The sequence below is a fragment of the Sphingobacterium prati genome (assembly GCF_013167215.1).
Taxonomy (GTDB): domain Bacteria; phylum Bacteroidota; class Bacteroidia; order Sphingobacteriales; family Sphingobacteriaceae; genus Sphingobacterium; species Sphingobacterium prati.
On the sequence record NZ_JABJWY010000039.1, the window covers coordinates 1 to 108,465 of the forward strand.

Annotated in this window: 99 protein-coding genes and 3 tRNA genes; 47 read left to right on the forward strand and 55 right to left on the reverse strand. The window is 39.0% G+C overall.

The features are described 5' to 3' along the window. Nucleotides 1-100 precede the first annotated feature (100 nt). A complete protein-coding gene (gene mnmL, locus HPC41_RS23175; protein ID WP_172396481.1) occupies nt 101-1,042 on the forward strand; it encodes a tRNA modification radical SAM protein MnmL/YtqA in 942 nt (313 codons plus the stop codon). A 140-nt stretch (nt 1,043-1,182) separates the two neighbouring features. Here the strand turns inward: mnmL and HPC41_RS23180 are convergent, their stop codons facing one another. Both HPC41_RS23180 and HPC41_RS23185 read right to left on the reverse strand, forming a co-directional pair. Continuing rightward, entirely contained in the window at nt 1,183-1,650 is a 468-nt protein-coding gene (locus HPC41_RS23180; protein WP_172396482.1) for a nucleoside triphosphate pyrophosphohydrolase family protein, read from the reverse strand. A 103-nt stretch (nt 1,651-1,753) separates the two neighbouring features. Continuing rightward, complete coding sequence (locus HPC41_RS23185; protein ID WP_172396483.1) at nt 1,754-3,301, reverse strand: pseudouridine synthase; 1,548 nt, start codon at nt 3,299-3,301, stop codon at nt 1,754-1,756. A gap of 242 nt (nt 3,302-3,543) precedes the next feature. Here HPC41_RS23185 and HPC41_RS23190 point away from each other — a divergent pair, with 242 nt between their 5' ends. Beyond that, a complete protein-coding gene (locus tag HPC41_RS23190) occupies nt 3,544-4,356 on the forward strand; it encodes a lytic transglycosylase domain-containing protein (RefSeq protein WP_172396484.1) in 813 nt (270 codons plus the stop codon). A 106-nt stretch (nt 4,357-4,462) separates the two neighbouring features. Here HPC41_RS23190 and lolA1 read toward each other — a convergent pair whose 3' ends face one another. Further along, nucleotides 4,463-5,113, reverse strand: coding sequence for an outer membrane lipoprotein periplasmic chaperone LolA1 (gene lolA1 / locus HPC41_RS23195; RefSeq protein ID WP_172396485.1), 651 nt, complete (start codon nt 5,111-5,113; stop codon nt 4,463-4,465). 1 nt (nt 5,114) lies between these two features. After that, nucleotides 5,115-7,853, reverse strand: a complete 2,739-nt coding sequence (locus HPC41_RS23200; protein WP_172396486.1) for an FtsK/SpoIIIE family DNA translocase — start codon at nt 7,851-7,853, stop codon at nt 5,115-5,117. A 274-nt stretch (nt 7,854-8,127) separates the two neighbouring features. On the opposite strand from HPC41_RS23200, the gene HPC41_RS23205 reads away from it, so the two are divergent. Next, complete coding sequence (locus HPC41_RS23205) at nt 8,128-8,637, forward strand: GNAT family N-acetyltransferase (RefSeq protein WP_172396487.1); 510 nt, start codon at nt 8,128-8,130, stop codon at nt 8,635-8,637. Nucleotides 8,638-8,741: 104 nt separating this feature from the next. Here HPC41_RS23205 and tyrS read toward each other — a convergent pair whose 3' ends face one another. Then, nucleotides 8,742-10,022, reverse strand: a complete 1,281-nt coding sequence (gene tyrS, locus HPC41_RS23210; RefSeq protein WP_172396488.1) for a tyrosine--tRNA ligase — start codon at nt 10,020-10,022, stop codon at nt 8,742-8,744. Between the two features lie 103 nt (nt 10,023-10,125). On the opposite strand from tyrS, the gene HPC41_RS23215 reads away from it, so the two are divergent. Both HPC41_RS23215 and HPC41_RS23220 read left to right on the forward strand, forming a co-directional pair. Continuing rightward, nucleotides 10,126-10,809, forward strand: a complete 684-nt coding sequence (locus HPC41_RS23215; protein ID WP_172396489.1) for an ACP phosphodiesterase — start codon at nt 10,126-10,128, stop codon at nt 10,807-10,809. Between the two features lie 78 nt (nt 10,810-10,887). After that, complete coding sequence (locus HPC41_RS23220) at nt 10,888-12,582, forward strand: amino acid permease (RefSeq protein ID WP_172396490.1); 1,695 nt, start codon at nt 10,888-10,890, stop codon at nt 12,580-12,582. A 60-nt stretch (nt 12,583-12,642) separates the two neighbouring features. Here the strand turns inward: HPC41_RS23220 and rlmF are convergent, their stop codons facing one another. Together rlmF and HPC41_RS23230 are read right to left on the reverse strand one after the other, a co-directional pair. Continuing rightward, a complete protein-coding gene (rlmF, locus tag HPC41_RS23225; protein WP_172396491.1) occupies nt 12,643-13,554 on the reverse strand; it encodes a 23S rRNA (adenine(1618)-N(6))-methyltransferase RlmF in 912 nt (303 codons plus the stop codon). 76 nt (nt 13,555-13,630) lie between these two features. After that, nucleotides 13,631-15,577: a KUP/HAK/KT family potassium transporter gene (locus HPC41_RS23230; protein ID WP_172396492.1), complete on the reverse strand. Its 1,947-nt coding sequence runs from the start codon at nt 15,575-15,577 to the stop codon at nt 13,631-13,633. A 259-nt stretch (nt 15,578-15,836) separates the two neighbouring features. Here HPC41_RS23230 and HPC41_RS23235 point away from each other — a divergent pair, with 259 nt between their 5' ends. Continuing rightward, the gene (locus HPC41_RS23235; protein WP_172396493.1) at nt 15,837-16,268 is read left to right on the forward strand and encodes a T9SS type A sorting domain-containing protein; all 432 of its coding nucleotides are present in this window, start codon (nt 15,837-15,839) and stop codon (nt 16,266-16,268) included. Nucleotides 16,269-16,352: 84 nt separating this feature from the next. On the opposite strand, the gene ispG is transcribed toward HPC41_RS23235, so the two are convergent. Continuing rightward, nucleotides 16,353-18,359, reverse strand: coding sequence for a (E)-4-hydroxy-3-methylbut-2-enyl-diphosphate synthase (gene ispG, locus HPC41_RS23240; protein ID WP_172396494.1), 2,007 nt, complete (start codon nt 18,357-18,359; stop codon nt 16,353-16,355). Between the two features lie 45 nt (nt 18,360-18,404). After that, nucleotides 18,405-19,352, reverse strand: coding sequence for a LiaI-LiaF-like domain-containing protein (locus HPC41_RS23245; protein ID WP_172396495.1), 948 nt, complete (start codon nt 19,350-19,352; stop codon nt 18,405-18,407). A gap of 244 nt (nt 19,353-19,596) precedes the next feature. On the opposite strand from HPC41_RS23245, the gene HPC41_RS23250 reads away from it, so the two are divergent. The 3 genes from HPC41_RS23250 (at nt 19,597) to HPC41_RS23260 (ending at nt 22,186) form a co-directional block, all read left to right on the forward strand. After that, on the forward strand, nt 19,597-20,331 hold the full coding sequence (locus HPC41_RS23250; RefSeq protein WP_172396496.1) for an MlaE family ABC transporter permease: 735 nt from the start codon (nt 19,597-19,599) through the stop codon (nt 20,329-20,331). A gap of 9 nt (nt 20,332-20,340) precedes the next feature. After that, on the forward strand, nt 20,341-21,099 hold the full coding sequence (locus HPC41_RS23255; RefSeq protein ID WP_172396497.1) for an ABC transporter ATP-binding protein: 759 nt from the start codon (nt 20,341-20,343) through the stop codon (nt 21,097-21,099). Nucleotides 21,100-21,280: 181 nt separating this feature from the next. Next, nucleotides 21,281-22,186 carry a class I SAM-dependent methyltransferase gene (locus HPC41_RS23260; protein ID WP_172396498.1) on the forward strand — a complete coding sequence of 302 codons (906 nt, stop codon included), beginning with the start codon at nt 21,281-21,283 and terminating at the stop codon, nt 22,184-22,186. Nucleotides 22,187-22,279: 93 nt separating this feature from the next. Here HPC41_RS23260 and HPC41_RS23265 read toward each other — a convergent pair whose 3' ends face one another. From HPC41_RS23265 to HPC41_RS23275, 3 genes are all read right to left on the reverse strand, one after another. Beyond that, a complete protein-coding gene (locus HPC41_RS23265) occupies nt 22,280-24,058 on the reverse strand; it encodes a hypothetical protein (protein WP_172396499.1) in 1,779 nt (592 codons plus the stop codon). An 84-nt stretch (nt 24,059-24,142) separates the two neighbouring features. After that, nucleotides 24,143-24,985 (reverse strand): formyltetrahydrofolate deformylase, encoded by an 843-nt coding sequence (gene purU / locus HPC41_RS23270; protein ID WP_172396500.1) that lies wholly within the window; start codon nt 24,983-24,985, stop codon nt 24,143-24,145. A 35-nt stretch (nt 24,986-25,020) separates the two neighbouring features. Next, nucleotides 25,021-26,874, reverse strand: coding sequence for a DNA topoisomerase IV subunit B (locus HPC41_RS23275; RefSeq protein ID WP_172396501.1), 1,854 nt, complete (start codon nt 26,872-26,874; stop codon nt 25,021-25,023). A 168-nt stretch (nt 26,875-27,042) separates the two neighbouring features. Here HPC41_RS23275 and HPC41_RS23280 point away from each other — a divergent pair, with 168 nt between their 5' ends. Together HPC41_RS23280 and HPC41_RS23285 are read left to right on the forward strand one after the other, a co-directional pair. After that, nucleotides 27,043-28,191, forward strand: a complete 1,149-nt coding sequence (locus HPC41_RS23280; protein ID WP_172396502.1) for an SPFH domain-containing protein — start codon at nt 27,043-27,045, stop codon at nt 28,189-28,191. A gap of 22 nt (nt 28,192-28,213) precedes the next feature. Continuing rightward, nucleotides 28,214-29,323: a TFIIB-type zinc ribbon-containing protein gene (locus HPC41_RS23285; RefSeq protein ID WP_172396503.1), complete on the forward strand. Its 1,110-nt coding sequence runs from the start codon at nt 28,214-28,216 to the stop codon at nt 29,321-29,323. Nucleotides 29,324-29,396: 73 nt separating this feature from the next. Here HPC41_RS23285 and HPC41_RS23290 read toward each other — a convergent pair whose 3' ends face one another. The 4 genes from HPC41_RS23290 to HPC41_RS23305 form a co-directional block, all read right to left on the reverse strand. Beyond that, nucleotides 29,397-30,389 (reverse strand): hypothetical protein, encoded by a 993-nt coding sequence (locus HPC41_RS23290; protein WP_172396504.1) that lies wholly within the window; start codon nt 30,387-30,389, stop codon nt 29,397-29,399. A gap of 32 nt (nt 30,390-30,421) precedes the next feature. Next, the gene (locus tag HPC41_RS23295) at nt 30,422-31,531 is read right to left on the reverse strand and encodes a hypothetical protein (protein ID WP_172396505.1); all 1,110 of its coding nucleotides are present in this window, start codon (nt 31,529-31,531) and stop codon (nt 30,422-30,424) included. Between the two features lie 8 nt (nt 31,532-31,539). Further along, complete coding sequence (locus tag HPC41_RS23300) at nt 31,540-32,274, reverse strand: hypothetical protein (RefSeq protein ID WP_172396506.1); 735 nt, start codon at nt 32,272-32,274, stop codon at nt 31,540-31,542. 216 nt (nt 32,275-32,490) lie between these two features. Next, entirely contained in the window at nt 32,491-32,946 is a 456-nt protein-coding gene (locus tag HPC41_RS23305) for a cupin domain-containing protein (protein ID WP_246251001.1), read from the reverse strand. Nucleotides 32,947-33,187: 241 nt separating this feature from the next. Here HPC41_RS23305 and HPC41_RS23310 point away from each other — a divergent pair, with 241 nt between their 5' ends. The 10 genes from HPC41_RS23310 (at nt 33,188) to HPC41_RS23355 (ending at nt 41,834) form a co-directional block, all read left to right on the forward strand. Then, complete coding sequence (locus HPC41_RS23310; protein ID WP_172396508.1) at nt 33,188-35,413, forward strand: helix-turn-helix domain-containing protein; 2,226 nt, start codon at nt 33,188-33,190, stop codon at nt 35,411-35,413. Between the two features lie 49 nt (nt 35,414-35,462). Then, nucleotides 35,463-35,690: an AtpZ/AtpI family protein gene (locus HPC41_RS23315; RefSeq protein WP_246251003.1), complete on the forward strand. Its 228-nt coding sequence runs from the start codon at nt 35,463-35,465 to the stop codon at nt 35,688-35,690. Further along, on the forward strand, nt 35,683-36,081 hold the full coding sequence (locus tag HPC41_RS23320) for a hypothetical protein (protein WP_172396509.1): 399 nt from the start codon (nt 35,683-35,685) through the stop codon (nt 36,079-36,081). Before HPC41_RS23315 ends, HPC41_RS23320 begins: the two co-directional genes overlap by 8 nt. 94 nt (nt 36,082-36,175) lie before the next feature. Continuing rightward, the gene (gene atpB / locus HPC41_RS23325; RefSeq protein ID WP_172396510.1) at nt 36,176-37,264 is read left to right on the forward strand and encodes a F0F1 ATP synthase subunit A; all 1,089 of its coding nucleotides are present in this window, start codon (nt 36,176-36,178) and stop codon (nt 37,262-37,264) included. A gap of 36 nt (nt 37,265-37,300) precedes the next feature. Beyond that, nucleotides 37,301-37,489: an ATP synthase F0 subunit C gene (gene atpE, locus HPC41_RS23330; protein ID WP_028070619.1), complete on the forward strand. Its 189-nt coding sequence runs from the start codon at nt 37,301-37,303 to the stop codon at nt 37,487-37,489. 111 nt (nt 37,490-37,600) lie between these two features. Continuing rightward, nucleotides 37,601-38,101: a F0F1 ATP synthase subunit B gene (locus HPC41_RS23335; protein ID WP_172396511.1), complete on the forward strand. Its 501-nt coding sequence runs from the start codon at nt 37,601-37,603 to the stop codon at nt 38,099-38,101. Nucleotides 38,102-38,130: 29 nt separating this feature from the next. Further along, on the forward strand, nt 38,131-38,673 hold the full coding sequence (atpH, locus tag HPC41_RS23340) for an ATP synthase F1 subunit delta (RefSeq protein WP_172396512.1): 543 nt from the start codon (nt 38,131-38,133) through the stop codon (nt 38,671-38,673). A 55-nt stretch (nt 38,674-38,728) separates the two neighbouring features. Continuing rightward, on the forward strand, nt 38,729-40,303 hold the full coding sequence (gene atpA, locus HPC41_RS23345) for a F0F1 ATP synthase subunit alpha (RefSeq protein WP_121127262.1): 1,575 nt from the start codon (nt 38,729-38,731) through the stop codon (nt 40,301-40,303). 78 nt (nt 40,304-40,381) lie between these two features. Next, nucleotides 40,382-41,281 (forward strand): ATP synthase F1 subunit gamma, encoded by a 900-nt coding sequence (gene atpG / locus HPC41_RS23350; protein ID WP_172396513.1) that lies wholly within the window; start codon nt 40,382-40,384, stop codon nt 41,279-41,281. A gap of 154 nt (nt 41,282-41,435) precedes the next feature. After that, nucleotides 41,436-41,834, forward strand: a complete 399-nt coding sequence (locus HPC41_RS23355) for a hypothetical protein (protein WP_172396514.1) — start codon at nt 41,436-41,438, stop codon at nt 41,832-41,834. Between the two features lie 5 nt (nt 41,835-41,839). Here the strand turns inward: HPC41_RS23355 and HPC41_RS23360 are convergent, their stop codons facing one another. Next, a complete protein-coding gene (locus HPC41_RS23360; RefSeq protein ID WP_172396515.1) occupies nt 41,840-42,886 on the reverse strand; it encodes a 3-oxoacyl-ACP synthase III family protein in 1,047 nt (348 codons plus the stop codon). 78 nt (nt 42,887-42,964) lie between these two features. Here HPC41_RS23360 and HPC41_RS23365 point away from each other — a divergent pair, with 78 nt between their 5' ends. From HPC41_RS23365 to HPC41_RS23375, 3 genes are all read left to right on the forward strand, one after another. Next, on the forward strand, nt 42,965-43,246 hold the full coding sequence (locus tag HPC41_RS23365) for an ATP-dependent Clp protease adaptor ClpS (protein ID WP_172396517.1): 282 nt from the start codon (nt 42,965-42,967) through the stop codon (nt 43,244-43,246). A 104-nt stretch (nt 43,247-43,350) separates the two neighbouring features. Beyond that, nucleotides 43,351-45,795: a TonB-dependent receptor gene (locus HPC41_RS23370; RefSeq protein ID WP_172396518.1), complete on the forward strand. Its 2,445-nt coding sequence runs from the start codon at nt 43,351-43,353 to the stop codon at nt 45,793-45,795. A gap of 66 nt (nt 45,796-45,861) precedes the next feature. Beyond that, nucleotides 45,862-46,668 carry a 3-keto-disaccharide hydrolase gene (locus HPC41_RS23375; RefSeq protein WP_172396520.1) on the forward strand — a complete coding sequence of 269 codons (807 nt, stop codon included), beginning with the start codon at nt 45,862-45,864 and terminating at the stop codon, nt 46,666-46,668. Nucleotides 46,669-46,778: 110 nt separating this feature from the next. Here HPC41_RS23375 and HPC41_RS23380 read toward each other — a convergent pair whose 3' ends face one another. Beyond that, nucleotides 46,779-47,483, reverse strand: a complete 705-nt coding sequence (locus HPC41_RS23380) for a YjjG family noncanonical pyrimidine nucleotidase (protein WP_172396799.1) — start codon at nt 47,481-47,483, stop codon at nt 46,779-46,781. A gap of 118 nt (nt 47,484-47,601) precedes the next feature. Here HPC41_RS23380 and HPC41_RS23385 point away from each other — a divergent pair, with 118 nt between their 5' ends. The 6 genes from HPC41_RS23385 (at nt 47,602) to HPC41_RS23410 (ending at nt 52,451) form a co-directional block, all read left to right on the forward strand. Then, complete coding sequence (locus HPC41_RS23385) at nt 47,602-48,477, forward strand: sensor histidine kinase (RefSeq protein WP_172396521.1); 876 nt, start codon at nt 47,602-47,604, stop codon at nt 48,475-48,477. Then, entirely contained in the window at nt 48,467-49,174 is a 708-nt protein-coding gene (locus HPC41_RS23390; protein ID WP_070563139.1) for a response regulator transcription factor, read from the forward strand. The genes HPC41_RS23385 and HPC41_RS23390 overlap by 11 nt, the downstream gene beginning before the upstream one ends. Before the next feature lie 9 nt (nt 49,175-49,183). Further along, nucleotides 49,184-49,702 carry a hypothetical protein gene (locus tag HPC41_RS23395; RefSeq protein WP_246251005.1) on the forward strand — a complete coding sequence of 173 codons (519 nt, stop codon included), beginning with the start codon at nt 49,184-49,186 and terminating at the stop codon, nt 49,700-49,702. Further along, entirely contained in the window at nt 49,702-50,739 is a 1,038-nt protein-coding gene (gene hemE / locus HPC41_RS23400) for a uroporphyrinogen decarboxylase (RefSeq protein ID WP_172396523.1), read from the forward strand. Before HPC41_RS23395 ends, hemE begins: the two co-directional genes overlap by 1 nt. A 291-nt stretch (nt 50,740-51,030) precedes the next feature. Continuing rightward, nucleotides 51,031-51,570 carry a CopD family protein gene (locus HPC41_RS23405; protein ID WP_172396525.1) on the forward strand — a complete coding sequence of 180 codons (540 nt, stop codon included), beginning with the start codon at nt 51,031-51,033 and terminating at the stop codon, nt 51,568-51,570. Nucleotides 51,571-51,647: 77 nt separating this feature from the next. Then, a complete protein-coding gene (locus HPC41_RS23410; RefSeq protein WP_172396527.1) occupies nt 51,648-52,451 on the forward strand; it encodes a proline and serine-rich protein 1 family protein in 804 nt (267 codons plus the stop codon). A gap of 170 nt (nt 52,452-52,621) precedes the next feature. Here the strand turns inward: HPC41_RS23410 and HPC41_RS23415 are convergent, their stop codons facing one another. From HPC41_RS23415 to HPC41_RS23435, 5 genes are all read right to left on the reverse strand, one after another. Then, complete coding sequence (locus tag HPC41_RS23415) at nt 52,622-54,052, reverse strand: NAD-dependent succinate-semialdehyde dehydrogenase (protein WP_172396528.1); 1,431 nt, start codon at nt 54,050-54,052, stop codon at nt 52,622-52,624. A gap of 168 nt (nt 54,053-54,220) precedes the next feature. Next, nucleotides 54,221-54,616, reverse strand: coding sequence for a thiol-disulfide oxidoreductase DCC family protein (locus HPC41_RS23420; protein ID WP_172396530.1), 396 nt, complete (start codon nt 54,614-54,616; stop codon nt 54,221-54,223). Nucleotides 54,617-54,739: 123 nt separating this feature from the next. After that, complete coding sequence (locus HPC41_RS23425) at nt 54,740-55,954, reverse strand: bifunctional 3,4-dihydroxy-2-butanone-4-phosphate synthase/GTP cyclohydrolase II (RefSeq protein WP_172396531.1); 1,215 nt, start codon at nt 55,952-55,954, stop codon at nt 54,740-54,742. A 71-nt stretch (nt 55,955-56,025) separates the two neighbouring features. After that, entirely contained in the window at nt 56,026-57,510 is a 1,485-nt protein-coding gene (locus HPC41_RS23430) for an LptF/LptG family permease (RefSeq protein WP_172396532.1), read from the reverse strand. A 100-nt stretch (nt 57,511-57,610) separates the two neighbouring features. Continuing rightward, the gene (locus HPC41_RS23435) at nt 57,611-57,988 is read right to left on the reverse strand and encodes an START-like domain-containing protein (protein WP_028070596.1); all 378 of its coding nucleotides are present in this window, start codon (nt 57,986-57,988) and stop codon (nt 57,611-57,613) included. A 65-nt stretch (nt 57,989-58,053) separates the two neighbouring features. Between HPC41_RS23435 and HPC41_RS23440 the strand changes: the two genes are divergently transcribed. Continuing rightward, a tRNA-Met gene (locus HPC41_RS23440) sits at nt 58,054-58,127 on the forward strand. A gap of 292 nt (nt 58,128-58,419) precedes the next feature. After that, nucleotides 58,420-58,493, forward strand: a tRNA-Met gene (locus tag HPC41_RS23445). 88 nt (nt 58,494-58,581) lie between these two features. Here the strand turns inward: HPC41_RS23445 and gwsS are convergent. From gwsS to HPC41_RS23480, 7 genes are all read right to left on the reverse strand, one after another. Next, nucleotides 58,582-59,670 (reverse strand): grasp-with-spasm system SPASM domain peptide maturase, encoded by a 1,089-nt coding sequence (gwsS, locus tag HPC41_RS23450; RefSeq protein ID WP_246251007.1) that lies wholly within the window; start codon nt 59,668-59,670, stop codon nt 58,582-58,584. Next, complete coding sequence (locus HPC41_RS23455; RefSeq protein ID WP_172396480.1) at nt 59,667-59,864, reverse strand: hypothetical protein; 198 nt, start codon at nt 59,862-59,864, stop codon at nt 59,667-59,669. Before HPC41_RS23455 ends, gwsS begins: the two co-directional genes overlap by 4 nt. 1 nt (nt 59,865) lies before the next feature. Further along, entirely contained in the window at nt 59,866-60,768 is a 903-nt protein-coding gene (gene gwsG, locus HPC41_RS23460) for a grasp-with-spasm system ATP-grasp peptide maturase (protein WP_172396534.1), read from the reverse strand. A gap of 109 nt (nt 60,769-60,877) precedes the next feature. Beyond that, nucleotides 60,878-61,105, reverse strand: coding sequence for a TIGR04139 family peptide modification target (locus HPC41_RS23465; protein ID WP_172396535.1), 228 nt, complete (start codon nt 61,103-61,105; stop codon nt 60,878-60,880). A 98-nt stretch (nt 61,106-61,203) separates the two neighbouring features. Continuing rightward, nucleotides 61,204-61,419 (reverse strand): TIGR04139 family peptide modification target, encoded by a 216-nt coding sequence (locus HPC41_RS23470; protein WP_172396536.1) that lies wholly within the window; start codon nt 61,417-61,419, stop codon nt 61,204-61,206. Nucleotides 61,420-61,762: 343 nt separating this feature from the next. Further along, nucleotides 61,763-63,442, reverse strand: coding sequence for a hypothetical protein (locus HPC41_RS23475; RefSeq protein WP_216660865.1), 1,680 nt, complete (start codon nt 63,440-63,442; stop codon nt 61,763-61,765). 1 nt (nt 63,443) lies between these two features. Then, the gene (locus tag HPC41_RS23480; RefSeq protein WP_172396540.1) at nt 63,444-64,214 is read right to left on the reverse strand and encodes an ABC transporter ATP-binding protein; all 771 of its coding nucleotides are present in this window, start codon (nt 64,212-64,214) and stop codon (nt 63,444-63,446) included. A 419-nt stretch (nt 64,215-64,633) separates the two neighbouring features. Here HPC41_RS23480 and HPC41_RS23485 point away from each other — a divergent pair, with 419 nt between their 5' ends. Continuing rightward, complete coding sequence (locus HPC41_RS23485; RefSeq protein ID WP_172396541.1) at nt 64,634-67,579, forward strand: SusC/RagA family TonB-linked outer membrane protein; 2,946 nt, start codon at nt 64,634-64,636, stop codon at nt 67,577-67,579. An 11-nt stretch (nt 67,580-67,590) separates the two neighbouring features. Continuing rightward, a complete protein-coding gene (locus HPC41_RS23490) occupies nt 67,591-69,207 on the forward strand; it encodes a RagB/SusD family nutrient uptake outer membrane protein (protein ID WP_172396543.1) in 1,617 nt (538 codons plus the stop codon). A 142-nt stretch (nt 69,208-69,349) separates the two neighbouring features. Here HPC41_RS23490 and HPC41_RS23495 read toward each other — a convergent pair whose 3' ends face one another. Continuing rightward, complete coding sequence (locus HPC41_RS23495) at nt 69,350-69,739, reverse strand: hypothetical protein (RefSeq protein ID WP_172396544.1); 390 nt, start codon at nt 69,737-69,739, stop codon at nt 69,350-69,352. A gap of 203 nt (nt 69,740-69,942) precedes the next feature. Between HPC41_RS23495 and HPC41_RS23500 the strand changes: the two genes are divergently transcribed. Continuing rightward, the gene (locus tag HPC41_RS23500; protein ID WP_172396546.1) at nt 69,943-70,203 is read left to right on the forward strand and encodes a hypothetical protein; all 261 of its coding nucleotides are present in this window, start codon (nt 69,943-69,945) and stop codon (nt 70,201-70,203) included. Here the strand turns inward: HPC41_RS23500 and HPC41_RS23505 are convergent. From HPC41_RS23505 to rplM, 6 genes are all read right to left on the reverse strand, one after another. Continuing rightward, on the reverse strand, nt 70,184-71,023 hold the full coding sequence (locus HPC41_RS23505) for a helix-turn-helix domain-containing protein (protein WP_172396547.1): 840 nt from the start codon (nt 71,021-71,023) through the stop codon (nt 70,184-70,186). The two genes, HPC41_RS23500 and HPC41_RS23505, sit on opposite strands and share 20 nt — an antisense overlap. A gap of 244 nt (nt 71,024-71,267) precedes the next feature. Further along, a complete protein-coding gene (locus HPC41_RS23510) occupies nt 71,268-72,131 on the reverse strand; it encodes an SDR family oxidoreductase (protein WP_172396801.1) in 864 nt (287 codons plus the stop codon). 213 nt (nt 72,132-72,344) lie between these two features. Continuing rightward, a complete protein-coding gene (gene tsf / locus HPC41_RS23515; protein WP_108636732.1) occupies nt 72,345-73,181 on the reverse strand; it encodes a translation elongation factor Ts in 837 nt (278 codons plus the stop codon). A gap of 197 nt (nt 73,182-73,378) precedes the next feature. Further along, nucleotides 73,379-74,176 carry a 30S ribosomal protein S2 gene (gene rpsB / locus HPC41_RS23520; RefSeq protein WP_104385702.1) on the reverse strand — a complete coding sequence of 266 codons (798 nt, stop codon included), beginning with the start codon at nt 74,174-74,176 and terminating at the stop codon, nt 73,379-73,381. Nucleotides 74,177-74,194: 18 nt separating this feature from the next. Continuing rightward, nucleotides 74,195-74,581, reverse strand: a complete 387-nt coding sequence (gene rpsI, locus HPC41_RS23525) for a 30S ribosomal protein S9 (RefSeq protein WP_172396549.1) — start codon at nt 74,579-74,581, stop codon at nt 74,195-74,197. 11 nt (nt 74,582-74,592) lie between these two features. Further along, nucleotides 74,593-75,036, reverse strand: a complete 444-nt coding sequence (gene rplM, locus HPC41_RS23530) for a 50S ribosomal protein L13 (protein WP_077437655.1) — start codon at nt 75,034-75,036, stop codon at nt 74,593-74,595. A gap of 234 nt (nt 75,037-75,270) precedes the next feature. Here rplM and HPC41_RS23535 point away from each other — a divergent pair, with 234 nt between their 5' ends. From HPC41_RS23535 to HPC41_RS23555, 5 genes are all read left to right on the forward strand, one after another. Then, nucleotides 75,271-76,992 carry a tetratricopeptide repeat protein gene (locus tag HPC41_RS23535; RefSeq protein WP_172396550.1) on the forward strand — a complete coding sequence of 574 codons (1,722 nt, stop codon included), beginning with the start codon at nt 75,271-75,273 and terminating at the stop codon, nt 76,990-76,992. Continuing rightward, the gene (gene lolB1 / locus HPC41_RS23540; RefSeq protein ID WP_172396551.1) at nt 76,982-77,785 is read left to right on the forward strand and encodes a lipoprotein insertase outer membrane protein LolB1; all 804 of its coding nucleotides are present in this window, start codon (nt 76,982-76,984) and stop codon (nt 77,783-77,785) included. Before HPC41_RS23535 ends, lolB1 begins: the two co-directional genes overlap by 11 nt. A 108-nt stretch (nt 77,786-77,893) precedes the next feature. After that, a complete protein-coding gene (locus tag HPC41_RS23545; RefSeq protein ID WP_172396552.1) occupies nt 77,894-79,204 on the forward strand; it encodes a murein hydrolase activator EnvC family protein in 1,311 nt (436 codons plus the stop codon). A gap of 93 nt (nt 79,205-79,297) precedes the next feature. After that, nucleotides 79,298-79,498: a twin-arginine translocase TatA/TatE family subunit gene (gene tatA / locus HPC41_RS23550; RefSeq protein WP_108636737.1), complete on the forward strand. Its 201-nt coding sequence runs from the start codon at nt 79,298-79,300 to the stop codon at nt 79,496-79,498. Nucleotides 79,499-79,680: 182 nt separating this feature from the next. Next, complete coding sequence (locus HPC41_RS23555) at nt 79,681-81,147, forward strand: LysM peptidoglycan-binding domain-containing protein (RefSeq protein WP_172396553.1); 1,467 nt, start codon at nt 79,681-79,683, stop codon at nt 81,145-81,147. 8 nt (nt 81,148-81,155) lie between these two features. Here the strand turns inward: HPC41_RS23555 and HPC41_RS23560 are convergent, their stop codons facing one another. After that, complete coding sequence (locus tag HPC41_RS23560; RefSeq protein WP_172396554.1) at nt 81,156-81,668, reverse strand: phosphoribosyltransferase family protein; 513 nt, start codon at nt 81,666-81,668, stop codon at nt 81,156-81,158. A gap of 104 nt (nt 81,669-81,772) precedes the next feature. Then, nucleotides 81,773-82,354, reverse strand: coding sequence for a C40 family peptidase (locus HPC41_RS23565; RefSeq protein WP_172396555.1), 582 nt, complete (start codon nt 82,352-82,354; stop codon nt 81,773-81,775). Between the two features lie 527 nt (nt 82,355-82,881). Here HPC41_RS23565 and thrA point away from each other — a divergent pair. The 5 genes from thrA (at nt 82,882) to HPC41_RS23590 (ending at nt 90,506) form a co-directional block, all read left to right on the forward strand. Then, complete coding sequence (gene thrA / locus HPC41_RS23570; RefSeq protein WP_172396556.1) at nt 82,882-85,329, forward strand: bifunctional aspartate kinase/homoserine dehydrogenase I; 2,448 nt, start codon at nt 82,882-82,884, stop codon at nt 85,327-85,329. A gap of 87 nt (nt 85,330-85,416) precedes the next feature. Beyond that, nucleotides 85,417-86,355 carry a homoserine kinase gene (locus HPC41_RS23575; RefSeq protein ID WP_172396802.1) on the forward strand — a complete coding sequence of 313 codons (939 nt, stop codon included), beginning with the start codon at nt 85,417-85,419 and terminating at the stop codon, nt 86,353-86,355. Between the two features lie 129 nt (nt 86,356-86,484). Beyond that, a complete protein-coding gene (gene thrC / locus HPC41_RS23580) occupies nt 86,485-87,792 on the forward strand; it encodes a threonine synthase (RefSeq protein ID WP_172396557.1) in 1,308 nt (435 codons plus the stop codon). A gap of 269 nt (nt 87,793-88,061) precedes the next feature. Further along, entirely contained in the window at nt 88,062-89,249 is a 1,188-nt protein-coding gene (locus HPC41_RS23585) for a class I SAM-dependent rRNA methyltransferase (protein ID WP_172396558.1), read from the forward strand. Between the two features lie 60 nt (nt 89,250-89,309). Beyond that, nucleotides 89,310-90,506, forward strand: a complete 1,197-nt coding sequence (locus HPC41_RS23590; RefSeq protein ID WP_172396559.1) for an MFS transporter — start codon at nt 89,310-89,312, stop codon at nt 90,504-90,506. A gap of 145 nt (nt 90,507-90,651) precedes the next feature. Here HPC41_RS23590 and HPC41_RS23595 read toward each other — a convergent pair whose 3' ends face one another. From HPC41_RS23595 to HPC41_RS23645, 11 genes are all read right to left on the reverse strand, one after another. Then, nucleotides 90,652-91,413: an SGNH/GDSL hydrolase family protein gene (locus HPC41_RS23595; RefSeq protein WP_172396560.1), complete on the reverse strand. Its 762-nt coding sequence runs from the start codon at nt 91,411-91,413 to the stop codon at nt 90,652-90,654. Between the two features lie 35 nt (nt 91,414-91,448). Continuing rightward, nucleotides 91,449-92,636, reverse strand: coding sequence for an aspartate aminotransferase family protein (locus HPC41_RS23600; protein ID WP_172396803.1), 1,188 nt, complete (start codon nt 92,634-92,636; stop codon nt 91,449-91,451). 61 nt (nt 92,637-92,697) lie between these two features. Beyond that, nucleotides 92,698-93,117 carry a hypothetical protein gene (locus tag HPC41_RS23605; protein ID WP_172396561.1) on the reverse strand — a complete coding sequence of 140 codons (420 nt, stop codon included), beginning with the start codon at nt 93,115-93,117 and terminating at the stop codon, nt 92,698-92,700. After that, on the reverse strand, nt 93,117-94,169 hold the full coding sequence (locus HPC41_RS23610) for a hypothetical protein (protein WP_172396562.1): 1,053 nt from the start codon (nt 94,167-94,169) through the stop codon (nt 93,117-93,119). Before HPC41_RS23610 ends, HPC41_RS23605 begins: the two co-directional genes overlap by 1 nt. Before the next feature lie 33 nt (nt 94,170-94,202). After that, nucleotides 94,203-94,748 carry an RNA polymerase sigma factor gene (locus tag HPC41_RS23615; protein WP_172396563.1) on the reverse strand — a complete coding sequence of 182 codons (546 nt, stop codon included), beginning with the start codon at nt 94,746-94,748 and terminating at the stop codon, nt 94,203-94,205. A 23-nt stretch (nt 94,749-94,771) separates the two neighbouring features. Continuing rightward, nucleotides 94,772-95,725: a transketolase family protein gene (locus HPC41_RS23620; RefSeq protein ID WP_172396564.1), complete on the reverse strand. Its 954-nt coding sequence runs from the start codon at nt 95,723-95,725 to the stop codon at nt 94,772-94,774. Between the two features lies 1 nt (nt 95,726). Beyond that, nucleotides 95,727-96,575 carry a transketolase gene (locus tag HPC41_RS23625; protein WP_172396565.1) on the reverse strand — a complete coding sequence of 283 codons (849 nt, stop codon included), beginning with the start codon at nt 96,573-96,575 and terminating at the stop codon, nt 95,727-95,729. Nucleotides 96,576-97,177: 602 nt separating this feature from the next. Next, a complete protein-coding gene (locus HPC41_RS23630; protein WP_172396566.1) occupies nt 97,178-97,732 on the reverse strand; it encodes a NifU family protein in 555 nt (184 codons plus the stop codon). 71 nt (nt 97,733-97,803) lie between these two features. Next, nucleotides 97,804-99,153: an adenylosuccinate lyase gene (purB, locus tag HPC41_RS23635; RefSeq protein WP_172396567.1), complete on the reverse strand. Its 1,350-nt coding sequence runs from the start codon at nt 99,151-99,153 to the stop codon at nt 97,804-97,806. 125 nt (nt 99,154-99,278) lie between these two features. After that, complete coding sequence (locus tag HPC41_RS23640; protein ID WP_108636751.1) at nt 99,279-99,503, reverse strand: hypothetical protein; 225 nt, start codon at nt 99,501-99,503, stop codon at nt 99,279-99,281. A 152-nt stretch (nt 99,504-99,655) separates the two neighbouring features. Next, on the reverse strand, nt 99,656-99,880 hold the full coding sequence (locus tag HPC41_RS23645; RefSeq protein WP_172396568.1) for a PG1828 family lipoprotein: 225 nt from the start codon (nt 99,878-99,880) through the stop codon (nt 99,656-99,658). Between the two features lie 334 nt (nt 99,881-100,214). On the opposite strand from HPC41_RS23645, the gene HPC41_RS23650 reads away from it, so the two are divergent. Then, entirely contained in the window at nt 100,215-101,564 is a 1,350-nt protein-coding gene (locus tag HPC41_RS23650; protein WP_409456485.1) for an acyl-CoA dehydrogenase family protein, read from the forward strand. Nucleotides 101,565-101,658: 94 nt separating this feature from the next. On the opposite strand, the gene HPC41_RS23655 is transcribed toward HPC41_RS23650, so the two are convergent. The 5 genes from HPC41_RS23655 to rplS all read right to left on the reverse strand — a co-directional run bounded on the left by HPC41_RS23655 (nt 101,659) and on the right by rplS (nt 107,897). Next, the gene (locus tag HPC41_RS23655) at nt 101,659-102,438 is read right to left on the reverse strand and encodes an META domain-containing protein (protein WP_172396570.1); all 780 of its coding nucleotides are present in this window, start codon (nt 102,436-102,438) and stop codon (nt 101,659-101,661) included. Nucleotides 102,439-102,558: 120 nt separating this feature from the next. After that, nucleotides 102,559-104,382, reverse strand: a complete 1,824-nt coding sequence (gene yidC / locus HPC41_RS23660; protein ID WP_172396571.1) for a membrane protein insertase YidC — start codon at nt 104,380-104,382, stop codon at nt 102,559-102,561. Between the two features lie 38 nt (nt 104,383-104,420). Continuing rightward, nucleotides 104,421-106,031, reverse strand: a complete 1,611-nt coding sequence (pyrG, locus tag HPC41_RS23665) for a CTP synthase (protein ID WP_216660866.1) — start codon at nt 106,029-106,031, stop codon at nt 104,421-104,423. 123 nt (nt 106,032-106,154) lie between these two features. Then, nucleotides 106,155-107,240, reverse strand: coding sequence for a carbohydrate-binding family 9-like protein (locus HPC41_RS23670; RefSeq protein WP_172396572.1), 1,086 nt, complete (start codon nt 107,238-107,240; stop codon nt 106,155-106,157). Nucleotides 107,241-107,549: 309 nt separating this feature from the next. Continuing rightward, nucleotides 107,550-107,897 carry a 50S ribosomal protein L19 gene (gene rplS, locus HPC41_RS23675; protein ID WP_077437627.1) on the reverse strand — a complete coding sequence of 116 codons (348 nt, stop codon included), beginning with the start codon at nt 107,895-107,897 and terminating at the stop codon, nt 107,550-107,552. 342 nt (nt 107,898-108,239) lie between these two features. On the opposite strand from rplS, the gene HPC41_RS23680 reads away from it, so the two are divergent. Beyond that, a tRNA-Pro gene (locus tag HPC41_RS23680) sits at nt 108,240-108,313 on the forward strand. Nucleotides 108,314-108,465: the final 152 nt, after the last annotated feature.

Here is a 108,465-nt window from a genome sequence, read left to right on the forward strand (position 1 = left end):
AATTGGCAAGAGGCTATAAGCGCCTGTACCCATCAAGTAACAGTGTTTGTTCCTCATACCTAATACATTTATGACTTTTATTAAGTAACTTTGCAGGGCAATGGGTACATTATTGGACAACGGAATTAAACCGTATAATCATTACGGCGCTTATTTAAAGCAAAAATATAACGGACAGAAAGTATTTAAAGTGATTGTCGATGGCAATTTCACCTGTCCAAATAGAGATGGTAGCAAAGGTTATGGTGGCTGTACTTACTGTAATGTAGATTCTTTTACGCCCGATACTGCGAGAAAAATTCCTTCTATACGTGAACAGGTAGAGTCCGGAATTGAACGTGCGCGTAAAAGCTATGGCGCAGAGAAATTTATTATTTATTTTCAACCGAATACCAATACGTATGCGCCAACGCATTTGCTGAAGATGATGTACGACGAAGCCTTAAGCATTGATCCGGAAAATACGCTCGGTCTTTCCGTAGGTACACGCCCGGACTGTCTGGACTTCGAAAAAATTGCGTTATTAGAATCTTATACGGATCGTTATGATGTAGATCTGGAAATGGGCATGGAGTCAATTTATAATGATACCTTAGATAAGATCAATAGAGGCTGTTCTCACGATGAGTTCGTTAAGACGATGGATATGCTAAAGGATACCCCTTTAGAGCTCTGTGTGCATACGATTTTTGGCTTTCCTTGGGAGACGGAGGAAATGATGTTAAAATATGCTGATGAGATAAATCGGTTCCCACAAATTAAGTTTGTGAAATTGCATCATCTGCATATCGTGGAAGGTTCTATTATGGGGGTGAAATATAAACGCGAGCCTTTTGATCTATTTTCTATGGAGGGTTATACGGACTTTTTGTCCAAATTTATACCACGATTACGCCCTGATTTGATTATTCAACGTATTTTTGGTATCGCAGATAAGGAATTGTTGATAGCACCAAATTGGGGATTTCCCAAGTCGGGGATCCAAACTTATATCGATAAAGGTCTGGAAGCAAGAAAAGTGGTGCAGGGTAGCCTCTTTTAATTCCATTAGCAGGCTTCTGTTGCAAAGAGATACGCTGTGCAGACAATTCGATAAGAAAAATGTAATTGATGATTAACCATAAAATAAATACGGCTTCCTCAGGAAGCCGTATTTATTTTATACCATTACTGTAAGCCAAATTATCCTTCGACAATGGTCTTTAGATCTGCTGGAGAATAATTAATGGATTTGAGTGTTTTATTATCAGCTGTTCTAAAGACTAAAAATTTCCCGTCAACTTCTTTATAGTATGATTCTACTCCTTTAAGTTTGTAATGCTCTTGCGTAGCGACAGCCTCAGCCTCATCCTTACATGCCTTACTCATATTAGAGCGTTGTACTTCATCAAAAAGCGCCGAAAATTTATCTTTTAAACCAAATTCAAGAACAGCTCCAGCAAGGACGTACTGAATGTCACATAAAGCGTCTGCAATTTCCACAAGATCTTTATCTTGGATAGCTTCTTCTAGCTCTTTTAATTCCTCTGCTATCAAAGAAACCCGTAGGGCACATCTTTGTTCAGAAGGAATCGTTGGTGTATCCAGGATCGGATGTTGGAATGTTTTATGGAATTCCGCTACGGATGAAAGTGTTTTTGGATCAGTCATATTTTTTTATTTTTTATACTCTTCTTATCAGGAGCAAATATAAAAAATAAAGGACGGTTAACTGAATGACCGTCCTTTATTTTATTTATCAAATGAGATTTGATTACATCAAATGTTTTAGTTGAACAATTTCTTTTTCTTCTAAATATCTCCAACGTCCACGAGGTAAGTCCTTTTTCGTCAAGTTCGCATAGACTACACGATCTAACTTCACAACTTCATAACCAAGGGACTCAAAAATACGACGTACAATGCGATTTTTACCAGAGTGGATCTGAATACCAATCTCTCTTTTAGAGCCTCCTTGTACGTAGCTTAAATCATCGGGTTTGATGATACCATCTTCCAACTCAATACCAAAATTAATTTTATTAAAATCTCCTTGAGTAAGGCTCTTGTTGAGTTCTATGTTGTAAATTTTGCTGATGCTATTCCGCGGATGGGAAAGTTTCTCCGCGAGGTTGCCGTCGTTTGTCATCAAAAGTAATCCTGTTGTATTTCTGTCAAGACGTCCGACAGGATAGATGCGTTCTTTGGTTGCTTTGGATACAAGTTCCATTACCGTATGACGTTCCTGAGGATCATCCGTAGTCGTAATGTAGTCTTTTGGTTTATTGAGTAAAACATAAACCATTTTCTCACGTTTTAAACGCTCGTTGTTGTAACGGATTTCGTCTGTAGCTGGATCAACTTTGGTACCTAATTCAGTAACAGCCTCACCATTTACCCATATTACCCCTGCAGCGATTAATTCGTCTGCTTTACGTCTTGAGCAAATACCTGCATTGGCAATATAACGGTTTAAACGTATTAAGCCATCATCTTCTGCTGACGTTTCGGCTTTCTTCTTAGGACGTTTGGTGTATTGTTTATCGTCAAAACTCTTGTTCTCATCAAAGTTTCTGCTTCTATCTCCATCGAATTTTCTATTAGATGGTTTATCAAAGCTTCTACTGCGATTGTTTGAGGAACGGTCATCCTTATCGAAACGCTTGAATGAATCTCTTTTATCAAAAGAGCCTTCTTTTCTGTCAAAAGATCTTGATGAATCATTTCTGTCAGAGCGTTTGAAACTATCTCTTTTATCAAATGAACCTTCTTTTCTGTCGAAAGATCTTGATGAATCATTTCTGTCAGAGCGTTTGAAGCTATCTCTTTTATCAAAAGAACCTTCTTTTCTGTCGAAAGATCTTGATGAATCATTTCTGTCAGAGCGTTTGAAACTATCTCTTTTATCAAAAGAACCTTCTTTTCTATCAAACGATCTCGATGAATCGCTTCTGTCGGAACGTTTGAAGCTGTCTCTTTTATCAAAGGATCCTTCTTTTCTGTCAAACGATCTCGATGAATCATTTTTGTCAAATGAACGACCAGTTTTGTTAAAAGGTTTATCTGAATTATCTTTTGAACGGAAGGAATTGCTTTCTCCTCTAAAGGAAGATTTATCTGCGTATTTATTAGATCCAAATGATCTGTTTTCGCGGTTATCATCTTTTCTGAAAGAACCTCTTTCAGATTGATCCTTTGAACCAAAGGATGATTTTTTACCGAAACTATTATTTTTGTCGCCTCGAGATTTGAAGCTATCTGAGTTGCCTCGTGACTTTCTGGAGTTGTCATCACGACTGTTCCTTTTATTGCTGAATGGCATTGTGTTTTGCTAAAATGTGAACTGCAAAGTTAGGTATAATTTTGGGTTTTGCGAAAAAATCCTTATCTTTTTATCTTTTCTTGCATTTGCACAATTTGAACTTGAAAAAATACCCTTTAAAACAGCTCTAACGTAACTATTTGTTTTTTAAATAAATACTGTTTATCTTTGTCCCCTCGAATTTGAACCAAGCTATTTTTTGATCGATTTGACTCGTGGATAGGATAGCATTAAGGGAGTGAATGATAAGAAAAAAAGTATTATGTAGTAGTTTGATTTTGTTTGCTTTATTGCTGTCAAAATTATACTCAACCCCACACAACAACACTTCTGGCAGCGATAAGATCGTAGCAGCGAAGTTAGTCGAAATTCCAAGTCATCATGGAGGCGACGAAGAGAAAAAAGAAAAAAGCAATTCTTTTGAATCTTACCTGAGTTCATTGACATTTGCTGAAGATTCATTGCCGATGGATCGTCCATTAGTGGAAAGCAAATTGCGCAAGTTCTTCAGTAGATTTTCATTTAAAAAAACAGGATCGTATGATATGCATAAAAAGGCAGAAACCTATTTGCCTAAGATCGCTAAGATCCTGAAATCACATGGTATTCCCGAAGATTTTAAGTACATTCCACTGGTTGAAAGTGGCCTAAGCAAGGCTGTCGTTTCATCAAAAGGGGCGGGAGGTTATTGGCAATTTATGCCGGCAACGGCTCGCTTGTATGGCCTGCGGGTCAATGGTGCTGTGGATGAACGGAAAGATCTCGTGAAATCCACACATGCTGCCGCACGTTACTTAAAATATCTTTACGCTCAATTTGGTAATTGGACTTTGGTGGCAGCGGCATATAATGTCGGTGACGGTAGTTTAAAAGGTTCGATGCGAAGGCAAAAAAAGGATGATTACTTTGCTTTGAAATTGAACAATGAGACCGGATCTTATGTGTATAAATTGGTTTCCATGAAGGAAATTATCGAACATCCACAGAAACACGGTTATTCTCGTTATGCGGACAAAGAAACTGAAGCGCTGGATAGAGAACCTAATATGTTCTAGACAACGAACAAACAAGCAGTAATAAAAAAAGGATTTCCCATTGGAAAATCCTTTTTTTATTACTGCGTCTTATCCGAATCTTCAATTGATCCATTCACTGTTAGCTTTATCGCAGATCGACTATATCAAACCCTGTATAGTTACTTTTATTAAAAGTAAAAAAGCTGGATGCTATAGCCTTGTTTCCCTCCTGTGAATTCAAGGAGTATGTATAACGATTGCCACTCTTATCAAAAATAGTTGTATCGTAGATCAAATTATTCGCTTTATTGATCCGTAATTTGATCTTAGAATAGTTTTTTTTACTATCAATAGGCTTCAGTTCCACAACACTCAAACTCATACCTTTTGCTTTCTCTGTATTAGCTAAAGCATAGTTAAAGCCCGAGGTATAGAATGTGAAAATATTGGTTGGGTTGATCTCATTGGTTGAGTTGCTCGCCTCCGATATCTCCACTTCTTTCTCTGCCTTCATGATATTCCATTGTGTTCTGGAATCTGAGATTAGAATCTGATTTTTAGTATTGACGTGGTATTTGTTATTTGCCTTGTCTAGATATAAAGTGCCTGCATCACTATGTGAACTCCCGTTTGCTTGTCTGATGTCTAAAGTGAAGCCAGCCTGGATGGTCTTATATCCATTATATTTTTGGCTTACTTTGTTAAGCAACGCTTTTGCGGCGTTATTTTGTGCATAGCTGTATTGACTTATTGTAAGTAGCAAAAAGCTGAGCACTAATCCGATTTGTTTTTTCATGTTAATTGTTTCTTAGCGTCTCCAAATATTGTTCTAATGAATATTCATCTGGATAAAGAACTTCGCGTGCTTTACTCCCTTCAAATGGGCCGACAATTCCGGCGGCTTCCAATTGATCGATGATTCGTCCAGCTCTATTATAACCCAGTTTCAATTTACGTTGGATTAAAGATGTAGAACCTTGTTGATGCATAACAATCAAACGAGCAGCGTCTTCAAACAATTGATCGCGATCTTTTGGATCAAAATCTACGCTACCTGAACCCTCTCCGTTTTCGTCTACATATTCTGGCAGCATAAATGCCGATGGATAACCACGCTGTGCTCCGATATAATCGGAAATCTGTTCAACTTCTGGTGTATCGACAAATGCACACTGAATACGTATCAAATCACTTCCGGTTGCCAGAAGCATATCCCCACGACCAATTAACTGATCTGCTCCGCCGGTATCTAAGATAGTTCGCGAGTCTACTTTTGATAACACACGGAAAGCAAGACGTGCTGGGAAGTTGGCTTTGATTGTACCTGTAATGATATTGACTGAAGGACGTTGGGTCGCAATGACCAAGTGAATTCCTACGGCACGGGCCAACTGAGCCAGTCGCGCAATAGGGGTTTCAACTTCTTTTCCAGCAGTCATCATCAAATCGGCAAACTCATCAACAATAAGAACGATATATGGTAAGAATCGGTGACCCTCCTCAGGGTTTAATCTACGATTGATAAATTTTGCATTATATTCCTTTAAATTACGAACCTGTGCATTTTTTAACAGGTCATAACGCTGATCCATCTCGATACAAAGTGAATTTAAGGTGTTGATAACCTTTTTTGTATCAGTAATGATCGCTTCCTCCTCATCGGGTAGTTTGGCCAAGAAATGACGTTCAACTTTTTTGAATAGGGAAAGTTCAACTTTTTTGGGATCGACAAGTACAAATTTGAGCTCCGCAGGATGTTTTTTATACAATAATGACGTCAAAATAGCATTGATACCAACGGATTTACCCTGACCTGTGGCACCCGCAACCAAAAGGTGGGGCATCTTTGCTAAATCGGCAATATAGACTTCATTAGAAATTGTCTTTCCCAATGCAATTGGTAGATCCATATCTGTTTTTTGGAACTTTTCGGTAGCCAAAACAGATCGCATAGATACCATTTCTGGGCTAGAATTCGGTACTTCAATACCGATGGTTCCTTTTCCAGGCATCGGCGCAATAATCCGAATGCCAAGTGCTGCAAGACTTAAGGCAATGTCATCCTCTAGATTTTTGATCTTCGAAATCCGTACACCCGGCTTGGGTATAATCTCATATAGGGTAACCGTAGGGCCGATTGTTGCTTTTATGCTTTCAATCTCAATGCTATAGTTTCTAAGTGTATCAACAATTTTGTTTTTGTTTGCTTCAAGTTCATGCTGATTGATGGTAATTTTACCACTTCCATAATCTCGTAATAGGTCGAGCGTGGGGTGTTGATAGCCCGATAGGTCCAATTTAGGGTCATATTGACCAAATTGAGCAACAAGATCGCTCGCAGTAATTTCTTTTTCTTCTTTGATGTCTTCGACAACCAAACCAGGTACTACGGCAACGTCAACAGGGAGCTCAGGCTCGGGTTGAGGGATAATGGTTATAGCTGGACTGTAGTTTTCCTGAATACTTTGGCTATTTCGTTCTTCCGTATCTTCTTCCTCTGGCTGATCAATGGTGAAACTAATGGAAGGCGTACGCTCTGTACGTTCCAATGGACTGTCATCGAAGGTAAGAATCACTTTGTCTTTCGGATCTATATGCACCTCGGGGATCGGATGATGTGTAAAAGCAGGTCGCTCAAGCTCTTCTTGTAAATCTGTCGGCCGGCTGGATTGGAACCTTTCGTTTATTGAGGTTGGTCGTTGGAAAGATTCTCTAACCGATTGAATGGAATCATCCTCGACATGGACTTTGGTTCTCAAATTATTAGTCGTGTAAGCATCCTCATCGTTTTCTTCTTCCATATCTTCGGATAAGGATTTGGATTTTCTATTGCTAAATAACACAAATTTAAAATCTAAATTATACAGCAATATCAATGTCGTCAGATAAGCAAAGGCTAAAATACAACCAACACCAACAATCCCAACCTGTGCTTCTAGTAATTTATTGGTCCAAAACCCGAATTTACCCTCCAACATGTGGGGCGTGTCTGCCATAAACCCATGTAAGAATCCCAATGTCACTGAAATAAAAACAATCGCCACAAACGAATATACGATAGTCCGATAGAGCGGAAGCAATGATTTTTTGAATAATAGGCGATAACCCAGAATGAATAATACTGGAATAAAGAGAAATGAGGCCACACCAAACCATTCATACATAAACTGGTTAGCAAGTAAGGCCCCGAATTTACCTAATTTGTTGTCGACAACCGGGAGTTCGACAGCGTCATCATGAATTTCTTCGGAAGAACTAAAAAGGGTCCCCCAACCGCCATTTGTGCTGGCGACATAACTTTGATCATCCTCCCATGTGAAAAGATAGGAAACAAAAGCAGTGGCAAATGCCAACGAAAGTACAATCAACAAAATCCCTAGAATCTTGACAGTCTTCTGCTGAGCATCAGAGTAATCTCTAGGGACGCTGGGTTTTTGACTTTTTTCCTTTTTAAATGTTGCCGATTCTTTTAATGGGGCACGCTTGCCGGAAACTGAATTTCCTGCCTGCCTAAATGTATTTCCTTTATTTGACATTGAAAAGCTCACAATTATACTACTTACAAACTTAGTTATTTTGATAGTATTTTGAAGATCATGAAGACTATTATTTTAAGTTTGTATTTTTTTCGTAAACGAATAATTTCAGATAGGCTATTAAATGACAATAGCGAGATATATCAAGCAAATACTATGCCCTGCGAAAAGATTCGCTGTAAAGGTTTGACCAAACTGGAAAGGATGATATGATTTCGGCTGACTTTTACCGTTAAAGTAAATTATGTAGTTTTACTGATCAAATTAAGGCGTTATGAATAAGTTTCAAATACGGAAAGCAGAACAAGGAGACAAAGGTAGGATCTGGGAAATTATACAACAGGCGATAACCCTACGAAAAGAACAGGGCAGTAGACAATGGCAAGATGGTTATCCAAATGAAGATGTTGTAAAGTCTGATCTCGATAAGGGCTATGGATATGTCGTGGAGTTTGACAACAAAATAATTGGTTACGTAGCCATTATTTTTGATATTGAACCAGCTTACAATGATATTGATGGTAAATGGCTTAGCGATGGGGAATATGTGGGTGTTCATCGTTTGGCCTCTGCGCAGGATCCCCATATAAAAGGTGTCGGTACGGCCATTATGAAAGGGGTTGAGGAAATAGCCATTAATAATGGTATATATAGTATTAAAGTAGATACGAATTTTGATAATGGGGGGATGTTACATGTATTTAATAAGTTAGGGTATCAGTATTGCGGAGAAGTGCATTTTCGTGGAGCCTCGCGCCGCGCCTTTGAAAAACTTTTAAAATAGAGCTTTTTGAAGCTCTAGAAGGATGTGTAACGACTATTAACAAAACAAAAAAATCCTTCTGACACTATCAGGAGGATTTTTTTGTTGATCAGCGCTACCGTTTGTTATGCAATAATCAAGTAGTAGTTTTTCTTGCCTCTTTGTGCAATAATATATCTATCGTTAACGAGGTTACTTTCAGTAATGACTTGTTCAATATCGATTGCTTTTTCACGGTTAATAGATACACCGCCCCCCTGGAGCATTTTACGTGCTTCGCCTTTTGAAGGGAAAACCTGTGTATTGACAGCTAAAAGATCAAGGATATTGATTCCTGCTTTTAGATCTTCTCTTGTTATCTGAAATTGAGGAATACCTTCAAACACGTCCAATACGGCTTCGTGATCTAAGTTGTCTAAAAATTCCAATGTGCCATTGCCAAAAAGAAACTCTGAGGTTTTAATCGCGGTTTCATAAGCTTCTTCGGAGTGTGTGCGAATCGTAATATCTTTCGCTAATGCTTTTTGGACAAGGCGTAAATGTGGTGCAGCATCATGTTCTGCGATGATCGTCTCGATTTCCGCCTGTGGTTTAAGCGTAAAGATCTTAATCCAGCTTTTCGCATCGTCATCGGAGGTGTTTAACCAGAATTGGTAATATTTATAAGGCGAAGTTTTCTTAGGATCTAGCCATACAGCTCCAGATTCTGTTTTTCCGAATTTTTGACCATCTGCTTTTTTAATCAATTGCGTCGTAATGGCGTAAGCTGTTCCCTGATCCTGACGACGGATCATTTCACTTCCTGTGACAATATTACCCCATTGATCAGATCCGCCCATTTGTATTTTACAATTGTGGTGTTTCCACAGGTAATAAAAGTCATAACCTTGAATCAATTGATAGGTGAATTCCGTAAAGGATAGACCATTGTCTCCTTCTAAACGTTTTTTTACAGAATCCTTTGCCATCATATAGTTGACGGTGATCATTTTACCGATATCACGAATGAAGTCCAAAAAAGTAAAATCTTTGAACCAGTCGTAATTATTAACCATTTTGGCATCATTTTCACCTTCTCCAAATTCAAGAAATTTGCCTAACTGTTTTTTCAGACACGCAACATTATGTTGTAAGGTTGCTTCATCAAGTAAGTTACGCTCTGCAGATTTGAAAGAAGGGTCCCCAATCATTCCGGTTGCACCACCAACCAATGCAACTGGTTTATGCCCGGCATTTTGGAAGTGGATCAATGTCATGATCTGAGTTAAGTGTCCTACGTGTAGAGAGTCTCCTGTGGGATCAAAGCCAATATAGCCAGCGACTTTTTCTTTATTCAGTAAGTCTTCAGTTCCAGGCATAATATCTTGCAACATGCCTCTCCAACGTAATTCTTCTACAAAGCTCATTGTTAAATGGATTTAATTTTTTAATTTACAAGATGCAAAGATAGGAGATTAAGCGTATATTGAGCGAATAATTCCATATAAAAGCACACGCTAATAAGCTAATATGAATTTTTTGTCACATTTTTATTTTGAGCGGTTTGCAACCAATCCCGAGCGAATTGTCGGCGGGCTGTTGCCTGATCTATTAAAAAATGCAGATAAAACTTTTGTGCTCAAACCCAAGCAATATGAAAATGAGCTGCTGGACAATCCCTTGCTGGAACAGCTTTATATCGGCTGGAACCGTCACATCGAGGTCGATCGTCTTTTTCATAATTCAACTTACTTTTTTCAGCACACTCATCAGTTAAAGTTGCAGATACAGTCAAGTTTGGAGGGATTACCTATTCGGCCTTCCTTTATGGCACATATTGCTTTGGAACTCTTATTGGATCATATTCTGACACAGCAAAGGGCTGTTTCTATTGATAAATTGTATGCTGCAATGTCTCAAGTGAACGAAGATGCTTTGCGAAAATTTTTGAAAATAAATCAATTAAGCGATATTCCTAAATTCGACAAATTTTACCATCAATTCATTGAGTGGAAATACCTCTATGATTACGCGCATATTGAGAAGATTGCAGGTGCGCTTTTCAATATCTGTAAACGGTTGTGGCAATTTGAAATTCAGGAGAATCAGCGCCAATTATTGACGGAACAATTGGTTTCCTATTTACATCATCATATGGGGGATTATCAGGAAATTTACCAATATATTCATTACGAATTAGTCGACTTTAAATAGTCCATCGAAAAATACCAATAGTATAAGACCTTGAAAATATTTATTTTCGCATAATTTTACGCATAAAACTATTTTTACATGTCACATAGACTTTTTCGAAAGAAAAGTGTTGATCAGATCCTACTGGATACCCAAAAAGAGGGTGGAACTGGCCTCGCGAAGGTTTTGGGAGTAACCGATCTGGTTTCATTGGGCATAGCCGCTATTGTGGGCGCTGGAATTTTTAGCACCATCGGGTTAGCGAGTTATGAAGGTGGACCCGCTGTTTCTTTGCTATTTATTTTTACCGCTTTTGCCTGCGTGTTTACGGCTCTTGCTTATGCACAGTTTGCGAGCACTGTGCCTGTCTCTGGGTCCGCTTATACATATGCCTATGTGGCTTTTGGTGAACTGTTCGCCTGGATTATAGGATGGGCTTTGGTATTGGAATATGCGGTTTCAAACACGGTTATTGCCATTTCCTGGTCACAGTATTTTGTTTCTATGCTGGAAGGGTTTGGTTTACATATACCGGCCTGGCTTTCCATGGCTCCGGGTTACGCCTTTGATGCAGTAGATAAAATGAATCAGCATGGCGTAGCAAGCCTTACCGCTATTGATCAGCAAGGACTTGCAGCTTTTAACAGTGCGCCGCGAATTGGTGGAATGCCTGTTATATTTGATTTGCCAGCAGGGGTAATTACATTTTTGGTCACATGGCTTGTTTATATAGGCATCAAGGAATCTCAAAAGGCGAGCATGATCATGGTGATGATCAAAGTGGGAATAATCCTGGCGGTTATTTTTGGAGGGATATTTTATGTAAAGCCTGAAAACTGGACTCCTTTTGCACCGAATGGCTTAGAGGGTGTACTTGGGAGCGTTGCTGCTGTATTTTTTGCTTTTATCGGATTTGATTCGATCTCCACAACGGCGGAGGAATGTAAAAACCCACAGCGAGACCTGCCCAAAGCAATGATTTACTGTTTGTTGATTTGTACCGTATTGTATGTTGCTATTACCATTGTGTTGACTGGAATGGTCAACTATACTGAACTTAACGTAAAAGATCCACTAGCTTTTGTATTTAAGTATGTAGGATTTGACCATATGGCCGGAATTATATCCGTAACATCTGTCATTGCCATTACAAGTGCTCTTTTGGTCTATCAGTTGGCTCAACCAAGGATTTGGATGACAATGAGTAGGGACGGATTGTTATGGAAGAAATTTGCGACAATTCACCCGAAATATAAAACGCCTTCTTTTGCTACAATTGTAACGGGGCTCGTAGTAGCTATTCCTTCGTTATTCTTCAAGATGGACTTTTTTGTTGACCTGACAAGTGTAGGAACATTCTTTGCATTTATATTAGTCTGTGCAGGTGTGCTCTATATGGATTATTCTGGATTATCGGCGAAATCTAAGTTTAAAGTTCCCTACATCAATGGTAAATATCTAGTAGCCGCAGGACTAATCATCGCGATTGCTTGTGTCGCTATTTATGGACAGGATACCTTGGACGGGTGGAAAAGACTTTCCCTTCTGGAAATTGTGGAACATAAAATGTTAGTAATCATATTTTGGTTAACATGGTTAGGTTTGAGTATTTATAGCTTTAAAATGAATTTCTCTCTCCTGCCTGTTATCGGGATATTGATTAATCTATATCTAATGACTGAACTCGGTGCTAGTAATTGGATTATTTTTGTAATTTGGTTGGTAATCGGTCTAGGGGTATATTTTATGTATGGCTATAAACACTCCAAACTAAATAGATCAACATCTGCTTAAAATTGGAATTATAATGTTTTAAATAACAAAGGAGCTATTATTCGATAGCTCCTTTGTTATTTAAAATCTCCACAAAAGGATTCGGCTTACTTTGTTGCCTTGTTCCATCCGGATAACTTCAGATTCTTTTACATTGATTTTCTTTAGTTTATGCTGCAGAAAGCGAACATCTTCACGGTGAGCAACTAATGAGGAAAACCACTTCACCTGATCTCTATAGAACTGACTTTCAAAGATCATACGTGTCAAGAAGGCTTTCTCTCCACCGTCGCACCAAAGCTCACTGCCTTGCCCTGAAAACGTTTGGACAATAGTAGCCTCATCTATTTTGGCATCTTTTATACCAGTAGTTTTACGTACAGATTGCTGTAATGCTTCGGTTTGCGAGCTGAAGAATGGTGGATTGCAAATGACCATGTCAAATTTTTCATCAGGAAGGATGATGTCTTTGAAAATTGCTTTTGGATTGTTTTGTAACCGTATTTGGATGTTCTTTTTTAAGCTCATATTGGTACGGGTAATCTCAATAGCGTTTTTATAAGCTCTTTTTATAACCTCGGAACCAACAAAACTCCAGCCATATTCTTGGTGACCAATAATGGGATAGATACAACTGGCTCCCACACCGATATCTAGCACCCGTACCTTACCTCCTTTTGGAATTTCACCGTTATTATCTCTGGCAAGCACATCAGCAACATAATGAATATAATCTGCTCTACCCGGAATAGGCGGACAGAGATTTTCCTTTGGAATATCCCAATGTTGGATGTGGTAGTATTTTTTTAGAAGTGCTTGATTTAATATTTTAACAGCTTCCGGATTGTTGAAATCAATTGTTTTAAGCTTATAAGCATTTACCGTAACAAAATCTTTTAAGGAAGGTTCGATTTTACTAAGTTCGTCAAAATTGTAATTATCGAGATGTCTATTTCGAGGGTGTAATTTCTTTGTTGGATTAGCGTCTGCCATGATATAATATTTGCAACAAAAGTAATGCAATTATACTGAATAAAAAAGGTGATGCATTTGCATCACCTTTAAAGAACTAATCTTTTCGTATGAGGTGAACCTCCGACGTTTGCGGGAAGTTCAATGGAACTCGTTCAATGGTGACAAAACTGGAATCTAAACCGAATCCTTTTTCTTCGGATAAACTCATTTTTTTCAAGTATCCATAAATGTCCATAATCACTTTTTCGATCCAGGACATTTGATTGGTTTTAGATAATACCTTCTCCAGTACGACAAATTTGAAATCTCCTGGAATATTGTGTTTACGCAGGGTGTCGTATTGGCTTGTAATATCAATTTCGCCTTTTTTAACCATATCTTCAACGACTTTTCGGAAAAGTAGACTGATGCGCTGTTCTTCTCTAAATCCTAATTTAAAGTCAATACGAATCAGTTTTCCTGGGATAAGCTGATCAATGGAGTATTCTCTTGTATGTGGGTGATCCATCACATCGACGTGGACCAACCAATAGACGTCCGCACGTTTAGGCTTTTTATTGATGATGGAATAAATAATTTTAGCTTCAATTTCAGATTTGAAATTAGCGCTAGTAAGGTATACCAAATGTGAAGCAAAAGGTGGTACGGATTTGTCTTCACTTAACTCTGATATGATCGGATAGTATTTATTGATATTGATAAAATTAACAAAACGATTTTTAATCTTACGCGCGGTATACCAACAGTACATTGTGCCAAACAAAGCAATTGCCAATAATAGCGTTAACCAGCCTCCATGCGCAATTTTTACACCATTACCAACCAAGAAGGTTAATTCTATCACAAAATAAGCGACCAAGAAAATGCCAATGAGCACACGATTTACTTTTTTCATGGCAAGAAAATAGCCCATTAAAACTGTTGTCATCAATACCGTTAGATTTATGGCAAGGCCATAAGCAGCATCCATTTTGCTAGATTCTTCAAACACCCAGATAACGATCATACATCCAATCCAGAGAATTAGGTTGATTGATGGCACATATAATTGACCTTTATGTTCGCTTGGGTAGCGAATAGCAACCTTGGGCCATATATTTAAACGTACAGCTTCTGAAATCAGCGTGTAGGATCCGGATATCATCGCCTGACTGGCAATTACGGCGGCAATGGTCGCAATAGCAATACCGTAGCCGATAAACCAATCTGGCATAATGGAGTAAAATGGGTTTTCCCCCCCTAAGACCCGGCCTTCTTGTGTCAGCAACCATGCTCCCTGACCAAAATAGTTCAATATCAATGTAATTTTGACGTAGATCCAACTGATACGAATATTTGCTTTACCGCAGTGCCCCATATCGGAATACAATGCTTCGGCACCTGTTGTACAAAGGAATACTGCACCAATCAGGAGTAGCGAGTGGGGATAGGTTATTAAAATATGAAAAGCATAATAGGGATTGATTGCTTTCATTACTTCCGGTGCCAAATGGATATGGGATAGGCCAAGGACGCCAATAATGGAGAACCATATTGTCATCAATGGACCGAATACTTTTCCTACAACAGAAGTTCCAAACCGTTGAATAATAAAAAGTAACGAAATAATTGTTACGACAATCGGCACTGTTGGCAGGCCTGGGAATTTGATGTCCAAGCCCTCTATCGCAGAAGATATTGTGATGGCTGGTGTAATCATCCCATCTGCTAACAATGTCGCTGCACCTATCATCGCTGGAAAAATTAACCATGGTGCTCGCTTGCGAACTAAAGAGTAAAGTGAAAGAATTCCACCTTCACCTTTATTGTCAGCGCGTAGCGTGATCCAGACATATTTGATGGTTGTTTGAAGTGTCAGTGTCCAAAAGACGCAGGAGAGGCCGCCCAAAACCAGGTCTTTTTGAATGGCGCCCTGTCCCATGATTGCTTTGAAGACATATAACGGCGAGGTCCCGATATCTCCAAATACGATTCCTAAACTGATCAATAATCCAGCAAAACTTACCTTATTGATACTGTTGTGATGACTGTTATCTGTCATTTAATTATTATTTTATTTCAAAATATATTGCAAAAATATACTTTTTGCCTGTACTTTAAGCATGTACATTTTCTGCGCCAAATTTTAGCATTTCATTTGACATGCGCAATAGCTGTTAAAATTTGTTAAAAGAATCTTTAGATCATGCATTTCACTAAAAAACTTTTAAACAAAATAGTAACTTTGTTGTTGATAATTCAAATAGTTAGCGTTATATTTGATTAAACCGTAACCAATATTTGAAGTCTAATTTAACACTATGAGGAGAAATCTACTTAAAGCAACTTATTTAACACTTATTACCGCACTCACCTTGTGTAGCGGGGTAGCTCGAGTGTATGCGATGTCTCCTAATGACTATACTTATTCGCAAGCTTCTTGGGATAGTAGAGATGTGTTTGGTGATAATACCGCTAAGGATTCGGAGAAACTGATTAATAACGTTAAAGTATTCTATAATCCCATTGCTGAGCAGGTCAATCTTTCATTTAAATTGGCAAAGTCATCTAGTGTATCTATTAAAGTCATGGATGCGTTAGGAAATGAAATTTTACAATTGATGAATGGGAATCTTGATGCCGGTATTCAAAACCTTTCTTTTGAACATGGCGGAAAATTAACAACTGGATTTTATTTTGCACGGGTAGTTGCAGGATCTGAGACTGTCGTTAAAAGATTTTCTGTGCGCTAATTCTATTCAAAAAGACTCGATTGATAAAATCGACATAATAATAAAATAAGGAAGGGGATCATTTGATCCCCTTCCTTATTTTATTTATTCCTGTAGCTCATCAATCCAAAGCCCATCATCTTTAATGATCTTGATCAGTTCGTCCAATGCCTGCGCGGAGCTTACGTTCTTCTTGACGACTTCTTGTCCCCTATATAAGGTTACTTTATCTGGGCCTGCGCCCACATATCCATAATCTGCGTCAGCCATCTCACCAGGGCCATTCACGATACAGCCCATAATACCAATTTTTAAGCCTTTAAGGTGATTGGTACGACTTCGGATCATTTGAGTGGTTTCTTGGAGATCAAACAATGTTCTTCCACAGCTTGGACAAGAGATGTATTCTGTTTTCGATATCCTTGAACGGGTTGCCTGTAATATGCCGAAGGAAAGTGATGCAATGTTTTCTAATGGTGTGGCCGGAGAATCAATCCAGATACCCGAACCTAAACCATCAATTAATAAAGCACCCATATCCGTGGAGGTGTACAACTGTATTTTTGAAATTGGTTCTTCTGGATTCATAAATTCGCCAATAGGCCCGGAAAAATCATCTTTTGGGTATGACCTTTTGATAATGACGGGGTTATCAATACCGATTTCCTGCAAATTTCGAAAAAATTGCCGTTGATCGGCCATTCCGTGTAGATGATCAGTTTCTAATATAAATACAACGGTCTTGTCTAAAGGTAATGATTCAAAGAGTAGACTTGTTAAATCCGTATTACGAATTTTTACCATATTCAAAACGTGGTCCTTATTGTCCGTTTGGACAAACTCTTCTAATGTATAGAGCGGATGGATATTTGTTTTGTCTTTTAGTTTGGACCAAGTCGCAAAATTATATACCTGTTTTAAATTCGCTGGCATATTAAATGATGGCAAATGATCTCCCAGATAAACAAAATCTACGGATTGTTCTCCCATATGATATTTGTCCAACAATACATCATAACGATAACCAACTTTTGTAAGTACTTGGGCATCTTTCAGATTTTCATTTGTTATATCTACGACAATTCTCGGTACCAGTGAGCCACCTATGAAAGTATTGACCTCTTGACTCTGATAAGGCGCAGTTGGCTGATCTGCTGCGAGCTGTACGATTTCTTGTTTTGGATGAGTGGCCAAAGCAGCTTTTCGCTTACTATAGCGATTGACCAATGCAATCGCTACCGGGGCCTCGCGTTCTGGCTCTTCGGTCAGGGAGACCCTTACGGTATCTCCAAGTCCATCTTCCAGAAGTGTGCCAATCCCCACTGCAGATTTTACACGGCCGTCTTCTCCATCACCAGCCTCTGTAACGCCAAGATGCAGGGGATAGTTCATATTTTCAGAAACCATCTTTTCAACCAGCAAGCGGTAAGCTCGGACCATCACTTGCGGGTTAGAGGATTTCATTGAAATGCAAAGGTTGTGGAAATTAAGATCTTCACACATCCGGATAAATTCCATCGCGGATTCGACCATTCCTTCGGGGGTATCCCCATAATGGCTCATGATCCGATCCGAGAGAGAGCCATGGTTTGTACCAATACGCATGGCAGTGCCGTACTCTTTGCAAATTTTTACTAACGGTGCAAACTTTGTGTAGATACGTTCTAGCTCCAATTTATATTGCTCCGCAGTATAGGATAACTGATCAAACTTCTTCTTATCGGCGTAATTACCCGGGTTGACCCGGACTTTCTCGACAATGCGGGCCGCCACTTCAGCAGCATTAGGCGTAAAGTGGATATCCGCCACCAGGGGCACATGATAACCTCTTTTCCGAAGTTCACTTTTTATATTTGCTAGATTTTGAGCTTCTTTAATACTTGGGGCGGTGATACGAACATATTCACAGCCTGCTTCTACCATTCGAATGGTTTGTTCGACAGAACCTAACGTATCCATCGTATCTACAGTCGTCATACTTTGAATACGGATTGGATTGTTTCCACCCATAGGGACATCACCAATCTGAATTTCCCTCGTTTTCCATCTCGAATAATCTACCTTGGAATTACAATAGATTCCGGGTAAACTCAACATATTACTTGTGTTCATATATGACACAAAGTTAGCTTTTATTGACTAAAAATTCGTTGTCAATTAATATCTTCTAATTTTTATGGATGTAATCCCACCATTAATATCGAAATCAAACTTTTGTGCTGCAGCGTCGTAATTAGTGGATTTGACTAAGCCCTCAGTTTTTAAGAAATCACCCTCATAATCTGTGGACGATAATGCATTATCACTTGTGATACGGCATGCTGCATTTTTAGGAATTGCGATTTCGATGGAGGAGGCCCCGGCGTCCAGAGCGATCTTGGTCGTCGCTAAAGGTTGACCAAGTTTGAGTTTTAAACTTGTCGCTCCGGCGTCAACATCCAATAGCTCAATCTTATAAGCTGAAAGGTCCAAATTGGCATCAATTGCCCCGATATCAAAGTTCAGCTTCCATACAATATTTGGATTGAGTGCGATATGCGTATTGTTGTTTTTACTGTTAAAATCTTTATCTTTAAATTTACCTTTTAAGTTAATATTGATCTTATCTGTAGATTCCCCACGCGTAGTCATACCTAGAAGATAATCATCAGAGGTATTGTAAGCGGTAAATATTGCAGAAGTTGTCGCGCTATCGTTCTTTAAAGACGTTGCTCCGAGATCGATGTCTAGCGATGCCCGTTGGATTTTATCGTCCAAAGGAACCTGTAGTTTTTGTGTTGTATACGCGGTCTTATCGTTTGGATCGTCCATATCTATATGTACGCCCTTATTTTTTAACAATTGCGTTAATAGTGGCTCTTTGGGAGTAGACAAACCAATATAAGTAAGAAATCCTAAGATGACTACGGTAGCACCGATAGCAATAAACTGCCCTATTTGTTGATCTTTAGGTACCAACATACGTATTCCTGCAAGGACAATGAATAATGGCCAATATCGGAAAATTCCAACCCAATTGAAAGAAATGCTGTTAAGCTGGGATAATAATAAGACAATTCCTATAAAGAGAATTGTAATTCCAGTTGTTATACGTTGTGTATTCATGACTAATTCCGTTTGTTATGTACCCCAAAAGTAAATCGCTTTGCTAGACACAGTATGAAAGATTAGGCTATTATACATAAAAATTCGGTAAATGTGACGAAATGGTCGGTAAGTAATTTTAATTTTCTCCTACTTTTTAGGTTTTCGCTTGTTTATATATTTGGCGGAATTAATTACCTTTAGTGGATACGTGGGCCAAACATAAAGTTTGGTGCTTGTAATACATAGAATTTAAATTGATAATATGATTTTTCATCACATTGGTGCTTATCTTATACTGCTCAAGTCAGTCTTTAAAAGACCAGAGAAAGGGCGTATCTATTGGAAGGAGACCATACTGACCATGACCGATATTGGAATAGGATCTTTGGGACTTATTGTGATCATTTCAACTTTTATTGGAGCGGTAATGACGATGCAGATCGCTTTTCAGATGGTTTCTGATCTTATTCCCAATTCGATTATTGGTTCTATTAATAGGGATTCAAATATTTTAGAGTTAGGGCCTACGATTTCGGGATTGGTATTGATGGGGAAAATTGGCTCGTCGATTTCTTCCCAAATTGGTTCAATGCGCGTGACCGAGCAGATTGATGCCTTGGAGATTATGGGCATCAATGCTCCAGGATATCTCATCCTGCCTAAAATATTAGCCGGAGTGACTATGATTCCTATGTTGGTTATTATCGCGATCGTATGTGCATTAGTGGGGGGGCTATTGGGGGGCTCATTATCTGGGGCTGTAACACCTGCAGATTATATTTTAGGTATTCAAGATAATTTTAATGGCTTTACCGTCACCGTAGCGCTCGTAAAAGCTGTTGTGTTCGGTTTTATCATTACGTCAGTATCGGCGTATAAGGGATATAAAGTGAAAGGTGGGGCGCTCGAGGTAGGGCAAGCGAGTACCGAAGCCGTCGTGGTGGGCTGTATTACCATCCTAGCAGCGGATTACGTAATTACAGCATTAATGCTTTAAAAAAATCCTATGATTCAAATTGAAAATATAAACAAATCTTTTGGTGATAACCATGTTTTGAAGGGAATTAGCGCTAATTTTGAACCCGGGAAAGTGAGTTTAATTATTGGTGGCTCCGGTTCGGGGAAAAGTACCTTATTAAAATGTATTGTTGGATTACACCATCCAGAAAAGGGAAAGGTATTGTTTGATCAAACGGATTTCACCCGGATGAATTTTGAAGAGCGCGTACCAATCCGTAAAGAAATCGGTATGCTTTTTCAAAATTCAGCCTTGTTCGATTCAATGACGGTAGAGCAGAATATCATGTTCTCCTTGGATATGTTTACTGATATGTCCAAATCGGAGAAATTAGATCGTGCGAACCATTGTTTGGAGCAGGTTAACCTAGAAGGACGAAATAAGTTATATCCTGCAGAGTTATCTGGGGGAATGAAAAAACGGGTTGGCATTGCGCGTGCAATCAGTATGAATCCAAAATATCTTTTCTGTGATGAACCCAATTCGGGTCTAGATCCCGAAACTTCTATTGTAATTGATGAATTGGTATTTAAAATTACCCAAGAATTAAAGTGCACAACGGTCGTTGTTACCCATGATATGAATTCTGTTATGGGAATCGGTGAGTATATTTTGTTTTTATATCAGGGACAGAAATTTTGGGAGGGATCCAATAAGGATATGATGCGATCAGATGTTGAGGAATTAAATAATTTTGTATTCGCGAGCCCGTTGATGAAAAGTGCCAAAGCCTCTATGGGGCAATAAAAGATTAATTGATACACCTTATTTAAATCTGGATTAGACTGTTGATGTCTTGGGACGTCGTGAAGCTATTTGATTATATGTTTTTTCCCTTTTTTAATGTGTGGGATTCTATTTCTACGGAGGATGAGTGTACGCTAAATTTCAATATAAAAGAAATTTAGCGTAGTTTTGTCGGAAAATTTTGATTTTGGCAACAACGAATATACAACTATTGACCCCACAACACTGGAAAGACTATGAGCTCATTGACTGTGGTGATTTTGAAAAATTAGAACGCTTTGGCGATCTAATATTAATTAGACCAGAACCACAAGCTGTATGGCCCAAAGCTTTAAGCGATGCAGAATGGAACAAACGATATCATATTAAATTTAAGGGGCGCTCAGCTACTTCCGGAGAATGGTTGAAAAAAAATCCGAAAATCCAGGACCGTTGGCATATCCAATATAAAAACGACGATGTCGCAATCAAATTTAGATTAGGGCTTACCTCGTTTAAGCATGTTGGGATATTTCCTGAACAAGCTGTCAATTGGGATTATATCTCGGAATCTGTCCGTTCGTTTAAGACAGAGAAACCCAAAGTCTTAAACCTTTTTGCTTATACGGGTGGGGCTTCATTAATAGCCAAGGCCGCTGGAGCAGATACGACACATGTCGATTCGATAAAACAAGTGGTTACCTGGGCCAATGAAAATATGGAGATTTCCAATCTGGATAATATTCGTTGGGTGGTTGAAGACGCATTGAAATTTGTAAAACGTGAGCTGAAACGTGGAAATACGTATAATGGTATTATTTTGGATCCACCAGCATACGGACATGGACCAAAAGGAGAAAAGTGGAAGCTCGAAGACCATATTATGGAAATGATGACTGAGGTTGTTCAATTGTTGGATCCCAAAGAACATTTCTTGATCTTAAATACGTATTCATTGGGTTTCTCTTCGGTCATTGTTGAGAATTTAATCAAAACAGCCTTTCCAAAGGTAGAAAATTTAGAAATTGGAGAGCTTTTTCTGCAGGCTACCGCGGGACCAAAACTGCCATTGGGTGTTTTCGGGAAATTCCGTAAAACTGCGCAATAATTCTTACCGTTGAAATTGCGCTTAAAGTTATTAATGTAAACGCGGGACATCAAATGGATGCCCCGCGTTTATTTTTTGCGGCCAATAACAGCTTCATATAGAAATGTTATTTAAACGTATGGTCGCCATTTCCAGCTGAAAGGGCATCGTTTGCGCGATACTTTTAGGTAGGGATAAGGGCTGTTGTTGTAGTTTCCAATAGTAATCTATTCCTGCCTCTAATTGAGCCTTGAATTTGGTCACATATTTTATTTTTTTATCATTGAACTGACCTTTATTGTCCGTGATATATTTTTGGATATAATCAATGTAGAGATTTAATTCATTGATCAGCACAAAGGGTCTATCAGCGTGCGTTAAGATAGATAACCGGCCGTAAATATGATCAACCATCTGTTTTAAGGAATATTGTTTTCTGAACCAGAACAGATTTGGGCCGGGGCAAATAGAAACAGCCGTCTGCTCTTTATTTTGTTGAATGTTGTATTTGAGGTAAGCCGGAGCAGCGAGTCCTTCACAGAGACAGGTCTTTTCGGTGATGCTATCGAATGCCTTGTTATACTCTTCAGCTGGCAATATTTGTTGTTGTAACTCTTGGATTTTTTGATGCTGGTAAGCACGCGAAGCTGTACAAATCGGTTTCTCTCCAAACTCTTTGTTGGCAATGAGGTATTTCTTTTTGCATGGACTTCCTGGCCTTCCTTTTTGGATGCGTTCTAATCGTAGCTTTTCAGCACTACTTGGTCTAAAATTATTAAATGGTACGCCTAAAGGCGATGCTCCACTACAATAGAAATCTGTTTTTGTAGCGTTTTCCAAAGCTGTTAATGTTTCCTTGTCAACAGTAGTAGCTTCCGGAACCATTAGAAATGGCGAACCCCAGCCTACGGCATCAAATTCATAGTAATCCAATAGAAATTGATGTTCCGTAGCAGTACCTACTCCGCCCTGTACGGTATATCTGATCTGGGGCGAAATGGTTAGCTGTATTTTTTGCGTTGCCCAATAGTCCTGATAAATGGTAAAGAGTTCTCTTTGTAATTGCTCTTTTTTCTCTTTAAATTCTTCTAGGATGGGCCCCAATAGAAAACCATCGGTTGCGAAAGCATGCCCACCACAATTCAATCCAGACTCTACACGGAATTCAGATACCCAAACGCCTCTTTTTGCGAGGTATTTAGCCTGGATAAGGGACGATCTAAAATCACTGACTTTTAAAACGACTTTCTTATCAAAAGTGCTGTCGCCTTTTGGGAAAAATACAGGTATTTCAGCAAGATAGGCGTATAAATGTGGGTTCATTCCCGCGGAGAGAATGACGGATGAATGTAGCGTTGAATTGGCGAATCCGCGTAGCGCAGCCAGTGCATCAGCGTATTTTTGGTCTAAGGCGACCCCATTTTTGAAATTTAGTTTATCGACCTTGGACATGATATTAACATCGATCTCACCGGGCTTTACATAGGTGGTCAATAAATCCTGAAGCTGCTTTTTGATTAGGGGGTTGGTTTCAATTTGCATGGCATGATAGATCGGCCTGGCCGGATGAGACTCCGGTAATAACTCAAAATATCCGGTCAATTCAGAATCTTCGGTAAACGATTGCTGCTTTAGCTTTTCTACCTGGCCGTCCACCAAGGTTTTGACGAGATTGAGATAAGCTGTGATTCGGTTAGCCCTATAATCTTGTTCGTTACTGTGAACCGGATGATAGGTTATTTGGTTTAATTTGCAGTAATACGCCCGGATGCGCTCGATGAGCTCATCGTCTACAATAGACATGACCGTTGAGATCCCATAACGGGCAACCTTGATTGCCGAGTCGATTGAAAAGGCAAGTCCTAATACAGGGATATGAAAAGTGTGCGTCATTCTTAAATAATTCTTTTACGAAATAATCAAGAATAACGCGATTAAAAAATAACGACTACAGGGCTAAAGTGATGATTGTGATCACTATTCAAATACAATGGTTTTATAGTCGTTGAGCATAACACGGTCTTCGCTCAATAGACGGATGGCTCTGCTTAAAACTGCTCTTTCAATTTCTTTTCCTGCAGTTACCATGTCTTTAACGGTGTAATTATGATTGACGTGGCGCACATCTTGAACAATGATAGGCCCTTCATCCAATTGGTCGGTGACAAAGTGAGCTGTTGCACCAATGATTTTTACACCTCGTGAATGTGCCTGCTTGTAGGGATTCGCACCAATAAATGCAGGTAGAAATGAATGATGGATATTGACCAGCTTATTTTCGAATGTCGCAACAAATAGCGGGGAGAGGATACGCATAAATTTGGCTAGAATGATATAATCAAAAGTGTATTGTTTGATTTGCGCAATCAACTGGTTTTCAAAATCTTCTTTCGACAGGTCTTCATGTGAAATACAATGAAATGGAATCTCAAATTTATCCGTAAACGAACGTAGGGTATCATAATTACCGATGACTGCCTGTACTTCTGCACCCCAGGTTTCAAAATGTTGCCGAACGAGGATATCTGCCAGGCAATGGTGTTCTTTGGTGACAAGGACAACAATTTTCTTTCGATTGCTAGGATTAACTTGAATCTGAGCGGAGGGGGGAAGCACTTCGGCCAAGGAATTGGAGAGCTGTGTCTGGTCTGGAAATAAACCGTTGCAGACAACACGAACAAAGAATTTATTCGCTTCTTCATCAACATACTCCCGCATCGTAATGATATTAAGCTGATATTTTGCTAGTGTATTGGAAATATTGGCTACCAATCCAACGGCATCTTGACATTGGATCAGAATTAAGGTTTGGTTTTGCATGAAATTGGTCGTAGGTTGCAAAAAAGCGGGTTAATTTAACCCGCTTTTTTTGTTAGTTCTTCTTCAAGGTCTACTTCTACACGTAGATTTTCGACAATATGCTTTTGTCGGTCCGGTGTATTTTTACCCATGTAGTATTCTAATAATTGTTGAATCTTATTGTCTTTTGATAAAATGACGGGGTCAAGACGGATATCTTTTCCGATAAAGAGGCCAAACTCGGATGGTGATATTTCACCTAACCCTTTAAATCGAGTGATCTCAGGCTTCGCCCCTAGTTTTGCAATCGCTTTTTGTCTTTCTTCATCGGAGTAGCAATAGATCGTCTCCTTTTTGTTTCGCACCCTAAATAATGGTGTTTGGAGGATAGATACATGTCCTGCTTTGACCAGATCGGGGAAAAATTGTAAGAAAAACGTCAATAATAGCAGACGGATGTGCATTCCATCAACATCGGCATCGGTAGCGATAACGATATTATTATAACGTAGTCCATCTAGTCCATCTTCAATATTGAGCGCATGTTGTAAGAGATTAAACTCTTCATTTTCATAAACGATTTTTTTAGACATGCCATAAGAATTTAGTGGTTTTCCTTTTAAACTGAAAACCGCTTGTGTTTGCACATCGCGTGATTTGGTGATTGAACCTGATGCTGAATCACCTTCGGTTATGAAAAGCGTAGTTTCCTGGTTGCGTTCGTTTTTATCGCTGAAATGGACTTTACAATCACGTAATTTTCGGTTGTGTAAAGATGCTTTTTTAGCTCTTTCATTCGCTAATTTTTTGATTCCTGCAATATCCTTACGTTCCCGCTCAGATTGAAGAATACGTTTTTGAAGTGCATCCGCTGTACTTGGATTTTTATGCAAGTAATCATCCAGCGCTTTTTTGACAAAGTCATTAATGAACCCTCTTACAGTAGGGCCTTCGGGACCTACACTCTGGGAACCCAGTTTTGTTTTTGTTTGGGATTCGAAAACCGGCTCCTGCACTTTGATAGCGATAGCACCAATAATTGAGGATCGAATATCCGATGCGTCAAATTCTTTTTTGTAGAATTCACGGATTGTTTTTACAAGAGCCTCACGAAATGCTGCTTGATGTGTTCCCCCTTGGGTCGTGTGTTGACCATTTACAAAGGAATAATATTCTTCACCATACTGTTGCCCGTGAGTCATTGCAATCTCGATATCATCTCCACGCAGGTGAATGATTGGATAGCGCATGGATTCGGCATCAATATTCCTTTCTAATAAATCTTTTAATCCATTCTCAGAAATAAACTTCTGTCCATTAAAGTTAATGGTAAGACCTGAGTTTAGAAAAACATAGTTCCAGATCATATTCTCTACAAATTCGGAACGGTATTTGTAATTTCTGAAAATAGAATCGTCTGGATAGAAGGTTACGGATGTACCATTCCGTTGTGTAGTGTCTTTCTGTTCGTCATTCACCAATTCTCCTTTGGAAAACTGCGCAATACGTGTTATATTTTGACGGTATGACTGTACCGTAAACTGGCTGGATAATGCATTGACTGCTTTTGTACCCACACCATTTAATCCAACAGATTTTTGAAAGGCTTTGCTGTCATATTTACCACCTGTATTGATCTTGGAAACTACATCTACGACAGATCCAATTGGAATTCCCCGGCCATAATCGCGTACTGAAACTTTGTTTTCGTTTACGGTGATATCAATGGTTTTACCGGCGCCCATCACAAACTCATCAATCGAGTTGTCGACAACTTCTTTCAATAAAACATAGATGCCATCATCGTAGGCCGAACCGTCCCCCAACTTTCCTATGTACATTCCCGGACGAAGGCGGATATGCTCTTTCCAATCCAGGGACCTAATACTGTCTTCGTTATATGTACTCATAAATTTATGTAGAACTTAGCTAACAAAAGTATAAAAAATAAACCACGATTTGTAGTATGGAAGACTAAATTTTTTAGATATTGGCTGGTTTTGATAATATTCAGAAAATTGCTGGATTTCCGGGGAAATGTTTACATTTAATGTAAGTAATTGTAAAGCGAAATATTTATGGGGTTATTTGATAAAATCAGAAATGAATTTATTGATATTATCGAGTGGGTCGATAATAGTACGGATACCATCGTGTGGAAATTTCCGCGGTATCAGAATGAAATCAAAATGGGAGCGCAGCTTACCGTAAGGGAGGGGCAAGCGGCGGTATTTTTGAATGAGGGCGTCGTTGCAGATGTATTTCAGCCTGGCAGATACGAACTGACAACGCAGAACATGCCAATTATGACAACCATCCGTGGTTGGAAATATGGTTTCAACAGCCCATTTAAGGCTGATGTCTATTTTATTAACCTGCGTCAATTTGTGAATCAACGCTGGGGAACCAAAAACCCCATCATGTTACGTGATCCTGAATTTGGCCCGATACGACTTCGCGCCTTTGGAAATTTTTCCTTTCAGGTAAAGGATGTCCCTGTTTTTATGAAACAGTTGGTTGCAACGACTCCGGTATTCACCGTCGACGATATTACAGAGCAATTACGCAATATTGCGGTTTCCAGAGGCATGGATGCCATCGCAGAATCTAAAATTCCAGCTTTGGACTTAGCTTCGAACTATGATGAAGTTTCTGCATTGATCCAACAAAAAATAGCTGGGGACTTTGAGGAGATTGGGTTAAGCCTGACTAAATTTTTGATTGAGAATATCTCATTTCCAGAGGAGGTTGAAAAAGCATTGGATAAACGCAGTAGTATGGGGGTGGTTGGGAACCTTGGTGCTTATGCACAGTTTCAAGCTGCCAATTCCATGGAAAAAGCGGCGGAAAACCCGAGCAGTGGTGGTATTGTTGGCGCTGGTTTTGGCGCCGGTTTGGGAGCAGGAATGGTTGGACAGATGGGGAATGTGTTTCAGCAAAATAGTTTTGATGGTAATAATCCTACTGGTGCGGCTGACGCAGGCGCTAGAGCAGGAGCGGTTGGACCACCGCCGTTACCCAAGGCAGTTGCTTATTACTTGGCTTTAAAAGGAAAACAAGAAGGACCATTCGATCAGGAACAATTACGTGGTTTGCTTGAGGAGGGTACACTCAGGGCTTCAACTTTAGTTTGGAAAGAAGGGCTTGATAACTGGACCGAGGCTGATAAAATTATTGAATTGAAGGATTTGTTTTCGCAGACCCCACCACCAATTCCTGGAGTTTAGCGATCTAAGTGCTATCACGCGTATGAGTTTTGAAGAGAAGACCTCCGAAATAGATAGGGGGTTAAAATGCCAAGGTTGCGGTGCTGTATTGACTTATCAGCCCGGGACTTCCTATCTGGAATGTTTGTATTGTGGTACTAAGAACGAAATTACGGACAACCTGGCGGTAGGGGGTGAGATTGAAGCAACGGATTATAAAGTGTTTGGAGAAGCGATGGAAGGCGTAGCAGATGAACGGTACAGTTATCTGACAGAGGTCGTTCACTGTAGTAATTGTGGGGCGAATTCGAGGTTGAATCCACATGTTACAGCAGCTGTATGTGCCTTTTGTGCATCACCATTGGTTATTGACCATCAACAAAGGCGCATCGTTAAACCTCATGGGCTTGTGCCTTTTACGGTAGATTATAAACAGGCCTTTGGTTTATTAACACAATGGGCTGGAAAAGTCTGGTTTGCGCCCAATGATTTTAAAAGGATCTTCAATTCACGGAATGATCGCTTGAAAGGTGTATACATCCCATTTTGGTCATATGATTCGGATGTACATTCTTCTTACGAGGGATCCCGTGGGGAATACTATTATGTGACACGGACACGACGTAATTCTGACGGTGAAACAGAGGAATATGAAGAGCGCCGCACGAACTGGTATCCTGCTTCGGGAACGATATACAGCCAATTTAGAGATATCGTTATCTCTGGATCGACCTCGCTGCCCGAAAAATTTTCGGATAAAATAGGCCCCTGGAACTTGAGTTATCTGAAGCCATTCAACGAGCAGTATCTGAGTGGTTTTATTGCGGAGACATTTAGTATCGACCATATTGTGGCAGCCCGGACTGCACGAGCGATTATGGACCGCGAAATTGAACGACAGGTCGAAAATGATATCGGCGGAGATACCCAGGATATTGATACTATTGATAGTGATTTTAAGTCGATCAAATTGAAGTATATCTTGTTACCTGTGTGGTTGTCGGCTTATCAGTATAAGGGCAAGAGCTACCAGATCATGGTCAATGCTTTCAATGGGAAGGTGTACGGACAGCGGCCTTATAGCTTTTGGAAAATTGTTTTTTTGGTGCTGTTGATCCTTATTGTGTGTTATCTGTTGAGCTTTATGGGTTAATAATAGCTGCAAAGACACTAAAAAAAGAGCTGTACTTTTTAGGTACAGCTCTTTTTTATTGCTGTAAGATGTTTTATTTATTCAATGAAAGCAAGAAGCCAATTGTAAAGTTTGCATCCCAATCGAATACGAAAGTATCGCAGTTAGTTGCATCTTTAAGCGCTTTGTAGATGTTGACACCGCTTTTTGTTTTTATTTTGTCCGCTTTATAAGAAGTAGGATCGTTTAATACAGTGAATCGTTCTTCTCCTTGACGTGTTTCCGATGCCAGTTCGAAAGGAACGCCACCAATAATAAAACAAACTTCTCTTTTTGAGGACGGTATTTTCTCACCTATTTTTTTTACTTCCGCATAGACCGTGTCATCCTTTAAATCTTTTTCGTAATACTTGGCACCTGGTGCTTCCACAGACTTGGTGTCGCCATCAATCCAAGAAATTTTGGTGTTTCCAGAACCAATATCTACAACAAAGGAGTTTTCTTCATAAGCTTTTGGAAGAACGGATTTAAGTGCTAATTTCCCCTCTTGTTCGGCTGTAACCAAGTTAACAACAAATCCCATCTTTCTAAGTTCTGAACTGATAACAGTTGTTTTAGGTTCTTTTTGCGCGCCAGAACTGATCACGAAATGGATGTTTTTGGATTTCACGCCTTTATCCAGCATCATGCCGATATAATCTTTTAGTCCTTTACGGATATCTTCGGTGGTGGCCAGACCTTCGTAAGCAAAGGATTTTCCAAAATCTTTGGAAATAATTTCCCAACGGTTTTCTTTGTCCATATTGACGACAAAGGAATTGAAACCAGAAGCGCCAACTTCTACAACCCCTTTGTACTCACCATCAACTGGTTTTTCCGGTTGATAGCTGAATGAACGTGCGCTTTCTGATCCCGAAGTTGTTGTGCTGGGGGCGTTGATATTGGTTGAGTCTGATTTATTGATAGTTGGATTTGCGTCGAATTTGCCTGACTGCATCGCCCAATAACCAATAGCAAGGATAGGTAATGCGATAATAATTGCTTTGATAGGCCATCTTAATCTGGCCCATGTCGATTTCTCTTCCATAATTTTGAATAATATGATATTGTTTTGATTAATTAATCGAGTAGTGTAAAGCCTTTGTCTACTTTTTCATCGGGTTTGAGTTCGTAACTGGCGTCAGCCATTTGAGTGACGTTGAGTACTTTTAAGTTACGTTCATCGACCTTACGGATAAATTCTTCAAGTTCACTCTGTGAAGGGGCGCCACCGACGGTAATATTATTATTCTGATCCAAGAAATCCAAGTTGGATCGAATAGATGCTATATTTTGGCTAATAGCACCTGTAGCCGCATTCATCGCTTCTTGAAAAGCCCAGCCATCTTTAATATTAAATACATCGGCAAGCCCATCCGTCGCATTTTTCATTTTTTGCGTAGCTTCTAGCTTTTTCGAAATGATAGAGATGCTGCTATCCAGTGTACTTACATAGATGCGTGCTGCGCTTTCATTGTCTTTGAGGACTTCCAGTACTTTTGCAAACTGGTTGGCATATTGCACGTAGCTACGCGCATTTTGTTCCTCTGATTCTCCTTCTTTGCCCAGTAAGAATGCTTTGGTACGTGTTTCCTTGGCATCTCTTGCATAAGCATTCGCCTTCTCTGCATTATTTCTGCTCGCTTCTTCTTTTGATTTTTCATCAAGATTGGCTGCTTCTGCTGTAAATCTTTTCGCATAGCTGTACTTTTCTTCGGCAGTCTTCTGGGCTGTTTCGCCGCTTTGAATCATGTCGATACGTACACCGTCCACATTACTGATTTTCTCTTTTACACGTTTTAAGGTGTCTTTGGCATCCCGAGACAATAATTGTAATGTTTCGATCGGATTGTTTCTAATAATAGATTTCTCACCTTTGAAAAGTAGTACCGTGCCCAAACGATGCAATAAGGCGATAATTTTGGGCGCTAAAAGTAATAAGGTAATTAGGATAATACTGAAAATCACAAATAAAATACTCTTTCCTGCATATTCGAGCATAACGGGAAGGTATTTGAAAAAAGCAAATGCTCCACCCAACAAAAGTGCCCAAAAGAAAATGGTAGAAGCCGTTTTTTTAGCTTCGGGAGTCTTTAATTGTGCAGGTAAATGATCCCCCAACACTTGAAATATGGGGAGTTGCGTCTTTATTTCAGCGGGAATATTGATGTATTGATCTTTTCTTTCCATTGATTTAGTTATGTGATTGATTGATTAATCATGTGCAAAGCGTTGTGTATTTCGGTGATAACCTCATCAACAGCGGCATTGCCTATGGCTATTTTTTGATCGATTTCTTTAATTTTTGGTTCGTACTTTTCATTAATTTGCCCCAATGCGCCTTGCTTTTTCTGGAGGTCAATCTGCAATTTGGAAATGTTTTCTGTTATTGCTTTGATTTCACTGTTTAAATTGGCAATTTCCAACGTTCGTTCCTGTTCAGCCCTTCTCTTTTCATCTTTCTTCTGTTCTGATTCTTTGGCAATGGTATCTTTTAGTTTGTTAGCATAATTTGTGCCAGTTGCAATAAGTTTTTCCTTTGATAATGAACTATCGACAAATTTGAGAGAAGTATACGCGGCTTTTAGTGTGTGTTCTTCTACTTTTCCCATTGCGGCAGCAGCATTCCACACTTCAAAAAAATCGACTCCTTGTTCGTTTAATTTTTCAAGAATGGCATAGACTTTCAATTTCATTTCTTTGAGATCTGTGCTGCCGTCATTAGCCGTAATTGGAATAGGAGGCGGTGTTTTACTTGTTGCTATTGGCTGCTGTACAGACGTATATGTTGGTGTGGAGGAGTTTAATTTTTCTTTTGTCGGTGCGGGTGGAGCCGAAGGTTGGGCGCTGGGAGCTGCCTGCTCATCTTCGAAAATTAATTTTTTAAGACTATTTAATATTCCCGAACTTCTTTTGTTTTCGTCGTTACTCATAATTGACAGTTTATTATACTATACTAAAATAGTAAAAATTAGGATTGTAGCGGCTAAAATTATTGGATCATATCATCATCAAATTAAATAATGGTCAAAACGAGGACATAAATGATTATGGGGGACACTGCAGTAAGGAAGACTTCGGTCTTTATAAATGACAAAGATTTCCAATCGTGAATTGGAAATCTTTGTGAAAATAGCGGGAAGAAATGCTTATCTTCCAAAGTCGTCTTGAACACGAACAATATCGTCCTCATCTGAGGGGTTGTTCGCATCGGTATGTTGCCAAATCTCAGCTAAAATACCGAAACCATCCAAGCCGATGAGGCGATGACGTTGCCCCTGGCGTAATCTGATTGTTTCACCTTCTTTTAATGTTGATACCACAGACTCTTCATCTGTGTCAGAAACCATTACTCCGACATTGCCCTGAATAACGCGCCAGATTTCAGCACGGCGGTGGTGATACTGCCAGGAAAGTCTTTTGTCTGGAGCGACGATCAGAATTTTTGGACTTAATTTTCCTGATATTTTTAATTCCTGAACGTCTAATCCTCCGAAATACTCATTAGCGAACTCCTGTGCTTGCGATTCGTCGATGACAAAAAAGCCACCCCAAGGGCGCGCTGCATCCGATTTCTCAATATTGAATCCTTTGGATGTCAACATTTCTTGCACTTTCTCAAATAATGCGGTTTTATCTATAGCCATGTTATAAAATTTCTAAAAATTTATTGATCATTAATTCAGCAGCTAAATATAGAAAAAAATCATTAATGTTTTTAGTTAACCGTTTTAGCTTTGATAAAATCGTTAAGCAAAATGCTTTTTTTATAAAATATGCCAGCAAGGGGTAGGGCATGTTTTCAAAATGAAATACTTAGTTTTGTGGTCAATCTAATTTCGGGATATGTCAAACTTTCAAGTCGATCGAGAAAATACAGCATTTATGCAGGCTGTTGCATTTGTTAACCAAACCAACCAGAATGTATTTATTACGGGAAAGGCAGGTACTGGAAAGACAACTTTCTTGAAGTATATTCGTGAACATAGCTATAAAAAAATGGCTATTACTGCGCCCACAGGGGTAGCTGCCATGAATGCGGGCGGTACAACTTTGCACTCCTTATTTTGGCTTCCTTTTGGAACTTTTGTGGAGGATTATGAGTTACGTTGGGATGAGCAGGATAGTCATATTTATAACAAATCCCGTCTCTTTAGTACAATAAAATTGACGAAGCAGCGTCGTGCAATCCTGCAGGAACTCGAGCTATTGATTATTGATGAGGTTTCGATGGTACGGGCGGATACATTAGATGCGATTAACGTGATATTGCAGTCCGTTCGCCGTGATATGCGTCCTTTTGGTGGTTTACAGGTGCTATTTATCGGAGATTTATATCAATTGCCCCCAGTGGTTAAAGATGCGGAATGGAACATTCTTCGGGACCATTATTCTTCTGTATTTTTTTTTAATGCAAAAATCTTACGGGATAACCCCTTGGTGATGTTGGAGCTCAATAAGATATATCGTCAACAGGATGAAGGCTTTATTTCGATCTTAAATGCGATACGGAATAATGAATGCACCAGTGAAATGTTAGCAACCTTAAATGGATATTACCAGCAGGATTTTGTCCCAAAAGAAGAAGAGCAATATATAACCCTGACATCTCATAATCGGAATGCCGATGAGATCAACAGTGCAAAATTAGCATCGCTATCCGGTAAGATGCTGAACTTAAAAGCTGTTGTAAAAGATGACTTTGCACAAGGGTCTTATCCTGCCGAGGAAACATTGTCACTGAAAATAGGCGCTCAGGTGATGTTTATCCGAAATGATTCAGGTGATGAGCGGAAATATTATAATGGTAAAATTGGCACGGTAAAAGATATAGATACTGTGCAAGGGACCGTATCGGTTACTTTTCCAGACGGTTCTGAAGAGGTGACGGTAAAAAGGGAGACCTGGGAAAATATCCGTTACAACTATGATAAGGGACAAGATCAGATCAAAGAGGAAGTCTTAGGTACATTTTCTCAGTTTCCACTCCGTTTAGCCTGGGCAATTACGATCCATAAGAGCCAGGGGCTGACTTTCCAGAAGGCAATCATTGATGCGGGGACATCATTTGCAGCTGGACAGGTTTATGTGGCTTTGAGCCGTTTGACGAGCCTAGAGGGACTAGTGCTCAAATCGATTATTCCATCCTATGCCATCCGGACAGATTATCAGGTGGTGGAGTTTGCACAACGTGCAAGTTTACAGTCTAATATTAATGAAATTTTAGAACAATGCCAACGAAATTATCTAGGGCAAATCCTGATGAATGGATTCCGTTGGGATGGGTTGTTAGCAGTGACAGCAGAACTCCTGAAGTCACTTGAAGAGCGTAATATCGATGGAAAGGAACAAGCAGTTCAATTCTTCCAACAATTGGTTGGACAGCTTCAGACACAGGAAAAGGTAGCGCATAAATTTATTATTGTCCTTTATGACCTTCTGCGGGATAAAGATGCAATAGATTATAATCTGATTTGCGAACGCTCAACCGCGGCGGTGAATTGGTTTTTGCCAAAGATGGATAAAGATCTTATTGAAGCCTTGACAAAACACATTGAAGAATACCAGATTCGAAAGCGGACGAAGAAATATATTGATGAGTTGAAAGCCGTACTGCTGGATTACAAACGTAAGCGTGAGCAATTGCAACATTGCCTAATCATCGCCGAAACGTTATCCAAAAGAGAAGATTTTCAAACAGCGATGCTTGATGTAGCTGCGCAGGTCAAAACAAAAGAAAAAGAGGAATTGGCCGCGCAAAGTGTTGATGAAGAAGGGGCTAAGAAATTGGATACGAAGGATATTTCTTTAGAAATGTTTAAAGAAGGAATGAGTATTTCGGACATAGCAGGTAAGCGCGGGATGGTTGCCGGTACAATTTACGGACATCTTATTAACTTTGTAGGGACAGAGGTTGAGGCAACCGAATTGATCGATCAAGAGAAGCTTGATCGAATCCTTGCGGTAATTCGGGCAAATCCAGACAAATCATCTTCCGAGCTTAAGATGTTGTTAGGAGCAGATGTAGATTATCCAGATATTAAAATTGGACAAAAAGTTTTAGGACTATAGGGGATAAGGATTTATGATGTATATTTGTCCACCTTTTATTATAAGCTAATTGAAAGAGGAGAAAACCAATAAAAAAATTAACAAATGGATTGTTTTTACTTCCATGCCGATTCAGATGGGTGTGACAATCTATCTATTTTACTGGGTCGGCACTTGGTTAGATAATAAATATGCGATTGCGGGTGAATGGGGGATGAAGGGATTGACACTATTGGGGGTGGTTGTATCTTTGTATCAGTTTATCAGGCAGGCAAATCAAATTAATAAGAATGAATAGTTATTTGAAAAGCATACTCGTATTGCTGATCGTCTTTGTAGCAAGTTTTGCTGCACATTATTTAGTAATATCCGGTATGGACGTTGTGCAGTATTGGTCACAGACGAATTACAGCCTGGTTGGAATGTATGCATTTGGATTTTGCTCCTCAATGTTGGTTGCGGTCTTGGTGTTTTTTGCAAACTGGTCCATGCCCGAGAAATTAGGAGTCATATTTCTTGGAGTGGTGCTCCTAAAGGCGATTGCGGGATATATTTATGTCAAGGATGGGTTAAAGACAATTGAAAACAATTTTATCGAATATAACTTTTTGGTTGTGTTTTTTATCTCGTTGTTTGTCGATGTATATATAGCTTTTAATGCTTTAAATCAAGTAGATAAAAAGGTTTAAACTATTTTTGGAAAAAGTTTAAACAAATGGTGATTTATGCCAAATAAAATTGTATTTTTGCGCAAAATTTTTTATTATTCAATAGTAATCTGAAATGGTGAATCTTAAGAGAGCACTTTTATTATTTGCAGTAATTTTTCTTGCTGTCAATCCTTTTACCTTAAAAGCAGCTGAAGAAGCGCATGGGGATGCGCCTAAATCCCAAGCTGAGGAAATCAAAGCGTATAGTCAACATCACTTACAGGATGATCATTACTTTTCTTTGTTTTCCGATCAAAAAGCAGGAAAGCATTATGGTTTTCCATTGCCAGTAATTCTTATTGATAATGGATTGGTTGTTTTTTCTTCTGGCGAGTTTCATCATGGAGAGTCTGTTGTAGAGAAAAACGGCCAATACTACACACTTTACCATGGCAAGATCTATAAGACGGATGCTGCAGGTACATTGAATTTTGATGAGGCCCATCATCCTACAAACGCTAAGCCGTTAGATTTCTCGATTACAAAGAATGTGGTAGGTCTATTATTAGCGGCGTTCTTACTGTTTTTGGGTTTTATATCTTTGGCTAAAACATACAAAAAAGGTGTTAATAACCTTCCTAAAGGTATAGGTCGCGTTTTGGAGCCTTTGGTTTTATATGTACGTGATGAAATGGCTGTTCCTAATATCGGTCACCGTTATAAAGAATTTATGCCTTACCTGTTATCTGTATTTTTCTTAATTTTTGTTTTGAACTTATTGGGTATGACTCCACTAGGTTTTAACGTAACGGGAAATATTACAGTGACTTTATGTTTGGCTTTATTCACTTTCTTTATTACCAACTTTAAAGCGAATAAAGATTATTGGAAACACATTTTCTGGATGCCAGGTGTTCCAGTTCCTTTTAAATTTATTTTAGCACCAATTGAGGTGTTGGGTATGTTTACTAAACCCTTTTCCTTAATGTTGCGTTTGTTTGCGAATATCACTGCTGGTCACTCTGTTGTGATGGGTTTGATCGCAATCGTTTATTTATTTCAACAACAATTGACTGTCGGTGGTAGTATTGGGGTGTCCATGTTGTTAACCTTAGTGTTGTTTTTCCTGGAGCTACTGGTTGCGTTTTTGCAAGCCTTTATCTTTACGATGTTGTCTTCTTTGTTTATCGGAATGGCAGTCGAAGAACACGCACATCATTAATCGAATTTTTTTGTTAAATTTTATAAAATAATTATTATGTACAACTTAATTGGAGCAGGTTTAATCGTAATCGGTGCAGGTTTAGGTTTAGGTAAAATCGGTGGTTCAGCTATGGAAGCTATCGCTCGTCAACCAGAAGCAGCATCTAAAATTCAAACTGCGATGATCATCATTGGTGCCTTAGTTGAAGGTTTAGCATTCGGTGCTTTAATCTTAGGTAAATAATCCAAGCTGATTAAAAGTTTACTAAATACAATCTGCAACGGTTGGTTGCAGATTGTATTTAAACAAAAAAATACAAAACAAAAGAAAATTATAATTTACAATTGTATATAAATGGAAGCATTAATTAATCAGTTCTCGTACGGTTTGTTCTTTTGGCAGCTAATCATCTTATTGGTTGTGATCTTTTTATTGGGCAAGTTTGCCTGGAAACCTATCGTCAACGCTTTAGATGAACGTGAGCAAGGAATTGCAAATGCATTGGAAGCTGCTGAGAAAGCTAAATTAGAAATGGCTCGTTTAACAAATGAAAACGAACAATTGCTTAAAGAGGCTCGTGCAGAACGTGATGTTATCCTTAAAGAAGCGAAAGAGCTAAAAGACAAAATCGTTGCTGAAGCAAGAACACAAGCACAATACGAAGGTGCTAAAATGATTGCTCAGGCGAAAGAGGAGATCGACGAACAAAAGAATAAAGCTTTGGCTGAGGTAAAATCACAAGTTTCATCTTTGTCTTTGGATATCGCCCGCAAAGTATTAACAAGAGAATTTGAGGACCAAGGTAAGCAGGAAGCTTTAGTAGCAGATTTGCTTAAAGATGTTAAATTGAACTAATCCGGTCACTTAAATTACGAAATAGAATTATGTCAGTATTTAAAGTAGCATCGAGATATGCAAAGTCATTAATTGACTTGGCTAGCGAGCAGGGCTCACTGGAGACCATCAAAACAGATATGGATTCGTTCATCGCTGTTTTAAAGTCCAGTTCAGAATTGCAGGCTGTTTTGGCCAATCCTATTGTTCCTTTGGACAAGAAGAAAAACATATTGGATGCTTTATTTAAAGATAAGATCAATGCAAATATCTTAGCCTTTTTCAAGATCATGATCAACAAAGGTCGTGGTACGATCGTATATGCTACTGCGCAAGAATTTGTCCGTGAGTATAACGAGGTTAAAGGTATTGTAAAGGCTACAGTTACATCTGCAGCACCACTTTCTGAAGCTAATTTAGCCGCAATGAAAGATGTCCTTGCAAAAGAAACCAACGCTCAAGTGATATTGGTCAATAAAGTCGATAACAAGTTAATCGGCGGATTTGTCGTCAATATTGGTGACCGCCAGATTGATACAAGTATTGCTGGAAAGTTGAATAAATTAGAAAGATATTTGAATCAGGGTAACTAAGGTTATTCTGGTGTTTAAAGTAAAATAAATCAAAAAACCCCTTATAATAATTAAAATGATAGAGGTAAGACCAGATGAAGTTTCGGCAATTCTAAGAGAGCAATTGGCGGGCTTTAAATCAGAAGCCGAACTAGAGGAAGTGGGTACCGTACTTGCTGTAGGTGACGGTATTGCTCGTATTTACGGCTTAACTAAAGTTCAGTCCGGTGAGTTGGTTGAATTTGATAACGGATTACAAGGTATTGTATTAAACTTAGAAGAAGACAACGTCGGTGTTGTACTTTTAGGTCCTTCTGACGAAATTAAAGAAGGAGATACGATTAAACGTACCAACCGTATTGCATCCATCAAAGTTGGAGAAGGTTTGTTGGGACGTGTTGTGAATACATTGGGTCAGCCAATTGATGGTAAAGGACCTATCCAAGGTGAATTGTACGAAATGCCTATTGAGCGTAAAGCTCCTGGTGTTATCTACCGTCAGCCAGTAACTGAGCCATTACAAACAGGTATCAAGGCAATCGATGCGATGATTCCAGTGGGTCGTGGCCAACGTGAGTTGGTTATTGGTGACCGTCAAACAGGTAAAACTGCGGTATGTATCGATACGATCTTAAACCAAAAAGAATTCTACGATGCGGGTCAACCTGTATTCTGTATTTACGTTGCTGTAGGTCAAAAGAATTCTACTGTAGCGAATATCGTTCGTACATTAGAGGAAAGAGGTGCAATGGCTTATACCGTTGTTGTCGCTGCTTCTGCTGCTGATCCTGCTCCACTTCAATTCTACGCGCCAATGGCAGGTGCTGCTATCGGTGAGTTCTTCCGTGATACAGGTCGCCCAGCATTGATCGTTTATGATGATTTATCTAAACAAGCTGTGGCTTACCGTGAGGTTTCTTTGTTATTACGTCGTCCTCCAGGTCGTGAAGCATATCCAGGTGACGTATTCTACCTACACAGCCGTTTGTTAGAGCGTGCAGCAAAAATCAACTCTTCGGATGATATTGCACGTAACATGAATGACCTTCCTGAATCTATCAAGCATTTGGTTAAAGGTGGTGGCTCATTAACAGCGCTTCCGATCATCGAAACACAAGCAGGTGATGTTTCAGCCTATATCCCTACCAACGTAATTTCTATTACAGATGGTCAGATTTTCTTGGAATCTAACTTATTCAACGCGGGTATCCGTCCAGCGATCAACGTAGGTATTTCCGTATCTCGTGTGGGTGGTAACGCTCAGATCAAGCCGATGAAAAAAGTTTCGGGTACATTAAAGTTAGATCAAGCGCAGTACCGTGAATTGGAAGCTTTCGCAAAATTTGGTTCTGATCTAGATGCTGCTACTAAAGCGGTATTGGATAAAGGTGTTCGTAACGTTGAGATCTTGAAACAAGGTCAATACTCTCCAGTTTCTGTAGAAAAACAAGTTGCGATCATTTACATTGGAACAAAAGGTTTATTGCGTAATGTGCCGGTAAATAAAGTAAGAGAATTTGAAGAGGAATTCTTAACGCAATTGGAACAACGTCATCCAGAAGTTTTATCAGCGTTCAAAGCTGGTAAATTCTCAGATGAGTTGACTGCAGTATTAGAAACAGTAGCTAAGGATTTAGCATCAAAATATTAATTAGTAATGAGTATTTGGTATTGAGCCCATTGGCTAGGTTCAATACTCAATACTAGGTACTTAATACTTAAAACAAATATGGCAAATTTAAAAGAAGTAAGAAACCGGATTACCTCGGTATCATCAACACAGCAGATCACGAAAGCCATGAAAATGGTTTCGGCTGCTAAATTGAAGCGCGCTACTAACGCTATCTTACAATTGCGCCCATATGCGAATAAATTAAGAGATATTTTGGCTGATGTTTCTGCAAGTGTGGAGGGAAGTAATTCTCCTTTTACAGTAGATCGTGAGCCAAATAAAGTGTTGATCGTTGTTGTTTCTTCTAATAGAGGTTTGGCTGGGGCATTCAATGCGAATGCTATCAAGATGACTAATAACTTGATCGCTAACAAATATGCCGAGCAGCATGCGAAAGGCAATTTAAGTATCATCGCTATTGGTAAAAAAGGTTATGATTTCTATTCGAAGCGTAATTTCGATGTAATAGCTAACCATTCGGATTTGTTTTCTGATTTAAATTTTGGAACTGTTTCGCTAGTGACAGAATTTATCATGGAACAATTTAAGGAAGGTAATTTTGATCGGGTAGAAGTGGTTTATAACCAATTCAAAAACGCTGCAGTTCAAGAGTTGACAGCAGAACAAATTTTACCTTTATTACCTGCAGAGGAAAACACACAACATACGCATAAAGCAAAAATAGAAGCTGAAGTGGATTATATCATCGAACCTTCCAAAGAGAAGATTATCGAGGAATTAATTCCGAAAGCCATCAAGATTCAATTATACAAAGCTGTTTTGGACTCCAATGCTTCTGAGCATGGAGCGCGTATGACAGCAATGGATAAAGCGACTGAAAACGCAGGTGACTTATTGAAATCACTTAAGTTATCGTACAACCAGGCTCGTCAGGCAGCAATTACTACAGAGTTGACCGAAATCGTTTCTGGAGCAGCAGCTTTGTCAAACGGATAGTTCATTATTCGAAAAAAACAAAAAAAGGCGATGATCGAAAGATTAACGCCTTTTTTATTGTTCACTGTTAAAAACTGTGATTTGCTGACCACTGAAAATAATGCTATGTTTGATAAAAGAATTTATTTTAATCTAGAAAAGATTTTCGAGGGATATGCAAAGATATTTGGGACGAAAGACAATCGTTAAGAAAGGCATTTTTTTGCGGATAATAGCCATTTTTCCTGTTCTGATACTATTTTCTTGTCATTATAGGGTTGATAGTGAAAGAACAAAGCTGGATGTGGTCGAATCTTGTAAAGAGAAACTTTATGAAAGTATTCCAATAACTACCCCTGACTCGATCGTTACAGGATACTGTCATTGTTCTACTGAAAAGTTATTGGAAAACTATAGTATTTTTGAGATAGCAAAGTCTAATTGGGATGAAAGTAGCAAGGAGCGGAAGGAAATGATAAAATTGGTTGAACCTTGTCGCCAGGATTATATGAAAAAGCTAAAAAAACATTTTAAAGATCAGGGGGAAGAAATATTTATCTTCGCCCCTAAATAGCTTTGCTACCACCTGATTAAGGCGGACCCCCAGGTAAAGCCCGCGCCGAAAGCGGCTAGGCAGATCAGATCACCATCTTTTATTTTTCCGGCTTCCCAGGCTTCACATAGCGCAATCGGTATAGAAGCCGCTGTAGTGTTGCCATATTTTTGGATATTGTTGAATACCTGATCCTCATGTAACCCTAAGGTTTTCTGTACAAATTGTGAAATACGAAGATTTGCTTGATGTGGAATTAGTAAGTTTATATCTGAGGTTTCTAAGTTATTCTTGCTCAAGGCTTCATGGATTACTTCGGGGAATTTGACAACAGCTTTTTTGAAAACGGCCTGTCCATCCATATTTGGGAATGCGGTTCCATCTTCAAGCATTTCTTTGGTCATCAATAACCCACCCAATTCCTGTTCTGGCCAGTCGGGCATTTTATCTAACCATATGCCGCTTGATGCCCCTGGGTAATACATTGCGAGCTTTTCGGCTTCAGCGCCATCAGAATGTAAATGCGTGCTCAAAATGCCTTTACCGGTTTCTGTTGTTGGCTGCACAACCACTGCTCCGGCACCATCACCGAAAATAACGGATACAGCACGGCCTCTGGTGGAGAAGTCGAGTGCAAATGAATGTTTTTCTGAACCCACAACAAGTATGTTTTTATACATCCCTGTTTTGACAAATTGATCTGCTATGGACAGGGCATAGATGAAGCCCGAACATTGGTTCCTAATATCTAATGCGCCTACTTCGTTCATCCCCATTTCCCGTTGCAGTAATACCGCACATCCGGGAAAATAGTAGTCGGGTGATAAGGTTGCGAAGATAATAAAATCGACATCTTCCTTGCTGATATTGGCGCGTTCTATTGCTATTTTTGCAGCCTCAACACCCATCGTGGTTGTCGTTTCGCCGATACGGTCGGCATAGCGGCGTTCTTTGATCCCCGTTCTTTCTTGGATCCATTCATCACTGGTATCCATAAAACGTGTTAGATCATTGTTGGTATATACGTTTTTCGGAACGTAATAGCCAATTCCTGCGATTTTCGACTGAAACATAATAAATTCATCTAATTGATTGTATTCTTCCCTTTTATATTGTCGTTAATTTAGAAAAAAATATTCTATTTTTGCAGTATGGGTACCCAAACTGCTGAAGAAACCTTTACGTTAGAAGAGATATTAGCGTCTGTTAAGGACTCTAATCGATTGATTTTATGGAATGACGAAACGAATACGTTCGAACATGTCATTCATTGTCTGATGTATCACCTCCAATATACCGAAAAACAGGCTGAGAAAATTGCATGGAAAGTACATACTGAAGGTAAGTGTGCCGTTTTGGAGGGCACTTTCACCGAGATGGAAATCTACCGCAAAATTTTGAAAGCAGAAGGTCTGACAGTGTCCGTAGAATAAACTTACTATCCTTTTTGTTACCGTAATAATATGGTTACGCTTCAATTTTCTCTGTAAGTTTTAGTTTTATTTGCATTATAACTATAAACTAAGCTGAAGCTCTCATGTTATTTAACGCTAAATCGTTTAAATTTTTATTATTATTTGTATTCTTTCTACCGGTTATTGTTTTTGCACAAACTGGTCAAATCAAAGCTATCTTGATCGATAGCAAAACTTCTAAACCTATTTCCTCTGCGAGTGCAGCGCTTTTAGATACAGGCAATAACTACGTTAAAGGAGCGCAGTCTGTAGATCAAGGCTTTCTTTTATTCTCGGATATCACACCAGGCAAATATAATGTTCGTATCAGTTACGTGGGCTATGAAACCTCTACTATTGTAGGAGTTGATGTGACCGCTTCAAAAACTAAAGACCTAGGGCGGATCGGCCTCACCTCCACTGGGGAGCTATTGAACGAAGTTGTCGTTGAGGGAAGAGTGCCTGCAATGCAGATTGGCATTGACCGTAAAACCTTTAATGTAGGTGAGAGCTTGGTTAGTGCGGGTGGTACTGCAACAGATGTTTTAGCCAATGTGCCCACGCTTCAAGTGGATCAAGATGGCTCAGTGAGCCTGCGCGGATCCAGTAGTGTCAAGATTCTAATAGATGGCCGTGAGTCCGCATTAGCCGGAAATGATGTCACATCTTTACTCCAGAGTCTTCCTGCTAATTCGATAGAGAAAGTTGAAGTCATCACCAATCCTTCCTCTAAATATGATGCGGAAGGACAGACAGGAATTATCAATATAGTTTTAAAGAAAAATATCAGAACAGGGCTGAATGGATCAGTAAACACATCCGCTGGCTCCTACGATAATTACATGGCTGGTATCACCCTGAATTATCGGGATCGAAAATTCAATTACTTTGGGTCATACAACTTTAATAAACGTAACATGGTTGGAAGTGGGAAGACCGACAATATCTTTTTGCGCGATACGACCCGTAATTATAGCGAATCCGAATCGTCAAGAAGGGGAAACAGCCATACAGTAAAAGCTGGATTTGACTACAATATGTCTGATCGTACCTCATTGAGCTTTTCAGGTAATCTGAGCATTCGGGATAATAAACGGATAGAGGATTTAGATTATCGGTTTTATAAAGGAACAGTTGAAACCGGAACGAGCGATCGTAATTCGACCCAATTCGAAGACGATCTTGGTTATGAATTCAACGCCGATTTTAGACATCAGTTTAAGCGACAAGGGGAGGAATTGACCGGGAATGCGAGTTACGGAAGAGACAAGGAAGATGGCACAAACGATTTCTTTCAAGAATATACTGACGGACGTAAAAATACTTCCCGCAAGAATGTAACCTCTGAAGACGGCAAGAATATCAATCTCCAACTGGATTATGTGTTGCCATTTTCCGAAGTAAGCAAATTTGAGGCCGGATACCGTTCCCAGATTAGAAAATCTTTTGATACGCAATTATCCGATACTTTGGTCGTAAATGAGATTTATGGACGAGATTATAGGATCAGCAATGATTTTGATTTTACCAGTGCTGTCCATGCGATCTATGCTAATTATCAAAATAAGCTGACGGATAAAATTGGCTATCAAATTGGATTGCGAGGAGAACAATTTGAACTCAAATCCACTTATTTTTCCAAGGATCCTGACGCCGCAGAAAAAGAATCCACTGCAAAGCAGAATTTTTTTAGATTATACCCAACCTTGTTTTTAACCTATGATGTAGATGATAACGGCGACAAAGTTCAGTTTAGTTACTCGCGCCGTGTGCAACGTGCCCGGGGTTGGCAGGTCAATCCGTTTCTAAATGTATCCGATGATTTGAATTACCGTCAGGGAAACCCAAATCTGAAACCAGAAGATGTACATAGTTTTGAAATGAGCTTTGCTAAAACTTTCGGAAAAGTCAATTTAATATCTTCGGCATACTTTAATCACGCGAGTGAGGTTATCCAACCTTTTGTCTACAAAATAGAAGATGGCAGAACGTATAGTCGATGGGAGAATATGACCAGCCGTAATCTTTCGGGCTTTGAATTTATTTCAAAAGTCAACGCGACGAAGGATTTTGATTTTACATTTAACCTCAATTTGATCCATATTAAATATAATGCAAATCCGGACTACGATATAAAAGAAAGAAAGGATTTCGCTTATAATGCAAATTTAACTGCGAACTATCGCTTCACACCTACTTTCTCTGCTCAAATGAGAGGTGAGTACAATTCTTCACGGGTGATGGCTCAAGGACAGATGAATGCCATGAAAGGGGTGGATGTCGCGTTGAAAAAGGATGTATTCAAGAAAAAAGCATCAATTATGTTAAATGTTAGAGATGTATTTAATTCACGGAAAATGAATGGTGTGACAGAGACATCTCAGCTCATATCAAATTTTGAACACCGTTGGATGAAGCGGATGGTGACCTTGTCACTGTCTTATCGTTTTGGTAGTCAGGATTTAAATAGGTCTAAGAAGAAAGAAGCACAAACAAATGAAATAAACAGTGGCGGTGAGGAATATTAAAAAATATTCCTCTTTTTAAGCCCAAATACGTAATTTTAATTTTGAAACAAACCTAAAACTAGAAGAATGAAGTTATTAAAAACAGTTCTTGCGGTATCGGTGATGGCATTTTCAGCACATCTACATACTGCCGTAGCACAAGCAAAAAAAGACGTACCTGCTTACAAAATCCTGGATTTGCCACGTGTAGATATCAAGAAATTCAAAAAGAATAAGGCTGGAGCCTATGTTATTTTCGACGGGACCTCTATGGAAGGCTGGAGAGGATATGATAAAACTGTCTTGCCTAAAAGATGGGTCATCAATGAAGGCGCAATTAAATTTGATAGCCAGGCGAATGTTGGTAAAGATGAAGGCGGAGATCTGATTTTTGCACATGATTTCAAAAATTTCGAATTGGAAATGGAGTGGAAGGTTGCAAAAGGGGCAAATTCAGGAATTTTCTTCCTGGCGAAAGAAGTCGAAGGCCAGCCCATCTATATTTCGTCACCGGAATGCCAGGTGCTTGACAACGAAAACCATCCGGATGCTAAAATGGGGGTTGACGGCAATCGCAAATCCACGTCTTTATATGATATGATTCCTGCGAAACCACAAAATGGAAAGCCTTATGGCGAATGGAATAAAGTGAAGATCCGTGTAAACAATGGTAAAGTGGAGCATTTTCAAAACGGTGTGAAAGTCGTCGAATATACTCTGTGGGATAAATCATGGATCGATCTACTACAAAAAAGTAAATTCAGCCAAGAAAAATGGCCATTGGCTTTTGAGTTGTTGAGTCATGTAGGCGGCGAAAGTAAATCCGGATTGATCGGTCTTCAAGATCATGGAAATGACGTTTGGTTTAAGAATATAACTGTTAAAGTTTTATAATAAAACCTTCATCCTCTCGTAAGTCATAACAGCTATGACAGCTAATAGAAGGGGTATTTCTGCCCAATAAAAACAAAAATTTTCGAAAAGCAGCTTTAAAGCTGCTTTTTTTATAATATGGATTGTAGTTCTTTCAGATCGACGATCATATGCGGCACATCTTCGGGTTTTTCCACACTGTTCGGATTAAAGAAGATTGCGTCCATGCCAACATTCATTGCTCCGCGTATATCCGCATCCAGGTTATCACCTACCATCAGTGATTGTGGTGCCTGTGTGCCTGTCGTCTCCAGCGCAAATTGAAATATCCTTGGATCAGGTTTGTTTATACCTACTACCTCAGAAATAAAGATATTTTTGAAATATTTATTCAAATTGCTTTTTTTCATTTTGATCTCACAGGCTTCTTTAAAACCATTGGAAATCAGATGTAGGTTGTATTTTTCGTTCAAGTAGGTTAAAGTTTCATGGGCATGAGGAAATAAATTCGTCTTTTGGGGACAAATAGCCAAGTATTCCAGTTCAAATTCTTCCGGAAATAATTCAGGATCTACGCCCAATGCTGTAAAGGTATCGGCGAACCTTGCCTTTCTTAATTCGGGTTTTGAAATTTTTCCATGATGGTATAATCCCCAAAGTCGATGATTATTGACCGTATAAGTTTCGATGAAACGGGTGGGGGATTCCTTGTCAAACAAGCTGTCAAACTTGTATTTAAAATATAATTCTTGGAGACTTTCTTCAGCATTCTTGTCAAAATCCCAGATGGTATGATCCAGATCAAAGAAAATATCCTTTTTCTCATGATTAAACATATGCAAATATACCACCTCCAGGGAGATTTTATCTTATTGTGAATCGGCTAATTTTCTTCTTTGTGTCATAATCTTTGGGATATTTCCGAATGCCTTGGTGAATAGCTATTTTTGTTACATGAAGAAAGCGCTTTTACTCTTTTATTTCCTTTTGTTTTATGCGGTTATGCAGTTGATCTGGTGGGGGGTGATGTTTATCCGATTTGACCCAAGCAAAAAGAATATGATTATAGGAGAGGGTATTTTCTTTTTGATCATTTTTCTATGGGGCGCATGGCGGTTAAAGCGTCTGGTAGAGCGCGAGCAGAAACTGTTGCAACAACAGCAGAATTTCCTTTTGGCCATCACGCATGAGTTGAAATCTCCTTTAGCGTCAGTGAAGCTTTATATTCAGACCATTTTACGACGGGATTTGGATAAGGAGCAACAACAGACTTTTTTAAGAAATTCCCTGAAAGATATTGAGCGATTGGATGATCTGGTGGAAAATGTATTGATGACAACAAAGCTGGACAGCCGCAATTACAGCATGCCCAAAGAGGACTTTAACTTTACATCTTTGGTGGAGCAAATTGTCGATCGGCTTCAAAAAAATTCATGTAGCTCGCAGGTATTGAAACCTTATCTGGAATCGGATATTATTATCCATGGTGATAAATTTGCGATAAGTAATGTCGTGACAAATCTCATTGAGAACGCTATCAAATATTCACCGGCTTGCGCTATGGTGGATGTGAAATTATACACTGAGAACAGTAAAATAATTTTTTCTGTTGCTGACCATGGCATTGGTATCAGTGATGAAGAGAAAAAACTTATCTTTAATAAGTTTTATCGCGTGGGAAGTGAAGCAACACGGAAAACCAAAGGTACTGGTTTGGGGTTATATATCGTGAAAACTGTGTTGCAGAAGCACGACGCGACCATTAAAGTTAAAGATAACACTCCTAAAGGGAGTATTTTTGAAGTAACATTTGAAAGAAATGCAAAGTAAACAAAGAATATTACTTGTCGAAGACGAAGAACACTTGTTAGAAGCTATCAAGTTGAATCTCGAAATGGAAGGTTACCGTGTCACTACGGCTACTGACGGAAAAAAAGCATTGAAAGTTTTTAAAGAAGAACGTTTCAATCTCGTGGTTCTGGACGTTATGATTCCTGAAATTGACGGATTTCAAGTTGCTGAGACGATTCGACTACAGAATACCGAGGTGCCGATCATGTTTTTGACTGCCAAAAACAGTAGCGAAGACCGTATCACCGGACTCAAAAAAGGAGCTGATGATTATTTGGTAAAACCTTTTAACCTAGAAGAGTTGATTCTTCGCGTTGGAAATTTGGTCCGTCGGGGAATGAAGCCAGATGATTTAAAAGAACTGAACTCTTATCAAATCGGTGATAAAACCATCTATTTTAATTCTTATGAATTGCATCATGCGGATGGAACGATTACCTCCTTGACGAAAAAAGAAACGATGCTATTGAAGCTGTTGATCGAACGTCGCAATGAGGCCGTCTCTCGGGAGCAAATTTTGGAAACTGTATGGAATTATGATGTCTATCCTTCGACACGCACCATCGACAATTTCATTTTGACATTCCGGAAATATTTTGAGCCAGATCAAAAGCATCCAATTTATTTCCATTCTATCCGAGGGGTTGGTTATAAGTTTACCGACAATAACGCGTAGTAAAAAAAGATGATGACAATTAAGGCTAGAATAGCCGTTATTTTTATTGCAGCGTTACTTTTGGGCTATGGTTTATACCAAGGGCATTATCAGACATCTGTCTTGCTGGCCGGTGGCATTGGTTATTTAATTTGGAGCCATTTCCGGGAGGGCTCAGTTTTTTTGGCAACGCAAGCTTTTCATAGACAAGACTATGAGAAAACAAAAAACTTGTTATCCGAAATAAAAAATCCAGATACCCTTCGTAAGGGGCGTCGTAATTTCTATGAATTTATGATGGGAAATATTGCCTTAAAAGAAGAACGTATCGATGAGGCTGAATATCATTTTCAGCTGGCATCCCGTTTACCTTGGAAAAAAGATAATGAAAAAGGTATGGTAATGATCAATCTGGCCAATATTGCATTGCGGAAGGCAGATTATGAAAGAGCAAAAGCATATACAGATGTGGCTAATAAATTGCATTTAACCGCAAGACAGGCTAGTATTATTACAAAAATAGAAAACGAAATTTCAAAACATTTATAGTGAGTACTACTTTACAAAACGACTTATTGATTAGAGCTGCTTTCTCGCAGCAAACGGAGAGACCTCCTGTGTGGATGATGCGTCAGGCTGGGCGCTTTATGAAAGAATACTGGGATATCAAAAACAAGTATTCTTTTCTCGAAATGTGCAAAACACCAGAGATTGCGGCAGATGTAACGATGTTGCCCGTGGATTTGCTTGGAATTGATGCAGCGATCTTGTTTTCAGATATTTTGGTTACAGCTGAAGCAATGGGTGGAGATTTGTCATTTGAACAAGGAGTGGGCCCTCGTTTTTCTAATCCAGTTCGTTCTGTCAAGGAGGCGGAAGCATTATCAATTGACTGTTTGGATAAACTGCAATATGTAGCTGATGCCATAAAAGTAATTCAGCAACGCCTTGATAATCGTATCCCATTAATCGGTTTTGCGGGAGCGCCCTTTACCATTTTAAGCTATTTGGTCGAAGGTGGTTCGTCAAAGGATTTCAAGTTGACGAAGTTGATGTTAAACAATCAACCTGAATTAGCACATATGATCCTTCAAAAGATTGCTGATGTCACTGTAGCCTATCTTAACATGCAGATCGAGGCAGGTGTAAATGCAATCCAATTGTTTGATAGCTGGGCATTGGCTTTATCCTGGAATGATTATCGCGATTTTTCACATTATTACAACAAACAGATTATCTCCAAGTTGAACCGCAAAGATATTCCGGTAATCTCTTTCTGTAAGGGATCATCTGTCTTTGCTCCGATGATGGTAGAGGCGCAACCAGATGTGGTTTCTATCGATTGGAATGCGGATCTAAAAAATATAAAGCAGTCTTTGCCTCAAGGGATAGCGGTTCAAGGAAATTTAGATCCTTTTGTCTTATATGCTGAAAAGCCTGTGATCAAAAAGAAAATTATCGAATTATTCGAACGTATGCGCGGAGAGAATGGTTTTATATTCAATTTGGGACATGGTATTATGCCTGATATTCCTTTTGATAATGTAAAATATGCAATCGAGGTGGTGAAAGAATTTCGCTATTAAATTTTCAATTGCGATTATCCAAAGAAAAGATTTTAGCGATACATCCGAATAAAATGAAGACTTGCTGTAACTGGCAGGTCTTTTTTTATGTGGATGATGATTTGCTGTGAACAACTAAAATTTAGTTGATTTACTTCTATGAAGTATTTGAACCCAGCTTTTAATGAAGATATAAATAAGGAGAAATAAAAGACTCAAACAAGTTCCCCTCTTTTGTGTACGCTATGTAAGATTTACTTAATTGACATATGGTCTTATTGATTGCCCTTAACTTTTCTTACTTTTGTACCTATGGTCTATTTATATGCAAAAGCAGTTCATATTATCTTTGTGGTTTGTTGGATGGCTGGGTTATTCTATATCGTTCGCTTATTCATTTACCATACCGAAGCTAAATCCAAATCTGTAGAGGAGTATGGGGTATTGCATAAACAGTTCATTCTAATGGAGAGTAAATTGTGGTGGATTATCACAACACCAGCGATGTATCTCACTATTCTAGCGGCCCTTGTCATGCTGTATATCAATCCGGGATTGTTGATCATGGGCTGGATGCATGTTAAGCTTACCTTTGTATTGGGACTGATTCTTTATCATTTTGCTTGCCAACGGATTATGTTTCAGTTAAAGGGAGAAACATCTGCATGGTCGTCGACCAAATTACGCCTTTGGAATGAGCTTGCGACCGTTTTATTATTTGCAATTGTATTTACCGTCGTATTAAAGTCTGCTCTCAATTGGATATTCGGTGTTCTTGGACTTTTAATACTGTCGATCTCCTTAATGATGGCGGTAAAACTCTACAAAAAGTTCAGAAATAAAAATAATTAGAATAAAACGTTAAATTCTTAGTTTTCTTAATCCTTTTCACTTAGCGCTAGTCGAACGATTATAACTAGAAAAGGTATATGTATAAGAGACTTTTGACTGTGATTATGTTGCTTGCTATCGCGACTGGTGGATTCGCGCAACGTTATAGACCTTATGGCGGAACATTAACTATTTATTCGACCGATGTTCCTTTCTTCCTTTATATTAATAATGTTTTGTACAATCATAGGGCATCTACTGATATTCGCGTGCCGAATTTGAAAAACCCGCGGTATAATCTCCGTATCGTATTTGCAAATAGACAGCGGAGTACTTTAAACGGAAGTGCTGTACAACTTGCGAACCGAAACGGTCAGTATATGAATGTTGTGTTTTCCGTGAGCAGTCGTGGAGGAAATAGGGGTATTGTACTGGAATCGATGAATCCGGTAGGACGATATAATGATAATTATCGCAACGATGATGATTATGATAATTATAATGAGGATAGCTATTTGAATCAGAACCAACAGGAAGAAAAGGACTATGAACAATATGGACATGACGGAACCGATCATCAGCAAAATCAGGATGACCCGATTGAGAATAATGATTATCTGGATAAAGATGATGCGAACCAATTGAATGATCTGCTCAATCAGAAGGAAAATGATCAGGACCGATTGCAGCTAGCTGCTCAGGAACTGAAAAATAGGCGGTTACGAAGTTCCGAAATCATAGACCTTATGGAGCTATTTATAAGAGACGATAATAAATTGGCTTTTGCTAAATCTGCATATCCAAATTGTGTCGATAAAGAGAATTATGATAGAGTGGGCGATGCATTGTCTTTTAGCTCAACTCGTGAAAAATTGACAGCCTTCATTAAAACCCAACGCTAGGATCTTGTTGGGATCAAATTCATACTTCAATTCCATTGCCTGTGGAAGAGGTAAGGATATGAATTACGTGCATGAACAAAGGGGCTATTTGTGTCAGATTTCCATCCAATCGATGATGTATGACACAAGTTGCCCCTTTCAGTAAAAGGATAACCTAAGCTATATCGTAATTATTCAGCAAAACAGATGTATTTCAGTTCCATGTATTCGTCGAGTCCATGTTTTGATCCTTCACGACCAACACCGGATTGCTTTACTCCGCCAAATGGAGCAGCAGCATTCGATATTAATCCGGTATTGACGCCCACCATCCCCGCTTCAAGTTGTTCCGCTACACGGAAGCAACGATTGATGTTGGTACTGTAGAAATAGGAGGCAAGGCCAAACTCAGTTTGATTGGCCATGGCGATACCATCTTCCTCTGTTTTGAAACTGAATAATGCACAGACTGGACCGAAAGTTTCTTCATGAAATATCAGAGCCTCTTTAGGGATATTGGTCAGGACTGTAGGCTGGAAGAAAAGGCCTTTAATCACATTGCCTCCTGTTGCCAATTCTGCACCATGTTTCAAGGCGTCCTGGACATGATATTGTACTTTTTCCAGGCCTTTGGCATTAATCAATGGCCCTACTTGAACGCCATTATCTAAGCCATTACCTACCTTTAATTGACGTACAGCCTGAACAAGTTTAATAGCAAATTCATCGTAGACGTCTTCCTGTACTATGAAGCGGTTAATAGAGACGCAGGTTTGTCCCGAGTTTCTGAATTTACCGGCAATAGCTCCTTGTACTGCAGCATCAATGTCGGCATCGTTAAAAACTAGAAAAGGTGCGTTTCCCCCAAGTTCCATGGAGACTTTCTTAATGTTTGAGGCGGACTGTTCGATCAATGTCTTGCCAACTTCGGTAGACCCCGTAAAAGAAAGTTTTCGGACCAGATCGTTTGTGGCGAGTTCCTTTCCTATACCGGCACTGTCCTTTCCGGTAATGACGTTAAAAACGCCTTTTGGCAGTCCGGCTTCCTCCGCCAGTTTGACTAAGGCTATCGCGGATAAAGGTGTTTGGGAAGCGGGTTTGAGCACGACAGTACAGCCAGCGACCAAAGCGGGAGCGACTTTTCGGGTAATCATGGCCAAAGGGAAATTCCAGGGGGTAATTGCTGCAACGACACCGACTCCTTGTCGGATTGTCATCATTCTTGTTCCTTTTTTCTGAACAGGAATCGTTTCTCCATACGCTCTCTTGCCTTCTTCAGCGAACCATTCGACAAATGAATTGCCATAGTCTACTTCCACCTTTGATTCACTAAGGGATTTTCCGCTTTCAAGTGTCATAATTTCAGCAAGTAAGTCTCTATTTTGTAGAATGCGGTTATACCATTCGCGGACAAGAACACATCGCTCAGCAACTGTTGTATTTTTCCAGTCTTTCCAAGCTTTGTCAGCGGCCTTTATAGCTTTCGTACAATCTGCGATCTTTAAATCAGGTAAGGCTGCAATTACTTTTCCAGTTGCCGGGTTGACAACATCAAAAGTGTTTTTTGATGTGATGAATTTTCCGTTTATATAGGCTTTGTCAATTAAAAGTGGATTTTTCATTGGACTCTTTAGTTAATTGTTTTTTGCAGGGCAATGTTATTGCTGCAAGCTGTACTGATTTATTATCGCGGGTGTATTACCATGGATTGTTTGATAGAACAGCTACTTTTGTAACAATGTCCTTCTACCAATTGTTTGGCATATAAACAAATTTATGGGAAGATTAGCTCACACAAATTTCTTTCGTTGTTGCTCCGTAGGAACAGCGCAATAGGTATTGGCCCCAAACCATTTATAGCGATTTTTTGCAAAATAATCATAACCTGCATCTCGCCATTTTTTCGGCAGTATTTTTAGAAAGTAAACGATTGAATAGGGAAGCTTTAATGTTTTGCAGATATTCAATATGGCATCGCTTTTGATACAGGTACCTGTGGGAGACACATAGACAATAGAATCAATATTTTTTGGAATAGTATGTAAACTATTTTTAGCGAAATCAGACTGTAAGGAGCTAAATAAAAACCTGTCATTGGTATCTATTTTTAATAGGATTTGAACAAAACGATTACAAACTAAGCAATCACCGTCAAAAAAGATGATATGTTTCCCTTGCGTATCCATTAGTATAAAGCTAGTACTATTTCATCAAAGAACTGCCATGCTAACATCACATCTTTTATAAAAAAAGCGTTGTTTTTTCTAGCGAAAAAACAACGCTTCTGAAATATACTTTTTGGATCTTTATTACAAGTTCTTCATGATGGTATGTCCCATACGATCCCTTTTCGTTTTTAAATATTCTTCGTTGTAGGGGTTAGCTGTTATTTCAATGGGAACATTTTCTACGATTTCCAAACCATAACCGACCAAACCGGCGCGTTTTGTTGGGTTATTTGACATTAGGCGCATTTTTGTTACACCGAGATTTCTCAGGATTTGGGCTCCTACACCGTAATCTCTCAAATCGGCTTTGAACCCAAGCTGCACATTGGCATCAACGGTATCCAATCCATTTTCTTGCAGTTTGTAGGCGTGCAATTTATTGATCAGTCCAATACCACGACCTTCTTGATTCATATAGACAATCACCCCTTTTCCTTCATTTTGGATCATTTCCATTGCTTTATGAAGTTGTGGACCACAATCGCAACGGCAAGAACCGAAAATATCGCCAGTCACACAAGAACTATGTACACGGACAAGAATAGGCTCATCCTCGTTCCATTCACCTTTATAAAGGGCGAGATGTTGTTCGCCAGTATCTTTTTGGGTAAAAGCTTTCATCTGAAAATCACCGTATTGAGTAGGCATATTGACCGTCACCTCTTCGTTGATCAATGAATCGTGCTTTAAGCGGTATTCAATAAGGTCTTCAATACTAACGATCTTTAAACCAAATTTTTTGGCAACTTCCATCAATTCTGGTAGTCTTGCCATTTCGCCATCTTCTTTTAGGATTTCAACCAATACACCTGCTGGTTCAAAACCTGCCAGACGGGCAAGGTCAACAGTTGCTTCGGTATGTCCTGTACGGCGGAGTACCCCGCCATCTTTGGCAATCAATGGAAAAATATGCCCTGGCCGACCTAATTCTTCGTAGTGAATATTGGGATCAATCATCGCCTTGATAGTTTTTGAACGATCAGAGGCTGAAATCCCTGTTGTACAACCATATCCTTGTAGGTCAATAGAAACCGTGAAATTGGTCTCATAAATAGCTGTATTTTGCCCTACCATAAGATCGAGATGTAATGCGTCAGCTCTTTCCTTGGTAATAGGGGCACACACTAAACCTCTGCCGTGGGTTGCCATAAAGTTAATAATCTCGGGAGTTGCATTGCGGGCAGCGGTGACGAAATCACCTTCATTTTCACGATCTTCGTCATCTACGACGATAACTACTTTTCCTGCTTGTATATCAGCGATCGCTTCTTCGATCGTGTTTAATTTGAATTCCATTTATTGTTATATTGTATTGATACAAAGTTAGTGTAGAATCTAATTTTATTTATAATAAGGCTGTCACAAATCTAATGTGACTCCTTTAATTTATTCTTTTTACCAAATTTCTCTCTGATCCACTTCCAGGCTGCTTCGGCTTTTAATTTATACTGATCAATATCAAATAACGCTGAATCTGTTGTCGATTTATAAGTTAAAAAAGCGGCCAGGGGCGTCAACACGATAATGGCCATCCACATACCTACTGCCGAAGATATCGCACCGTCTTTGGCAGTTTTTTCGGCGACCGTAGAGATGATATGATAGATTAAGAAGAAAATGATGGCCATAACGACCGGGAGACCGAGCCCCCCCTTTCTAATAATAGCGCCTAAAGGAGCGCCAATAGCAAATAAAAGGAGACAAGACACAGCTAATGTAAACTTTCTATGCCATTCAATACGATAACGAATATCTTTGGTTTTGTAATCCTTAAATTCGAGTGTACGGCTATTGAGATCCTCTTTTAAATAGTTTAGCTGGCTCAATGCATTCATGGTGATCTGTGTTCGTTGCTCAGGAGGAACAAGATCGGCTATCAGATTTTCATAAGGTTTGATTTTCGCTTCCTTTACTTTGGGTTGCCCAGGTTGATTGACACTAAAATACTTTGAATAGATATTATAACGCGTATCTAAGGTTCTTGTAATTGCCTTCCCCATACTGTCGATTTTAATATGGTTAGAGTCAATGTACATATCCAGCTGTTTCAGATTGAGCATCGCATGGTGGCTCTTGAAAAGACTTTGATCGGTTTTGCCTTGTTGAAAGCTTCCCATGTCAAACTTCTGTTCCGTTTCCTTAAACTTAAAGCGTGTAAATTGCTGGCGCGGGTCGTAAGTTTTCGAGTTCTTTGTTCGTGACTCTTCATAACGTATTCCGTCCTTCAATTTGAGGATCATATAGCTATTATCTGGCGAATTATAAATGTATCCTTCTTTTGCCATCAAAACATTGTTGGCTGTATTGCCCCCACGGTGATCATAAATCATCAAGTCATAAAGAATTGTTCCTTCTTTATTTTTTCCTCTTGCGCGAATGGAATATCCTGGAATTGTATTGTTAAAAATACCTGGTTTGATTAAAAAATCAGCCTTTTTATTACGTACATCGGTTAATAAAGTTCCCATTTTCAGATTGACGACAGGTAGGATATAGTCTGAGAACAGGAATGAACTCGAAGCGAAAATTGCAACAAGTATGAATAAGGGGGTCATGGCCTTACGCAAAGATACGCCAGCGGCTTTGATTGCCACAAGCTCATAGCTTTCCCCCAAGTTCCCAAACGTCATAATGGAGGATAATAGCATGGATAACGGCATCGCCATTTGAATTTGAACAACACATTGGTATCCAATGAGTTCCATTATGGTGTACCATTCAAACCCTTTTCCGATCAAATCATCAATGTATTTGAATAGGAAAAGCATCAATAACACAAACATCACAATAAAAAATGTGACGATGAATGGTTTAATGAAAGCTTGAAGAATAAGTAAATGAACCTTTTTCATCGTGACGCTAAGCAAATTGATGCCTTTACATTAAAGCATCTTCCAGCCAAGGAGCTCATTGAGAGCCCTTGGTGAAAATATATTGCAAAGATAGGTTTTTTTATGCACCTATAACACTCTGAAGATAGACGATTGAATTTTTCCAGATTAATTTTCTGTTTTCCAAGTCCTCTTCTTTAGCAAAATCTGTTATTTTAAGTGCAACATCATTTGTTAGCTCATCTTGATCGATTTCTAGATCGAAGTAATAGGGGTCATCATCGAGCCACTTAAAACGCACTGATTTATTTTCTTTCGAAGCTACGATTTTTGCACGATGCGGTTCATCGTCCCAAATAAAGGTATAAACAGTGTCTTTGTAGTTTACATCGTCTGCAAACCATTGTGCCAGTTCGTTTGGTTCTTGCAAATACGGAAATAAAATTCTAGGTGAAGAGTTGATGATATATTCTAGTTGGAATTTTATTTTATCTGCCATATAAATGTTTTTTTAAATTTTAGTTTGTTTAAATCAAAAATAAGCTATATTTGCGTTCCCAAAATGGCGGGGTAGCTCAGATGGTTAGAGCGTTGGATTCATAACCCAAAGGTCGGCAGTTCGATTCTGCTCCCCGCTACAAATCTCTTTCCATTTTGCTTTTTATTGCATAAACTTATTATTTGTAATAATACATATTTATTTTGTTATTGCAAGTTTTTTTGTGAAAAGTTGAAGGCTTTTTCTTAATTATTTGACTTTAAATTCTCCTAAATCTTATCCCGACTTTTTTTATGAAGGATACAATATTTTACTTCGTTAAGAATGAGTTTGTTGTACTATATAAAGCTTTTTGAACATGATAAATCGTTAAAAAAAATAAAAAAATCTTTTGAATTGACAGGTGAAGTGGTATATTTGCATACCGAAACGGCGGGGTAGCTCAGATGGTTAGAGCGCAGGATTCATAACCCTGAGGTCGGCAGTTCGATCCTGCTCCCCGCTACTAAAAATAAAGAGGCATAATTCAGTTAGATTTCTGATATGCCTCTTTTTTTGATTATAGCTTTCTGTAAATAGGTCTCCTGTGGGAGTTATTTTTTTCCATTCAATGGTTTAAAGCCATAGTAGGCAATGGCTTGTTGTTTGAGCGGATTCAATGACCAGTCTGACCATTCATTGCTGTAAGGATCATAGCCGCATTTTAGGGGTTTTGAGATGTCATACCCCAATTTATTCGTATGCGAACGTTCGGTAAAAGCCCTACAGTCTGTGCAGACATTTCTAAACTCGCAATCCTTGCATACCATAATCTCCTCTTTGGTCATGTCCCAATATTGCTGAATAGCACCCTGTCGCAAAACCTGTTCCAAGGTCATTTCGTGTATATTGCCGAAAGATTGAGGTAAAGCCGGACAGTTTTTGATATTGCCCGCTACATCAATTCCGAGTTTTTTATGTAGACATGAATTATGATTTATGGCTTCTAAGACTTTGGGCATATTTGTATTGAAGTCAGCGACGTTTACTTTTCCGCAAGAATTAATTGCCAGCGTATCTTTTGTGAAATCTAGCGTAAACCTGCTCTCGGTATTTGAGAGTAAAGGAATCTCCTGGCATTGATAAAATTGCAAATGATAGATGCGTTGACTTTGCCTTTGAAGAAGCGCAAAGGAGTCCTTTGTGAGCTCTGTAGTATAAGCTGAAGTTATCTCCATACCTTCTAATGGTGTGTTTTCAAAAGCATTGTCAAAACTAATCAGCTCCTGTAATGAAGCCGCACTTCTACAGAAAACGGCCAGATGCTTAATACCTAAGTTGGCTATAGATTGAATTAATGTTTCGGATATTGTTAATTTTTCAACTTCAATAAATAAATTTGAGATTGGTTGATAATCTTGGTATTCATAAGATAGGGGTGAAAAATTTCTATCCCAATCTTCCTTGGTGATAAAACCATATTCCCTTTCCAGTAAATAATCTATATACTCCTGGACAATAATTTTTGACTCGGGTTCGTAATTTTCGAGCACCCTGTCAATAGAAGTGGATTTTAATTCCGCTATTAGCTCATATAATTCCAAAGGATATAATTTGGAACTATTTCTTCCTAAATCAGAAATCAGTATGCGATTATATCCTTTAGTTATAAAAATATCGCTATATAAATTAAAAAATCTCATAGTAATCTCGTCAGTCGTTTGAATGGTCTTGTGCGCCACAAGTAATCTGTTTGATAGGTCGAACATTTGAGATAACGTGATGAATTTGTGTCTGAATTATTTGAGTTTTGGGAGCCAAATAATTCCATAAACTCAAAGGTCAATGGGAGTTTGTTTTTCTCCTTCGTGATCAAGTCTTTTACTTTCTCTTCCATATTATAAGTATGCTGCTATTTCTCTTTCTAGACCATAATTACAGGCATTTGACATGCCCAAGAACTGGCCGATCGCATTAATTTCTAAAAAATAAAACTTATCCGCTGATTTTATAAAATCCAAAGAGCCGCAGTTTAGGTCTAAGGAATGCATCAATAAGTCAATTTTATGTTCTACTTCAGCGGGAAGTTTATACGGTACATTTCTATTGGGGATCTCACTGTTATACCTTCTATGATCAATTCGGGTTTTTTCATCGTTTTGTGAAATAATGGCTGTAGAATAGATTTTTTTGTTTAAATAAAAACTCCGTATTTCAAAATCTTTTTCGATTTTATCCTGAAAAAAAGAAATGAAGAAGTCCGACTCACTCTTTTGCTCAATAACGGATGTATACATAATTCCGTTATGTTGTTCTTTGATATCATCTATTATCGGTGTCCCGGAGATTGGCTTTACGATGGTTTGATTGACGATAACGTCTTCCATATCCTCAGCCAAAAAATAGCCAGGTACATCCAATCCCACTTCTTTCGCTTTTTCTAAAACCAATAGTTTGTTGACATGACTGTTACTTTGTTTATTGATATGTTTCTTTCCTTCAAGGGACTTAAGGACATATTCCACAAGCCAATGTTGTACCTCAAACATATAGCGATCGATGGATTGATTTTGGTACCTCATCCTATTAAATTCGATTGCTCCTCGTCTATACCATACGGCGCTCACTTCGTCCAGAAAAAACTGGTTGCGATGACTTGTCAAAACAATTCTCTTTTTTATCGTATTGATATCAAACACCTCATCTTCATGAATGCGAATAAATTGCTTGTTCATCGCGATAAGTTCCTTTATAACAGCTGTTGTCGTGACTTCATTATTTTTTGATATGATTAAAATCATGGTTTTGAGCAATTTAGTATGCTTGTTATTAATTGCTTTGTTGGATATCAGCTGCTTTTACTTGTAAAAGCAGCTGATTAAGTAAAAGGTGTTTAATTTACTATTTGGCTTAATTGAAGTGCGGAAAAGCTCCTTCTCTAATCCATACTCTCGATAAATAGGTTCCGCCGTTGCCATCATAAACATCTACATCACGACAACCATGTGCGTCGACAAAGTTTGATTGTATTTCATAGAAACCTGTACTTGACGACATCGCTAATCCACCAATGACATCCTTTTCGATTTTCTTCTTTTCCAAAGCGGAAAAGTCCTTCATTCCTGCTAATTTTTTCATTTTTTGGAATTTATAAGTAAACAAATTAGTGCACATGATATGTGCACTTTAAATGTGAATCCGTAAGCCAAAACCGTTTAAAGGAATTGACATCCTTTTTACCAGGAACTGCTGAGGCAATCCGAATTATCCCACTGTCTACCGATGTACTGACCTCTGCTGTAGATGTCGTAGTCGCGCGCACCACTTTCATTTAAAAAATTTGATGCTACTTCAGAGTATTCCGAACCTCCTGAAATACGTTGCAGATTTTCAACATTTAGCTTTTTGTTTTCTAACGAAGAGAAGCTCTTCATTCCGCTTAATTTTTTCATTTTTTTAAAATTTATAGATTAAAAAAAATTATGTGCACATCATTTGCACACTTAAAATTAATCAATAAGCGAACGGTCTTCTGACGGAATAAATATCTGGTAAGTGTTTCTATATTTTCGCGCACTTTTAAGCGATATTCGTTGGACAGAATATATAGGATTCTATGAATACTGTACGGTTTATGACTATACAGCTTCCCTGAAAAAATGTATTTGTCGCCAACAGTCTATTGGATGACTGTTGGCTAAGACTTGACTATTTGTCCTATCGTTTGGATTGAAGGAATAATAATCCCAGGAATCGGGATAGCATGTCAAATTCGTGTATGGATTCTGTACGGTTTTAATTGTTATCAAAGGCCAAGCTTTTCCAATCTTCTTTTTGTAGGTACTTGAGCATCATAAAAAATACTATCCAGCCAAGTGCTGCTAGTCCCCAGACTAATGATTCATGCTGAAAAATAATTTTATGGAGATAGCCCAGAAATCCTAGCAAACCTAAAATCAATAAATTCACCAGTGCTTTGGAACTGGGTTGGCTCGCTTTGGAAAAAGGATAATTTTTAACGAGAAAGAGCATAATTAGGATACTTTCGATCCCACCTACCGCCGATGAAAGTAATAAATCGTTTATTGAACCGATACCAAATAGGGGAATACAAACGCATAGAAATAGGATATTAAATGGTAGTACGTATTTAATGAGACAAGCTTTAAGGACACCGGTCATAAATTGCCCCGGATGATCTATTGGAGTGACATAATAGATCCAGGCGGCTTTATACTTATTGCTCTGTGTAATCAACTGAAATACGGTCAATATAGTTAACAGTGAAAGATAAAACATAATAATATATAACCCAGATGCTTTTAACTTAAGCAGCTTCTCTGCGAATGGTAGCCCCTCTCCGGTTCGTAAAAATAGAAATATAAAATAGATGGGTAAATAAGCCAAAGAAGGATAGAGTTGCTGCTTAAATTCTCTTGTTTTTGAGCTTATCAGCCATATAATACTAAATCCAGCTTCTTCCAACGGAGAAGCGCATACACTAGCCGCCAATTTTTTATAGAAAGGTCTTCTTGTGCCAGACTGCGAGATTACTTTTGTAGTTTCAGTTAAAGGTGTGTCAGGACTTGCAAGAGCTGCTATTTTGGCATTAAAGCCGCCGGAAAATAATTGTGTACAAGCATAGACTCCAAAGAAAGGAACAACTAGGCCAAGGATTGAAAACAGGATAATCTGTGTGCTAGGGTTGCCCTGAAATAAGGATTGAAACGAGGAGATCCAGGTGCTGGGAAATATCCAAAGGAATTTAAGCTGTTCAATCGTCAATTGGGATTCAACGATCGTTTGAATCATATTGGGGCCAAGATAATAGGATAAAAAGATGATCAGTGAAAGGCCAATCTGTAGATAGGTAATAATATCTTTAAATTTTTGGATGGGTAAATATTTGATGGCAATCAGGTAAAAACCATTGACGAAAACCAATGCCACTAATGTGCTTAAGAGAAGTTGTAACACCAACAGAAAAATAGCAATACTATCCCAGTTGAATAAAACGTACACCAATGCTGGTAGACATAATGCAATAACCTGGTTGAAAAGTTTAATGGCGATAAATGTTATTCGCGATAAGGCTATTGTCCGATCGTTGACCGGTTTTGGTATAATGATATATTGATCCCGAGTGTCTAAAAGTATAGGTGAAAAATCCGATACCAAGGTAATGCTGAGCATGCTGGTAAAACAGAGTAACATAATAGCAAGTGCTAGATAACGATCGGGAATTAGTATGAGAACAGCCGTAAACATCAGGCCAATAAATATATACATGATGAATTGTATAATAGAGCTGGACGAAGAAGACTTCCCCGTATTCCGTTTCTTAAATGTTATCGGCTTTCTGTTCTCTAGGGTAATTTTAGTTTCTAAAATAATTTTAAATTGTCTATAGTTGACTCCTAAGCTCTCCCAAATTCCCTTGAACAGAAGAATAAATCGTAAGATAAATTTTTCCATATTATTGAATAGCAGTAATAATATTGGATGCATCAAGTGCATCGGTATTGGTTAATTTTGCGAATATATGTTCGAGTGATTCATTGGGATTCGACTTCAACTCATTAATGGTGCCATCGGCAATGATACTTCCTTGATTAATCAATAAGATTCTGTCGGAAACTTTTTCAACGACATCCATCATGTGGGAGCAGTAAAAGATAGTTTTACCTTCTTTGGCAAGCAGTGATATGAGTTCCTTAACAAAAATCACGGCATTGGCATCCAGTCCCGAGAGGGGCTCATCCAGAATGATGATCTGCGGGTTATGGATAATACCAGCGATCAGGAGCACTTTTTGGCGCATACCTTTTGAAAAAGTATCCATTCTATTATTAACGTTTGCGGCAAGACCGAATGCGTTTAATAATTTTAAGGAACGTTCTTGAAGCGTATGATCATCCATTCCATATAATTTTCCAACAAAATCAAGGTATTCCATAGGAGTCAATACATCATAGAGCTCCGCATTTTCAGGAACGTATCCGAGCTGGGATTTTATCGAAAGGGGATCTTTTTGAATATCAATGCCATTGATTTCAACTTGGCCAGTGAAGTCCTCAATCAATCCCGTTAATATTTTGACTGTAGTAGATTTTCCTGCTCCATTGGGGCCTATATAGCCGATGACCTGGCCCGGAAATATATCCAGATTGATCCCTTTTAAAATTTCTTTTGTTCCGTATGATTTTTTTAGGTCAATGATGCGAATAAGAGGTGACTGATTTTCCATATAATCTAAAGCTTATGCATAAACTTACAGAAAAATATAGAGTTGTACACGCTTTTCTCATTGAAAATCCGTTATAGCGAAGTTAAGTATTTCCTTATGTTAAAATAATCTTCTTTACGTTTCAAGACCGGCTGACGCTATCCTACAGAAGGAAGTTTCGGATTCTTTCGCTTCCGAATGAATGCTCGTATAGGTTGATCAGAATAAGCTGTGGTTCGACTAAATTCTTTCCGTACTGAACTCTTTCCGTGATTAACATTATGTCAAGGGTATTAATGGCATAAATAACACGGATACGAAAGATGTACGAATCCTTATTGAAGTTAAAATCTAGTTGTATTCGGTTAATATATATGTGTTTTTGACATTTATTCTTTTTTAATTTAGTTTTCATTATAAACTATTAATATAAATAAATTATGAAGAGAGTCATTATGCTACTTCTATTGTGGTGCAACATAAGCCTTTCGCTCTTTGCCCAAGAGAGTCTGGTTTTAAAAGGCCGGGTGAGCGGTCCCACAGGCGAGGCTATTGTCGGCGCTACTTTATCGTTGGAAGGGAGAAAAGAAAAGTCTTCATCAGGACCGGGCGGTACGTTCTCCCTTTCGTACAAAAAAGGGGATGCTCTCCATGTTTCATCTTTAGGTTATGTAACTTATCGAGTTGTTTTAAATGGACAGGTCTCACTAGATATCCATTTACAGCAATCATCGGAAGCCCTGGATGAAGTAGTGGTTGTGGGATATGGCACACAGAAGAAAGGGGAGGTTACGAGCTCAATTGCGAGTGTGAAGTCTGAGGATTTTACAAAAGGGGCAGTCAAGGACGCCGGTCAGTTAATACAAGGTAAGGTCGCGGGGCTGCGGATCAGTACACCGAGCGGTGATCCCGGTGAATCAACGCAAGTGAGCCTTCGGGGATTAAACTCCATCAACGGATCGCAAGATCCATTAGTGATAATTGACGGTATTCCCGGTGATTTGAGTACAGTGGCCCCTGAAGATATCGAATCTGTCGATGTATTAAAAGACGGTTCTGCAGCGGCAATCTATGGAACACGAGCGACAGCAGGTGTTATTTTGGTCACTACCAGACGGAATACTGCTACTGAAAGCCGTACTACGATAGAATACAACGGGTATGCAAGCCTACAGACCTTGTTTAGGAAACCAGAAATGATGGGGGCGGGTGATTATCGCCGATTGATTGCTGATGGGATTCCCTATCAAGATTTGGGAAGCGAAACCGATTGGGTGGATGAGGTGACTCGTAACCCGCTAAGTCACAATCATAATATCTCTTTATTTGGTGGAAATTCGCGCACAAATTTTACAGGATCAATTAACTATCGGAACTGGGAGGGGATATTCTTAAAAAGCGGACAAGAGCGGCTGAATATCCGGGCCAACCTTAACCATGATATGTTTGATGGTAAGCTAAAGACGAATGTACAACTCATAAGTCGCAATACGAAAAGTAATAATGGCGGATCTTCGCCATATATGTGGAGGCAGGCAATTATCCGAAACCCGACGGACCAAATTTATAACGAGAACGGAAAATGGCAGGAGCGCGATGCATACTTTTATGACAATCCTTTAGGCATGATTTACGAGACCATTGACGATAACATATTTAGGGAAACTCGTTTGAGCGGATCGTTGGATTACCGACCTATTAAGGGGCTAAGTTTGAAAATGTTGCTATCGCGGGTGCAGAATAACGATCTATCTGGCAATGCAACGACCTTTGATCACATAAACACGACTAAGAATAATCTAAATGGTACGGCTTCACGGAATACACGGTCATCAGTACAAAACCTCACGGAGCTTACCGCTAATTATACGGCTACTTTCGATAATCACAAAATTGATGTATTAGGTGGATATAGCTGGCAGGATGATACTTTTGACCAATTTTACGCGTACAATTTTGATTTTCCAACAGATGACTACACGTATAATAAGCTTGAAGCGGGCATGGCTCTTCAGCGGGGTTTGGCCGAAATGACAAGTTATAAGGAAAATCGGAAGCTCATCGGATTCTTTGCTCGGTTATCATATAATTATAAAGAAAAGTATATGGTTTTGGCTAGTATACGTAGAGAAGGTTCATCGACTTTCGGCGCGAATAATAAATGGGGAAGTTTTCCCGCTATTTCGCTGGGTTGGGATATCGCAAAAGAAGATTTTGTGAAGGACATCACAGCCTTCAATCAATTGAAGTTAAGAGCAGGGTTTGGTGTTACAGGTACCATTGCATCGGCTTCCTATATGTCGCAGACAAGCTACAACTTTGAGCGGGTACAAGGAGCGTACATCAATGGAAGATGGGTGCCGGGTTTTGTTCCCACGCGTAACTTCAATCCGGATTTACGCTGGGAGAGGAAGAATGAATATAATGTAGGATTGGATTTCAGCCTTTTTGATAATCGGGTTTATGGATCGTTTGATTATTATACTCGTCGGGTAAAAGATTTGCTGTATCAGTTTAATGTACCGTCGCCGCCTTATCTATATTCAAGCATGATGCTAAATGCTGGTGAGATGAGCAATATGGGATTCGAAGCGTTGGTGAATGTAAATGCGCTTCGGAAAGGTGACTTTAAATGGAAGACAGGGCTGACGGTAGCTACAAATAAAAATAAGCTGATTAACCTTTCTAACAAGCAATTTGATGTTACCGTTCCATTCTTTGAAGCCGGATATACTGGTGAACCTATACAAATGTCCACGCATAGGGTGGAGGTGGGACGACCTGTTGGTGATTTTTATGTGTGGAAAACAGTTGGCGTGGATGACAATGGTAAGTGGCTTGTAGAAAACCAAGAAGGGAAAACTATCCCTATTAGCGAAGCGACATTAGATGATCGGCAGTATTATGGAAATGGTATACCGGATGTAAACGTAGGTTGGAATAATAATTTTAATTATAAACAGGTCGATTTTAGTTTCAGCTTCCGAGGATCATTTGGACATCAGGTTCTTAACATGTCTAGGATGTATTATGAGAACCCGATAAATAAAGCCTATAATGTACTCAAAACAGCTTATGATCCCGTATATGGCAAGACGTTGACAAATGACCTCGTTTATGTATCACATTATATAGAAAATGCAGACTTTATGAAGTTGGACAATGTGACCTTGGGCTATACTTTCAAACCCAATACCATAAAAGGAATTCAAAAATTTCGTGTCTATGCATCGGGACTCAATTTGTTGACTATCACTGGTTATAAAGGTTTGGATCCAGAGGCGGCTAGTTACCGTGGTGATTTTACTTTTGCACCGGGGATCGAGCATAGGGATCGTTATCCTACGACACGTACATTCACCATGGGCCTAAATGTTACATTTTAAAAACGTTTATTATGATAAGAAGATATAAATATATATATAACGCATTGTTATGTGGTGCGGGAGTGCTCGGACTTCTATCGTTCCAATCATGCACCAAGCTGGATGAAGAGGTGTTTTCAGAGGTTTTGGAGAAAGATTTTAAGCCTTCCGAACGCGATCTTCCATTTATTGTATCTCCCGTTTATGCATCTTTCCGCTCGTTGATGTTTGGATGGCAAGGATATTTTGACTTGCAGGAAGAGTCTGCAGACCATATTATTACCCCGGTGCGCCCCAATGGCTGGGATGATGGTGGAACTTATAGACGCATGCATCAACACACCTGGAACGCTGTCCAGTGGCAGCCTTATAATACTTGGCAACAGGCATATTCAAGTATCACCAAAGCTAATATGGTAATTATGCAGATCGAAGAAAAATCGCTTCCTCTACCTGATGAGGTCGCTCAAGCTGCAATAGCAGAGTTGCGGGCCGCAAGAGCCTTAGCTTATTATCTATTACTGGATAATCATGGTAATGTACCCATTGTAACGGACTATAGAAATGTGGCATTGCCGAATCAGAAAACAAGAAAAGAAGTATATGATTTTGTAGTGAAAGAACTTGATGAAATTATTCCATTGCTATCACATGACGTCGCACCAATGTATGGGCGGATGAATGTGTGGGCTGCAAAAACATTGCTCGCCAAGGTTTATCTAAATGCAGAGGTATATACTGGAATAGCACAATGGGATAAAGTTATTGCCGTAACGGATGAAATTATACAGTCAAATGCTTTCCGCCTCGATAATGAATATAAAAACATATTTTCTGCAGTAAACGAGAGCTCGCCGGAAATTATTTTCTCCGTTCCATATGACGAAGTGTATGGCCATGGAAATCAATTGCATATGAAAACGCTGTCGCCCCTGAGCCGGCTGGTATACAGTATGTCGGCTGGTCCATGGGGAGGAAACTGTGCTGTGCCACAGTTTATCGATACCTATGATCCTGACGATCAACGCTTTTATGATAGCTGGGTGCAAGGGGCACAATACAATGCTACGACTGGTGTAGAAGTCATTAACTATGTAAAAGAGGTTCCTGGAATAGGTGGTGACGGTACTATTGCATCTGATAATGCCGGATTCAGAATTGGAAAATATGCTATAAAAAAAGGTGCAACAAGCAATCTGGATAATGATTATCCGATGTTTCGATATGCGGATGTGCTGATGATGAAAGCTGAGGCTTTGCTGCGGTTGGGCCGGGAGAATGAAGCCGCCTTGCTAGTTTCTGAAGTAAGAGCACGCTCTTTTAAATCAAACCCAGAGAAAGCTATAGTGACTGGAATTGACCTGTTGAAAGGTAGTGTTTATAATTATGGATGGCAGGAAAAGGACGGAACCATCAAAGGGGAAAATGGCGGTGCAGATATTAAATTTGGACGGTTTTTAGATGAGCTAGGGTGGGAGTTTGCTGCCGAAGCACGTAGGCGTCAAGATATTATCCGTTTTAATGTATTTCAAAAAAAATCATGGTTTAACCACCGACCGCATGAAAATGCGCAAACACGAATATTATTTCCTATTCCAAATGATGAAAGGAATAAAAACCCGAACCTCAAACAAAATCCTGGTTATTGATCGATCGGCTGATCCAATAATTTAGTGATAGGATATAAGTGTTAAATATGCGTCTCCTATGTTTTGCAAAAAGATATAGGGGACTGCTTCCAATAAAAAGGAGTCCGAAGACTCCTTTCACAACTACTTTATAATCGAAAAACTACCTATCATTCTTTGGATATCCTTCTTCATCAAGATCATCTCGCAAATCTTCCTCATTCTCAGCCAACTTCTTATCCAATGGCGATAAACGATCATGTTTGAAAGTTTCGATGCGCATACTTGCATCTTCCAGATCTTCTTCTTCTAACTCATCCCGGTCGGCATATTCATCACCGACGAAAGGGTTTGAGTCATCATAAGTGGAATCATCGTCGACAGCTCCTTCAGATAGCGTATCATAATTTGCCGGATGATCATAGCCTGGGTCATTGTCCTCAACGTCTAACTCATAGCTGTCCAGCTCTTCGTTGTAAGCTAGATTCTGTTCTGAATCAGGGGCGTCGGATTCAACTTTACCCTTCGTCTTTTTATGTTCTGTGCTAGCCATAATATTATGATTTATCTATAGTAATAGAACAGGTGGAATGGGAAAAGGTTTTAAAATTTAATGCTACAATAGCGGAGGAATTTATTTTTTAATAATAGGAGCTCCCTTTTAAATAGCTTGTCATATAAGCATAAATCAACACTGATACTGCAAACAAATTGGAAGTAGTTTTGTTTAATTAACAATAGTAAATCTTGACCACTATGATTTTCAAGCGTTTAAATTATCAGACATTACAGAGCCTGCGTCTACAAGGGTATAATATCTTATTGACGATAGCGGGAGCAGAGGATGAGAACCCTATTTATTTCCCTATGAAATTGGAGTCGCTCAATTCTGAGCAAGCTAAGGTGGATCGTACAAAAGAGAACATAGTTCAGGGACAAAAGATATTGATTCTGGACGAAGCAATCCAACGTTCATTAAATAATGACCTCAACGGAGTCATTCAGCTTGATCATTGACCAAATATTTTTTGGATTTTTTGTAAGCACTTGGCGTAGTATGCCTTTTCTTCTTATAAAAGTTGGTCAGGTGGCTTTCGTCATTAAAACCTAGTTCATCCACGATCTGTTTCATCGTGTACTGGCTAGAGGCGAGCCTTTCTTCAATACGTTGAATGCGGATATCATCTATATACAATTTATAACTTTTCTGATATTTCTTCTTAAAAAATGCGCCGAAATAATTTGCTGAAATCTGAAATTGATCTGCAATATTTTTAATCTGTAGTTTTTCGGGGAAATAGATATTTTGCTGGATATAGGACTCTATTTCCTTGTCCATTTCGCGAGACTCACTGATTGGGAGGTTCAGTTCCTTTAATATATTTTCGATGATCGCGAACAACGACATCACTTGGTGGAAGATAAACGTGGAGCTTGCTACATCCTCAGATTCTCCCTGCTGATAAATCAACGAGAACACTTTTTCTATTAATTTCCGGTTGTCTTTTTTTAGGGATAGACTTTTATTTTGCAGTGTTTCCGAATTAAAAATCTCCTGTGGATTGTAGCAAAGACAGAAATTTTGCTGTATATGATGCAGATCTTTAAAGTAATGGCTTGAAAAATATAACATATAGACACTGGAATCTTTCTTAGTTTCAAGTATTTCTGAGGCGGTATTCAGGAACAGTAAATTTTCTTTCAGAAATTTAGCGCCGCTATTTTTCGATACTAGCACGCCTTCTGCGATATAAGCCAGGGCAAAATCAAAACCTAGTCCACGAAGATTAATTTTTTGTTTATGTTTGATTTTTTCAGGGAGGAAGGATAAATTCATATGCGTGCGTAAATTTTATTTATGGACTATTGATCAATTAGCACCGTGGTTCTCTTTATTTAAAAGATAACAATGATGTCGTGAACACCTTGATTGGTATACGGTTCGTAAATAATATTTGCTGTCTAAAAGTTGCGAGCCGTACCTTGATATTCAGCTGATCGAAAGGCCAAATATCGTTATTTTGGTTTGTATCTTTCGATTCTTAGGAAAAACAATGGATATTTATGAATTGGGAATGTCATTAAGTACTTTTTGCGTTTCGTGTCAGTTTCTCAATGTTGTCCCATTGTTCTTCGGGAATAATGTCCAGGCCATTAAATTCGCCAGCACCCTTTAACCATTCTCCACCATCTATTGTTATCACATCACCATTGATGTAACTCGAATAGTCGGATACTAGATAAGCGGCGAGATTTGCAAGTTCGTCTAATTTACCTAGGCGTCCCAAAGGGATCCGCTTGGTGGGCGATAGAAGTTCGCCCAATTCACCTGGGAGTAGGCGTTCCATTGCACCTGAAGTCTGGAAAGGCCCCGGGGCAATAGCATTTAAACGTATTCCTTTCTTGCCCCACTCTACAGCAAGAGATCTTGTCATAGCCAATACACCGGCCTTGGCGGTAGCCGAAGGAACTACGTATCCTGAACCTGTCCAGGCGTAGGTAGTTACGATACTTAATACCGTTTTGTTTTGGTCTTTATTTTCAATCCAGCGCTTACCCAACGCTAATGTGTAATTAATACTACCTTGAAGAACGATTCCAATAACGGACTCAAAAGCACGATGACTCAGGCGTTCGGTGGGAGATATAAAATTTCCCGCAGCGTTGTTAATTAATATGTCTATTCCTCCCAATTGCTCATACCCATAAGCAACTACACGCTCTACATCTTCATAATTACGTACATCCCCTGCGATGGCAAAACATTTCCCTTGATGCTTGTCGGATAATTCCTGTGCTGTATGTTGAATCACATCGTCCTTTCGGCTGCTGATCAGGCAAGAGGCACCTAATTCCAAAAAATAGTCCGTCATCGCTTTTCCTAACCCGGTGCCACCACCTGTAATTAAAATACGTTTGCCTTTTAATGAATCTTCTTTTAGCATGCCCATATCTTGTTTCCTTTTTTGTATGATTTAAGTTACATAAATTTAATGAAAATAAAAGCAGTAGTAAAAAGTGGGGAATTGGTCGAAGCACTTATGCTAAACATAAGGAATAGGTACTAAGGCCGACCGCATATAAATAAAAAAACAGGGACTATTTTTACAAAAGTCCCTGTTTTATTTTTCCGATCTATGGCTAGAAGGGAAATATGCTTATGCGCCTAATTGTACGCGTTTGAAAGCAGTTACTGTTAATCCTTTAGAAACTGAATCTAAGAATTGAGCGATATTTTTTGAGGAATCTTTTACAAATTCTTGGTTCAATAACGTAGTATCTTTGAAGAATTTGTTCAATTTACCTTGAGCGATTTTCTCAGCCATATCCGCTGGCTTGCCTTCAGCAATGATTTGCTCTTTTGCGATGGCAATTTCACGCTCGATCGTGTTTTGATCAACACCATCTTTATCGATTGCGATAGGGTTCATCGCTGCGATTTGCATTGCAACGTCTTTACCAGCTTCTTCAGCACCAGCTGCATCAGCAGAAAGACCTACCAATACACCTAAACGGTAGTTACCGTGGATATAAGCGATTACTTTCTCAGCAGAGATTGTTTCGTATTTAGATACGTCAATTTTCTCTCCGATTACACCAGTTTGCTCGATCAAAGCATCAGCGATTTTCTTGCCATCAAGTTCCAAACCTTTTAATTCTTCCAAAGAAGCTGGTTTGTTGTTTAATGCTAGGTCTGCGATTTTTTCTGCGAAAGCTACGAAATCTGAGTTTTTAGCCACGAAGTCAGTTTCACAGTTTACTTCAACTACGATACCTGATTTACCATCAGCAGTTGCTTTAGCGATGATAACGCCTTCGTTAGAGTCGCGATCTTGACGGCTAGCAGCTACCTTAGCACCTTTTTTGCGCAAGTAATCTACAGCAGCTTCAAAGTCACCATTAGACTCAACCAAAGCTTTTTTACAATCCATCATACCAGCGCCAGTTTGTTGACGCAATTTGTTTACATCTGATGCAGAAATTTGTACTGACATGTTTATTTCTTTTTATTATTGTTTACTACTGAAAATATTATACAATATTAACTTAAAGCATGTTAAGCTAATATGAAGTTTAACATTCCTTGATCATCAAGTGTTGTTAAACCAAAAAACCGGACAGATAGGCTAGTTCAAGAAAAGTAATCTTTTCCAGAAACTAACGCTACGCTATCCGGTTTGGAATAAAAATATTATTCTCCGTCTTTCGCTTTGCGAGGACGTTTAGCTTCTGAAGCTTCACTATTGTCAACCTTTGCTTTAGCAGCAGCGGCATCTTTTTCAGCTTCTTCTTCTTTGTCGCGTTTGCGCTCGTCCAAACCTTCTTGGATTGCTTGACCAATGATGCTTGCGATTAAGCTAATAGATTTACTAGCGTCATCATTCGCAGGGATTGGGAAATCAATGTTTGAAGGATCAGAGTTTGTATCTACCATCGCGAAAGTAGGGATGTTCAATTTCATTGCTTCAGAAACAGCGATGTGTTCTTTTTTCACATCGATGATAAATAAAGCGGCTGGTAAACGATTCAAATCAGCAATACCTCCTAAAAGGTTTTCTAATTTGATACGCTCACGTTGAATCATCAACTTTTCTTTCTTAGACAATACATCGTAAGTACCGTCTTTTTGCATTTTGTCGATGTTAGACATTTTTTTGATAGACTTACGAACTGTAGCGAAGTTAGTAAGCATACCACCTAACCAACGCTCAGTAACGAAAGGCATATTAACCTCTTTAGCTTGCTGTGCGATGATTTCTTTAGCTTGTTTTTTCGTTGCTACGAATAAAACTTTACGACCTGATTTTACGATTTGTTTGATAGCTGAAGCAGCCTCTTCTAATTTCGTAAGAGTTTTGTTCAAGTCAATGATGTGGATACCGTTGCGCTCCATGAAAATGTACTTAGCCATTTTCGGATCCCATTTACGTGTAAGGTGACCAAAGTGCACACCTGCATCCAATAAATCTTGATAAGTAGTTCTTGCCATTTTTTGATCCTCCTTTGATTAACGTTTACTGAATTGGAATCTTCTACGAGCTTTACGACGTCCTGGTTTCTTACGCTCAACCATACGGTCATCACGTGTTACTAAACCTTTAGCGCGTAATGCAGGTTTAACTTCTGGGTTAAGCTCAATCAAAGCTTTTGAGATCGCTAAGCGAACAGCTTCTGCTTGACCTTTAATACCACCTCCGTTAACGTTTACTTTTACATCAAAGTTTGCTAATTCACCAGCTACGCTTAATGATTGTGTAGCGATGTATTGCAAAGGTAATGTTGGGAAATACTCTTTGTAGTCTTTACCGTTTATAACAATGTTTCCGCTACCAGCAGTTAAGTAAATGCGGGCAACAGCAGTTTTTCTTCTTCCTGAAGTGTTAGTTGTTGACATGTCGATTCTCCTTAAAATTTAACTGGTTTTGGATTTTGTGCTTCATGCTTGTGTTCAGTACCAGCATAAACGTAAAGGTTCTTAAACAATTGACGACCTAAACGGTTTTTAGGAAGCATACCACGAACAGCTTTCTCAATGATGCGTTCAGGGAATTTAGCCATTAACTCTTTAGGGGAAACGAAACGTTGACCACCTGGATATCCAGTGTAGCGTACGTAAACTTTGTCGCCTAATTTGTTTCCTGTCAATCTAATTTTGTCTGCATTGATAACAATAACGTTATCTCCACAGTCTACGTGTGGGGTGAATGTAGGCTTGTGTTTACCACGAATTACTTTCGCGATATTGCTCGCCAAACGCCCCAAAATCTCTCCTTCAGCGTCAACAACGATCCACTCTTTGTTAACGGTGTTCTTGTTGGCAGAGACAGTTTTGTAACTTAACGTATTCACTTGCTTTTGTTTAAATAATTTGTTAAAATTTTATTTCTTCCCCTTATCACAAGGGTCTGCAAAGGTACATCTATTATTCTATATTTTAAAATCTATTTTGCTTATTTTATTGAAAACGAGCTAAGTTTCCGATAGACTGGACCAATCTCAATATTTTTACAACTTACTCGAATGAATATTGTTACATTAGTTAGTATATTGCAAGGAGAATTTTTAATTATTTAGTGGAAGTAGATGAGATTGAATTTTTTAGATAAACGAGTTGTTTTAATTTTTGTTGGTTTATTCCTTACTACTCTTAGCCTCTTGCAGGCCCAATCGTTGGAAAAGAAGAGTAGACCTTATGATACGCGACTCAAAAATGTACAAGAAATACTGAAACAGGGCAAGATTGGTCCCGGTGTAGATTCGTTAGATGCCATACTTGCAGATTACCCTCAAGCGGATGATATCTATTTTACAAAGGCTATCCTTTTTGCCCAAATGAGAAATCAAAATGCTGCGATAGAAGCTATAAAAGCCGCTTTGGAAATTGATCCGAAACCTGAGTACCTAAGCTTTGCTGTCGATGCGTTCAAAAGCAAAAACGATGCTGATAGTGCTTTGATTTATTTAGATAAATTGATTGATTTAGATGATAATAATACGGCTTCATTAAAGCGTGAACGAATTATGTTACTTTTTAACGGAGGTCATAAGGACGTGGCGTTGGAGTATTTTTATAAAACAAAGGAGATTGAATCTGCTTCCGATACATTGGATATGGTGGGTAGTGTGCTGTTGAACGATGCTGGTAATCATAAGGCGGTAATCGACCTCTTGAAACCTTGGGCAGACAATGGAACCAAATTGGCTCAAGTGTATGGGCAATTGGCGCAAGCTTATAACCTTTCCAAAAACTCAAAACTTGCCTTGGAGTATCTCAATAAAGGAATTCAAACTTCACAGGAAGATTTTCTTTATTTTGATTTAGCAGATCTGTACCGCTTTGATAAAAAGATCAAATTATCGTTCGATGCCCTAAAAAAAGGCTTTCAATCCAAAAAGATTGATTTTGGTGATAAAAATAGAATCATCATGACTTTGTTGGGGCCTAAAAATCCCTACACAAATGCGCAGCTTTTGGAGCTGGCTAATATCTTAGTTGAGGTCCATCCGCGAATTGCCGAAAGCCACATGGCCAAAGGACAGGTGTTGTGGCTCAACGAAGATAAGACGGCGGCGCAAAGCTCGTTGGCTGTTGCTGTGAGTATGAATCCCTATCAGATCGACGCTTGGCGGATGTTGATGAGCTTGGATATGGATAAAGGGGAATTTGATCAAGCCATAGCCCATGGCGCTGAGGCCTTACATTATGTGGCCAATAATCCGACCATACTTTATTTCACCAGTATGGCTTATCTGATGAAAAAAGATACAGAGAATAGTCGTAAGTTTATGGAAGCTGCATTAAATAATGCGCAGGATGAAACACCTTTTTTGCAAGCCAATATTTATGGTGGACTGGGCGATATCTACAATACATTGAAGATGTATAAAGAATCGGACGCAGCTTATATGGAGGCGATTCGATTGGATAGTACAAATGTGACTGCGATGAACAATTTAGCGTACTATTTATCGTTAAGAAAGGAACGACTTGATGAGGCGACAAAGTATGCTGCTATGGCTACAACATTGCAACCCAACAACGGTACATTTGAAGATACGTATGCTTGGGTCTTATTTGCTGATGGTAAATACAAGGATGCGTTAATCTGGATCGAAAAGGCCCTGAAAAATACAAATCCACAGACAGCAGTATTACTTGAGCATTATGGCGATATTCTGATGAAGTTGGGCAAGACTACTGAAGCTGTCAAACAATGGAATCTGGCATTGGAAAAAGGGATGGATTCTGACGAAAGTAAACAGAAACTAAAAAAGAAGATTGAGACTAAAAGTTATGTGGAATAAAATTGTTTGGATAGGTGTTCTGGCGTTTTTGCTTTCTTCCTGTAGCTCAAAAAAGAAACTGCTGAAAGGAGCAGATCTCAAATCAGAAAATGAATTGGTCGTCAAAGACAATACGCGTGAAGCGAAGACGACGACACTACGTAACCTCTTTTTGACCAATCTAAATTACTCGACATTTTCGGGAAAGGCAAAGATGCGTCTTGATCTTGGGAAAGACAACTTTGATGTTACCTCTAATATCCGGATTGAAAAAGATAAAAAAATCTGGATTTCAATCTCAGCAACGCTCGGGATTGAAGTCGCTCGGGTTTTAATTACACCAGATAGCGTACAAATCCTGAATAAGCTGCAAAGCGAGTATATGGTCAAACCATTTGATTATCTCTATCGATTTGCAAGCCCAGATCTTACTTTCTCCAATCTGCAGGATTTACTATTGGCTAATCTATCCGTTAATCTTTTGTCGGATATAGATGCGGTGAATTTCCAGCAGGATCCAAATTCTGTACAATTGGATGGAAAATTGAATGAGCTTAGTTTTTTATATAAATTGAACAATAACAATAGACCTTATCAGTTTCGGCTTTCACAATTGTCAAAGAAACAGTTGCTCGAAGCAAATTATGGAGAATATGCAATAGCTTCTGGGCAGGAATTTCCGATGCTGCTAAAAATGATTATTTCCGATGGACGGCAAGAGATAAAAACAGAGATTAATTTTAATAAGGTTACGTTTAATGAACCTGTTGAAATGCCGTTTTCAGTATCATCGCGATATAAAGTAATCCGATAAGAAGTGATCTATTTCCGTTAGATTTATTACTTTCGCATTTAGTTTGCTATTGTGGATGAATGTAATGGGGTTGGGAAAGGAGCAAACACGAAATAAATAGTACTGTAAATGAACTTTAAGAAAACGATATTTGGTATAATAGCATTCATCTTGATGATTGGTATTTCTGCGGCACAGACAAGAGCTGAGCTGGAAAAGCAACGGGAGAAACTCAATCGTGAAATTGCTGAATTGCAGAAAACTGTTAAGGAAATTGCCAAGGAAAAATCGTTGACACAACAACAGGTGACAGCGTTGAGTAAGCAAATCAACTTACGTGAACAAAAGATAAATACAATTACTTCTGAAGTAGCCGTAATCAACAGGCACATTAATGCGAATACTGCTGCTGTAAATAAATTGAAAGCAGAATTGGAAAAAATGAAACGTGATTATGAAAAAATGGTCATGTTTGCTTTTCGTAACCGAAATGCTTACAATAAACTGATGTTTATTTTCGCTTCCAAGGATTTTAACCAAGGATTTAGACGGGTAAAATATTTGCAACAATTTAATGATTCTAGAAAATTAAAGGCTGCTGATATTGAGAATACAAAGAAACAGATCGAGCAAAAAATCGCGCAATTGAAGGCCGATCGAAATAAACAGGTGGCACTAATGAAAGAGCAAGAAAATGAGAAGCGAACAATCGCTCAACAACGCTCTGTTTATTCCGGACAATTGAGCGAACTTATTGTTACAGAACGTGGTGTAAAGAAAGACATCACGCAGAAGCAAAAAGAAGAGCGTCGTATCAATGCAGCGATCAAAGAAATTATCAGAAGAGAGATTGAAGCTGAAAGAAGACGTGCAGAAGCTGCCCGCCGTGCTGCTGAGGCCGCTGCTGAGCGTAATCGGAAAGCTAATGAGTCGGCAAATGCTCCCAAAGGTAAAGGCAATACGAGTACTAAGGGTAGCACCGTTCGTAAATCAGATTCTGAGGTTTTGCGCAGTACACCGGAAGCAATCAAACTTTCCAATGATTTTAGATCCAATCGTGGTAGCTTGCCATGGCCGGTTTCCAATGCGAAAGTTATGCAAGGATTTGGTGGAGAAAGTGTCGGTAGAAATGTGAACTGGGATCACGAATCTGTGAAAATACAAACCTCTAGCGGTGCCGCTGTTAAAGCAGTTTTCGCAGGTGAGGTAAGTAGTGTTCTGACAATGTATGGACAACGTATCGTGATGATTAAACACGGTGAGTATTTTACGGTATATAATAACTTAGGTAGTGTTAGTGTTTCTAAGGGGCAGAAGGTCAGTACAGGTCAAACGATTGGTACGGCGGATGTGGATTCAGATACAGGTGTACCTATGGTCGACTTCTCGGTTTATCAGGGATCAACTCCGTTGAATCCGATGTCCTGGTTGGCGAGATAAGAAATAATTACTATATTTAATAATTATCCTTACATTTGTAAGGAGAGAGAAAAGATTTAGTTTAAAAGAATTGAAAAACAAGAAATTATAGTTATGTCAACATCATTATTAATCATGGGAATCGGGGGGCAGGAGTTAATCATCATTGTAGTAATATTGTTACTATTGTTTGGTGGCAAGAAGATTCCTGAATTGATGCGCGGATTGGGTAAGGGAGTGAAGGAATTCAAAGAAGGCCAAAAAGATGAATCTTCACCCGAAAAAAAATCTGAAGTAGAAGATAATACGAAATAAGGGAAAATATTCCCATATAACATACATACGATTTTGTGATGAACAAGATCGTATTTTGTTTTATTTTGGGCCTATAGCTGAATGGACCCAAAACCATTTTTATACTAAAATCCATTTCTAAGCGTTTAGATTATTGTTGATTTTTCAAGAAGAGAATCAGACCTGGATTTAACAGTAAATTTATGATCGGAAAACAGACGTTAATTTCAATACTGGGAGGGCTGTGTTCTGCGCTGCCACTCATGGCCCAAGAAAGCGCTGTAGATGGCATGAAAGAAGCCACTCATCACATAATCCAAGAACGGATTGAAAAAGAAAAACAGGAGATTTACCAATACTTAGATAGCGTCAAATCTTTAGGAAATAATCGACAAGATGATTTAACGATTACTGACGAAGAGATACAACTTGTTCGAAAACTCAAGGCAATTGAACGCGAAGTACCATTAAATTATTCCCCTCGGATAAAAGAGCTTATATCCAAATACACCTCTGATAATTACAATTCTTATATGTGTAGAATGATGGGACTTGGACAATATTACTTTCCAATGTTTGATCGAATTCTAGATGAAGTAGGTGTACCTCGCGAATTGAAATATTTAAGTGTAGTTGAATCTTCTCTAAATCCGCGGGATATTTCAAGTGCAGGCGCCACAGGACTATGGCAGTTGATGTATTATGAAGCGAAGACCTACAATTTGACTGTAGATAGCTATACAGACCAGCGGATGGATCCGATTGCTTCCAGCTATGCCATAGCTAAAATCCTGAAGGAAGCTTATGAGGAGTATGGTGATTGGCTTTTAGCAATTGCTTCCTATAACGGTGGGAGAGGAGCTGTAGGACGGGCGATTCAACGATCAGGGAAAGAGAAGCCTACGTTTTGGGATATTGCCCCTTATTTGACCCAGCAAACACAAAATTACATCCCAAAATTCATTGCCATGACCTATGCGATGAAATATGCTGAGGAAAACAATATTACGGCTGCTGAGACAGAGTTTCCCCCACGAACTCAAGCCTTAGACATCAGCAAACGAATTTCGTTAGGCCAGATCGCAGATGCGTTAGATATATCCAAAGAAACCCTCAGAGCGCTAAACCCTAGCTTTAAAAAGAATATTTTAAATGGTAGAGAAGAAAGTCCGTTAAGGTTAGTGCTGCCTGTCTTCGACAAGAAAATAGCGACAGAAGAGCTTTATGCTGCACTTAATACGCCAGTACCTATTTCAGGTATGAGTGCCGCTGCTATTAACGAACCTGCAGCGCTTTTGAAAGGCGGAAAATACAAAGTGAAAGTGGGGGAGACATTCGCCTCAATAGCCGAAAAATTTGAGGTTACTGTTCAGGATATAAAATCATGGAATAGTCTTCGCGGAAATCAAATTGTACCGGGACAAACTTTATTGATCAAGAAAGAAGATAATTTTGTGAATGCAAAATTAGCGCATAACGCTGAAAAATCGGTTAAGAAAAGTCAACAACGTACTTCTTCTCGTACTGCGTATTATGTCGTTAAAAGGGGGGATACCCTATCTCAGATTGCCAATAAAAATGGCGTATCTGTTAGCCGGTTAAAAAGAGATAATGATTTAAATGGGAGTCGAATCAAACCCGGAATGAAACTGAAGGTGTCAAAGAAGTAGCAGCATGGTTATACTAACCAGGCCGCATCTTCTTCATTATCAAATTCTTCTAGCGTAACGGTGACGTGTTCTTTTAGGATAGTGGACAATTTAGTACCATAATAGTCACTAAAGATTGGGAACTTGTGGTGGCTCCTATCGATTAGAACGGCTGTTCTCATCTTTTTCAATGGAACATTCAGGAATACACCCAAACCGTAGGCCAGTGCCCTACCACTATTTAATACATCATCAACTAGGATGATTGTTCTGTCTTTTGCAATGTCAACAGGTAAGTCTGTGCCCGCACTCAGTGAGCGGCTTGTTTTCTTCATGGTAACTTTAATCAAAAGAATTTCTTTGTCTGAAATCTCCTTTAATATTGTTTGAAGGCGTTGCGCAAATACATAACCCCGATCGGCAATCCCAACTAAAACAAGCGTTTCATCTTCAAAATTGTCTTCTAAAATTTGATAGGCAATACGGATAGACTTCTGTTTTATTTGTTCTTTATTTAAGATGAGTGTTTTCTTTGAAGACATAATAGCATTTCAATGATTATAGGGTAAAAATAGGATAATAAATTGTATAAAAAAAGTCCAAAGCAAGTTAAAGCTTTGGACTTTTTTATGTCAATAAATGAACCTTAGTTCAGTTTGTTATCTTTTTCTGCTTTTAATATTTCGGCAGTAAGTGTTTTATTGTCTTCTGGTAAGCGACCACCATTATAATAATAACGTCTCCAATAGGGTTCGTCCAAGTTGCTGATCATAACGCCCTTGCTAGATGACGCATGAGCAAATTTATTATCACCAATATAAACACCTACATGGGTAATGCTTCTACTTCTAATTTTGAAGAAAACCAAATCTCCTGCTTTCAATTCGTTTTTTTGCACTGTCTTTACTTGGGAATATTGATTACGGCTGTTGTAACCTAATGACGTATTAAAAACTTTGTCATATAATTCGTAAGAAAATTTAGAACAATCAATGCCTCGTTTTGAATCCCCGCCCAAACGGTATGGAGTGCCTAGCCATTCATAGACAAATTGATAAAGCTTTGTATTCGTTGTTGCCGAGACGGCGACACCCATGATTTGTGAAAAGTATTCTTTGGCTAGGTTATCAGGATCTGATTCTGGTTTGGAGTTTCTGTTGGTTTGTGCCTGCGACACTAGACATAAGCCGATAAATAGCATTGACGCTATAAATTTCTTTGTTTTCATTAAATCGCTTTTTTGTACAACATTTAACTTTTAAATTCGGTACTGTCATCTATTTTGGACAGCACTGTTGCGAATATAATACAATATCAGTTTAAGGTCAAATTTTTTTTAGGCGATTTAACACAATTTTAACAATTTTAACATCTTTCTTAATACTTTTTGGATCTATTGAAATTTAATAAGTATGTCGAGCTTTTACTACAACAGGTTGCGCCTTCTCAAGCTCATAAAATAACGGGTTATGTTATAATACCACTGTTTTAGGTTAGTTTTTGTAAAACTGAAAAAAAATATTAATTTTCTTTAGGAATGTGATAATATTAGTTCTATATTTACAACACATAAGTAAAAACAATGAAGACAAACACAATTATTACAACGATTATTATTACCACCGGGATAAAACTTAGGAGGAAGTAGTTTCATTGTATATAATTGTAGACATAATATTTGAAGCGCTTTCCTCAAAAAGGAAAGCGCTTCTTTTTTGTCACATAAATCAAACTAAACAAACAGTATAAATCAGTATGAAAGTTTTAAAATTTGGAGGAACTTCAGTCGGAACAGTAGAAAGTCTCAAAGGGGTCTTAAGTATTGTTAAGAAATCCTACGATGCGAAGGAAAAGCCCCTGGTGGTATTATCCGCCATGTCAGGTGTCACAAATTTACTAACCCAGTTGGCGGAAGATGCTGCAGAAGGTAAGTCTTTCTCCGATGGGCTTAAATCATTGGAGGATAAGCATTTTTCAGTTGTGAAAGAACTCTTGGCGGTTAAATTCCAAAATCCGGTCTTTACCAAGCTTAAATTATTTTTCAATGAGATCGAAGATCTTCTCCAAGGAATTTTTGCACTGAAGGAGCTAAGTAATCAAAGTAAGGACTTGATTCTGAGTTATGGTGAGCGATGCTCTAATTATATGGTTGCTAAAGTAATGGAACAGTACATACCGGAGTCTCTATTTATAGACGCCTCACATTATGTAAAGACTGATTCTAACTTTGGTAATGCGCATCTAAATGAGTCCTTGACGGAGCAGCTTGTGAAATCATTGTATATTAGTCACGGCGACAAACTTCTGTTTGTGACCGGTTTTATCGGCAGCAATGAGCATGGCCGTATTACCACTTTAGGGCGTGGCGGATCGGATTATACCGCAGCAATCTTTGGCTCTATCCTTGATGCCACAGCGATCGAAATCTGGACTGACGTTAATGGAATGCTGACTGCTGATCCCCGAATTGTGAAAAAAGCTTTTTCACTCCCAGTGCTTTCCTATACTGAGGCAATGGAGCTATCTTATTTTGGAGCTAAAGTAATCTATCCGCCTACTATGATCCCCGCATTTTTGAAAAAGATCCCTATCGTTATCCGGAATACTTTTGAACCGGATTTCTCAGGCACAGTAATCCAATTTGACAGTGGAAAGACAGCGTTACCAATCAAAGGGATTTCCTCGATCTCGGACATTTCTGTAATTAATCTGAGCGGATCGGGAATGATCGGCAAATCAGGGTTTAGCGGACGACTTTTTACCTTGTTGGCAAGAGAACAAATTAATGTTGTATTGATCACGCAGTCTTCTTCGGAGCATAGCATCACCTTTGCGGTTAATCCCTCGGATGCGAAGCGCGCAATACAGTTGATTGAAATTGAATTCGAACTGGAAATCCAGGCAAATAAGTTGGTCATTCCCGTTATTGAGGAAAACTTATCCGTATTAGCTATTGTGGGTGAGAATATGAAACGGACGCCGGGGATGTCCGGAAGATTATTTGCTGCCCTTGGGCGGAATGGTATCAACGTGCGGGCAATTGCGCAAGGCTCATCTGAATACAATATCTCTGTTATCATAGGTAAAGAAGATTTAGCGAAAGCACTCAACGCTGTTCACGATGCTTTTTTTGCAGAGTTGAAAAAAACATTGCATGTGTTTAACATCGGTACAGGTAATATTGGCGCGACGCTATTTAAACAATTGGAAGAGCAACATGACTTTCTGCTTGATAAAAATGATATCGAGATCAAAGTAGTCGGAATTTCCAATAGCCGTAAGATGCTGTTCAATACCGAAGGTGTGGAGCTAAATAATTGGTCTGCCGAGCTCGAGGAAAATGGTTCTGAGGCTGATCTAGCTTTATTTATTGAAAAGATGAAGGCGCTTAACCTACCCAACTGTGTGTTTATCGATAATACTGCGAGCAAATTGCCTGCGACATATTATGAGGACATTTTTAAGTCCAATATCTCCATTGTAACCTGCAATAAAATCGCGAATTCCGGAAAGTATGCACAGTACAAGACACTTCGTGATACCGCACATAAACATGGAGTGGATTTTTTCTATGAAACGAATGTTGGTGCTGGACTGCCTATTGTCAGAGTTCTTAAAGATTTGATGCTCAGTGGTGATCGAATCTTAAAGATCGAAGCTATTCTTTCAGGGACTATTTCTTACATCTTCAACAATTTTAAGGATGACGTTTCTTTTTTCAATGTGGTAAAGAAGGCGCAGGAACTGGGCTATACCGAGCCTGATCCAAGGGATGATTTGGGTGGAATTGACTTTATGCGTAAGATGTTGATTTTAGCGCGAGACGCAGGTTATGCCGTGGAAGCGGAAGATGTGGATCTAGGGCCAATTCTTCCAGAAGCTTGTCTGAAGGCCGATACTGTAGATTCCTTCTATGCGGAGCTCCAAAAAGAGAATACCTATTTTGAAGATATGAAAGCAAGAGCTGTCCGTGAAAAAAAGGCAATCCGCTATATTGGAAAGCTAGAAAATGGAAAGGTTTCTATCGCTATTCAATTTGTAGATGAAAACCATCCTTTTTACGCGCTATCCGGTAGCGATAACATTATCTCATTTACAACAGAACGATATAAGGACCGTCCTTTGGTGGTAAAAGGGCCTGGAGCAGGAGCAGAAGTAACTGCGGCGGGAGTCTTTGCAGATTTGGTTAACGTAGGTGCATAAACTATTTTGAAGGAAAAAACGATTGAAGTAATGGCCAATAATTTAAATGTTGAATATCTAAAGGGTAAGGTCGTCGATTTAGACAAGATGTTGCCAGAAGTTCGCGTGTTTGCTCCTGCGACCGTAGCGAATATGATCTGTGGTTTTGATATACTGGGCTTTGCCCTAGAGCAGCCGGGGGATGAAGTTATCATGCGACGCAAGCAGCAACCCGGGGTGACTATAAAGGAAATCACAGGAGATGATGGTAGGCTCCCGCTCGATCCGAGTAAAAATACCGTATCCGCTTGTGTTCAGTATCTATTGCAAGCACTAAATATTGCGTCTAAGGTCGGCGTTGAAATTGAATTGCATAAGCACATGCCAATTGGGTCAGGTCTAGGATCTAGCGCAGCGAGCACGGTAGCTGGCCTTTTTGCGATTAATGTTATGCTGGGCGATCCATTAACAAAGGAAGAATTATTGCCGTTCTGTGTCGAAGGAGAACGCTTGGCCTGTGGTACTGGACATGCTGACAATGTTGCGCCAGCACTATATGGTGGGATCACCTTGATTAGAGGCAACGAGCCTCTGGATGTTATTTCGATTCCTTCACCGAAGGAATTAGTGGCAGCAGTGGTGTTTCCACAGGTCGATGTCCCCACACGTGATGCACGGCAATTAATCAAAGATAAAGTCTTATTAAAAGATGCTGTGACGCAATGGGGCAATATTGCCGGATTGGTAGCAGCTTTATTTAAAGAAGATTATGATCTGATTTCCCGGAGCATGAAGGATATCCTTATAGAGCCTACGCGAGCAATATTGATTCCGCAGTTTTATGAAATGAAGGAAATTGCCCTACAGCATGGCGCCCTGAGCTTCGGTATTTCAGGTTCAGGTCCCTCGGTCATTGCAATAACACGGGATGAGCAGGTCGCAAAAAATATTGCAGAGAAAATTCAGGCACACCTTAAAGAAAACGAAATAGAGAGCTTCGGTTATGTTTCAAAAGTAAATCTTGAGGGGCCAAAGGTATTAAATTAAAATTTTTACTATACCACGGATATGTCATTGAGCGTGGTATAAAGCACATCTTACTTTGTTGTAGAAAGCGCACATCGTGCACCTTTTAGATGATTAAGAATAGATGGAAATTAAAATATGTATTAAAAGATGAAATTTTACAGTACAAATAATAAAGCATTAGCTGTGTCTTTCAAAGATGCCGTATTTAATTCGCTGCCAGCAGATAAAGGATTATATATGCCTGAACAAATCCCGCAACTGGATCCTTTATTTATCAAAAATATCCAACAATATTCTTTGCAGGAAATTGCGTTGGAGGTAGCCTCAACACTTTTGGATAATGATATTCCTAAGCCGGATTTAAAGAAAATCGTTGATGAAGCGATTAATTTTGAAGCACCCGTAAAATTCTTGACCGATAGTACGGCTGTACTGGAGCTATTTCACGGACCTTCTTATGCTTTTAAGGATTTTGGAGCTCGATTTATGAGCCGTATCATGGGATACTTTTCTAAAGCTGATGATAAATTGCTGGATGTACTCGTCGCAACTTCTGGCGACACTGGAGGAGCTGTAGCATTAGGTTTCTTGGGAGTAGAGGGGACTCGTGTAACCATATTATATCCCAAAGGTAAAGTTTCGGAAGTACAAGAGCTACAGTTAACCACGAACGGCCAAAATATACGTGCTCTTGAAGTTGATGGTACATTTGATGATTGTCAGGCGCTCGTGAAACAGGCTTTTAATGATGAAGTACTCAATCAAACCTTGCGATTAACATCTGCCAATTCAATCAATATTGCCCGATTGATCCCGCAAACTTTTTATTACTTTTATGCCTATGCCCAACTGAAATCACAAGGCATCAATGAAGTCGTGTTTACCGTTCCAAGTGGTAATTTTGGGAATATTGGTGCAGGTTTGCTCGCCTATAAAATGGGGCTTCCTGTCAAACATTTTGTGGCAGCGACGAATGTCAACGATACCGTACCGAGATTTCTTGTTTCAGGACAATACGAACCTAAACCTTCTATCCAGACATTGAGCAATGCCATGGATGTGGGTAACCCAAGTAACTGGGTACGTATTCAAGACCTGTTTGCAGGTAATATGCGGGAATTAAAGGCTATGCTTTCCTCTTATACCTTTACAGACGAAGAAACGAAAGAGGGAATGAATAAGCTCGTTCAGGAATCAAATTACATTGCCTGCCCACATACGGCGATTGCGTGGCTTGGTGCGAAAGCTTATGCTAAAGAAAATCCAGGTCATTACGCTTCGGTTTTCTTATCTACGGCACATCCCTGCAAATTCCCGGATGCAATTGATCCTGAAGTGTTCAAGGAAATTGTGCTTCCAGATGGCGCAGAAACATTGCAAGGAAAAGAAAAACTAGCGGAACCTTTGGAGGTCGACTTCGAAGCGTTCAAAAGATATCTAATCAACCATAACTAAACGCGGAGGGCTCCATTAGGAGCCCTTTTTTATACCAAGATAGTTATCTATATAATTCTTTAATTCGAGTTATGTCTTTATCTTCCTCATTTTTAATTGTGGGTTCACGATCAGATTTTTTGCAGGAAAACAGCGTGGTAGCGATTGCAGTGGTTAAAAAAAGATGTTTTAAATTCATTTTGTAAATATACAGGAATATTTATTTCAATTTAATTTTTTATGACAATAAACAATCCAAGGTTTACAATTAATAAGTTAATTTTGCAGTAATGAAATCAGTTTATTTGAATAAGGGTAAGGATAAAGCTGCCTGGCAATTGCATCCTTGGGTATTTTCCGGAGCAATTAAATCATTGTCCGATAAGATTGAAGATGGCGAAATTGTAGGGGTTTACAATGCCGAACGTGAGTTTATTGCATACGGATTGTTTCACAATAGTTCGCGGGTGGCCATCCGCTTACTCGAATGGAATCCACAAGCTCAGATTGATGCGGATTGGTGGCGCACCCGTATTCAAAAGGCCGTAGCAGCAAGACAACATTTGCTGCAGGAAGACATTACCAATACCGTTCGTCTGATTTTTGCCGAGGCAGACTTTCTACCCGGATTAATCGTGGATAAGTATGCTGATTTTATTTCTATTCAGGTCCATTCCGTAGGAGTAGAAAAGGTTAAAGATATCATTATTGCTGAGCTAAATACGCTGTTAAATCCTATTGGAATCTATGAGCGGAGTGATCTGAAATCTCGTGAGCATGAGGGACTACCAGATACAAATGGTCTTTTGTCTGGCGAGGTACCACCTGAATTTGTGGACGTCATCGAAAATGGCCTTCATTATAAGGTAAATATCATTGATGGGCAAAAGTCAGGTTTCTATTGCGACCAGCGTGAGAATAGGTTATTGACAGCGCAATATGTTGCTGATAAAAGGGTATTGGATTGTTTCTGTTATTCTGGTGGATTTACACTGAATAGCTTAAAAGCTGGTGCAAATGAAGTCGTGTCTGTAGATAGCTCTGCGTTGGCGATTGAAACTCTTGAAAAAAATGTAGCCGAAAACGGATTTGAGCCAAGTCGGCATAAAGCAATATTGTCTGACGTCAATAAGCAATTGCGTAAGTTTATAGATGAGGGTGAAAAATTCGATTTGATCGTCCTGGATCCACCAAAGTATGCACCTTCCCGTTCAGCTTTGGAAAGAGCATCACGGGCTTATAAAGATTTGAATCGTCGAGGTTTAATGCTGTTGAATAGCGGTGGGTTATTGGCGACATTCTCTTGTTCCGGAGCGATGGATATGGACACCTTTAAACAAGTACTTGCCTGGGCCGCATTGGACGCGGGTAAAGAGATACAGTTTATTCGGCAATTCCATCAACCCGAAGATCATCCTGTTAGGGCCTCCTTTCCAGAAGGGGAATACCTCAAAGGATTGTTGGTACGTGTATTATAAATAAATGCAGATATATAGGTTGATTTGAATAAATCGACCTTTTTAATTTAAAGCGAGATCATGATCAAAGAAAAAGAAACTAGACCTATTTTTTCTATTTTGTTTGCCGTGAGTATGGTGCACCTGCTGAATGATCTTATTCAGGCTGTAATTCCTGCCACTTACCCTTTATTAAAAGAAGAACATCACCTGAGCTTTTCTCAGGTAGGGATGATTACATTGGTATACCAGATTGCGGCTTCTATTTTTCAGCCCGTTGTAGGTTCATTTACAGACAAGCATCCTGTTCCATATTCACAGATTATCGGGATGTCATTTTCACTTGTGGGCATGTTGTTGTTTTCCCAGGCACATAGTTATGCGTGGATATTGTTCTCCGTTTTTCTTGTTGGTATCGGTTCCTCAATTTTCCATCCAGAGTCTTCCCGCGTGGCTTACATGGCCTCAGGCGGTAGGCGGAGTATGGCACAATCCATTTTTCAGATAGGCGGAAATGCAGGAACTGCTTTAGCACCTATTATCGTTGCTTTTCTGGTCCTACCTCGGGGACAGCAGGCTATTGCCTGGATGTGTTTATTTACAATTGTTGGCCAGTTTATATCCTATTATATAGGTACTTGGTATAAGCGTCGGCTTGCAAATGTTTCGAGATCAACAAAAAAAAGTATTCGTGTTCCAGATCTTCCCAATTCACGTATTGTCGCAACTGTCATTATCCTATTGTTGTTGATCGTTTCCAAATATTTCTATATCGCAAGTATTACCAATTATTTTCAGTTTTACACGATGAAAAAATTTGGGATCAATGAGGTGGAAGCACAGGTGTATCTGTTTTATTTTCTGATAGCCGTTGCGGTAGGTACCTTACTGGGGGGAGCGTTTGGGGACCGTTTTGGAAGGAAATATGTGATTTGGTTCTCTGTTTTAGGTGTGGCCCCCTTTGCGTTGGCCTTGCCCTACGTAGGTCTTACAATGACGGGGATACTGATTGTGATCATCGGATTAATATTGTCATCTGCTTTTCCTGCAATTATCGTATATGCGCAGGAGTTATTGCCTAAGAAGCTGGGTATGGTCTCTGGTTTGTTTTACGGATTTGCATTTGGCATGGGGGGAATCGGGTCTGCGGTACTCGGATGGCAAGCAGATCATACATCCATCGAATTTATTTACCATCTGTGTTCGTATTTACCCTTAATCGGTATTGTCGCCTATTTTCTTCCTAATCTACAGAAGACTCCCTATAAAGAGATTTAGAATACGATATATAAAAAAACGGGAGTGCACCAACAGGTTGGCTACTCCCGTTTTTCTTTCGTTTTATTTGTATCTCCTTAAAACCTCTTTTGAAGTAATCAATCTTCAAGGGACTTTTACTTTTTATATAGTTTTCTCTTTTATACTATTTGATGCAGTCCATCCAGGCTGTTGCCATCATCTGCGCTCCAGCAAGCGTGGGGTGTACGCCGTCCGCTGCCCAGTAAGCTCCCGGAGCGGTCTTCTGTGCATTGTCAAAGATTTTCTGATAGGGAAGAAGTATCGCATCAAATTCTTTTGCTATATCCCGAGCAGTCTCTTGATAGGCTAAAAACTTGGGATACCAAGCATCTGTGATATGGCCTACGCCTTTTACGGCAAAAGGTTCTCCGATAATCAGTTTGACATTCGGGAGCTTCTGTAGTGTTTCCTGTAGTAATTGTTGGTACTGGGATTTATACTCTTCAACAGTTGTTTTGGCGCCACGATCGATGGTTCGCCAAAAGTCATTTACACCAATCAAGATACTCAATACATTTGGTTTGATCGCTAAGGCATCCTCCGCCCAACGTTTTTGAAGATCGGGAACGCGATTGCCGCTGATTCCCGTATTGTAAATTTTCAGATTCTTTGCGGCATACTTATTCAACAGTTGGCTGGCGGCCAGTAAGGCATACCCTCGGCCTAACGCGTTTGTGTCATTGGCGTTTCTATTATTTCGATCCCGGCCTACATCCGTGATCGAGTCGCCCTGAAATAGGATGATATCTCCGTCATTCAGACTTATTTTTGAAGATTTAAAGTTGTCTTCGCGGGCATAAACGTCGTTGCCCAATAAATTGGCTCCAGTCAAAAGACCGGCGCCAATAATACTTTTTTTGATAAATGATCTACGGTTTGTGCTCATTATTAGGTTTTTGTTACGTATTAAAGTTACATACTTTACGCATACTTTTCCAAACCTTTTATAATGATGTTACAGGATTTTTCTATTTCAGCTTCAGTAATGGTCAGTGGCGGAGCTACGCGAAGTGCTGTTTCACAATGCAGGTACCAGTCAATCATCACTCCATGTTCTGCACAGTATTTACTGACATTATAAACGTGCTCAAAGCTGTCTAATTGTAGACACATCATCAACCCTAAACCCCGGATTTCTTTAATTGCCGGATGGTTAAGTTTTTCACGAAATAGATCGGCTTTATGTGCTACCTGTTCAACGAGTTTTTCCGATTTGATCACTGCAAGCGATGCACGGGCGGCAGCACAACTGACTGGATGCCCACCGAATGTGGTGATATGACCCAACATCGGATTATCTTTAATGACGTCCATTACTTCTTTGGCAGCCACGAAGGCACCTAATGGCATACCCCCTCCGATGCCCTTGGCCAACATAAGGACATCAGGTACAATACCAAAATGCTCAAAGGCAAATAGTTTTCCTGTACGACCAAAACCTGTTTGGATTTCATCGAAAATGAGCAGGGTACCTGTTTCATCACAACGCTTTCTTACAGCCTGCATATAGGCGACATCAGGAACTCTGACTCCTGCTTCTCCTTGAATAGCTTCCAGAATCACTGCAGCCGTATTATCTGTGATTTTTGTTAAGTCTTTAGGATCGTTAAAAGAAATAAAGTCTATTTCTGGAAGAAGCGGCGCATAGGCTTTGCGATATTCATCATTTCCAATAAGGCTGAGTGCCCCTTGGGTACTTCCATGATACGCCTTTTTGGCTGCGATAATTTGCTTCCTTCCGGTGTACTTCTTAGCAATTTTCATAGCACCTTCTACTGCTTCTGTTCCACTGTTGGTCAAGTATACCGATTGGAAATTTGAAGGCAATTCTGCCAATAATTCTGTGGCAAATTGAACTTGGGGAGCTTGTACAAATTCACCGTAGACCGTGACATGAAGATACTGATCAAGCTGGGCCTTTATTGCTTCAAGTACTTTTGGGTGACGATGACCAATGTTACTCACATTAAATCCGGAGACAAGATCCATATATTCTTCTCCGTTAGGTCCATATAGGTATACACCTTCGGCCTTAACCACTTCAACCAACCTAGGCGAGCTAGAGGTTTGGGCGGTGTTCATTAAAAATAATTCTCTATTGCTTAACATGATTTTACAAATGTCCGAAAATAAAAAAGAAGTCTTCAAGACTTCTTTTTTATTTTCGGGATTATTTCCGTCTATTTTGTAAAGATTTGTAGAGATGTTCCCTGAACTCTTGCTCTACTTCGAAGAACTGTGAAGCTCGGGCACTCCCTATCACCTTGGCAAACTTTGCGCGATACTCCTTTTTAATCTGCACCTCTTTGGCGTCATATTGCAGTACATCCCTCGATCGTCCCCTAAAACTGTTTTTAGGAGCACCATTCAATTTTTCTCTCCGAATATCCCATAATGTCTGACTATATTCATTATAGAGCGGAAAGAACTGCTGAGCTTCTTTAGGGGTCAAATCTAGTTCTTTAGTAATATAGGCTATCTTTTCATTTTCAATAGCTTGGAATCGGTTTCTGTCTTGTGCAAAGCCCAAGGCAATAGAAAATATACTAAAGAACAATGTTATCCATATGTTTTTTTTGTTGAACATCATTATAAGGTATAGTTTAGATAATCTTCTATCTCTTGTTTAGATATATTACTGCCAAATCCTTTCGTTGGGAGATTTGTTTCATCCGTATATTGTGACATATATACCATATCATCACCAGAAGCAGAGGCAGAAAGATAATTAATAATTTCCTGCTTCGGAATTTCAGATAAATGTTGACTTAACTGGGATTCAGCTACGTTATCCTGTGGGATAGCATTTTGCTGTTGATATCCCCAATATCCACCAACGCCCAGCATTGCTGTAAACGAAGCTGCTACCGCATATCTGGAGTACCATTTTTTTGGTCTACCTAATCGACGGATAGGGGTTGCCTCCCATTCTTCGTTAGGTGCCTGAATAGCGCCGATAATTTTGTCTGAAAGTGTTTCAAAATAATGCGGTGGAACGTCAAAGTCTGTCGTAGGAGCTGTAGCTTTTAATTTTTCTTCAGCAATACGGACGAAAATAGCTTCTCCAAGATCTGCATGATAATCTATTGGAAGGGCGAAACCATCCGTTTGGACAGCCTGCTTCAATTCTGTTTCAGCGATACGGGAAAAAATAGTTTCTTCAAGATTTGTATGATAGCCTACAGGAACAGTAAAGCCCTCTGTAGGAATGCTGTCTTTTAACTGTTGTGCTGCAATATCTGTTGCGATATTTTGCTCAAGTGTTTGGAAATAACCTGTTGGTACTGTAAAACCGTCCGATTGGATTTTTTCTTTTAAATTTTCTTCCGAAATGCGATGAAAGATGTCTGCTGTTAATATCCCTGCATATTGTTCAGGAATATCAAAACCATCCATAGCAACTAGCGTTTTGAGGGAATCCTCCGCTATTTTGTTTAGCACAAGATCTGGGAGTGAATCAAAGTACCCTTCCGGAACCTCAAATGCAGCTCCGTCTTTGCATTCAATCCATTTGACATGCGCTATTATTTTAGATTCTAAATCACTGAAATAATTCTCAGGCACGCCAAAAGGATTTTCACGCAATGATTCTGGAAGATGATTAGATTCCAGCCCATCATGATATGTGCTATTTTCCTTCATAGTATCTGTTAGAACCTAATTTGGCTAAAAGGTTTAATCGTTGTTATTAAAAAAAGCCTCTATTTTTTTTACTGCCAAATGATAGGACGCTTTTAATGCGCCAACACTTGTGCCGAGTACTTCAGAAATTTCATCATATTTCATGTCTTCAAAATATTTCATATTAAAAACCAATTTCTGTTTCTCCGGTAACGTTAATAAAGCCTGCTGCAATTTCATTTGAGCTTTGTCGCCATTAAAATAATTGCCATCAGCAAGTGTTTCTGCTAAGTAAGCAGTCGTGTCGTCATCCAACGACACGTTCTGCTTCTGCTTTTTTTTATTTAAGAATGTAATACATTCGTTTGTTGCAATGCGATATAGCCAAGTATACAATTGTGAATCTTCACGGAAATTCCCGAGGTTCTTCCATACTTTGACAAAAATATCCTGTACGACATCATCAGCATCATCGTGATCGATTACCATTCTTCGCACATGCCAATAAATCTTTTGTTGATATTTTTTCAACAATAAACGGAAAGCTTCTTCTCGCGTACTTTCTTCGGCGAACTTTGCTATAATTAAAGCGTCATCCATATATTGACCTGTGAAGTTTTTCGTTATTTTCTTTTGATTACCTTTTGAGCAGCAGCTACGATAGCTTCTGCATTCAAACCATATTTTTCCATGAGTTGTGCTGGCGTACCTGATTCCCCAAAACTATCATTTACGGCTACATATTCTTGTGGGCTAGGTAATTCTCTTGTCAATACCTGTGCAACGCTGTCGCCCAATCCACCAAGACGGTTATGTTCTTCGGCGGTAACGACACATTTTGTTTTTGCAACTGATTTCAAAATTGCTTCCTCATCCAACGGTTTGATGGTATGGATATTGATAATTTCAGCATTGATGCCCAATTCCGCTAATTTTTCACCCGCTTGAATAGCTTCCCAGACCAAGTGGCCTGTAGCGATGATGGTTACATCTGTACCTTCGTTCAATAAAACGGCCTTTCCGATTACAAATTCTTGATCAGCAGGAGTAAAGTTTGGAACTACCGGACGGCCGAAACGTAGATAAATCGGCCCTTCAAATTTTGCAGCAGCAATGGTAGCTGCTTTTGTTTGATTGAAGTCGCAAGGATTGATTACAGTCATTCCAGGTAACATTTTCATCAATCCGATATCTTCCAAAATTTGATGAGTAGCACCATCTTCACCTAAGGTTAACCCCGCATGTGAAGCAGCTATTTTTACGTTTTTGTCGGAATAAGCAATAGATTGGCGAATTTGGTCGTAAACACGTCCTGTTGAAAAGTTAGCGAAAGTACCTGTAAAAGGAATTTTTCCACCGATTGTAAGTCCAGCAGCGATGCCCATCATATTAGCTTCTGCAATACCGATTTGGAAGAAGCGTTCTGGAAACTCTTTTATAAAATCGTTCATTTTCAATGAACCGATCAAATCTGCACATAATGCAACTACGTTTTCGTTTTGTTTTCCTGCCTCTAATAAGCCTGCACCAAATCCCGAACGTGTATCTTTTGACTCTGTATAAGTATATTTTTTCATTCTAGTAATCTCCTAAAGTTTCTGAAAGTTGATTCAACGCCGACGCTAATTGTTCGTCATTTGGAGCAACACCATGCCATTTATGAGAACCCATCATGAAATCAACACCACTTCCCATTTCAGTATGCATTAAAATAATGACTGGTTTACCTTTTCCAGTACGCGATTTAGCTTCTGTTAAGCCCGCAACTACTGAAGACATGTCATTTCCTTTTGCAATTTCCATCACATCCCAGCCAAATGCTTCCCATTTTGAGCGAAGATCACCCAAGGATAATACTTGATCTGTAGACCCGTCAATTTGTGCTTTGTTATAATCAATGGTAGCAATCAAGTTGTCAATTTTGTTATGTGGGGCATACATTGCAGCTTCCCACACCTGACCTTCCTGCAATTCACCATCACCCATTAATACATAAACTAGATTATTGTCTTTATTCAATCTTTTGGCCTGTGCGGCTCCTATAGCAACAGATAATCCTTGGCCCAATGATCCCGACGCAATACGAATGCCCGGAAGACCTTCATGTGTAGTTGGGTGGCCTTGTAGTCTAGAATTGATTTTTCTGAATGTTGCTAATTCGCTTACTTCAAAATAGCCTGCATGGGCCAATGTACTGTAAAATACAGGCGAAATATGTCCGTTTGACAAGAAGAATAAATCTTCTCCTTTTCCATCCATATCAAAGGAAGGATTGCGTTTCATTGCATTGAAATAAAGCGCTACAAAGTAATCTGTACAACCTAATGAACCACCTGGGTGTCCTGATTGACAAGCGTGTACCATACGCACGATATCACGTCTTACTTGTGATGCAATTTGTTCTAGTTTGTTAATATCTGCACTCATTTTTTTTGTTGGTTTCACAATTGGTCGTAAAGTTAACTATTTTTAAGCTAGATGCTTGTTAAAAAGTGAATTTCTTTATTTTTATACAGTGTATTACCAATTGCGTTTTGCTGAATAAGAATTCCGCTTACGGACAGTCCCTATTTCAATTTTCGCCTTTTAATTTTGCTTTTTTTGTACCTTGCTTTAATTTATAAAACCCACAATTTTCAAGATAATGCCCAAACAATTTAAACGTTTTTTGCTTGTTACTACCTTTTCCACGCTACAGTACTATTCTTCTGCCCAAGACAAATCTATTTAAATCCTGGTGAGAAAAAATCTGTCCAATTTTCAATTTTACCGACACACCTCGAGCTGTTGGATTAATACAATAAATGGACTGTAGAACCGGGCAAATTTGAAGTTTTTATTGGAAACTCATCCGCTCACTTACCATTGAAAGATTCATTCGATGTTGTCAATTAGTGACACCTAATAGACACTCTTTACAAAAAAGATATTAAAATATCTCAGTATATACAGGGGCTGAAAACGAAAAAGGGTTCAACAAATATGGTATTGTTGAACCCTTTTTCGTTATTTCTATATATGAATAATCATTACATCGCTTCTGCAACAACCTCAGTTACCTCTGGGACCATACGTTTTAATAAACCTTCGATACCAGCTTTAAGTGTGATCGTTGATGAAGGACAGCCACTACACGAACCTTTTAATTCAACAGTTACAATACCTTCGTTGAAGGATTTGTAATGAATTGCACCACCATCCTGTTCGACGGCAGGTCGTACATAATCATGTAATACCTGTTGTATTTTTACTTCAGTTTCTGTTCCTTCAAAGTTTACCTCAGGATCGTGATGTACCGCTTTTACTGCAAGTTCGGATTCAACAGCACCTTTTACAAAGTCTTTCAATAGCGCTTCAATATCTTCCCATTCTGCATCTTCTGTTTTGGTAATGGTAACAAAATTGCTCGCAAAAAATACTCCGTTTACAAAATTGAATTTAAACAGTTCCTGAGCGAAAGGTGATTCTTGTGCAGTTTCTTTATTTGGAAAATCCACACTACCGTTGATCAATAATTTATTGACCAAAAACTTCATAGTTGAAGGATTGGGAGTAGATTCTGTATATACGTTGATAGTAGCCATTTAATTAAGTTTTTATTCCAAACAAAGATATGTCAAAAGATGTGTTGTTAAGGTCATTTATAAGTCAAAGCTTATAATGTGACCCCTGTGTAATTTGAGGGGCTGATTGCTTTTAGTTCTGCTTTGACCTCTTCAGACACGTTGAGATTATCGACAAACATTGCAATGGTCTCTTTGGTCACGTGTGTATTGGTACGTGTAAGATCCTTTAATGCTTCATAAGGTTTTGGATAGCCTTCCCTGCGCAAGATCGTTTGTAACGCTTCGGCAACAACGGCCCAATTATTTTCAAGATCATTCGCTAGGGCCTGTTCATTCAATATCAATTTACGTAAACCTCTCAATGTCGATTTTACCGCAATTAAGGTATGTGCAAATGGAACACCGATATTACGTAACACGGTTGAATCTGTTAAATCCCTTTGAAGACGTGAAATCGGTAATTTAGCCGCTAAATGTTCAAATATAGCATTGGCAATGCCTAAATTTCCTTCTGCATTTTCAAAGTCAATTGGATTGACTTTGTGTGGCATTGCAGAAGAGCCAATTTGACCAGCAGTGATTTTTTGCTTAAAATATTCCATGGAGATATAAGTCCATATATCACGGCACAGGTCGATAATAATGTTATTGATTCGTTTTAATGCATCACAGCTAGCGGCAAAATTGTCATAGTGCTCAATTTGGGTCGTAGTTTGTGAACGATCCAATCCCAAGATAGTATTGACAAAGTTATTACCGAAGTCGATCCAGTTGGTTTCTGGATAAGCTACGTGATGAGCGTTGAAATTACCTGTTGCTCCACCAAATTTTGCTGAGTACGGTACGGTATGTAAAAGCTGTAGCTGACGTTCAATTCGTTCGACGAAAACATAAAGTTCTTTACCTAAACGAGTTGGAGATGCGGGCTGCCCATGTGTACGGGCGAGCATTGGAATGTCTGACCAGGAGGTTGCCAAAGACTTTAATTCATGGAGCAATTCATCAATGACCGGTGTATAACTTTCTTTGATCGCCTCTTTCCAGGAAAGTGGAATGGCCGTGTTGTTGATATCCTGAGATGTTAAGCCAAAGTGAATAAATTCTAGATAATCCTGTAATCCCAGTTTTTCAAACTGATCTTTTAAAAAATATTCAACAGCTTTAACATCATGATTGGTAACTTTTTCAGTGTTCTTGATCCAGATCGCATCTTCTTCAGAAAAATTTCGATAGATATCTCTTAATTTTTCGTTCAACGTTTTATCGAAATGTTGCAACTGGGCGATTCCTGATTCGCTTAACGCTATAAAATATTCGACTTCGATGCGTACTCGATATTTTATTAAGGCAAATTCAGAGAAAAAAGCCGCAAGCTCATTGGTGTTATTGTAGTAGCGTCCGTCAATAGGCGTAACTGCTGTTAAAGATGATAAAGCCATAGATTGAATGATTTTTGGCAAAGGTAAAAAAATGCTTGGAGCTTAGCAATTTAATTGGAATAGATATAAAAAAAGCCTCCATTAACAGGAGGCTTTTTATGCTGTTGAAATTCTGTTTCAGAGAATTAGTGAGCAGCTTTAGTTGAGTCAACGGCAGTTTTAGCTGAGTCAACAGCAGTTTTAGCTGAATCAACAGCAGTATTAGCTGAATCTAAAGCAGTGTTAGCTGAGTCTAAAGCAGTGTTAGCTGAATCAGTAGCTGCGTCAGTTTTTTTACCAGTTTCACCACATGAAGCGAAGGCTACAGTTAAAGCCAATCCTAAGAAACCTAATTTGAATGCGTTTTTCATTTTATTAAAATTAAAAGTAATTTCTAAATCTTGTTATTTAAGACTTGATACCCGTAAATGAAAAAGGTAACCCTGCTTCTTAATATTTTTTAAAAAAAGAGAGGCTTCTCTTGCGAAAAGCCTCTCCAAATACGTTATTCAGTTTCTAAAAATTATTTTTTAGTAGCAGCTGAATCAACTTTAGCAGCAGCAGAGTCAACAGCAGTTTTAGCTGAATCAACTTGAGTAGCAGCTGAATCTAATGTGTTAGCAGCAGAATCAACTAAAGCAGATGCTGAATCAGCAGCACCTTCAGCTTTTTTCTCTGTATTGTTACAAGATGCGAAAGCTACAGTTAAAGCTAAACCTAAGAAACCGAATTTTAATGCGTTTTTCATTTTCTAATTTTCTAATTTAAATTGAAATATTTTCTTTTTCATTTCTTAATACACCGAACCCCAAAAGGTAACCCTCCAAAAAAAATATTTTTTTAAAAAGATGTAACTATTTGAAATGTAGTTGTTTATTTATCTGTAGTGATACGCAGATCAACCCATTCAATTGGATTTATTGGCTTAAAATTAAAAAATAATGGATCAATATCCTTGTTTGGACAGTTATTAGGATAAGGTAAGAGCAAGAAAGTAGTATGTTACGCTGGCTGTTTGCACAAACAATTTTCAATTATTTTTATTATTTTAAGCAGAAACCCTGTAAAAAAGAATGACGATTATGTTTGATAAGGTTAAGAATATAATGGATTTGGCAAAATCAATAGACTTTGGCAAATTGGAGGAAATCTCGAAAAAGGTAGATCTAGGCGCCGTCATGGATGCGGTCTCAAAAATGGACGATAAGCAACTCCGTGGTTTAATGAAGATGCTGAATGCCGGTAATCAGAAAAAAGAATTACCCCCTATCAATGGAGATTTCTACGATATGGATAGCAAATTAAATGGATCAGACCGCGAACTTCAACTAAAGGTACGTGAGTTTATGGAGGTGGAGGTAAAGCCTATTGTCAATAAATATTGGTTAAGGGACGAATTTCCTTTTGAAATTGTACCAAAACTAGCTGCCTTAAATATCTGCGGGTATACCTATGAGGGATATGGATGTATGGGCGGAAGTTCGCTGATGGAAGGCATTATTGCGGCTGAGATTGCACGGGTAGATGCTTCAGTCGCTACTTTTTTTGGTGTACAGAGTGGTTTGGCCATGGGGTCGATTTATATCTGTGGATCGGAGGAACAAAAACAAGAGTGGCTGCCAAGAATGCAAAAGATGAATGTAATTGGTGCTTTTGGTCTGACCGAGCCAGAAGTTGGTTCGGGAGTCGCGGGCGGTTTGACAACAACTTGTAAGAAAACCGAGGGGGGATGGGTGTTGAATGGTCAGAAGAAATGGATTGGCAATTCGACCTTTTCTGATATCACGATCGTCTGGGCAAGAGATCTCGATGATGGCGAGGTGAAAGGTTTTATTATCCGTAAAGATAATCCCGGTTTCTCTGTTGAAAAGATCAAGGACAAAATGGCACTGCGGATTGTTCAGAATGGATTGATTACCTTAGATAATTGTATTGTTTCCGAGACAGACCGATTGCAAAATGCCAATTCTTTTAAAGATACGGGCAAAGTCCTTCAGATGACACGCGCAGGGGTGGCATGGATGGCAGTAGGCTGCGCGCGCGGAGCCTATGAAAATGCGCTGGATTATACACGCAAAAGAAAACAATTTGGTAAACCTATCGCATCTTTTCAGTTGATCCAAAATCATTTGGTCGAAATGCTTTCTAACCTTACGGCTATGCAAACGCTTGTCTTTCGGCTTTCTGAACTCCAGGATGCAGGGCAGCTGCGAGATGAACATGCTTCGCTTGCAAAAGTCTTCTGTTCATTGCGTACGAGAGATATTGTATCTAAGGCGAGGGAGGTTATGGGGGGAAATGGCATTTTATTGGAATATAACGTCGCCAGATTCCTTGCCGATGCCGAGGCTATTTATTCTTATGAAGGGACCAAAGAAATTAATTCGCTTATTGTTGGAAGAAGTATCACTGGATTTAGTGCCTTTGTTTAAAACGTTTGCCAAATTTTGATGGGAGCGAGAGAAGGCTGTAATGAATAAAAAGAGATAAGGCGCTGTTAATTCCAGCGCCTTATCTCTTTTTATTCTATTTGCGCTTAAATCTCATAATCGCAATGTCACCCATGATAAAAGTCAGTGTGTTTTCACTGACATCGTAGCTGTTTACTTTTTCTAATGTAGAAAAGAAAGTCGCTTCACCGCTGCCTTCGCAAGCCATTTTCGTAGCCATGATCGGTCCAAAACTTATTTGGTGACCATCTGTCTTAAATGTAGCGTTGTAATTGTTGCAACTGCTATTACCATTCACTTTTCCGTCTGCTGTATTGAAAGTCATCGTTGGTTTACGGTTGGGGTATAGCCCTTCAAAAGCGATGCGTGGTCCGGAAATGTAATCGAGTTCCCATGTTCCGCTTAAATTTTGCTTTTCCTCCAATAACTTAAATTTTGCCAAAGGAGCCATTTTTGCCTTATTTAAACTGAGGATACCATTTTTAACGGTGTAGTTGTCCGCTGTGATCAACGCTTTGGATAAAGCTTGCTCGATGGACATATCCGGACAGGCCATCATCGTTGACATCCCCTGTGCGAATTTAATTTTTCCATTGGCAGAAAAAGTAAGTTCACCGCCTATGCCGTTGCAACCACCGCTGGCGCTGTATCTTTTTTCTTCCAGTTTGAGAAAAGGAACTTTGCCATTGACCTGCGGGGCGACCGCTTTTCCACCGATTTCTATTAGTTGCCATTTTTTTCCAATAATAGCAGATGTATTGCTGGAATCCTGTTTATCTGAATTCTTTTTCAGCGTTGAGCAACTTGCCAGCGCAAGAACAGTCATCATCAATACCACAATGTTTCTAAATCTCATCTTTTAATTTTTTTATATAAACATCATTTTTAACGTTTGGTTTGACAAAGTGCTACAAAAAACGACTAACAAAGAAGGCTTCCTTATTGGAAGCCTTCTTTATCAGTTATATAAATCGTATTATTTATTCTTTTTTTGTTGTGCTTGTTGTTGCGAACGCATCATTTCTTCCATTTTAGCCTGGAAGCTGGATTTTTTCTCAACTTTTGGATTCTTTTTATTTTCTTCCAATTTAGCTAAGATTTTATCGTCATTGACCATTGAACGGATAACCAACTGTGTTAAGAATGTAAACAACGCACTTAAGAAGTAGTAATAGTTCAAACCAGCAGGGAAGCTATTCAAGACAAAGAAGAAGATCAAAGGCATAATATATCCTATGTATTTCATTTGACCAGTAGCGCCTGAAGTCGCATTATTATACCAAGTGGTCAACAATGTTGTCAGGGTCATCAAGATACACATCAGTGAAATGTGATTGAATGATCCAAAAATAGGTGCAAATGTGAATAAAGTGTCATAGGTTGACATATCCTTCATAAACAGGAAACTTTCACCTCTCAATTCAAATAAGTTTGGAAAGAAATAGAAGAAAGCAATGGTAAAAGGCATTTGTAACACAAGTGGTAGACAGCCTCCGAGCGGATTCACACCAACTTGTTTATACAATTTCATCTGTTCCTGTTGCATCAACATTTGATTGTCTTCACCGACTTTTGCTTTGATTTCATCCAATTGTGGTTTTAATACACGCATTTTGGCCATAGAGACGTATGATTTGTACGTCATTGGTGAAAGAACCAATTTCAACATCAAGGTCAACAATAAAATCACGATACCGTAGCTCATGTGGAAACCATCTAGGAAGTTGAATACGGGTACAGTGATCCATTGATTGATCCAACGCATAGGTCCCCATCCCATATTGATGATCGATTGGTAATCATTTCCCTCTGCTTTCAGTACATTGTATTGATTTGGACCAAAAAAGAAATTCAACGAATAATTGTTGTCTTTATGATTGTCAAAAGCCAACTCGGCATTGGTGTTATAAAATTTTACCACATCATTTTCTGTCGCATGTTTTACATCGATTTTCGCGTTAACGAATCCATCTTTGGCATTTAGGATACTTGAAAAATAATGCTGTTTAAATGCAATCCATTGCACTTTCTTTTCCAATGCTTCATCATCGTCTTTGGATTCCGATAAATGGTCTACTTTATTGTCTTCTTGATAATAGAGTGTAGATTTTTGTCTTTCAGATTCAATGTTTTGTTCTTTTTGTCTCAAAACAGTATTCCAGTTCAGTGTCAATGTTTTCTGACTTTGCGGAATTAGGTTTTGAATCCCCTTAGTATTGATATCTAGACCTACGTGATAGCCTTTTCCAGCGATGGAATAGACATATTCAATATATTGATCGGCGCTATAATTCAATTTGAATTTTACCGATTGTTTTCCTTCACCCGAAACCTGGATATCCGAAGATTCAGTATCGAAGAATAAATCATTTGTCGAGATGTTTTGTCCTGCGGCATTGAACAGGAAACCAAATTTATTGTCATCACCTTCAAAAAGCATCAAAGGTTTCCCATTGAAATTCTTTTCGTCTTTCAATTCAACCGATTTCACTTTACCACCTTTTGTACTAATTTTGGCGATGATTGCTTCATTTTCAAGTGTAATGATTTTTTCAGTACCAAATTTTGATGCACCAAAAGGTTTTTTCAGTTCAGCTGAATCTGCAATCGCTGCTGTTTGCGCTGTTTTAGCTTTCGCGGTAGAGTCGCTTTCTGCCGGCAGCCCTTTTGCTGCATGCGCTTTTGCTTCTTGTCGCGCTTGTTCTTGTTTGATTTCTGATTCTGAAGGCTTCATCAGGTAAAATGAACCAGTGATGATAGCAAACATCAGGACCAAACCAATTAGGGTATTTCTATCCATCTTTAATAATTAAACTTAATTCGTTCTATCCTTCTATACTACTTTGATTTCTTGTTGGCCAAAGCAGCGGCTACAAAGCTAACAAAAAGTGGGTGAGGATTTGCAACAGTTGACTTTAATTCTGGGTGAAATTGTCCCGCAACGAAAAATGGATGGTTTTTCAATTCGACAATTTCAACTAAACCAGTCTCCGGATTGAAGCCCGAAGCAATCATTCCTGCAGCTTCATATTGTTTTAAATAGTCATTGTTAAATTCATAACGGTGACGGTGTCTTTCCGAAATTTTTGTTTTTCCATAAATCGCAAAGGCTTTGGTTCCTTTTTTAATCTCGCAATCGTATGCACCTAATCGCATCGTACCACCCATATTGGTGATATTTTTTTGTTCCTCCATCAGATTGATAACCGGATTACTGGTATTCGCATCCATTTCAAAACTATTGGCATCTTTTAACCCTAATACGTTTCTTCCGAATTCAATGACCGAACACTGCATACCCAAACAGATACCAAAGAATGGAATGTTATTTTCACGTACATATTTAATCGCGTTCAATTTGCCGTCCAGACCACGTTCGCCAAAACCTGGAGCCACCAATACACCATCCATGCCTTTTAATTTTTCAGCAACATTTTCTTTTGTAACACTTTCAGCAGCAATATAGCTTACTTTTACTTTACATTCATTTGTTGCGCCGGCGTGGATAAATCCTTCAGTAATGGATTTATAAGCGTCTGGAAGTTCAATATATTTTCCAACCAGAGCAATGCAGACCTCGTTTGTTGGGTTTTTGAGCTTGCCTAAAAAGTTTTTCCAGTTTTCCAGATCCGGTTCGTTTTTGTTAGATAGTTTCAGCTTTGTTAATGCCGTTTTGTCGAGATTTTCTTTCAACATCAATAAAGGGACATCATAGATGGTAGAAGCATCGATAGATTCAACAACGGCATTGATGTTGACATTGCAGAACTGCGCTAATTTTTTGCGGATCTCTTGAGATAATTTGTGCTCTGTACGGCAGACTAGGATATCTGGTTGCACACCATATTCCAATAGTGTTTTGACGGAGTGCTGTGTTGGCTTGGTTTTAAGTTCACCAGCTGCTGCTAGATAAGGAACCAAAGTCAGGTGGATAACCAAGGAATTATTCGCGCCCAGTTCCCAACGCAGCTGTCTTACCGCCTCAACAAACGGGAGGGATTCGATATCGCCTACAGTTCCACCGAGCTCTGTGATAATAATATCATACTCGCCCGATTGACCCAAAAGCTGCATGCGGCGTTTGATTTCATCAGTGATATGTGGAATGACTTGAACTGTTTTTCCTAAATATGCACCTTCGCGCTCTTGTTGAATGACATGTTGGTAGATACGACCTGTTGTTACATTATTCGCCTGTGAGGTAGGGACGTTCAAAAAACGTTCGTAGTGGCCCAAATCAAGGTCAGTTTCGGCTCCATCTTCAGTAACATAACATTCGCCATGCTCATAAGGATTCAAGGTTCCTGGGTCAATGTTAATGTAAGGATCGAATTTTTGAATGGTCACTTTGTAGCCACGTGCCTGGAGAAGTTTAGCAAGGGAGGCTGCAATAATACCTTTCCCTAACGACGAAGTAACGCCGCCCGTAACAAAAATATATTTAGTCATAACAATTAAAGGATTTTCAATTTTATGTGGTCAAAATGACCAATAATAGTTGCTTTATGTACGGGATACAAAGATAGCAATTTTTTATTCAATATTATAATTGAACTTCGACTGAATAAGAAATTAAAAATCGATGTTGCCCCGGTTATCAATTGTTGCCTTTAAATTCGGTTGCGATTTTGACTTTATTTCAATGCGATAAAAGTTACTTGCATTGAAAAATCCGAGATGATAATGGTTGCCAACTGTATCAATTTCTGGATACAATTTGCTTAATTCAGTGAGTGATGTGGCGTAGCGCTTATTCGTATTTTTATAAATCTGTTGCAGGTAAAAAATATTCCAGGCTGTTTTCTCCAACGCCAAAAACCGGTCGTCTACAAATTGTTGATTATCTTGATCTATAAATTTGATATGTCCCCATCTTTCTGGGTAATGCATGTTGATCAGACCAATAGGTGACCATACCCAGTTTTCTTCCGCAAGCGGCTTACCGGACTGATTTTTTCTTTTGATATAGCCTTTATCATTACTGTCATAATGCCATTGTACCCGGGAAAAGTTTATCTTCCAAATTTCATTTGTCTTGATCTGGTCTCCTTCACCAAAGTATTTTAGACTTCTGACAGGAATTTTCATTTCGACTGTCCAAAAGCTGTCTCGATCGGCTGGGTTATTTATTGTGCCGGCATGGTAGACCGCGCTTTGAATATTTTTGGTATCCCAGTTTAAATTAGCTTTGCCGCCGAAGCGATAAGGTTTGGTCATCAAAAGATCCATGATGGTATTCAATGCATTGACTTCGATTTCAATATATTCAGAAGATTGGAGGTTGGGCTTCAGGAAGACTTCAAAATCGTTGTCATGATAGATGATGGTGTCTTTCTGTCTGAGATAACCATTGATATGAGGCTCTTCCAATTTCGCAAAGAGATAGAGATGCTCGTTGTCCCATAGCATTTTGACACGAGTTTCGAGTGCTGGGTTCGGTTTGCCTATACCTTCAATGTCTTTGAACGTATTTGTCCACCGTGCTTTTGCCCAAGAGACTTCGTTGTCTTTACCGTCAATTTCGATCGGACTTTGAGCTTTTTGGACATAATAAGTCTCGGGTATAGACTGCAGTTGGAGAAAATCCTTGATGTTTCGCTGTGCGAAAATGGCTAGGGTCTGGAGTGTAAGAGCGAGAATAAAAAAAATAGTTTTCATCAAATATTGTCTGTCTATTAGCCGCTAGGAAATTTTTGTAGGGACACTTATCAAATTGTTATATTAAGTATCAAACTTCCAATGATCTTTGTGTTTAGGATATTGGCGATGTTAAAAGTAAGTAAAATGTTTTAGCTCAACAAAAAGGAGGAATTGTTTTTAACAAAGTAGTGTATTTGTCTTAATTTTATTACAGTGGTATCTGACACTTTATGCCATTAGGGGGTAGGCTGGCCAGGTAATGGAAAGGGAAATAAAAAAAGGCTTTGAAATTCATCAAAGCCTTTTTTTATGCTGTGGTAGTCGTAATTAGATTCTTTTCGATTTAATACGAGCAGCTTTACCAGTAAGGCCACGTAAATAGAATAATTTCGCGCGACGAACTTTACCGTAGCTGTTTACTACAATTTTTTCAATGTTTGGTGAGTTTACAGGGAAAATACGTTCAACACCTACACCGTTAGAGATTTTACGAACGGTAAAAGTAGCGTTAGCACCTTCGCTGTTTAATTGGATTACTACACCTTGGTACACCTGAACACGCTCTTTATTTCCTTCGCGAATTTTATAATGAACGCTGATGGTATCTCCGGCTTTGAAAGCGGGAATTTCATTTCTTACTACCGCTTGTTCTTCTACAAATTTTACTAAATCCATGATTTCGAGTAATTATTAACGATTTATATCCTGTAAAAATCGGAATGCAATATTACGACTTATTTTTTGAATATGAAAATACTTTTTGAAAAAACTATCGACTGTTATTCAAATCGGATGCAAAGATATGAAAATGAAATGGATAATCTAAAGTTATTTTGAATATTCCTTTATCAGGCTAATCAACCTTGTTTTTGAGCTTAATAATGGCACTTAAAAATGATTGAGGTAAAAGTATTGATCAATTAATCAGTGATTTAGTGGGAAAATTAAGTTTGCCTCTTGACAAATTGAAAAATTGATTCGATATTTGTGCCACACAAAACAAAGGTGATACCTTTTCGGGGTGTAGCGTAGCCCGGTATCGCGCCACATTTGGGATGTGGAGGTCGTAGGTTCGAATCCTGCCACCCCGACTGAAAAGCTCTAACGAAAGTTAGGGCTTTTTTTGTTTCTAGGCAGGAGGAGAACCTACGGCCGCTTAAGTTGCTGTGGGGGTTCGATCCGAAGGAGGCTCAGGGTAGTGCCTGGGCCATGTGTGGCTGAGCCAATCCTGCCACCCCGACTG

Coding starts and splice junctions, on each gene's coding strand:
- lolA1 (WP_172396485.1), bottom strand. CDS start 5,113: ATGAAAAAACAAATCGGATTAGTGCTCAGCTTTTTGCTACTTACAATA.
- HPC41_RS23180 (WP_172396482.1), bottom strand. CDS start 1,650: ATGACTGATCCAAAAACACTTTCATCCGTAGCGGAATTCCATAAAACA.
- HPC41_RS23475 (WP_216660865.1), bottom strand. CDS start 63,442: ATGGAAAAATTTATCTTACGATTTATTCTTCTGTTCAAGGGAATTTGG.
- HPC41_RS23200 (WP_172396486.1), bottom strand. CDS start 7,853: ATGTCAAATAAAGGAAATACATTTAGGCAGGCAGGAAATTCAGTTTCC.
- rpsI (WP_172396549.1), bottom strand. CDS start 74,581: ATGTCAACAACTAACACTTCAGGAAGAAGAAAAACTGCTGTTGCCCGC.
- HPC41_RS23490 (WP_172396543.1), top strand. CDS start 67,591: ATGATAAGAAGATATAAATATATATATAACGCATTGTTATGTGGTGCG.
- HPC41_RS23625 (WP_172396565.1), bottom strand. CDS start 96,575: ATGAGTGCAGATATTAACAAACTAGAACAAATTGCATCACAAGTAAGA.
- HPC41_RS23370 (WP_172396518.1), top strand. CDS start 43,351: ATGTTATTTAACGCTAAATCGTTTAAATTTTTATTATTATTTGTATTC.
- HPC41_RS23480 (WP_172396540.1), bottom strand. CDS start 64,214: ATGGAAAATCAGTCACCTCTTATTCGCATCATTGACCTAAAAAAATCA.
- HPC41_RS23375 (WP_172396520.1), top strand. CDS start 45,862: ATGAAGTTATTAAAAACAGTTCTTGCGGTATCGGTGATGGCATTTTCA.
- tatA (WP_108636737.1), top strand. CDS start 79,298: ATGTCAACATCATTATTAATCATGGGAATCGGGGGGCAGGAGTTAATC.
- HPC41_RS23425 (WP_172396531.1), bottom strand. CDS start 55,954: ATGGAATTCAAATTAAACACGATCGAAGAAGCGATCGCTGATATACAA.
- atpE (WP_028070619.1), top strand. CDS start 37,301: ATGTACAACTTAATTGGAGCAGGTTTAATCGTAATCGGTGCAGGTTTA.
- rpsB (WP_104385702.1), bottom strand. CDS start 74,176: ATGGCAAGAACTACTTATCAAGATTTATTGGATGCAGGTGTGCACTTT.
- HPC41_RS23290 (WP_172396504.1), bottom strand. CDS start 30,389: ATGGAAGAGAAATCGACATGGGCCAGATTAAGATGGCCTATCAAAGCA.
- HPC41_RS23655 (WP_172396570.1), bottom strand. CDS start 102,438: ATGAGATTTAGAAACATTGTGGTATTGATGATGACTGTTCTTGCGCTG.
- gwsS (WP_246251007.1), bottom strand. CDS start 59,670: ATGAGATTTTTTAATTTATATAGCGATATTTTTATAACTAAAGGATAT.
- HPC41_RS23455 (WP_172396480.1), bottom strand. CDS start 59,864: ATGGAAGAGAAAGTAAAAGACTTGATCACGAAGGAGAAAAACAAACTC.
- HPC41_RS23190 (WP_172396484.1), top strand. CDS start 3,544: ATGATAAGAAAAAAAGTATTATGTAGTAGTTTGATTTTGTTTGCTTTA.
- HPC41_RS23595 (WP_172396560.1), bottom strand. CDS start 91,413: ATGAGCACAAACCGTAGATCATTTATCAAAAAAAGTATTATTGGCGCC.
- HPC41_RS23435 (WP_028070596.1), bottom strand. CDS start 57,988: ATGGCAGATAAAATAAAATTCCAACTAGAATATATCATCAACTCTTCA.
- HPC41_RS23305 (WP_246251001.1), bottom strand. CDS start 32,946: ATGTTGACATCCAAAGGATTCAATATTGAGAAATCGGATGCAGCGCGC.
- HPC41_RS23510 (WP_172396801.1), bottom strand. CDS start 72,131: ATGCTAAAAGAAGATTCATTAAAAGGCAAACGTATTTTAATTACAGGT.
- HPC41_RS23470 (WP_172396536.1), bottom strand. CDS start 61,419: ATGAAAAAATTAAGCGGAATGAAGAGCTTCTCTTCGTTAGAAAACAAA.
- HPC41_RS23585 (WP_172396558.1), top strand. CDS start 88,062: ATGAAATCAGTTTATTTGAATAAGGGTAAGGATAAAGCTGCCTGGCAA.
- HPC41_RS23365 (WP_172396517.1), top strand. CDS start 42,965: ATGGGTACCCAAACTGCTGAAGAAACCTTTACGTTAGAAGAGATATTA.
- HPC41_RS23380 (WP_172396799.1), bottom strand. CDS start 47,483: ATGTTTAATCATGAGAAAAAGGATATTTTCTTTGATCTGGATCATACC.
- mnmL (WP_172396481.1), top strand. CDS start 101: ATGGGTACATTATTGGACAACGGAATTAAACCGTATAATCATTACGGC.
- HPC41_RS23310 (WP_172396508.1), top strand. CDS start 33,188: ATGTCAAACTTTCAAGTCGATCGAGAAAATACAGCATTTATGCAGGCT.
- HPC41_RS23670 (WP_172396572.1), bottom strand. CDS start 107,240: ATGAAAACTATTTTTTTTATTCTCGCTCTTACACTCCAGACCCTAGCC.
- atpH (WP_172396512.1), top strand. CDS start 38,131: ATGTCAGTATTTAAAGTAGCATCGAGATATGCAAAGTCATTAATTGAC.
- HPC41_RS23645 (WP_172396568.1), bottom strand. CDS start 99,880: ATGAAAAACGCATTAAAATTCGGTTTCTTAGGTTTAGCTTTAACTGTA.
- HPC41_RS23630 (WP_172396566.1), bottom strand. CDS start 97,732: ATGGCTACTATCAACGTATATACAGAATCTACTCCCAATCCTTCAACT.
- HPC41_RS23575 (WP_172396802.1), top strand. CDS start 85,417: ATGTTGCCAGAAGTTCGCGTGTTTGCTCCTGCGACCGTAGCGAATATG.
- HPC41_RS23465 (WP_172396535.1), bottom strand. CDS start 61,105: ATGAAAAAATTAGCAGGAATGAAGGACTTTTCCGCTTTGGAAAAGAAG.
- ispG (WP_172396494.1), bottom strand. CDS start 18,359: ATGAACACAAGTAATATGTTGAGTTTACCCGGAATCTATTGTAATTCC.
- HPC41_RS23545 (WP_172396552.1), top strand. CDS start 77,894: ATGAACTTTAAGAAAACGATATTTGGTATAATAGCATTCATCTTGATG.
- HPC41_RS23250 (WP_172396496.1), top strand. CDS start 19,597: ATGATTTTTCATCACATTGGTGCTTATCTTATACTGCTCAAGTCAGTC.
- yidC (WP_172396571.1), bottom strand. CDS start 104,382: ATGGATAGAAATACCCTAATTGGTTTGGTCCTGATGTTTGCTATCATC.
- HPC41_RS23640 (WP_108636751.1), bottom strand. CDS start 99,503: ATGAAAAACGCATTCAAATTAGGTTTCTTAGGATTGGCTTTAACTGTA.
- HPC41_RS23615 (WP_172396563.1), bottom strand. CDS start 94,748: ATGGATGACGCTTTAATTATAGCAAAGTTCGCCGAAGAAAGTACGCGA.
- HPC41_RS23505 (WP_172396547.1), bottom strand. CDS start 71,023: ATGAATTTATCCTTCCTCCCTGAAAAAATCAAACATAAACAAAAAATT.
- atpB (WP_172396510.1), top strand. CDS start 36,176: ATGGTGAATCTTAAGAGAGCACTTTTATTATTTGCAGTAATTTTTCTT.
- HPC41_RS23495 (WP_172396544.1), bottom strand. CDS start 69,739: ATGGCTAGCACAGAACATAAAAAGACGAAGGGTAAAGTTGAATCCGAC.
- tyrS (WP_172396488.1), bottom strand. CDS start 10,022: ATGAGCTTTGTAGAAGAATTACGTTGGAGAGGCATGTTGCAAGATATT.
- HPC41_RS23235 (WP_172396493.1), top strand. CDS start 15,837: ATGAGGAGAAATCTACTTAAAGCAACTTATTTAACACTTATTACCGCA.
- HPC41_RS23590 (WP_172396559.1), top strand. CDS start 89,310: ATGATCAAAGAAAAAGAAACTAGACCTATTTTTTCTATTTTGTTTGCC.
- atpA (WP_121127262.1), top strand. CDS start 38,729: ATGATAGAGGTAAGACCAGATGAAGTTTCGGCAATTCTAAGAGAGCAA.
- thrA (WP_172396556.1), top strand. CDS start 82,882: ATGAAAGTTTTAAAATTTGGAGGAACTTCAGTCGGAACAGTAGAAAGT.
- HPC41_RS23485 (WP_172396541.1), top strand. CDS start 64,634: ATGAAGAGAGTCATTATGCTACTTCTATTGTGGTGCAACATAAGCCTT.
- HPC41_RS23535 (WP_172396550.1), top strand. CDS start 75,271: ATGAGATTGAATTTTTTAGATAAACGAGTTGTTTTAATTTTTGTTGGT.
- HPC41_RS23280 (WP_172396502.1), top strand. CDS start 27,043: ATGGGGTTATTTGATAAAATCAGAAATGAATTTATTGATATTATCGAG.
- HPC41_RS23410 (WP_172396527.1), top strand. CDS start 51,648: ATGTATAAGAGACTTTTGACTGTGATTATGTTGCTTGCTATCGCGACT.
- HPC41_RS23215 (WP_172396489.1), top strand. CDS start 10,126: ATGAATTTTTTGTCACATTTTTATTTTGAGCGGTTTGCAACCAATCCC.
- HPC41_RS23320 (WP_172396509.1), top strand. CDS start 35,683: ATGAATAGTTATTTGAAAAGCATACTCGTATTGCTGATCGTCTTTGTA.
- HPC41_RS23220 (WP_172396490.1), top strand. CDS start 10,888: ATGTCACATAGACTTTTTCGAAAGAAAAGTGTTGATCAGATCCTACTG.
- HPC41_RS23430 (WP_172396532.1), bottom strand. CDS start 57,510: ATGAAAAAGGTTCATTTACTTATTCTTCAAGCTTTCATTAAACCATTC.
- HPC41_RS23385 (WP_172396521.1), top strand. CDS start 47,602: ATGAAGAAAGCGCTTTTACTCTTTTATTTCCTTTTGTTTTATGCGGTT.
- HPC41_RS23565 (WP_172396555.1), bottom strand. CDS start 82,354: ATGAAAACAAAGAAATTTATAGCGTCAATGCTATTTATCGGCTTATGT.
- rlmF (WP_172396491.1), bottom strand. CDS start 13,554: ATGGCAGACGCTAATCCAACAAAGAAATTACACCCTCGAAATAGACAT.
- HPC41_RS23395 (WP_246251005.1), top strand. CDS start 49,184: ATGATGACAATTAAGGCTAGAATAGCCGTTATTTTTATTGCAGCGTTA.
- HPC41_RS23360 (WP_172396515.1), bottom strand. CDS start 42,886: ATGTTTCAGTCGAAAATCGCAGGAATTGGCTATTACGTTCCGAAAAAC.
- HPC41_RS23610 (WP_172396562.1), bottom strand. CDS start 94,169: ATGAAGGAAAATAGCACATATCATGATGGGCTGGAATCTAATCATCTT.
- HPC41_RS23620 (WP_172396564.1), bottom strand. CDS start 95,725: ATGAAAAAATATACTTATACAGAGTCAAAAGATACACGTTCGGGATTT.
- HPC41_RS23420 (WP_172396530.1), bottom strand. CDS start 54,616: ATGGATACGCAAGGGAAACATATCATCTTTTTTGACGGTGATTGCTTA.
- HPC41_RS23255 (WP_172396497.1), top strand. CDS start 20,341: ATGATTCAAATTGAAAATATAAACAAATCTTTTGGTGATAACCATGTT.
- HPC41_RS23185 (WP_172396483.1), bottom strand. CDS start 3,301: ATGCCATTCAGCAATAAAAGGAACAGTCGTGATGACAACTCCAGAAAG.
- HPC41_RS23390 (WP_070563139.1), top strand. CDS start 48,467: ATGCAAAGTAAACAAAGAATATTACTTGTCGAAGACGAAGAACACTTG.
- HPC41_RS23335 (WP_172396511.1), top strand. CDS start 37,601: ATGGAAGCATTAATTAATCAGTTCTCGTACGGTTTGTTCTTTTGGCAG.
- purU (WP_172396500.1), bottom strand. CDS start 24,985: ATGCAAAACCAAACCTTAATTCTGATCCAATGTCAAGATGCCGTTGGA.
- atpG (WP_172396513.1), top strand. CDS start 40,382: ATGGCAAATTTAAAAGAAGTAAGAAACCGGATTACCTCGGTATCATCA.
- gwsG (WP_172396534.1), bottom strand. CDS start 60,768: ATGATTTTAATCATATCAAAAAATAATGAAGTCACGACAACAGCTGTT.
- HPC41_RS23405 (WP_172396525.1), top strand. CDS start 51,031: ATGGTCTATTTATATGCAAAAGCAGTTCATATTATCTTTGTGGTTTGT.
- HPC41_RS23295 (WP_172396505.1), bottom strand. CDS start 31,531: ATGGAAAGAAAAGATCAATACATCAATATTCCCGCTGAAATAAAGACG.
- HPC41_RS23605 (WP_172396561.1), bottom strand. CDS start 93,117: ATGATGTTCAACAAAAAAAACATATGGATAACATTGTTCTTTAGTATA.
- HPC41_RS23205 (WP_172396487.1), top strand. CDS start 8,128: ATGAATAAGTTTCAAATACGGAAAGCAGAACAAGGAGACAAAGGTAGG.
- HPC41_RS23355 (WP_172396514.1), top strand. CDS start 41,436: ATGCAAAGATATTTGGGACGAAAGACAATCGTTAAGAAAGGCATTTTT.
- purB (WP_172396567.1), bottom strand. CDS start 99,153: ATGGCTTTATCATCTTTAACAGCAGTTACGCCTATTGACGGACGCTAC.
- HPC41_RS23600 (WP_172396803.1), bottom strand. CDS start 92,636: ATGTTAAGCAATAGAGAATTATTTTTAATGAACACCGCCCAAACCTCT.
- rplS (WP_077437627.1), bottom strand. CDS start 107,897: ATGGATTTAGTAAAATTTGTAGAAGAACAAGCGGTAGTAAGAAATGAA.
- HPC41_RS23245 (WP_172396495.1), bottom strand. CDS start 19,352: ATGAATACACAACGTATAACAACTGGAATTACAATTCTCTTTATAGGA.
- tsf (WP_108636732.1), bottom strand. CDS start 73,181: ATGTCAGTACAAATTTCTGCATCAGATGTAAACAAATTGCGTCAACAA.
- lolB1 (WP_172396551.1), top strand. CDS start 76,982: ATGTGGAATAAAATTGTTTGGATAGGTGTTCTGGCGTTTTTGCTTTCT.
- HPC41_RS23650 (WP_409456485.1), top strand. CDS start 100,215: ATGTTTGATAAGGTTAAGAATATAATGGATTTGGCAAAATCAATAGAC.
- HPC41_RS23300 (WP_172396506.1), bottom strand. CDS start 32,274: ATGAGTAACGACGAAAACAAAAGAAGTTCGGGAATATTAAATAGTCTT.
- HPC41_RS23555 (WP_172396553.1), top strand. CDS start 79,681: ATGATCGGAAAACAGACGTTAATTTCAATACTGGGAGGGCTGTGTTCT.
- pyrG (WP_216660866.1), bottom strand. CDS start 106,031: ATGACTAAATATATTTTTGTTACGGGCGGCGTTACTTCGTCGTTAGGG.
- HPC41_RS23560 (WP_172396554.1), bottom strand. CDS start 81,668: ATGTCTTCAAAGAAAACACTCATCTTAAATAAAGAACAAATAAAACAG.
- HPC41_RS23265 (WP_172396499.1), bottom strand. CDS start 24,058: ATGACGCACACTTTTCATATCCCTGTATTAGGACTTGCCTTTTCAATC.
- HPC41_RS23275 (WP_172396501.1), bottom strand. CDS start 26,874: ATGAGTACATATAACGAAGACAGTATTAGGTCCCTGGATTGGAAAGAG.
- thrC (WP_172396557.1), top strand. CDS start 86,485: ATGAAATTTTACAGTACAAATAATAAAGCATTAGCTGTGTCTTTCAAA.
- HPC41_RS23415 (WP_172396528.1), bottom strand. CDS start 54,052: ATGAAAAATCCACTTTTAATTGACAAAGCCTATATAAACGGAAAATTC.
- HPC41_RS23500 (WP_172396546.1), top strand. CDS start 69,943: ATGATTTTCAAGCGTTTAAATTATCAGACATTACAGAGCCTGCGTCTA.
- HPC41_RS23230 (WP_172396492.1), bottom strand. CDS start 15,577: ATGACAGATAACAGTCATCACAACAGTATCAATAAGGTAAGTTTTGCT.
- HPC41_RS23285 (WP_172396503.1), top strand. CDS start 28,214: ATGAGTTTTGAAGAGAAGACCTCCGAAATAGATAGGGGGTTAAAATGC.